This window comes from Kitasatospora sp. NPDC051702 (assembly GCF_040681575.1).
Lineage (GTDB): Bacteria > Actinomycetota > Actinomycetes > Streptomycetales > Streptomycetaceae > Kitasatospora.
The window spans coordinates 1-111,678 of the sequence record NZ_JBFAZB010000025.1; the positions used below are offsets into that span (position 1 = coordinate 1).

The window sequence follows — 111,678 nt, forward strand, 5'->3', positions numbered from 1 at the left end:
GAGACCGACGATTCCCAAAAAGGACAACCGAAGCGTCAGTCAGTGGGCGAGTCAGGACCTCAGGCGATGCCATGGCCAATCCTCACTGTCAGTGGGTGGTCCGAACCGCAGCGGGTGGTCCGGACCGTCGCCCGACCGGTCCGGGGCCTTCAGCGCGGACCCGAGATCGGGGTGGATCGGCAGCACGGTGTCGGCTCCGGTGATGGCGAACATCCGCGCCGCGGTCGGGCTCAGGCCCGCGAGCTCCAGGCGCAGCCCGGCTGGCCCGGTCCGGATGCGGGCCTGGAGAAGAATGCCGAGCCCGGTGGAGTCGCAGAACCGCAGCTCGGCGAAGTCGACCACGATCCGCTCGACGCCGTCGTCCACGAGGCCGGCGAGCGCGCAGCGCAGCCCGTCCCCGGTGTCGTGGTCCAGCTCCCCGGCGACGCTCACGATCAGCACCGGCCCGTCGCGGTCCACGGCCACCTGCAGGCCGCCCTGCGGCCGTCGGGCCCGCGCCAGGGACGTGCCGGGCCCGGGCTCCGACCGGGGCTGCGTGGTGCCGCCCCGGCCGTAGCGCCAGGCGGCCCCGCCGGCCCCGGCTCCCCCACGCACCGACCCGCCGGGGGCCGCGCGGACGACCGGGAGCTCACGGGGTGGCCCGGGTGCGGCCGGGCACACCGCCTGTTCCTCGTCCATGCCGCGCGTTTGCCCGGCCCGGCTGCGGCTACACGCGCCGCGAGGGGAGAGAGACGGAGGCGATCACGATGCCGACGGCACCGGACACCGGCCGTGCGGGCCGCATCCCCAAGGCCCGGGTGGGCCGCCGGGAGTCACCGGAGGAACGCGCCGACCGGCGGTGGGGCGACCTCCTGCAGGAGGTCCGGGTCGCCCAGACGGGTTCGCAGGTCCTCTTCGGCTTCCTGCTGAGCGTGGTCTTCATGCCCCGCTTCACCCAGCTCGGGGCCTTCGACCGCGGGCTGTACGTGGCCACGGTCGTCCAGGGCGCCCTCGCCACCGGGGCACTGGCCGCCCCGGTGGCCTACCACCGGATCTTCGCCGGGCGCCGGCTGAAGCCGGAGCTGGTGGACGCCACGGCGCGGCTGGTGGCCGTCGGCCTGGTGCTGCTGGCCCTCACCATCGGCTCCGCCCTGCTGCTCCTGCTCCGGGTCGCGACCGGATCCGCGATCGCGGGCTGGATCACCGGCGCCGTCATGGGCTGGTTCGCGTTCTGCTGGCTGCTGCTGCCGGTCCGCCACCTGCGCCGGCACAACGGCAACGGCAACGGCAAGGGAGCGGACACCCCGTCATCGGACACCGATCCGGACCTGCGCCCGTGACCTCCCACCGGCCACCGGCCGCGGCCCCGGAGGAGGCCCTGCGGCGGATCGCCTTCCTGCTGGAGTGGACCGGCGCCTCCCCCTACCGGGTCCGGGCGTTCCACACCGCCGCCGAGGCCGTCCGCACCCTGCCGCCCGGCCCGGTGGACGCCGCCCGGGCCCGACTGCTGCCGGGTGTCGGGCCGGTCACCTCCGAGGTGGTCGCCGAGGCCTCGGCCGGCCGGACCCCCGCCTACCTCGCCCACCTGGAGGCCGCGGCGGGGCCCGCGGCACGGGCCGGATGGGAGCTGGCGGCCGCCGCCCGCGGCGACTGCCACCTGCACTCCGACTGGTCCGACGGCGGCCACCCGATCGAGGAGATGGCGGACGCCGCCCGTGCGCTCGGCCACGACTGGGCGGTGCTCACCGACCACTCGCCCCGGCTGACCGTCGCCCACGGGCTCAGCCCCGAGCGGCTGCGCCGCCAGCTCGTCGTGGTCGCCGCCCGCGACACCGGGGACGGCTCGTTCCGACTGCTGACCGGGATCGAGTGCGACGTCCTGGAGGACGGCTCCCTCGACCAGGAGCCGGAGCTGCTCGGCCGGCTCGATCTCGTGGTCGCCTCGGTGCACTCCAAGCTGCGCGCGGACCCTGCGCCGATGACCGCCCGGATGGTGGCGGCCGTCCGTAACCCCCGGACGAACGTGCTCGGGCACTGCACCGGCCGGATCGTCACCGGACGGGGCCGCCCGCCGTCCCGCTTCGACGCCCGGCCGTGTTCGCGGCCTGCGCCGAGAGCGGGACGGCCGTGGAGATCAACTGCCGCCCGGAGCGCCGCGACCCGCCCGACGACCTGCTGCGCCTGGCCGCGGAGGCCGGCTGCCTGTTCGCGGTCGACACCGACGCCCACGCCCCCGACCAACTGCACTGGCACACCTCCGGCTACGCCCGGGCGGCCCGGCTGGGGCTGGGAGCAGAGCGGCTGGTGACCGCCTGGCCCCGGGAGCGGCTGCTGGCCTGGGCCGGCCGGGCGTCCTGACCCGGCTCCGGCCACCGTGCCCGCGGGCACGGGCGCCCGGCCGGAGACCGGCGTTTGCCGGCGGAGTACCCGGACACACGCCGCGGCATCGGACTTCCCGACGAGGAAAGGTGCGCCCGATGAGCGGCACGAGTGTTCTGGCCGGACGGACGGCCCTGGTGACCGGCTCCTCGCGGGGCCTCGGACTGCTGATCGCGGGCGAACTCGCGGACCGCGGCTGCGCCGTGATGCTCTGCGGCCGGGACGAGCTCGCCCTGGAACGGGCCGTCCGGCGGCTGCGCGGGCGGCCCGGCGACGTCGCCGCGACGGCCTGCGACCTGGTGTCCCCGGACACGCCGAACCAGCTGGTGGAGGCCGTCCGCTCGCACTTCGGCACGGAGGTGGACCTCGACCGCCTGCTCTCCCTGGCGGCGCGGCTGCTCCCGCCCGCCGGCGGCGCCCCCGAGCACGGTGTGCCCGGGGTCCGGGCCGCGGCCGGGCACCGGCCCGGGGGGCCGGTCCACCGCCTCACCGCCCTCGGACGCCGGGCGGCCCGGGCCACCAACCAACCCACGGCGTCCTGACGGGAGCACCGCCGGGAGGGCCGTGGTCCTCCGCCGGCACCGCGCCCTGCGCACCCGACTCCGCCCCGGTCATCGGACCGGAGCGGAGTCGGTGCCGGAGTCGGGCCGGATTCAGTACGGGAGCGGCCGGCCGGACGGCGTCCGCAGGTCGAGCGGCGGCCTGGGCCGCTGCGGAGCGGGGCGCTTCGTCACCGTGGTCCTGGTCATCTCCGTCATCTCCTCCTCGGTCCGGGAGGACCCACCGGGCGTGTACCCGCCGGGCCGGTCCTCTACCGGATCCGCGCAGGTCGGGCGGAGCCCGCGCCCGACGGCCGGGCGCGGGCGTGCGCCTCCCGGCTCGGGGTCGGGAGGCGCACGCCGGACGGGGAAGGGTCAGTGTTTGAAGGCGTCCTTCACCTTCTGGCCGGCCTGGGACATGTCGCCCTTGACCTGCTCGGCCTTGCCCTTGGCGGCCAGACTCTCGTTGCCGACGGCCTTTCCGGTCGCCTCCTTCGCCTTGCCCTTGGCGGTCTCGGCCGTGTGCTTGATCTTCTTTCCGGCACTCACAACGTCCTCCTTGGCGGATTCGAACGGTACGGGCCCAGGGCCTCGTCCGGCGTCTGCCCCGAACCGCCGAGTCCATGCCCGGTCGATGCGTCGGGTGATGCGGTCGCTGCGGTCGAGGCGGTCGATGCGTCGGAAGGCTCGGGGGCCAGCAGGGGCCCCAGCGGCCCGAGGTCGATGTTCAGGTCCTCGGGCGCGAGGCCGAAGTGGTCGCGCAGCTCGTCCATCCGGTCCTCCAGCGCCATCAGCGTCACGCCGACGGCCTCGATCTGCTCCTCGGTGAGGTCGCCCTCGTCGATGCGCCGCAGGGCCTGGCGTTCCATGAGTTCACGGACGAGTTCGACGACGGTGAGCACCAGGCAGGTGAGGTCCCGGCCGACGCCCTCCGGGTCCAGGGCGACGTGCTGGCCGGCCTGCCGGGCTTCGGTCACGGCGGTCTCCGGTCAACGGGTTCGACCGCCGCGCGCACCGAGGCGATCAGCGCCCGCAGGCTGATCCGGACCGGGTCGACGTCGGCGATCTACAGGGTAATCTCGCCCGCCAGGACCACTCCCCCGGCCAGGAGCCGGTCCAGGAGGTCGACCAGCGCGACGTGCTCCATCCGTTCCAGGGCCGCACCGAACCGGGCGTCAGGGGCCGGGCTCACGACCGCTCGCCTCCCGCCGGCTCGACGCCGCTGAAGGAGTACGGCGGCCACGGCCCGGTCACCTCCAGGCGCAGCCCCGGGTGGTGCAGCGCGAGGGTGACGAGCTCCCGGTCGAGGTCTCTGAGCCGGGCGTCGTCGACGAGGTAGGCGCCGTTGAGGACCATCGGCTCGCCCCGCCCGGTCGTCTCCGGGCTCTGCAGCGGATGCAGCGCCGACTCGGCGGCGGTGGCCGCGAGGGCCGCGTGGATCTGCCGGGCCTCGTCCAGCGCGCGGGTCGCGGCCCGTTGGCGGCCCTCGTGCTGGGCGCGGCGGCGCAGCAGGTAGGCGGTGCCGGGCCGTTGGTCGCCGCCGGCCGGCCGGGGCCGGTCCGCCTCGGGCGGGGTGACGGCCGGCCCGCGGGTCAGGTAGGCCTTGACGCCCCGTTCGGTGCGGTGGGCCACCCTCCGCAGGCCGGCCTCGAGTTCGGTCCGCCGTGCGTGGATCATGGCCTCGCTGCACCGGTCGTCGCGGTAGATGGTGGCGAAGCGCAGGGGCAGGGTGGGGCCGGTCCGTGCGAGGGTCTCGATGACCCGGTGGTGGGCGCGTGCGGTCCGTTCCAGCCTGGCCTGCCAGGACTCCGGGATTCGCACTCAGTCTCTTTCCGGCCGCCATACCGGCGAGGGCCAGCGCCCACTGGGCTTTGTGCAAACGCCCGAGCAGGTAGCCAGCTCCCACGGCGGCGGGCTTGGAGTTGTTCATGGTCGACTTCCCTGAACGTGGATCCGTTCGGAGCGTTGACGCGTTCCGATGGACCGTGCCGTCTATCCGGCCCCACCCGCCACAAACAACCCACCGTAATCAGGCGCCGGCTTCGACCACGCCACGTGATCACGAACAGCCGTGACCCGTCCCGGCGGAGTTCGGGGGCGGTCACGGCGCCGGCCCGTCACCGCTCGGAGCGGTCCGGGTGCCACTCGGCCAGCAGGACGGTGGCGTCGTCGCGCAGGTGGTCCTGGTGGGCGAGCAGGCCGTGGATCAGGTGGCGCAGAGCCTCCGGCGCCGGTTCGCCGGCGACCATGTACTGCACCAGGGTGCTGGTCAGGCGCTGCTCGCCGAAGATCTCACCGGCGACCGAGCGGGCCTCGGTGACGCCGTCGGTGTAGAACAGCAGCCGGTCGCCCGGCTGGAGCCGGGTGTGGTGGACGGTCTGTTCGCCGTCGTGGAACCCCAGCCCGAGCGGCAGCTCGGCGTGGCGGCGCAGCGCGTCGGGGACGACGTGGCGGTCGCGGATCAGCAGCGGGGGCGGGTGCCCGCAGTTGATCCAGGTCAGGTCACCGGTGGCGGTGTCGAGGTCGGCGACGACCGCGGTCAGCAACCGGTCCGGGATCCACTGGGCCAGCGCGCCGTCGATGGTCCGGACGATGTCGGCCAGGCCGCCGCCGGCCCGCCGGGTGGACCGGCAGGCGGCCAGCGCCACCGAGCTGGCGCCGCCCGAGGCGAGGTCGTGGCCCATCGCGTCGAAGACGGACACGTGCAATCGCTCGCCGGCCATGGAGTGGTCGAAGGCGTCGCCGCCCACGTCGTAGGCGGGCTCCAGGACGGCACTGGAGGTGACGTGGCGGGTGCCGATGGTGCGCGGCGGCAGGAAGGCCCAGAGGAGCTCCGCCTGCAGGCTCATGTCCTCCCGCCGGGTGGTCCGGACGATCACGTCGCTGTAGGCGGCCTTGGACAGCACCAGCAGGGCCGCCAGCGCGGCCAGCGCCTCGAAGGCCTCGGCGGCCTCCCGGCCCAGGGTCAGCGCCTCGATCCGCAGCACGCCGATCCGCTCGATCCCGTCCACCAGCGGGAACCACCCGACCGCCGGGGTCCCGGTGGAGATCTGCACCTGCTGGTACCGGTAGGCGCGGCCGCCCAGGGTGCTCCCGACGTCCACCGGGTCCGACCCGGGAGCGCCGGACGGGTCCGGCAGTGGCACGAGGTTCCGCTGCTGGACGTCGGCCAGGTAGACCCGCGCGTCGGTCGCGCCCAGCGCCAGGGCGGCCTCCCGCAGCAGGTGGGACACCTCGTTCGGTCCGGCCCCCTGGGAGCGGGCCAGCAGCCGGGCCAGCACCCGGCCCAGCGCGGTGTCGTCGTCGCTCATGACCTGGTGCCTCTCCGTCCGGGCGTGGGTCCCCGGGGTGTCACGGCGCCCCGCCGGGGGAACGCCGTGACACCCCGGGCCGCTCAGACCTCCTCCTCCATGCGGATCGCGTCCCTCAAATCCTGCATCGCCTCGCCCGGGTCGTCCTCCTGCTGGGCGAGCAGCGCCGCCGCGATCGCGTCGAGCTTGCGCTGGATCGCGCGCTCGGCCCGCCGTTCGGCGTTCTTCAGCAGGGCGAGCAGCAGCAGCGTGACGGCCGACATCATGTCGCCGACGAAGTACTGCCAGGACGGGGAGACCCCGGCGACGTGGACGCCGACGAACGCGGCCACGAGCAGCACGCACAGGGCGTAGAAGAGCGGCGAGCCGGTCAGGTTCGACGCCCGCTCGGCCAGCCGTGCGAAGCGCCCCCGGCCGCGCTCGGCCGGATGGCTGAAGGTCATGCGCCCCGCCTCCCGGGGTCGGGCCGTCGGGGAGCCGGGTCAGGGGGCCCGGGTGTCGGCGGCCGGCGGCTGCGGCTCGTCGTCGTCCTCGCCCTCGGCCCGGACGTCCGGCGGGGTGGGGGCGGTGATGTTCCGCTGTTCCGAGGACCGCTCGCGCGTCTCCTCATCGACCTCGGGGGCGTCGCCCCTGCCGGACTTCCCGGGGCTTCCGGGCTCGCCGGGCTTCTCGGGTCGGCTCGTGGCCGTACGTCCGCTCATCGCCGTGCTCCTTCCGTGGCGGGTGGTCGGGGCCCCCGGGTACCGTCGCCCCGCGGGCGCCGGTGCGGCGCTGCGCCGCCCGGGCTGCCGGGGGAACCCGTGCCGGTTCCCGCCCCGACCGCTGCGCGTGTGCCCGGTGCACGGCGGATCACTCCCCGGTAGGCCTGGAAACCCTCGGCGGTACCCGGCCCGGAAACCCTCGGCGGTACGGGGTGCGGCCGGGGCGCGGGGAACGTGCCGGGTGTCCGGGGCGCCGTACGGGGCAGACGCGCGGGCATGAACGCCATCGAACGGAAGCTGCGGTCCGCGGACCGCTTCCAGCAGCGGCACCTCGTGCCCGGTGTGGTCGTCGGCGTCGTCAAGAAGTACGGGGACGACCGGGGCGGTCTGCTGTCCGCCCTGATCACGTACTACGGCTTCGTCGCGCTGCTCCCCCTGCTGCTCCTGCTCAGCACCACCCTCGGGTTCGTGCTGCACGGCCATCCCGGCGCCCAGAAGTCGGTGCTGGACTCCGCCCTCGCCGACTTCCCGATCATCGGCGACCAGCTGCGCCAGAACGTCCACTCCCTCCAGGGCAGTGCCCTCGCCCTGACCATCGGCGTGCTCGGCCTGCTGTACGGAGCGCTCGGCATCGCCCAGGTCCTCCAGCACGCCATGGCGGAGGTCTGGAACGTGCCCGGGGTCAAACGACCGGGCTACTGGCCCCGGCTGGCCCGCGGGCTGCTGCTGTTCGCGGTCCTCGCCGTAGGACTGCTGCTGGGCACGGCCGCCGGTTGGCTGATCGGCTCCACCCTGGGCGGACCAGCCGCCCGGGTCGGCGGGCTGCTGGTCTCGGCGCTGATCAACGCCGCGCTGTGCCTGGCCTGCTTCCGCGTGCTCACACCGCGGGAGGTGCCCGGTCGGGCGCTGTGGCCCGGCTGCGCCGTCGCCGGGCCGCTGTTCACGCTCCTCCAGGCGTTCGGGGCGCTGCTGATCTCCCACCAGCTGCGGCACACGAGCCAGGTCTACGGCTTCTTCGCGACGGTGATCGGCCTGCTCTCCTGGCTCTACCTGGCCGCGCAGGTCACCGTCTACGCGGCCGAGACCAACGTCGTCCTCGCCCGCCGGCTGTGGCCGCGCAGCCTGCTCCAGCCGCCCCTCACCGGCGCGGACGAGAAGGTGCTGTCCTCCGTCGCCCGGCAGGAGGAACGCCGGCCGGAGCAGCACGTCGACGTGTCCTTCCGCGACGGGGAGGCCCCGGACGGGGACGGACCGGACGGGGCGAAGGGTCCCCGCGGCGGCGACGACCCGCCCGGCGCACCCGCCGCCTCCTCGCGTTGAGCCGCCCGACGGCCCGGCACGGGCGCCTACGGCCCCCGCCGGGCGCGCATCACCGCACGTCCGACCAGCGCGCCGCCGTACACGGTGTAGCCGACCCCGATCAGCCAGGACTGCACGACCAGGACCGTCCCGACCGTCCCGTAGGAGACCGCGTTGGACACCAGCAGCGGCGCGAAGACCAGCCGGGAGAACAACCGCAGCCCGGCCAGGGCCACGACGGTCGCGACGGCGCCCGGCAGGAGGTCCCGGGCCGGAACCCGGCCGGCGAGCAGCAGCCGCTGCAGCCACCAGAACAGCAGCACCCCGCCGACGACCGACGCCAGGATGCGGACGGTGGGCTGGAGGCCGGAGTGCCGCCAGGGCGAGCCGCTCCACGCGGCCAGCACGAGGTAGCCGGTCAGCCCGGCCAGGCCGATCGCCTGCCGCCACACCGCGTGCCACGGACCCCGGTCCAGCCCCCAGATCCGCTCGTAAACGCCCTGGACGGCGGCCAGCAGGGACACGCCGAACACCGCCAGGGCAGCCAGGCCGAAGGCCGTGGTGGTGCTGAGGACCTGGCCCCGGGAGCCGAACAGCCCACGGACGGCGTCGGCGCCGCGACCGGTCAGGCCGAGGCCGTCGGTGATCCACTCGGTGATCCCGCTGCCCCGGGACGGGAAGGCGGCCGCGATGACGATCAGCAGGGGCACCAGCGTCACGAAGAACAACGCGGCGAAGGCCATCGAGCGCTGGAGGAGTTCGATCTCCCGTCCCTGCCGCCACGCGTCGACCGCCACCGCCCGCAGGGAGGGCCACCACCGCGGGCCCCCGGTGCGCGGCGCGCTCGGGGCCCGGCGGCGTACGCCGCTCACCGGGGGCGCCGCGTGAGGACGGGCTCGCCCGGCCACCCGGACATCCACGTCCGGCGGCCCGCGCCGCAGCGCTCGAAGCGGGCGGGAGGGTCGCAGCGGTCGAAGCAGACGCAGCGGGCGGTCATGTCGGTCCCTCGCATTCCGGTGTGCACACCTCGACCCGGCGTGTATCCGGCCACGCCACCCCTCAACCACGGAGCTCGATCCGGCGGGGTCTCCACCCCGGAGGTCGCTCCTCCGCCTACCGTCGGACCGGGGGCCGACCGGCACATCCAACCACTGCCAGGGGAGACCGATGAACGACACACGCGGGCCCGGGGCCCCCGTCGGCCGGGCCGACGCCGAACGCCTCACCGACGAGCTGCGGGCCGCGATCACCGACGCCGGCACCTCCGCCCTGGTCCTGACGAGCCGGGTCCGTGCGGCGCACCGGGCCCGGGTCTGGGCCGCGCTCGGCCACCCGTCCTGGGGTGCGTACGCCATGGCGCGGCTCGGCGTCGCGCGGCCGACCGCGTACCGCCTGCTCGACCTCGCCGCGGCGGCCGAGGTGATCGCGGCAACCGTGACGGACGCGGCCGGACCCGCCCTCGCGCACGCCTGGGACGACTGGCCGGTGCTGTCCGTGCGGACGGTCGTCGAGCTTCGCGGGCGCCTCTCCGAACTCGCCGATCTGATCACCGAGCGCCTCGGCCAGGCCCGCGACGGCGCCGGCGGGCTGCCGGCGGCCGCGGTCGGCACCGCCGTTGCCGACGCCGTCGCCGAACTGCGCGAACGCCCGGACGCCCCGCCCGCCGACCTCGGCTCCGTCCAGGGACCGGACGGCTGCGACGTCGAGGCGTGGCGCGCCGCCGTCGCGCAGGGCGCGGACGCCCAACGGCGCGTCCTCGACGGGTTCCGCGAGCTGGGCCTGCTGGCCCTGAGGGTGGCGCCGGGCTACCTCGCCGACCGCGACGCCGAGTCGGTGCTGCACCTGCTCGGGAAGGACGTCGGCAGCACGCTCGACGAACTCCTGGCCTGCCGCCGCTACGCGCTCACCGGTGACGCCCGGGCGGTCGAGGGCCGCGGGTAGGGCCGCCGGGAGCGGCGACCGGGCCCGGAGACCACCACCCGGGGCCGTTTCCATCGCCTGCCACTGGGCAGCCGCGACCACCGGGACGACGGCTGGACGAAGGTCCTGCTGCGCCCGGCCGCCCTGGCCGCCTGACACCGCACCCACACCCCGAGGGGGTTCCACCATGACGGACGACGACGACCGGCGCCTGCTGGCGCTCTACCTCAACGACCACCTCGCCGGTGCCTACGGCGGTGCGGCCCTGGCCCGGCGGATCGCCCGCGAGCACCCGGACACGCCCGAACTCTGGCGCCTGGCGACGGAGATCACCGAGGACCGTGACACCCTCGTCGGCCTGATGCGGGCCCTCGGCGTCCGGCCGCGGTGGCACCGGATGCTGCTGGGCACCGCGGCGGAGAAGGCCGGCCGGCTCAAGCTCAACGGCCGGGTCGTCCGCCGCTCCCCGCTGAGCGACCTCCTGGAGGCGGAGGCCATGCGCGCCGGTGTCCAGGGCAAGATCGCGCTCTGGCGGGCGCTGCGCGCGACGGCGGCCTCCGACGGACCGTTCGACTCCCGGCTGCGGCTGCTGGAGGAGCGCGCCGGGCGGCAGGCCGGCGTCCTCGACGCCCGCCAGGCCGAGGCCGCCGAGGCCGTCCTGCGGGCCGGCCTCGCCCGGAGCGCGCGGACGGCGACGGCTCCGGGCCACGCGCACCCGACGCGGCCGGGCCCGGCGTGAGCGGGCGACCGCGGCGGCGTCAGGCCGGGTGGACGAGACGGCTCTCGTAGGCGAAGACCACGGCCTGGATCCGGTCGCGGAGTTCGAGCTTGTGCAGGATCCGCCCCAGGTGGGACTTCACCGTCGCCTCCGCGAGGTACAGGACGGCGGCGATCTCGGCGTTGGACAGGCCCAGACCCACCTGGACGAGCACCTCGCGTTCCCGGGCGCTGAGCCGGCCCAGCCGCTCGTCCTGCTCGGCGGTGCCACGGCCGCGGCCGCCGGGGCCGTCCGGGCCGCCCGGGATGTGCGGGCGGAGGTCCTCCAGCAGGCGGCGGGTGATCCGCGGGGAGACCACCGCGTCGCCCGCGGCCACGTTGCGGATCGCGGTGAGGAGCTCCTCGGGCCTGGTGTTCTTCAGCAGGAAGCCCGAGGCCCCGGCCCTGAGCCCGGCGAAGGCGTACTCGTCCAGGTCGAACGTGGTGAGGATCAGCACCCTGCTCCGCGGGGAGGCCGCGATGACCTGTCCGGTCGCCTCGATCCCGTCGGTCCCGGGCATCCGGACGTCCATCAGGACGACGTCGGGGCGCAGCTCCCGGGCGAGGCGGACGGCCTCGGCGCCGTCCGCGGCCTCGCCGACCGGTGCCATGTCGGGCTGGGCGTCCAGGACGGTGCCGAAGGCCATCCGAAGCAGCGCCTCGTCGTCGGCGATCAGGATGCGGATCGTCATGCGGACACCGCCCCGCCGCCGTCGAGGAGGAGGCGGGTGCGGACCCCCCAGCCGCCGCCCGGGAGCGGTCCGGCCCGCAGCGTCCCCCCGTAGGCGGCCGCGCGTTCGCGCATGCCGGGGATGCCGTGGCCGGACGGTGTGGCCGCAGGACGCGGCGGGCGGGGCCCGCTGTCGGTGACGTCCACGGTGACGGCCCCGGTGGAGCACCCGATCCGGACGGTGGCGCGGGTGCCGGTGGGCGTGTGCTTGAGGGTGTTGGTCAAGGCTTCCTGTACCAGGCGGTAGACGGTGAGTTGTGCGGTGGCGGGGACGTGCCCGTGGCCGCCGTGGACCTCGAGCCGGGTCGGCAGCCCGGCGGCGCCCATCTGGTCGGCGAGGGCCTCCAGTTGGGCGATGCCGGGCAGCGGGTGGCGCTGCGCGTCCGGTTCGTCGGTCCGCAGGACGCCCAGCGCGCGCCGCATGTCGGTGAGGGCCTGGCGGCCCGTCTCGGAGACCTGGAGCATGGCGGTGGTGGCCCGGTCGGGCGACCGGTGCTGCGCGTAGACGGCGGCGTCGGTGAGCGCGACCATCACGGACAGGTTGTGGGTGACGATGTCGTGCATCTCCCGGGTGATGCGGGTGCGCTCCTCGGCGACGGCCAGTCGCGCCTGCTGTTCCTGTTCGTGCTCCAGGCGCGCGGCCCGTTCCTCGACGGCCGCGAGGTAGGCGCGCGTGGTGCGCACGTTCACGCCGAGGACGGCGGCGGCGACGACCATCGCGGTGACCGCGACGAAGGGCGTCAGGAAGGCGCCGCCGGGCGCCCAGCGCAGGCAGGCCAGCACGGCCCCCGCCTCCACGACGGCTGCGGCGACGAGCGCGCCGCGCCGGCCGGAGTGCGCGGCCGCCGTGTAGAGCGCCACCAGCAGGGCGACGTCCGCGGGGAGTTGGACGTCCGCCAGCCACTGGACGAGGGCCGCGGCGGCCACGGCGCCGAACACCGGGAGCGGGGCCCGGCGGCGCCAGAGCAGCGGCAGTGCGAGGGCGGCGGTGAGGGCGGCGGCCACCGGGAGCTCGTGCACCGGGCGGGTGGTCAGGACGTTGAGGAGGAGCAGCGCCGGCAGCAGCGCGTCCCCCACCACGGGCGGCAGGCGGGAGGCCCGGCGCGCGGCCGCCGTCACCGGTCGCGCCGCTCGTGCGGAGGTCGGGTGGTCGCGCGCCGTGGACCGTGGGTCCGTCCTCGCTCCCCGTGGCCCGTGCCGGTGGGCCCCGCCGGGTTCCGCGGCCGCCTCGGTCATCACACGTCCGTCCCTGTCGGTTCGGCCTCGTGGCGGCCCCGGCCGGGGCCGCCACCGTACGGCCGGATCCGGGTCGGGCACGGGCGACGTTCGCCCCGCCCGGCCCGGCACGCGCCGCAGCCCCGTCACGGTAGGCCGCGGGCCCCGCGGCGCGCATGATCCCGACGTCGGACGGCACCGTGCCGGGGTACGACCGCAGGAGGAGTGTCCGTACCTCCCGTGGTCGCAGGGCGGCGGCCGATCCGGTGTGCTCGGCTGCTCCTCCGGTGGCACGACGGCCCGCCCCGGTCTGCGACCCCGGTCGCACACGATGGCGACCGGGGATCGATGTGGCGGCACACGCCCGGCGCCGAGCATGGCCGGGTGACCGAGATCATCGCGGGACTGTCGATGTCCCCCCTGGAAATCCTCGCCCTGCTGGGCGCCGTCGCTCTGGTCGTGGCGCGCTGGCTGCCCCCCGTCGCCCGCCCCCGCGTCACGATCGCGGCCGGGGCCCTTCTCCTGCTGTCCGTGCTCGTGCTGGGCGTGACCGGGCTGCGTTGGCAGCTGCTGCCGGTCCTGGCGGGCGCCGCCCTCGCGTTGCCGTTCGCCCTCCTCCCCCTGCTGAGGCACCGTCGGCTGGGCGGCCGTCTGCCGGCGTGCCTGACCGGCCGGCCGGTGTGGCGGGCCCGCTGGTGGCTGGCGCTGCCGGGATCGCTGGCCTGCGCCGGGCTGATCGCCACCGGTCCGGTGGCCGCCTGGGCCTTCCCCGTTCCCGTGTTCCCCGAGCCGTCGGGCGGGTTCGCGGTCGGCACCCGCGTGGTGCAGTGGACGGACCCGGGCCGCCCCGAGACCTTCACCGCCGACCCGGACGACCGGCGCACCGTCGTGGTCCAGCTCTGGTACCCCGCGCAGCAGAGCCCCGCCGGGGCGCAGCGGGCCCAGTACCTCGGGCGCACGGAGCAGGAGGCGCGCACCGTCTCCGCCGCCCTCGCCCACGCCGTCGGCCTGCCGGGCTTCCTGGTCGACGGTGTCCCGCGGGCCCGTAGCCACGCCGTCTTCGGCGCCCCGGTGGCCGGCGCGGGGGGACGGTTCCCCGTGGTGCTGTTCTCCCCCGGGTCGGGCGGAGTGCGGACCCAGAACACCGCCTGGGCGGAGGAACTGGCCAGCCACGGCTACCTGGTCGCCGCCCTCGACCACCCGTACGACTCCGCCGCCGTGGTGCTCACCGGCGGGCGGACGATCACCGGTGAGACCTCCTCCAGCGGCGACGCGGACGAGGACGAGAAGCTGGCGGCCGGCTGGACGGCGGTCCGGGCCGCAGACCTCGGCTTCGTCCTGACCCGGCTGGAGGCGCTCGACAAGGGGGAGGGCGCCGACCCGCTGACCGGACGGCTGGACACCGGCCGGGTCGCGGTGACCGGCCACTCCATGGGTGGTGCCGCCGCCCTGCAGGCGGCCCGGCAGGACCCCCGGTTCGACGCCGTCATCGATCTGGACGGCTTCCCGCACGGCCCCACCTCGCCCGCCCTCGGCCGGCCGACGCTCGCACTCACCCAGGCCGTCACCCCGGGAACCGACCCGCGCTACCTGCCCCGCCTCACCGAGGTACTCGCCTCCGGCACCGCGACGAGCTACCGGCTCACCGTCCCCGGCGCCGCGCACCTCACCTTCATGGACGGCCCGCTCTACCTGCCGCCGGTGCCCTCGATCGTCGGCTCCCTGGGCCGCACCGGGAGCCCGCGCGTCGTCGCCGGGGCCACCCTCGCCTTCCTGGACTCCGTGCTGAAGGGCGGGCCCGGCGACCTGGCGGGTGTGCTGCCGGCCTACGGCGAGCTCAGCGTCTACCGTCACTGAACGGCCGGTCCGGGCCCGTTCCGCCGCCGCTCGGCGGCCGGAACGGGCCGCTCCGCCGCCCGGCGGGGCCTTGATGACCGGGGACGCCGGTCGTACCGTGGCCGTCATGGACGCTCTCCGGGCCGACACCGCGGTCGACCGGCTGCGCGTGCGGCTCGGCGCCGAACTGTTCGCGCGCGTGGCGGGCCCCGACGGGCCCGCCGTGCGGCACCGCATCCACGACACCCCGGGGCCGCGCTGGTTCGCGCCGTCGCGGCCGATCCGGACGGTGCACGGGGACGCGGCGATGTTCGTGGGCGGGCTGCTGGCGTTGCTGGTGCAGTCGCTGCACCCGCTGGCCATGGCGGCGGTCGCCGCCCACTCCGGCTACCGCGGCGACCCCTGGGGGCGGCTGCAGCGGACCAGCACGTTCCTGGCCGTCACCACCTTCGGCACCGCCGGGGACGCCCAGGCGGCCGTGGACCGGGTGCGCGCCGTGCACGAGCGGATCCGCGGCACCACCGCCGACGGCCGCGCCTACTGGGCGGGCGATCCGCACCTGCTCGCCTGGGTGCACGCCGCCGAGGCCGACAGCTTCCTGCGCGCCCACCAGGCCTACGGCGCCCGTCCGCTCGACCGGTCGGGCTGCGACGGCTACGTCGCCGACCTGGCCAGGGTGGCGGCGGCCCTGGGCGTCGCGGACCCTCCGTGCGACCGGAGCGCGCTCGACGCCCGCCTGAGCGCCTACGGCCCCGAGCTCGAGGCCACCGCGGAGGCCCGTTCGGCGGCCCGTTTCCTCCTGCTGCGCCCGCCGGTGCCGCTCCCGGCCCGCCCGGCCTACGGTGCGCTGGCCGCCGCCGCGGTCGACCTCCTGCCCGCCGGGTACCGCAGGCTGATCGGCATCCCGCCGGCTCCTCCCGGGGAGGCGGCGGTGATCAGGCCGCTCGGCCGCGGCGTGGTGGGTGCGATCCGTTGGGCCATGGCCGGCCCTCCGGGCGGTCGGTGACCGCGCCGGACAGCCGGCGCCGGGGCGCGGGCCGTGCCGGCCTCAGGTCGTGACGGTCGGGGTGGGCGTGGCCGCACCGGCGGGCGGGGCCTGGCAGGGCAGGGTGACCATGACGCCCACACCCTGGCCGGGCTTCGACCCGACCATCAGCGAGACGGTGTAGTGGTCGGGCTCGTGGACGGCCTCGAACTCCCCGGTGGGCGGTCCTGACGGCGGGGGCGCCCCGTCGGGCGGAGTCGGGCCCGCGGCCCGCGAGTCCGCAGGCAGGCGCTGCTGCTGACGGTCCGGCACCGGGGACCGGCCGTCGGTCCCGGCCTCGGACGCCCGCCCACCGATGACGCGTGGTCACCGGTGACGCGTGGTCACCGGCGCTGCATGCCGAGGAGGTCCGGCGACGGACGGGTGCGGGAGCCCCCGGCGGTGTCGGGCGCCGGCAGGACCGGACGGGCCGGCCGCGGGGCCCGCCGTGCGGACGGCGCTGCGGCCGGGCAGGAGCAGGGGCACGCGCAGCGCGGCGACGCCGGCGCCCCGAGCGTCCAGGTGGCCGCCGTCGCCGGGCCGGTGGTGAACGGGGGCGTGAGCGGTTGCATGAGCGGTGGTGTCGGGATCGGCCGGGTGTCGCGCGCCGCCCACGGGGCGGGTGTGACTGCGGGGCCGGGGGTCCGGACGGTCCGGCCGAGCCCGTGGCCGGTCGTGTTCAGGCAGGTCGCGGTGTTCATGACGCCCTCCGTATGCCGTCGACGGTGGTGCCGGTCGCAAGCACGGACGGCCCGCGGGGCGCCGGGAGGTCCGGAGTTTCCGGCCGGGGCCCGGTGGGACGGTCGGCCCGGGGGCCGACCAGCCGTCCTGCTCTCACGCTAGCGGCGGCGCGGCGGCGAACCGTGATACCCGGGGCGGAACCTCGGCGCCGGGGCGGTACCCGGGGACTACGCCGTAAGTGCACCGCGCGGAGCGCTCCGGGCCTCACGCGGGGGCCCGTGCGCCGGGTCCCGTGCCGTGGGCCCGTACGGTGGCCCGCGCCGTAGGGCCGCGCATGGTGGGCCCCGGTGGCGTCGGCCACCGGTACCGGGGTGCCACGACGCGGTCTCACCTCCGCCCGAGGGCCGGTTCGGGCCGGTGGGCGGGAACGGGTCCGCCGTCGGCCAGGAACCGCAGGACCCGGGCCGCGACCTGGTCGGGGCCCGCCCCGCCCGGGCCGCCGGGGCCTCCGGCGGTCAGCTCCTCGTAGCCGAACTCCCCGCCCGCACGGCCCCGTTCGGACAGGCACCGGGCCAGGGCCCGGGCGTGCGCGACGGGAGCGGGCTCGTCGAGGCCGTCGTGCAGCACGAGCACCCTGGTCCGCAGGCCGGGGGCCAGTCGCTCCAGGTCCGGGGGGCCGATGGCGTCGGCGGCGGGCCGGAGGCCGGCGAGCCGTAACACGGTGTCGCGGACGGCGGGCGCGGCGTCCGCGAACGGCCTCGGGCCGGAGACGAACGGCGCGTACGCCACGCAGGCGGACCACGGACCGAGGTCGGTGGCGGCGGTCAGCAGCGCCAGGCACCCCCCGTACCCGGCGCCGAACAGCGCCGGGGGTTCGGCGCCGGGGGCGCGGCCGTGGCGGAGGTGGTCCGCGAGGGCCGCGATGTCGGCCCGGTCCGGCCCGCCCCACGCGTTGACGACGGCCAGCGCGTGGCCGGCCCCGTAGCCGGCGCTGCCCCGCTGGTTGGGGGCCACGACCGTGACGCCCGCCGCGGCGAGGGACCGGAGGAACGGGTCGTGGCGCAGGGTCCAGCGGCTGCCCGGGCCGCCGTGCAGGGCGAGGACGACGTGCCGGGACGACCGCCAGTCGGGGCCGTGGACCACCGCCTCCACCGGGCCGACCGCACCCGGGAGGACCTCGGCCCGGGGGCGCGGAGCGCAGGTCGGCGCCGCGATGCGGTGGACGTGGGCGACGCCGCCGCGGGGCGCCGGGGCGCTCAGGTCGGCGCCGCCCGGGGGCAGTCCGGCGATGACCAGCGGCTCGTCCGGGGTGGACAGCGGCAGCCAGGCGCCCTTCGCGGTCCAGGCGCAGCGCGCCGTCAACTCCCCTTCGGGGACGGCGATCCGCTGGATCTCACCGCTCTCCCAGGAGTGCCGGATCAGGCCGGACCGCACTCCCCGCACCTCGACGTGCAGGACCTGGGTGCCGGAGGGGTCCACGGCCACCGGGTGCAGGGCGGCGGTGAGGCGGCACAGCGGCGAGGCGTCGGGCAGCAGCCGCAGCCGCCCGTCCCCGCCGGCCGGGACCATGCCGAGCCGGTGGCCGGCTCCCTCAACGACGGCGACGAGGGCCTGGCCGCCGCCGACGGCCAGCAGCCGGGCCGGCCGGCAGGTGAGGCGTTCGGCCGGGCCGAGGGTGCCGCGGGCGAGGTCGAACCCGACCACGCCCGGGCCGCCGGCCGTCCTCAGCGTGAAGAGGACCCGGCGCCCGGAGAGGTGTCCGCCCACCAGGGCGCCGGGGACGGTGCGCAGGTCCCGCCAGCCGCCCGCGCCGGCGCGCAGGCCGTGGAGCACCGAGTTCCCGTCCTGGTCGTGACTGACGGCGAGGGCCAGGAGGCCGGTGCCCCGCGGTGCGGGCAGGGGGTGGAACCCGCGCCCCGGCCACTCCGCCAGCTCGGTGCCCTCGCCCTCGCACGCGGCGTCGCCGTGCAGGTACAGGCGCCGGCCCGTGACGGACGGCCAGGAGCTGATGACCCGCCCGTCGTCCAGGGGCAGCAGAGCGGCACGGGCGGTGGCGCCGGGGAAGGCGTGGCAGCGCAGCAGGCGCGCTCCCGTCGGCAGGAGCCGCCACTGTTCGAGGACGGGGCGGCCGGTGTCGTCGGTGGCCAGCGTGGCGGCGAAGCGCCCTGACGGGGAGAAGGCGGGGCCGCACCGTGCGGTGATCGTCGCGGCGTGGCAGACGGGTTCCGGGCTGGTCATCGTTCGCTTCCTGTGACGGCCTGGGCGGGGGGACCGGGGAGGCGTCGGACGTCTTCGGCGGCGCCAAGAGTGGCAGGCGGCGTTCGACGGCACCAGGACGAAATCAAGCCGCCGGAGGGCCGAGGGGGCCGTCCGGCGCTCCCGGAGGGCCCGGCCCGCGGTTCGGCTGCCGACGCCTCGCGTCCGCCCGCCCGGACGGGCCGAACAGCAGGTCGGTGGCGCATCACCGCAGCTCACGCGCCTGGCGCGCCGGCAAGGCAGACCCCACCCGGGCGCCGAGCCGCACCCGCGCAGCCGTCCGGACGGGGTTCACCCTCGGGGATGACACGAGGTTGACGATAGGACACGAGGTTGACGTGATTCCGACCCGTCAAACCCCCCACCCACGGGAAGCGACCCGGTCAGGCACCGGTGCGGCGGTCGAGGCCGTCGAGCAGCAGCCGCAGGCCGTACTCGAAGCGGTCGTCCGGGGTTCGGTCGGCCCAGTGGCGGATGGCCGCGCCGATGGCCGCGTAGTCGCCGGTGGCGGAGGCGTCCGGCACGGGGCTCCGGTCGGTGGTGGCGAGCTGCTGCTCCCGGCTCTGCTCCTCGATGACATGACCGAGGACGTAGTCCTGGACGGCGAAGAACGCCAGTGCGGTCTCCTCCGCCGGCACGCCGGCCTCGGCGAGGGCCCGGACGGCGACCTCGCCGAAGCGAAGGGTGTTGGGCTGCCGGACGTAGGTGCCGGACACGACGCGGGCGCCGTCCCGGCGGGCGAGCAGGGCGAGGCGCAGCCGCCGGGCGAGTTCGGCCGTCCGCTCGCGCGGCGGCAGGGCGGCGTCGACGTCGGCGACCCCGCTCATGACCTCCTCGGCGACGGCCTCCAGCAGGGCCTGCTTGTCGCGGTAGTGCCAGTAGAGGGCGCTCGGTCCGACGCCCAGGGACGTGGCGAGACGGCGCATGGTGAGGCCGTCCAGGCCGTCCTGGTCGAGCAGCCCGAGGGCTCCGGCGAGCACGTCCTCGCGGTGCAGGCGCACGCGGATCTCCTTGCTGGGCGGGCGGGTTGGACCGCCTTCGTGGCGCCGGTCACCCGCGTTGACAGGACACTGAGCCTACCCTAACCTGAACACCGTTCTACTAGAACACCGTTCAGGTCAGGAGTCGCCGTGCCCACGCCACCTTCCTCGCGCAACCCCGCCGCACCCCCTCCGCCCACCGGCCGCCCCATCGGCCCGCCGGCCGCACCACCGCCCCTCCTCCGGCCCGGCCTGCCCGTCGCGGCGGCCGTGGCCATCGCCTGCGCCGCGTCCTTCATGGTCGTCACGGACGGCGCCATCGTGAACGTGGCCCTGCCGGCCGTGAACGCCGATCTCGGACTCGGCTCCGCCGCCGCCCGGTGGGTGGTGGACGCCTACCTGCTGGTGCTCGGCGGCTTCACGCTGCTCGCGGCCCGCGCCGGCGACCTCTTCGGCCGCCGGGCCACCCTCCGGGCGGGCCTGGTGCTGTTCACCGCCGCCAGCGCCGCCGGCGGACTCGCCGACAGCGGCCCGGCCCTGATCGCCGCCCGCGCCGCCCAGGGGCTGGGGGCCTCGGCCCTGGCCACCTCGACCCTCGGCGTCGTCCTCGCCGCCACCGCCGACCGGCCGGAGCTGCGCCGGCGCGCCATGTCCGCCTGGGCCGCCTCGAGTTCGTCGGCCGCCGCACTCGGCGTGCTGCTCGGCGGCGTCCTCACCGAACACGCCGGCTGGCGCTGGGTGATGTACGTCAACGTGCCCGTCGGCGTCGCGCTGCTGGCCGCCGTCCAGCTCTGTCTGCGGCCCGCCGACGGGCGCGCCCCCCTCGGCCGGCTCGACCTGCCCGGCGCCCTCGTCTCCACCGCCGGCGTCGGCCTACTGCTGTTCGCCGTCACCCGCGGCGGCGAGTACGGCTGGACGTCCCCCACCACCCTCGCCGGCCTGGCCGCCGCGGTTCTCCTGCTCGCCGCCTTCGTCCGCATCGAGGCCCGCACCGGCGACCCGCTGGTCCGCCTGCCGGTCTTCCGGCTGCCCGGCGTACCGGCCGGGAACCTCGTCGTCCTGCTGCTCGGTGCCGGTCTGACGGCGTCGCTCTTCCTCGTCTCCCAGCTGGTTCAGCAGGTGCTCGGCTACTCCGCCCAGCAGGCCGGACTGGCGATGCTGCCGATGGGCGTGTGCCTGGCCGCCGCCGCACTGCTCTCCCGGCGTCTGCTGGACGCCGGGGCCCGCCGACTGCCGTTCTACGGGGGCACCGTGGCGGCGGCCGGGCTGCTCTGGCTCGCCACCCTGCCGGCCGACGCCGACTACGCCGTCGACCTGCTCGGGCCGCTGCTGCTGATCGGATCCGGCCTCGGCCTGATGCTGATGTCCGCCACCACGGCCGCCACCGCCGCCGTCCCGCCCGCCGAGGCCGGCCTCGCCTCGGGCCTGCTCAACACCTCACGCCAACTGGGCGGCGCCCTCGGCCTCGCCCTGCTCGGCGCCATCGCCCAGTCCGCCACCGGCACCTCCGACGTCGGCGCATCCGGAGCCGCCCCCGCGACGCCCGCCGCGCTCCTGCACGGCTCCCACGCGGCGCTGCTCGCCGCCGCGGCGCTCAGCCTGCTGGGCGCCCTCGCCTCCCTGCTGCTGCCCGGTGCCCGGAGCACCCGCCCCTGAGTCCCTGTCCGAACCCGCCCGGACCCGTCCGGCCACCCCGGCCGGCCCCCCTCGGCACCCGAACCCCCGTCCGTCCACCTCGGCACCCGCCCGGAGCGCACTCCATGCAGACCCGAAAGCACTACCCCGTCCTCGTCGTCGGCGGCGGCATCGTCGGCCTGACCGCCTCGCTCGCCCTCTCCCACCACGGTGTCCCCTCGCTCCTGGTCGAGGCCCACCCCGGCACCCACGACCACCCGCGCGCCCGCAGCCTCAACGCCCGCGCGATGGAGATCTACCGCGAACTCGGCGTCGCCGACGCCGTCCGCGCGGCCGGCGCCCCGCTGGCCCGCGCCGAAGGACTGCACCGCGGCCCCGACCTCGCCACCGCCCTCGCCGGCACGGCGCCCCGCCCGAACGCCGGCGACCGGCCCGAGAGCATCTTCGCCCCCGCCGCGATGGCCCGTTGGAGCCCGACCACCGGCCGCCGCGCGACCCTCGACGCCGTGGAACCCGTCCTGCTGGCCGCGGCCCGCCGCCGGCCGGCCGAGCTCCGCTTCGGCACCCTGCGCACCGGCCTCCGGCAGGACGACGACCACCTCGCCGTCGAGCTGACCGACGCGGCCACCGGCGCCACCGAGACCGTCACGGCCGACTACCTGATCGCCGCCGACGGCGCGGGCGGCGCGCTGCGCCACGAACTGGGCGTCCCCTCGACGCACGGCCCGAGCCACGGGCACCAGCTCAACATCCTGTTCCGCGCCGACCTCGAACAGTTCGTCCGGGGGCGGGAGTTCAGCGTCGTCCTGATCTCCCGCGCCGGTGTGCGGGGCATGCTCACCGCCATCGACGCCCGCACCCGCTGGGCCTTCCACCTGCGTTACGACCCGGCCGTCGAGAGCCCTGCCGACTATCCGCCCGAGCGGTGCGAGCGGATCCTGCGGGACGTCCTCGGGGTGCCCGGCGTCGAGCCCGAGGTGGTCAGCGTGCTGCCCTGGGAGGCCCGCGAGCGCACGCTCGACCGGCTGCGCGCGGGCCGGGTCCTCTTCGCCGGCGACGCGGCCCACCAGATGCCCCCGGCCGGCGCCCGCGGCGCCAGTACCGGCATCGCCGACGTCCACAACCTCGTCTGGAAGCTCGCCGCCGTCCTCGACGGCCGAGCGGACGAGGCCCTGCTGGACACCTACCACGAGGAGCGCCACCCCGCCGCCGTCCACGCCGTCGCCGCCTCGGGCGCCAACGCCCGGGCCATGGTCCCCGGCAGCCCGTCCGCCGACCCCGACTGGACCGTCCCGGCCGCCCACGGCCTCGGCGACCGCTACCGTTCCGCCGCCGTCCTCGCCGACGCCGGACACCCGGCGGCCCCCGTCACCGCCGAACTCGACGGCAGCCCCGGCACCCGGGCCCCGCACGCCTGGACGGACCCGGCCCGGTCCCGCTCCACCCTCGACCTCCCCGCCGGGGACTGGATCCTGCTCGGTCCGCCCGCCTGGGCCCGGCCCGCCCACGCCGCCGGGCTGCGCCACGCCGACCCCGGGCCGGAGTTCGCCGCCCTCGCCGGCACCACCCCCGGCGGCGCCGTCCTGGTCCGCCCCGACGGCCACGTCGCCTGGCGCTCCACCAGTCGCACCACCACCACGGCCGGGACGACCACGGGCCGGGCGGACCCTGCCGCGGCGCTCACCGCGGCCCTGAGCCTGCTGCCCGTCCGGTTCCGCCGCGGCACGGACCGCAGCGCGTAGCGCCCGGCGCCGGGGCCGGTGCGCCGCTGACTCCGCCGGAGGAGCTGACCGCGCCGTCCGGTCACCCGCAGGCGCCGGCGGTGCCGGCGTGCCTGGTGCCGCGGTCACGGCTCGGCGTACGGCTCCTCCACCTGCGCCCCGGTGTCCGGGGCGGGTCCGCCGACGGGGCGCGGGCCCGGACGGCGCCGGTCGAGCGCCACGCCCGGTCCCCCGTGGGGCGTGGCCGGGGAGGGGCCGTCCGTCAGGGAGGGCAACGGCGGGTCGGTGCGCCGGGCCCGACGGGCGGCCCGCGCCGTGATCCGGCGCGCCACCGACCCCGCGAGCCAGCCGAGTTCGACCAGGGCCGGAGCGGGATCGTCGGCGGCGAGCCAGGAGCGTTCCGTGCGGGCGGGCAGGCGGGTGGTCCGCGGCGGGAGCCGCCGGTGCCGCCAGGCCCAGACCGAGGCGGACGCGAGGTCGAGGTTGCCCAGCCCGTAGTCCCGGACCAGCTGGGATTCGGCGGGCGGCCGCAGGCCGGTGAGCGACATGTGGAGGGCCCGCACCACGTCGATGCCGGAGACCGTCTCGAACAGCCGGAACTGCGCGCCGGTCCTGGGGTTGAAGTCGACGAGCTTGTAGCGCCCGTCGCGCCGGTCCAGGCGCCAGTCCAGATCGGCCACCCCGGCGTAGCCGACCTTCCGGCAGAGGTCGGTGGCCATGGCCGCCAGTTCCGGGTTCGGCAGCGAGCAGGCCCGGGTGGTCACGCCCGCGTCCGGGGGCCACGAGCGGCGCTTGCGCCCGGTGAAGACCAGCAGCGGCTCACCGCCCGGGCCGCAGCACAGATGGGTGAACCAGTCCTCGCAGTGCTCCGGCGGAAGGTACTCCTGGACCAGGACCGGGCGCCCGGCCCGCGGCGCCATCACGGCCCGGAGCGTGGCGAGGTCGGGCACGATCGTGGTGGCCTCGACGGCGGGGCGGGCGAGCCTGGTCCACGCCTCGCGGTTCTTGAGCACCAGCGGGAACCCCCACTGCCGCCCGCAGTCCAGGATCTCCTCCAGGCCGGCCGGTGCACAGCTGCGCGGCGTGGGCACGCCGTGGCGCCGGCAGATCTCGTACAGGTCGGCCTTGCTGGCAAGTCTCCGGGGCAGGCCGGGCGGAACGGGCGGCAGGAGGAAGACGTCGGAGAGTTCCTCCGCGTGCTCGGCCAGGAGCACCGCGGCCTCGTCGTCGGTGGCCACCGGGACGCACGGCGTGCCGATCGCCAGGCCGATGGCGTGCAGTCGGGCGACCAGCTCCCCGGGGCTCTCCAGCCCGGTGGTGGGCCAGACGAACCGCCGGGAGAGGTGGCGGGACACCGCGGTCGGGGTGCAGGGGTGTTCCACCACGGCGTGCACGGGCACGCCGGCCCGGCCGAGGGTGCGCACCACGCCGAGCCCGCCCTGGTGCTGGGGATAGTGGCCGATCTTGACCAGGAGCGCCGGTGTCCGGCCGTCCAGCGGCACCGGCCGGCCCCGCGCCGCGGCGTCGACGCCGTTCCCCGGTGACGGGCCGTCGTGATCACCCGGGAGAGCGGGCCCGAGGTCCATGCCGTCAGCCTCCTTCGGGCCGGCCCGCCAGGACCGGGGACAGCCATCGACGGACCAGCACCAGCAGCGGCACCGCCAGCACGCACTCGGCGATCAGCCAGGACAGCCCCACCCCGGCCAGCCCGAGCCGTGGCAGCAGCACGGCGGCGAGTCCGATGACCAGCACCGCGACGGCCGCCCGGACCAGGATCATCCACAGCAGGGAGCGCTGGACCCGGGCCACCTGGATCGCCACGTTGACCACCACGTTGGGGACGGCGGAGAGCGCCATCAGCCGCAGCACGGTGGTGCCGTGCGCCGCGTAGTCCGGGCCGAACAGCCGCAGGGCCCACGGTGCGGCGATCACGATCACGGCCACCGCGGCGGCCAGCAGCACCGCGGAGTGGCGCAGCAGGCGGTAGGAGTACTCGCGGAGCCGGTGCGGGTCCCGCGCCCCCTCGACCACGAGGGAGGACCCCATGCTGAAGGCGGCGACGTAGAGCGTGGAGGCGATCACGTAGGCCAGCGCGTAGTAGGCGTTCTGGCCCGGTCCGACCTGGTCGAGCACCATCAGCGGCAGGACGGCGGAGGTGGCGAAGCCGAAGAGGTTGCCCGCGTAGTCGGCCGTCGCCCAGCGGGCCATCCGCTCCGGCGGCCGGTCGGGGCCGTCGTGGTCCCGGCCCTCGTACTCGCGCTGGGCCGCGGGTACGGCCCAGCGGAACAGCACGACGTTGGTCAGGACGATCGAGACCACCATCGCCGCGGCCCAGGAGACCAGGATGCCGGTGGCCAGGTCGAGGGCGATGCAGCCGGCCAGGAACGCGGCCTTCGCCACGGCGAAGACGGTGTTCTCCCCGAGGACCCACCCCATCCTGCGCACCCCGGTGAGCGCGCCGTCCTGCAGGACGAAGACGGAGTAGCCGGCGGTGGCGGCGACGAAGGACACGGCGAGCCCGGGGGCGCGCAGGAACTCCAGCTCGGGACTGATCACCGGGACGAGCAGCAGGAACCCCACCGCCGCCAGGACACTGCACACGGCGCTGATGGCGTACCAGCGGATCACCAGGGAGCGGGTGCCCGCGCCCGCGGTGGGCACGAACCGGACCAGCGCCTCGCCGAGGTTGAGGCTGCCGAGGGTGGACAGGAAGGTCGCGGCGGCGAGCACCGCCGAGTAGCGCCCGACGGTCGCCGCACTGTAGTGACGGGCGGCCAGCATCCAGAACAGCGCGCCGAGTCCGGCGGCGACGACCGCGCTGGCCGCCAGGATGCGGCCGTTGCGCAGCAGTGAGTCGGCCTGGGCGGCCGGGCGCAGCGCCCTGGCCGTGCGGGCCGGCCGGCGCGTCCAGGTCGGGAGGGCGGTGGATCCGTGCGGCGCCTCCCTGGCGGTGGCCCCGTCGTGCCCTGCCCCCGCCGGGGGTTCGCGCGGCGGGGGGCGCCCGGGCGCGGCGCGGTCGGGCGGCCCGCCGTGCCCCGGGGGGCCGGCGGGCGGGCGGTGTGACGGGTCGGCACGGCGCGGGTCGGGTGGTGGCGCCGACGGCCCCGGCCCGGGCGTCACCCGGGGGCCCTCGTCCGGGCGGCCCGCCGCTGGGTGCGCAGGCTCACCAGGTAGCAGAACGGCCCGTAGAGGAAGCCGCGCCGCTCCAGCCGCTTGAGCGAGCGGAACGCGCCCTGGTAACCGGGCGGGGCTCCCCGGGTGCGCTTGCGGGCGGCCTGGTGCCAGCGCCACACGCCGCTGGGCAGGCGGCGCAGCAGGACCAGCAGCAGGCCGGGCCTGCGCATCACCGCCGCGGTCAGGTAGGCGCCGAAACCCACGCCGAAGGCGCTGATCTGACGGGTCAGGGCGTCCATGGTGCGGCGGTGGCGGTGCCAGACGACGGCGTCCGGCTGGTAGACGACGGTGTGCCCGGCGGTGAGGACCTGTTGGAACGCCAGCAGGTCCTCACCGCCGCGGGCGGGGCTGCCCGCGCCCGCGGCCCGGTCGAAGCCGCCGACACCGCGGAGCACGTCGGTGCGGAACGCCATGCTCGCGCCGCTGCCGAACCGGCCCGTGGAGAACTGGGCCAGTCCGTCGGCGTCCGTCCCGTCGAGCGTCCAGGTCCGCAGGGTGAAGCCGCGGCCCGCCGGGGCGTACGCCTCCAGGGTCAGCTGCGCCTCGGTGTCGAGTTCGGCGGGCGCCACCAGGCCGGTCACGCAAGCGGCGCGGGCGTCGGTGGTGAAGCCGTCCACCAGGGCGGTGACCCAGGCGTCGTCGACGATGACGTCGTCGTCGGTGAAGGCGCAGATCTCGCCGCGGGCGGCGGCCAGCCCGTGGTTGCGGGCCCAGGACAGGCCGGGCACCGGCTCGTTCAGGTAGCGGATCCGGTCGCCGTAGCGGGTGCGGACCAGCTCGCGCGTGGCGTCGCTGGCCGGCGCGTTGTCGACGAGGATGACCTCGAGCTGCGGGTAGCGCAGCCGCAGGATCGAGTCCAGGCAGGCGCCCAGCATCGGGGTGCGGTCCCGGGTGCACACGATCACGCTGACCAGGGGCCCGCCGTCGGGGCGCCGGTGGGCGGGCTCCACGGCGGGCACGGCGGGCGCGGGTACGGGAAAGCCCCGGCGGGCGGTGTCCGCCAGGGCCCGGTAGAGGTCGTCCGGGTCCTGGTGGTCCACGGTCGCGCGCACCCACCCGACGGGGTGCCCGTCCAGTCGTACCAGGGTCAGCACGCGCCCGTGGGTGCTCTCCGGCGGCAGGCCACCGGGGGCGCGCAGCGATCCCGGGACGGCCAGGTCCAGTTGGAGCACGTGGACGGGTGCGGAGGTCGGGTCGCCCACGGCGGAGTGGAACCCGGTCGTCACCTCCGACAGCACGGGCAGCGTCATGACGGACTCTCCGGAGCGGTCGGGGCCTCCGCGCACCGGCTCCCGGTCCTGGTACGAGGCGCCGAGAGAGAAGCGGGCATATCACCATGAAACACCCTGAGGGCATGGTCGGCCCCTCGCGGCCCCGGGCCCGTGCGGGGCCGGCCCGGCGCCCTCCGCCGCCCCAGGGCACCCGGATGCCCCCGCCCCGGCTTCGACGCATCCTGGATGGGAGCCGTCCCGCCGCTCGTAGGAGGACCGATGCCACGCCTCTCCCGGACCCGAAGGACCGAGTCACCAGCGGAGGCGGGGCCGTGAGCGCGGCGGCGGGCCGGCCGGTCGTCGTGATCGGCGCCGGACCGTACGGGCTGGCGACCGCCGCCCACCTGAGCGCCCTGGGCGTACCGCTGAGGATCTTCGGCGAACCCATGGAGAGCTGGCGGCTGCAGATGCCGGCGGGCATGTTCCTGAAGTCCACCCCGTCCGCGTCCTCCATCTCCGACCCCGGCGCCCACGGCAGCCTGGCCGCCTTCCGGGCTCTCCACCAGCGCCCGTCCGGCGGGGACCTGCACCCGGTGCCGCTCGACGAGTTCGTCGCCTACGGCGAGTGGTTCCAGCGGATCTTCGTGCCGACGCTGGAGCGGGCCCGGGTGACCGCGGTCTCCGCCGACCGGGACGGCTTCGCCGTCACGCTCGACACCGGCGAGTCGCTGACCGCCGCGGCGGTGGTGCTGGCCACCGGGCTGCGCCCCTACGCCCGCGTGCCGGCGGCCCTGGCCGGCCTGCAGGAGCGCGGCCTGGCCTCGCACTCCTCCGCGCACGCCGACCTGTCCGGCTTCGCGGGCCGGCGGGTGGCGGTGATCGGGGCCGGCCAGTCGGCGCTGGAGAGCGCCGCGCTCCTGCACGAGAACGGCGCGCGGCCCACCGTGGTCGCCCGCGCCGAGCAGCTGCTGTTCGGCGACCCTCCCGCCACCGACCTCAGCAGCGACCGCCCGCTGCCGGTGCGGGCCGTCAAACCGGGCACCCCGCTCGGCCCCGGCTGGTCCCACTACGCCCTGAGCCACGCCCCGATCGCCTTCCGGCACCTGCCGGACGCCACCAGGTCCCGCCTGGTCCGCACCGTGCTCGGGCCCTCCGGCGCGTGGTGGCTGCGGGAGCGCGTGGAGGGCCGGGTCCCGGTGCTGCTGCGCCGTCCCCTGGACGGCGTGGAGTCCGCCAACGGCGTCGTCCGGCTCCGGGTGGGCGGCGCCCCCGAGCCGCTGGAGACGGACCACGTGCTGGCCGCCACCGGCTACCGGGTCGACGTGGACCGCCTGGAGGTGCTCGACGCCGCACTGCGCAGGGCGGTCGTGCGCGCCCCCTCGGGCGCGCCCCGGCTGGACCGGGACTTCCAGTCGTCGGTGCTCGGGCTCTACTTCACCGGGCTGTCGGCGGCGGACACCTTCGGCCCGCTGATGCGCTTCGTCGCCGGCACGGGCTTCGCGGCCCGGCGGATCAGCGGGGCGCTCGCGGGTCCCGGCGACGGGTGAGCGCGGCCCGGGGGCTGCTCCACGGCGTCCGGGCCCGGTTCGGTGCGCGGGCCCGGGCCAGTCCTCCGGGGCGTCAGTCCTCCAGGGCGTCGGCGATGCGGTGCAGCATGCCCCCGCCGGGCGGGCGGCGCGGCGCGGTCTCGCGCACGGCCTGCATCCGCTCGCCGATCTCCCGGAGCTCGTTGCGGCCGATCGCGGCCCGGACCTTCGGGAACCAGTCGTCCTCCTCCTGCGCGATGTGCCGTTCGACGGCCTCGATCAGGACGGCCGCCTTGGCGTCGTAGCCATCGTCGTCGGGCGTCATCCGGCTGAGCTCCTCGCAGAGCAGGTCGGCGACGTGGTGCTCCTCCTTGGCGCGGTCCATCTCCTCGGCCAGTCCGGGCACCTCCCGGCGGATCCGGGGGTAGACCAGCTCGTCCTCCAGGTAGGTGTGGACGGTCAGCGCCTCGACGATCCGTTCGACAGCCTCGCGCCTCGCCCGGTCGTTGCCGTGGCCGTCCTGGCCGTCGCGGTCCCCGTCGCCGTCGGCGTCGGCGTCGGCGAGGCTGCGGTACTCGCGGAACAGGCGGCGGGCCTCCTTGTGGTCCTCTCGTAGCAGGACGATGGCGTCGTTCGACATCGCGCGTCTCCTCCTCGGCTCCTCGGCGGCCTCCCCTCTTCGACCGGGCGTCTCCCCCGGCGCTTCGGGGCCAAACGCGCCGCCCCCTCGGGCCGGACGCGGACGCCGCCGCGGCCTCCGTTCACGCGGCCGAGGCAGCCGAGGGGGCGCCCGACAGCAGCGCCCGGCGTTCGTCCTCGGTCAGGCCGCCCCAGACGCCGTAGCGCTCACGGGTGGCGAGGGCGTGCCGGCGGCACTCGGCCCGGACGGGGCAGCGGGCGCAGACCGCCTTGGCCGCCCGCTCGCGCGCCGTCGCGGCGACGCCGCGCTCGTTGGCGGGGTGGAAGAAGATGCTGCTGTCCGCGGCGCGGCAGGCACCGTCCAACTGCCAGTTCCAGTGGTGCTCCTGCGCTCCGGGAAGACGGGTCAGATCGGTCACGGGAGGGTCCTTTCCGGGGAGCGGTCGGTTTCCGCCCGTTCGTCTAACCCGATCCGCCGCGTCCATGCCACCCGCGGGGCCCCGTCCATTGAACGCCCGTCCGGCCGCCCCGGGGAGGGGCGGCCGGACGCGGCATGTGGCCTGGACGGATCAGTAGTAGTGACGGCGTCCGCCGACGGCGTGCCCGAGGGCTCCGGCGACCATGAGGATGAGGCCGATGACCAGGAGGATGACGCCGATGGTCCACAGGAATGAGATCCCGGTGACGAAGCCGACGATGAGCAGAATGACGCCGAGGACGATCACGGTGCCCTCCGATGGGTGCGGGGACGGTTGTCGGAGGGGCGACCCGCTGGTCCGGCGGTCGGACCGGGGCCGTCCCGGGAGGCGGAGCCCGTCTACTGCAGCCCTGCCATCCCCCGCGTGTACCGCCCCTCGCTCCGGCCAAACCTGAACGCCCGCCGGGAACCGCCCGGACCGGCGGTGGCGTCCGCCGACGTGCTGGACGGGCGCCCCCGCCGCAGGCCGGAGCGTGGCGCGATCGCACCGCACCGCGGGCCCGCCCTGTTGACCCGTACACGGACGGACGGGTTGGCTCACCTCCAGCCGGCCGACGGGGGCGCAGGGCGGCCGGCCCGAGCGAAGGGGAGGACATCCCGGGTGAAGCAGCATTCCATGAGGGCCCGTCCGGTGACCGGCCGCCGGTGGGCGCCGAGGACGGGCGGCCTGCTGGCGGCCGCCCTGCTGGCCACCGCCGTGTGCCACGTCCCGGCCCAGGCCGCCCCGCTCCGGGGGGACACCGTCACCGTGAACACCGCCCCTGACGGCACACCGGCCGACGACTGGTCGGAACCGCTCGGCCTGAGCGCCGACGGACGCTACGCGCTCTTCACCTCCCTGGCGTCCAATCTGGTGCCCGGCGACACCAACCGCCTGTACGACGTGTTCGTCCGCGACCTGTGGACCGGCCGCACCGAGCGCGTCAGCGTCGCGGACGACGGCTCGCAGCTGAACGGCTCGACCAACCAGGCGGCGATCAGCGCCGACGGGCGGTACGTGGCCTTCAGCACCGACGCCGCCGGCGTCGTCCCGGGGCAGCAGGGCGGCGGCCGCTTCGACGTCTACGTGCGCGACCGCCGGACGGGCCGCACCGAGCCGGTCACCCCCGGCGACGGCAGCGGGAACTCCCAGGCCCCGGCCATCAGCGCCGACGGACGGCACGTCGCCTACACCTCGGACCGCACCGACCTCGCCCCCGGCGCCCGCCCCGGCGTCCAGAACGTCCACCTGACCGATCGCCGCACCGCGACCACCCGCCTGGTCAGCACCGGCCGCGACCGGACCCCCGCCGACGGCGACTCGGTCGAGCCCTCGATCAGCACGGACGGCCTCACCGTCGCCTTCCGGTCCAAGGCGACGAACCTGCTGCCCGCCACCACCACGGCGGCGCGCACCACCACCAAGCCCCCACCGGCCCGGCAGCTCTTCCCGCTCTACACCTACGACGTGCGCACCGGCCGGATCCAGGGCGCCAGCATCGACGCGTCCGGCACCCTGCGCGACGCGGCCAGGGACGCCCGGCTCAGCCCAGACGGCCGCTACGCGCTCTTCCGGGTCTTCGACCGCGAACAGGACGCCGTCCGCGTCCGGCTCTACGCCCGGGACCTGCGGGAGGGCACCGTGACGACGGTGGCGGCGGCCGACGCCCTGACCGCCGTGATGTCCGCGGACGACCGCTGGGTCTACTTCGCCTCCGACTCCGACACCCTCGTCCCCGGCGACACCAACGGCGCCTCCGACGTCTTCCGCCGCGACCTGTGGACCGGCCGCGTCGAGCGCGTCAGCACCACCCCCGACGGCGGCCAACTGCCCGCCGCCTCCCGCTCACCCGCGGTGGACGCGCTCGGCACCACGGTGCTCTTCAGCACCCTCGGCAGCCCCCAGCCGGCCCTGCTGGCCCGCCACCTGCCGCCGTGGTGACCGAAGGGGCGACCGTCGGGGTGGCCGCGCCCCCACGGGCCACCACGCCGGGCCCGGTCAGGGCAGTCGGGTGAGCCGGCGACGGGAGGCCCGGTGCCGGAGCTCCGGCAGCCGCCGCTGTGCGGTGTCGGCGGTGTGCCGCCACCGCTCGTGGAGGACGCCGTAGGCGAAGGCGTCCGATCGCCCCGCGGCGGTGTCCTCGCCCTGCAGGGCGATCAGTTCCTGCCGGGCCACCACGCTGTCCTGGTGGGTGCCGAGGACCTTGTGCAGCTTCTTCATCGCGGCGCCGAACGTCGCCGCGCGCTTCGCCGTCCGGTGCGGCACCTGCGACTGGACGTCGTCCGCGGCGTACCGGGCGCGCTTGGCGGCCTTGCGGGCGCGGTGCAGCAGCTCGTCCCGTCGCGGGCCCGGGTCGAGGCGCAGGGCCTCGTCGAGGCGCCGCACCGTCCGGCGCTGCTCGTGCCGCAGGACGCGGGACAGGTGGGCGCTCGCCGGGCGGCCGGCCCGTCCGCGCAGGGGCGGGTCGGCGGCGAAGGCGTCGAGGTCGTCCAGGAGGGCGAAGTAGCGGGGGCCGTCGAGTTCGGCGACGGCCCGCTGCCAGGCCGCCCGGTAGCCGCGGGCGTAGCGTTCGGTGAGCCGCCCGCGCAGGGCGTCCGGGCGCAGCGGCGCGGGTACGGCGTCCAACCCGTCGACCAGTTCCGCGCCGAGCACCTCCTGGTCCCGGGCCTGGCCCAGCAGCCGGGTGAGCCGGCGCAGTCGGTCGGTCAGCGGGTCGGCGCGGTCGCGGTCGAACAGCCGCCGGTGGGCCTTGAGCAGGCTGCGCAGCCGGCGCGCGGTGACCCGCATGCGGTGCACGGAGTCCTCCTCGCCGCAGCGGACGGCCGGGTCGAGGTGGAGGAGCGTTTCCAGCCGTGCCCGGAAGGCGTCCATGACGAGGGCACCGGCCGTCCCTTCCGCCTGCTCCGGGCCGTCCGGCCGGGCCTCGGGCGGTGCGGGCTCCCCGAGGGCGCGGGACAGCTTGGAGGGCGAGGAGGAGCGGGCGAGGCCCGCCTCGGTGAGCAGCTCCTCGACGCGGTCCAGCAGGGCGGGGGCGCCGTCGACGAGTTCGACCTCGAACTCGGTCCACCCGCGGGCCTCGGTGCCGGCCCCGTCCGCCGCCCCCGCCGGTGCCCCGTCCGCCGGCGCGGAGGGGAGCCGTGCGGCGGGGAGGCGTTCGGCGTCCAGGAGCTGCACGGTGACCTGGTCCTCGGTCACCTGGGCGAGCGTGCTCCCCCGGTCGTCCACCAGGGCCTGCGCGGCGCGGCGGGTGCGCAGTCGGGCCACCGGGCGGACCGGGGCGCGGCGGGTGAAGGCGGCGACCAGCCGGGCGAGCTCGGCCGGGACGCCGTTCGGCGGGCCCGCGGTCAACGGCAGCCGGAACTCCTCGCGGACGTCGCCGCCGCGCGGGAGCTTGAGGTGCCAGCCGGCGTCCTCGCCGCCGGTGCGGCGGCGCAGGGTGATCCGGCGCCGCAGCAGGCGCAGGTCCTGGGTGTCGTAGTAGACGGCGTCGAGTTCCTCGGGGTCGGTGCTCCGCGCGGCCGCGACGCCCTTCACCCGGTCGAGCCGCCCGGGGAGCGCGGCCCCGTCGTACTTCCGTTCGGTCTCCTGGTGTGTACCCATGTCCGGACGGGTGCCCGGGACGGCCGCGGTCATGTCCGCGCCGGGCGGACAGCACCCCGGGCAAAAGGGGTGAACGGTACCCCGGGCAGGCAGGTGGGCGGTGCCTCAGACGTCGACCTCGGCCCAGACGGTCTTGCCGTGGTGGTGCAGGGCCGTGCCCCAGCGGTCGGCGGCGCGCCGGACGACGATCAGGCCGTGGCCGCCGGGCGAGGCGGGCCGGTGGGGCTCCCGGGGCACCGGCACCACCCGGGACCGGTCGCTGACCTCGACCCGCAGGCGGGTGGCGGAGGTGTGCAGGACCAGTTCGAGGGCTCCCCCGGCGTGCAGCGCGGCGTTGGCGACGAGTTCGGCGACCAGCAGGACGACGTCGCCCGCACGCCCGGGATCGGGCCAGGACCAGTCGGCGAGCGCGTCGACGGTGAACGCCCGGGCGCGGGACACCGGCCTGGGCAGTCCGACCAGGGGCAGGCGCCGCCGCTGCCCGCCGGCCGGCAGGGACGCGAGGCCCGCACGGACCGGGACCGGCTGGGCGCCGAGGGCTTCCCGGCTGGGGTTCATGGGTGGCTGTCCCTTCGGCTCGACGCGTTCTCCCCCGATCGGCTTCCCCGCCGCGGGCGGTGCATGCGGGGTCGTCCGCCCGGGCCGGTCAGCGTGCCGGCGGCCGCTCAGGCACCGGCCGCGCCGCCGCACGCGCCGTCCGCCGGCGCCTCGCCCACCGAGACGCCGATCAGACAGGTGTCGTCGTCGGTGTCCGCCGCGCTGTAGCGCAGCAGGTGGTCCAGGGCGGCCTCCAGGTCCACCCGGCCGTCCGGGGCCGTCCGGGACGCCTTCTCGGTCAGGGCGAGCAGGTTGTCGAGGGAGGCGTGCACCGACTGGTCCCGCCGCTCGATCAGCCCGTCGGTGAACATCACCAGGGTGTCACCCGGTTCGAGCCGGATCTCCTGTTCCTCGTAGTCGGCGTGGTCGAGCACGCCGAGGAGCAGGCCGCCGATCTGCGGAAGGGTCCCGGCCCGGCCCGCGCGCAGCAGGACCGGCGGCAGGTGGCCGGCGCGGGCCCAGCGCAGCCGGCGGGTCGCCGGTTCGTAGAGCCCGCAGACGGCGGTGGCGGTGACGTTGTCGGTCAGGTGGTGGGTGACGCTGTTGAGCCAGCTCAGCAGTTGGCCGGGCCCCGCGCCGGTGGCGGCGAGGCCGCGCAGGGCGTTGCGCAGCGCGACCATGCCGGTGGCGGCCTCGATCCCGTGACCGGCGACGTCGCCGACGCACAGCAGGACGTCCCCGGACGGCAGGGTGAGGGCGTCGTACCAGTCGCCGCCGACGAGGTGGTCCTTCTCCGCCGGGCGGTAGCGCACGGCGACGCGCAGGTCCGGCAGGTCGAGCGGCCCGCGGGCGGGCGGCATGATGGCGTGCTGCAGCTGGAGGGCGAGGCGGCTGCGCTCGGCGGCCTGCTGCTCGGTCTGGGCGAGCTGGTCGCGGGTGGCGGCGAGCGCGACCTCCGTCCAGTGCTGGGCGGAGATGTCCTGGTAGGCGCCCCGGACGATCCGCAGGCCGCTCTCGGGCTGGTCCACGGGCTCGGCGACCACCCGGATGTGGCGGGTGACGCCGTCCGGGCGCTGGAGCCGGAAGGCGGTGGAGGCGGGCCGCTGGTGGTGCAGGACGGTGCGCAGGAAGCGGTCGATCGCGTCCCGGTCGTCGGGGTGGGCGTGCTCGCCGAGGTGTTCCAGCGGGATGGGCCGGGCGGTCGGCGGGAGCCCGTGGAGCTCGAACAGCGTGTCGTTCCAGGCGATGTGGCGGTTGTGCAGGTTCTCCTCGAAGCCTCCGATCCGACCGAGGCGCTGCGCGTGCTGGAGCAGCCGGGCGACGCGCGAGGTGCCGTCCTCCAGCCGCCAGACGACCAGCAGGTGGTCGCCGTGCCGGCTGATGCTGACCTGCCCCCGGGTGTGCAGCGGCACGCCGTCGACCATGGCGGCGAGCCGCATGCTCGTGGTGCGGAAGGGCTCCCCGGTGGCGTAGACGTGTTCGATCTTCTCGGCGAGGCCGCCGGGCTCGGCGGCCAGCGGGTAGGCCTCCAGCAGCCGGGCTCCGAGGACGGCGCTGGTGGGCCGGCCGGCGAAGTCGACGAAGGCGGGGTTGACGTGGCGCACCACGAACTCCAGCGGCGCCTCCCCGCTGTCGGGCGCCAGGTGGAGGACGAGGCAGGGGTCGAAGACCCCTGCGGTGAGCTGGCGCAGGCCGTCCAGTTCGGTGCTCCCGGTGCCGGTGTCGGGCCCCTGGTCGGTCCAGGTCTCCAGCGTCGCGGCGGCCAGCTCCGCCAGGGCCTCGAACTGTCGCTGCAACGACTGGGTCAGCTCCGGCAGCGGCTCGTGCCAGCACACCTCCAGGACACCGATCAGGCGCCCGCCGAGGCCGGCCGGCACGGCGAGCCTGCCCCCGGTGAACTCCTCCTGGCCGATCGAGGGCACTGCGGTGTCGGCCAGCACCGGGTGGCTGACCGCGGCGCGTTCGTCGAGGGCCCGGCGGGCCGGGGTGACGACCCCCGGGGGTACGTGCCGCCAGCGCCGGGCCTCGGCCGCGCCGAAGCCGGCGCTGCCGCGCAGCGAGAGCGACTGGTCGGGGTGGGCGACCCAGATCGCGACGGCGGCCGCTCCGAGCGGGCGCAGCGCGTGTTCGAGCATCGACCGGGCCGCCGACTCGCTGTCCGTCGGGGCCAGCGCATTCGCCTGGGCGGTGCGCAGCCGCAGCGCGGCCGGGTCGGGGGCCGGGTCCGCGGAGGGGTCGACGAAGGTGCGGGCGATGGCGGAGATCCGGTCCGCGGAGGCCTGGTTGAGCAGGTCGGCGGCGACGTCGAGGACGGGCACGCCGGCCTGCTCGGCCAGCGTGGTCAGCTGGACGGACGCCTCGGTGGGGCCGCAGCGCAGCCGCTCCACCAGGACGCCGACCGCGAGCTCGACCAGGGAGCGGCCGGCGGCGTCCGAGCGGGCCCGGGCGAGCTCCTCGCGCAGGCGCTCGACGGTGGCGGCCAGCCGGCTCACCGCACCGGGCTCGTGGTCCGGGCCGACCGGGGCCGGGGCCCGGGTGGCGGCGTCACGCTGGGGTCCGACCCGGAAGCCGTCGGGGGCGGCGGTCTCCCGGACCGGGCCGGTGGGCACGGGTTCCAGGGGCGGGTTCACACGGCCTCCTGCGGACGGACCGCCGCGCCGGGCACGGCGGTCGCGGGCTGGGCGGTGAGGTGCCCCTTGATCCGGACGACCAGTTCGTCCGCGTCGACGGGCTTGGTGACGTAGTCGGTGGCTCCCGCGGCCAGGCTCTTCTCCCGGTCGCCGATCATGGCCTTGGCGGTCACGGCGATGATCGGCAGCCCCTCGTGGCGGGGCATGGCGCGGATCGCGGCGGTGGCGGTGTACCCGTCCATCTCGGGCATCATCACGTCCATCAGGATGACGTCGATCCCGGGGTGCGCGGCCAGGGCCTCCAGTGCGGCGCGCCCGTTCTCGGCCTGCAGGACGCGCATGCCGTGCAGCTCCAGGATGCCGGTGATGGCGTAGAGGTTGCGGTCGTCGTCGTCGACGACCAGCGCGGTGCGGCCGGTCAGCGAGGAGTCGATGTCGGCGCTCCAGTCGCCCTCCGCCCGGGCGAGCTGGGGGACGTTCCCCGGGTTGTCGGTGCTCATGTGCAGGGCGATGCGCTCGCGCAGTTCGTCGAGGCTGGAGATGACCTCCAGGGTCCGGGTGCCGCCGCCGTCGGGGAGGTCGTCGTCGGTGGCGATGCCGCGGCTGCGGTGCGCGAGGATCGGGACCGCCTGCAGGGCCGGGTCGCCGTGCATCTCCCGCAGGAGGTCCAGGGCCGCGCCGTCCGGCATGTCGAGTTCCAGCACCACGGAGTGGCAGGGGGTGGCGGCCAGGGTGGCGGCCGCCTCCTGCGCGCCGACGGCCGTGACGATCTCGACGACGCTCCCGACGCCGTGCTGCGGGGGCCGGGCCAGCTCGGCGAGGGCGCTCTCGGCGACCATGCGCAGCAGGCCGTGCGGTCGGCCCTCCACCACCAGGAGGCGCCGCGGCGTGCTGCTGGGGGCGGCGGCCGGCGGCTCGTCCGGTACCGCGACGGTCCGTGCGCCGCCGGGCTCCTGGGCCCGGGCCGCCGGCACGGTGCCCGATCCGGCCGGGTCGGAGGGTTCGGCGGGCAGGTAGAGGGTGAAGGTGCTGCCCCGGCCCACCGTGCTGCGGACGGTGATCGCGCCGCCGAGCAGGTAGGCGATCTCCCGGCTGATGGACAGGCCGAGGCCGGTGCCGCCGTACTTGCGGCTGGTCGTGCCGTCCGCCTGCTGGAAGGCGCCGAAGACGCTCTCCAGGTGCTGCGGGGCGATGCCGATGCCGGTGTCGGTGACGCGGAAGGCGACGACCGGGCCGCCGGGCCGGACGCCGTCGGGCAGTTCGGCCTCCTCGGCGGGCTCGATGCACAGCTCGACCCGGCCCTGCGCGGTGAACTTGACGGCGTTGGAGACGAGGTTGCGCAGCACCTGGCGCAGCCGGTAGTCGTCGGTGAGGAGTTCGGCGGGGACGCCGTCCGCCGTGTGCACGGCGAAGGCGAGGTTCTTCTGGCCGGTCATCGGGCGGAAGGTGGCGTCGACGTAGTCGAGCAGGGCGCGCAGCGGGACGGGCTCGACGGTGAGGTCCATCTTGCCGGCCTCGACCTTGGACAGGTCGAGGATGTCGTTGATCAGCTGGAGGAGGTCGGAGCCGGCGGAGTGGATGATGCCGGCGTACTCGACCTGCTTGGCGGTGAGGTTGCGGGTGGGGTTCTGCGCGAGCAGCTGGGCGAGGATGAGCAGGCTGTTCAGCGGGGTGCGCAGTTCGTGGCTCATGTTGGCCAGGAACTCCGACTTGTACTTCGAGGCCAGGGACAGCTGGTGGGCCCGGTCCTCGAGTTCCTGCCGGGCCTGCTCGATCTCCAGGTTCTTGGTCTCGATGTCCCGGTTCTGGGTGGCCAGGAGCTCGGCCTTCTCCTCGAGTTCGGCGTTGGAGGCCTGCAGCTCCTCCTGGCGGGCCTGCAACTCCTCGGATCGGACCTGGAGTTCAGCCGCCAGCCGCTGGGACTCGCCGAGCAGCTCGTCGGTGCGGGCGTTGGCCACGATGGAGTTGACGTTGACGCCGATGGTCTCCATCAGCTGGTCGAGGAAGTCCCGGTGGACCTGGGTGAACGGCCGCACGGAGGCCAGTTCGATGACCCCGAGGACCTGGTCCTCCACGACGATCGGCAGCACCACCAGGGAGAGCGTCCCGGTGCGGCCGAGGCCGGAGGAGGCGACCAGGTAGTCGGCCGGGAGGGTGTCGACGCCGATGGTGCGCCGGCTGCGGGCGGCCTGGCCGACGAAGGACTCGCCGAGGCGGAAGCGGGTGGGGCGCTCGCCGTCGGGGAACGCGTAGGAGCCGACGAGCTGGAGCACCGTGCCGTCACCGCCCTCCTCCGCGAGGTAGAAGGCGCCGCACTGCGCGCCGACCAGCGGGGCGAGTTCGTCCATGACGGCCTCGGCGACGACCGCGAGGTCGCGCCGGCCCTGCATCAGGGCGGAGAACCGGGCCAGGTTGGTCTTCAGCCAGTCCTGTTCCTCGTTGGCTCGGGTCGTCTCGCGCAGCGACTCCACCATGAAGTTGACGTTGTCCTTGAGGTCGGCGACCTCGCCGGAGGCGTCCACGGTGATCGAGCGGGTCAGGTCGCCGGCGGCGACGGCGCTGGTGACCTCGGCGATCGCGCGGACCTGTCGGGTGAGGTTGCCGGCCAGCTCGTTGACGTTCTCGGTGAGCCGCTTCCAGGTGCCGGATACCCCCTCGACCTCGGCCTGCCCGCCGAGCCGGCCCTCGGTGCCGACCTCCCGGGCCACCCGGGTGACCTCGGCAGCGAAGGCGGACAGCTGGTCGACCATGGTGTTCATGGTGGTCTTGAGTTCCAGGATCTCGCCGCGCGCGTCGACGTCGATCTTGCGGGTGAGGTCGCCGTTGGCGACCGCGGTGGTGACCTGGGCGATGTTGCGGACCTGGCTGGTCAGGTTGTTCGCCATGAAGTTGACGCTGTCGGTGAGGTCCTTCCACGTGCCCGCCACGTTGGCAACCCGGGCCTGCCCGCCCAGCGTGCCCTCGGTGCCGACCTCCCGGGCGACCCTGGTCACCTCGTCGGCGAAGGCGGAGAGCGTGTCGACCATGGTGTTGATCACCCCGGCCAGGGCGGCGACCTCGCCCTTGGCCTCGACCGTGATCTTCTGCGAGAGGTCGCCCTTGGCGACGGCGGTGGCGACCTGGGCGATCGAGCGGACCTGGCCGGTCAGGTTGGACGCCATCACGTTGACGTTGTCGGTGAGGTCCTTCCAGGTGCCGGAGACGCCCCGCACCGTCGCCTGGCCGCCCAGGTTGCCCTCGGTGCCCACCTCCCGCGCGACCCTGGTCACCTCGTCCGCGAAGGCCGAGAGCTGGTCGACCATCGTGTTGATGGTCTCCTTCAGCTCCAGGATCTCCCCGCGCGCGTCCACCCGGATCTTGCGGGTCAGGTCGCCCTCGGCGACGGCGGTGGTGACGGAGGCGATGGAACGGACCTGGGCGGTGAGGTTGTCGGCCATCACGTTCACGGACTCGGTGAGGTCGCGCCAGGTGCCGGAGACGTCCCGGACGTCGGCCTGTCCGCCGAGCCGGCCCTCCGTGCCGACCTCCCGGGCCACCCTGGTCACCTCACCGGCGAAGGAGGACAGCTGGTCGACCATGGTGTTGATGGTGGTCTTCAGCTCCAGGATCTCGCCCCGGGCCGTCACGGTGATCTTCTGGGAGAGGTCACCGCGGGCGACGGCGGTGGCGACCTGGGCGATCGCCCGGACCTGGCCGGTCAGGTTGCCGGCCATGAAGTTCACCGAGTCGGTCAGGTCGCGCCACGTCCCCGAGACGCCCTTGACGTCGGCCTGGCCGCCGAGGATGCCCTCGGTGCCCACCTCCCGCGCCACCCGGGTCACCTCGCCGGAGAACGAGGACAGCTGGTCGACCATCGTGTTGACGGTGTTCTTCAGCTCCAGGATCTCGCCGCGCGCGTCGACGGTGATCTTCTGCGAGAGGTCCCCCTTGGCCACCGCGGTGGCGACCTGGGCGATGTCCCGCACCTGCGTGGTCAGGTTGCCCGCCATCGCGTTGACCGACTCGGTCAGGTCCTCCCAGGTGCCCGACACGCCGGGCACCTGCGCCTGGCCGCCGAGCCGGCCCTCGGTGCCGACCTCCCGGGCCACCCGGGTCACTTCCGAGGTGAAGTGCGACAGTTGGTCGACCATGCCGTTGAACACGGTGGCGATCTCACCGAGCAGCCCGTCCGCGTCACCCGGCAGCTTGGTGCTGAAGTCGCCGTCCCGCACCGCCGTCAGACCGGCCAGCAGCAGCCGCAGTTCCGCCTCGGCGGCGGGCGCGGGCAGCGGGCCCGGTCCGTCCGCCCGGTGGGAACCGTTGGTCGGTGTCGAGCCAGCCATCGAAACATCGCCTCTCTGGTGCGCGGTTACGGCCTGCCGCCGGTCCACCGGGCCCGGGCGGGCCGGCGCGGAACGGGCGAGCTCAGGCGCACACGTACCGCTGGGAGGCTACCGTCACCCCGCCAAGATCAGGAAGTGCGCCGGATCACCGCCCCGGGCCCGTCCGGAGTCCGGTTCCCCCGTGGCCGGGAACATCCCGGCGCGCAGCGGAGCGGCGCACGCCGCCGGGGCGGACGGCCCGGGGGGCGTCACCCGATCGGGGGATCCGGAAATCGGCACCCATCCGGTGGCGGTGGGCGGCCGAATGAGGGGCGTGACCGATGAGCCGGGCCGCACGGCGGGCCGGATCCGCCGGACCACCGCGGGAGCCGGCCGTCGACCGGGCACCCGCGGGCCCGGGCAGGTCGGTCACGTTCCGCGTCCGGGATCCGCCCGGCGACCGCTACAGGAGCCTCACCTGATGAACACGACACCTTCGCTGCGCATCTCCTTCGCCGCCGTCCTCGCCGCCGGCGTGCTGGCCGCCTCCCTCAGCGCGTGCAGCAGCGGTGGCGACGGCTCGAAGGCCGGCGATGCGGCCAAGGCGACGACCGCCTCCTCGGCCCCGGCCGCGGCCGCCGGTTCGGCCTCCTCCGCGCCGATGACCGGGGGCGGCGCGGCGCAGGCGATGTCCGGGCAGCCGTTCGGGACCGCCTGTTCGGCCGTGCCGAAGGACGGCGCCGGGTCGTTCAGCGGGATGGCCAAGGACCCGGTCGCCACCGCCGCGTCCAACAACCCGCTGCTGTCGACCCTGGTGACCGCCGTCAAGCAGGCCGGACTGGTCGACACCCTCAACTCCGCGCAGAACATCACCGTCTTCGCGCCCACCAACGACGCCTTCGCCAAGCTCCCGAAGAAGGACCTCGACGCGGTCCTCGCGGACAAGGAGAAGCTCACCAAGATCCTCACCTACCACGTCGTCCCCCAGCGCCTGGACCCGAGCGCCCTCACCGGCGCGCACAAGACGCTCGCCACCGGCGAGGTCACCGTCACCGGCGCGTCCCCCGACTTCACCGTCAACTCCGCCGCCAAGGTGCTGTGCGGCGACGTCCAGACCGCCAACGCCACCGTCTACATCGTCGACACCGTTCTGATGCCCACCTCCTGACGCTGCGTCAGGCCATCGAGCGCGGTCCCCGGCCAACGCCCCCGGCCGGGGACCCCCCCCGGGCGCGCCGGCGGCCGGGGGGCACCCGCACCGGAACCCGCGCCGCCCCGCCCACCGGCAATCCGCGACGCGATCGGCTCCGAACCAGTGCTGTAGACGACCGAGCGGGCCGCCACCGCGGCCCCCGAACAGCGCAGGGGCCTTCGTGACGACATCCGCCACCACCCCCACCACCGGAACCGTCCCCCGCGGCCGCGGCGGCCCGCCCGTCCGGCGGGTGGCGGTGGTGGGCGCCGGCGTGGCCGGTCTCACCGCGGCGTACGAGCTGTCCCGGGCCGGGGCCGAGGTCGAGCTCTTCGAGGCCGACGGCCGGCTCGGCGGCCACGCCCACACCCAGGAGGCGACCGCCCCGGACGGCCGGACGCTGGCCCTGGACACCGGCTTCCTGGTCCACAACGAGCGGACCTACCCGCACCTGGTGCGCCTGTTCGCCGAGCTCGGCGTCCGCACCCGGGACAGCGAGATGAGCATGTCCGTGCGCTGCGACGGCTGCGGCCTGGAGTACGCGGGGGCCCGCGGCCCGGCCGGCCTGCTCGCCCGGCCCGACACCCTGGTGCGCGGCCGCTACCTGCGGATGCTCGCCGAGGTGCCGCGCTTCCACCGGAGGGCGCGCCGGCTGCTCGCCACCCCGGCCGCCGGTGACCCGAGCCTGGGCGAGTTCCTCTCCGCCGAGGGCTTCTCGCCGTACTTCGTGAGCCACTTCATGACCCCGGTGGTCTCCGCCGTGTGGTCCTGCGCCCCCGACCTGGCGGGCGACTACCCGGCGCGCTACCTGTTCGCGTTCCTCCACAACCACGGCATGCTGGGCGTCACGGGCTCGCCGACCTGGCGCACGGTGGTGGGCGGCTCGCGCACCTACGTCGAGAAGATCGCCGAGAGGCTGACCGCGGTGCACCGCTCCACCCCCGTGCGCGCCGTGCGCCGCCACCCGGACGGCGTCACCGTGGTGACCGAGGACGGGCGCCGCACCGGGGCCGACGCCGTGGTGGTCGCCACCCACGCCGACCAGGCGCTGCGGCTGCTCGCCGACCCCACCGACGCCGAGCTCGAGGTGCTGAGCGCGTTCACCTACTCGCGCAACCCGACGGTGCTGCACCGCGACCCGGCCGTCCTGCCCGCCGCCCGCTGGGCGCGCGGCTCGTGGAACTACCGGATGCCGCACTGCAACGCCTCCTCCGACCGGGTGCGGGTGAGCTACCACCTGAACCGGCTGCTGCACCTGGACACCACCGAGGACTACCTGGTCACCCTCAACGAGGACCGCCAGCACCCGGTGCCCGAGGACCTGGTGGTCTCCCGCACGGAGTACCAGCACCCGGTGTACACCGCGCACTCCGTGGCCGCTCAGCGCCGGCTGCCCGAACTCGCCACCGGCCGGACGGCGTTCGCCGGCGCCTACCACGGCTGGGGCTTCCACGAGGACGGCTGCCGCTCCGGCGTCGAGGCGGCCCGATTCCTGCTGGGGGTGGGAGCCCCGTGACCACCCTGCCGGGGCCCTGGGGCGCCGTCCTCTACGACACCCGCACCACCCACGTGCGCACCGCGCCGCTGCGCAACGCCTTCCGGCACCGCGGCTACCTGTGGCTGGTGGACCCGGACCGCCTCCCCCGGGTGCCCCGGGCGCTGCGCCCGCTGGCCTCCTTCCGGTCACGCGACCACCGTCTCGACCCCACCTCAGGAGAGTTGACGATCCGTCAGGACCTCGAAGGCTTCCTGGCCGCGCACGGCGTCCGGCTCGGCCGCGGCCGGGTGCTGATGCTCACCCAGGCGCGCTCGCTCGGGTACGTGTTCAACCCGCTCACGGTGTACTGGTGCCACGACGAGGCGGGCCGCCCGCTGTGCACCGTCGCCGAGGTCCACAACACCTACGGCGGCCGGCACCGCTACCTGCTGCACCCGGACGCGGCCGGGCGGGCCGTCGCGCCGAAGGAGTTCCACGTCTCGCCGTTCTTCCCGGTCGACGGCCACTACCGGATGTCGCTGCCCGAGCCGGGCGAGCGGCTCGACCTCAGCATCCACCTGGAACGTGCCGGCGGGCGGGCGTTCACCGCCACCGTGCACGGCACCGGCCGCCCGGCCGGCCCCGCCGCCCTGCTCCGGGCCGCACTCGGGCACCCCTTCGCCACCTGGGCGGTGAGTGTACATATCCGCTACCAGGGCATCCGCCTCTGGGCACGGGGACTGCCCGTGCACCCCTGCCCAGCGGCCTCGGGCCCGCCCCGGCCGACCGGGATACCCGTGGCCGACGGGTCCGCGGCCCCGGCCGGGCCCGAGGCCGGCACGAGCACGCCCGACAGGAGCACGCCCGCCGCCCCCGGGCCCGGCGGGCAGGCACCCGAGACCCCCGCACCACCGCACGCCACGCCCACGGAAGAGGTACCCAGCAGATGACCACCACCGCTCCCGTGAGCGCCCCGCCGGCACCCGCCGTGGACCCCGACCGCTGGCCGGACGTCGCCCGCGTCCCGTACGCGCCGCTGCGTGCCGCCGTCGCCGGGCGGCTGCTGGCCCGGGCCGCCGCCCGGCGCGGAGTGCGCGTCGAGCTCCCCGACGGCCGCACCCTGAACGCCGCCACCGCCGGAGGCACGGTGCCCGCCGCCCCCGACGCACCCGTCCTGCGCCTGCACCGCCCGCAGGACTTCCTGCACCGCGTCGGCGAGAGCGGCCTGATCGGCTTCGGCGAGGCGTACCAGGCCGGCGACTGGGACAGCCCCGACCTGGTCGCATTGCTGACGGCACTGGCCGCCGCCCCGGAGACCCTGGTCCCCGGCGGCACCCGGTGGCTGCGCCGCTTCTACGTCAAGCGCCCGCCCGAGACGGAGCTGTCCACCAGCGCCAACGCCCGGCGCAACATCGGCCGGCACTACGACCTCTCGAACGAGCTGTTCGCGCTCTTCCTCGACCCCACGATGACGTACTCCTCCGCGCTCTTCCCCACCGGGCCCGGCCCGCGCCCGGTCGCGACCTGGGAGGAGCTGCCCGCCGCCCAGCACCGCAAGATCGACCGGCTGCTCGACCTGGCCGGCGTCGGCGAGGGCACCCGGCTGCTGGAGATCGGCACCGGCTGGGGCGAACTCGCCCTGCGCGCCGCCGCCCGCGGCGCCCGCGTCGTCAGCCTCACCCTCTCCGAGGAGCAGTTGGCCCTCGCCCGCCACCGGATCGCCGCCGCCGGGCTGGCCGACCGCGCCGAGGTCCGGCTCTGCGACTACCGCGCCGTCGAGGGCCGGTACGACGCCGTCGTCAGCGTCGAGATGATCGAGGCCGTCGGCCGCCCCTTCTGGCCGGACTACTTCCGCACCCTCGACCGCGTCCTGGCCCCCGGCGGGCGGGCCGCCCTGCAGGCGATCACCATGCCGCACGAGCGGATGCTCGCGTCCAGCCGCACCTACACCTGGATCCTCAAGTACGTCTTCCCCGGCGGCCTGATCCCCTCCCTGCAGGCGATCCGGGAGACGGCCGCCCGGCACACCACCCTGCGCGTCACGGCCGCCGACGCCCACGGGCCGCACTACGCCGAGACGCTGCGGCTGTGGCGCGAGCGCTTCCACGCCCGGGCCGAGGAGGTCGCCGGCCTCGGCTTCGACGAGGTCTTCCGCCGCATGTGGGAGCTCTACCTCGCCTACTCCGAGGCCGGTTTCCGCACCGGCTACCTGGACGTCCACCACGTGCTGCTCAGCCGCGAGGAGGTGGCCGGGTGAACGCCGGCGCCTTCGCGGTCAACCTCGGCGTCACCGCAGCGGTCACCCTCGCCGTGCTGCTCGCGGCCTTCGCCGTCGGGGTGCGCACCGGACGCCACCGGGGCGTGGACGTCGCCTGGGGGCTGGCCTTCGCCGCGGTGGCCCTGACCGGCTACGCGCTGTCCGCCGGACACGGCGACGAAGGGCGCCGGCTGCTCGCCACCGCGCTGGTCACGGTCTGGGGCCTGCGGCTGTCCGCACACCTGTGGTGGCGGGCCCGGGGCGCCCCGGAGGACCGGCGCTACGCCCGGATGCTCTCCCGCGCCCCGGCCGGCCCGGCCCGCACCCGGTACGCGCTGCGCATCGTCTACCTGCTGCAGGCCGCCATCGTCTGGTTCGTCTCGCTGCCCGTCCAGGCCGCCCAGTACCTGCCCTCCCCGCCCGGCGCGCTCGCCTGGGCCGGGGCCGCCATCTGGGCACTCGGGCTGGCCTTCGAGACGGTGGGCGACCACCAGCTCACCCGGTTCAAGGCCGACCCGGCGAACCGGGGCCGGGTGATGGACCGCGGTCTGTGGCGGTACACCCGCCACCCCAACTACTTCGGCGACGCCTGCGTCTGGTGGGGCCTGTTCCTGCTGGCCGCCGACGCCCCGGTCGGCTGGGCGTTCGTCCTCAGCCCGCTCCTGATGACGTACCTGCTCGCCTTCGGCAGCGGCAAGCCGATGCTGGAGCGGCAGCTCGGCGCGGAACGCCCCGGTTGGGCCGACTACGCGGCCCGCACCAGCGGCTTCCTCCCGCTGCCCCCGCGCCGCGGTCCGAAGCCCGTCGGCGAAGGCCGGTAACGACCGCCGGTGCCGACGGCGGGCAACGGGATCCGGTAACGCCGTCCGCCTCCCGGCCACGAGCCGGGAGGCGGACGGCGGCACGTCCCGCTCCCTCAGGTGAGCGGCAGCAGCATGACCGGTGTTCCGGTGGGGTGCGCGGAGCCGCCGGCGGGCTCGACCGTGAGGCCGACGCCGACCGCGCCGTCCAGCGGGCCGGAGAGCACCATCGCCCCGTCGCCGGTGGGCAGCAGCCCGGCCGGGCGCATCGTCCCGGAGTCGTTGAACCACAGCTCGTACGTGCTGCCGGCGCCCGGCGCGGGCATCCCGGAGGCCAGGAACCCGGCCTGACCGCGGCTCTGCGACCACACCACGGTGCCGACGCCCGCCCCGCCCGAGGCGGTGGCGGTGACGGTGCGCGCGTCCGGGGCGGTGAGCAGGTCGGCGAAGTGGTTCTGCTGCTGCTGGAGGGCGGCCGCCCGGGCCTCGGCCCGGTCGGCCTGGCGGTGCTGCTGGACGGCGACGCCGCCGGCGCCGACGGCCACCGCGAGGCAGGCGGCGAGCGCGAACTCCGGCCACCGGCGGGCGGGTCGGCCGTGCCGGCGCCCGGGCAGGACGGCGGGGGTGGTGCGCGGGGCGTCCTGCCGTACGGTCGGCAGAGCGGCCAGCACGCGCGTCTTGAGGGCCGGCGGGGGCGTCACGGGCTCGGAGGCCCCGAGCCGGGCCAGGGTGGCGGCGAACTCGGCCACCTCCTGGGCGCAGGCCGGGCAGCTGTCGAGGTGCCGTTCGAACTCGGCGCTCTCGGCGGGGTCGAGGGCGTGCGCGGCGTAGGCTCCGGTCAGGGTGTGCAGATCGGCGGCGCTCATGCGGATACCCCCAGGCAGTCGCGCAGCCGGATCAGTCCGTCGCGCATGCGGGTCTTGATCGTGCCCAGCGGCGCACCGAGGACCTCGGCGACCTGCGGGTAGGTGTAGCCGCGGTAGTACGCCAGGGTCAAGGCCTCCCGCTGCAACTCGGTCAGCGTCCTCATGCACCGCCGCACCTGCTCGCGCTCCAGCCGCCCCTCGACCTGTTCGGCGACCTCGTCGAACACCGTGGTGTGGGAGGCCGCGGCCGCGCGCTGGTCCCGGTCGGCGGCCGCCTGTGCGGACCGGACCCGGTCCACCGCGCGCCGGTGGGCGATCGTCAGCACCCAGGCCATCACCTCGCCGCGGTCGGCGCGGTAGCGGGCGGCGGTGCGCCACACCTCCAGCAGCACCTCCTGGGCGACCTCCTCGGACTGCGCCGGGTCGCGCAGGACCCTTCGCACCAGCCCCAGGACGGGGCCGGCCACCGCGTCGTACAGCCGCGAGAAGGCGTCCTGGTCACCGCGGGCGACCAGCCCGACCAGTTCCTTCAGGTCGGGCCCCGGCCGTCCGGGGCCGGACAGGTGGACGACGGCGCTCATCCGGCGACACCTGCCGCACGGCGGGCGGGCGGTGGGCCCCAGGGACGGGCGATGGACAACGGGCCTCCCACGACCACGGCGGCGCTCGGCGCGCCGGACGAACCGGAAACGGCTGACACCCGCTCTTCGGAGCGGACGGCCCACCGGATTGGCCGGCCCGGCGAACCCCGCGGTCCGCGGTCCGGACGGGCACCGCCGGGGCGCCCCGGCGGTGGACCGGGTGGCTCCCGCGAGAGGGCGCCCCGGAGGGCGATCCGCCCATCACACCAATCCGCCGCGGTACCGGGGGACGAATTCCAGACAGGAAGCACGGCCCGGCCCCGGGGCCCACAGCACCGGGTGGGTGACGGGCCGCGACCGCCTCCGCAAGGACCGATGACCATGAAAGCCAGACTCCTCGCTCCCGTCCTGACCGCCGTGCTGCTCGGCGTCGGCGCACTGCCGGCCGCCGCGCACGGCGGTCCGGGCGACGACGACGGCGCCCAGGGCGGTACGGCCTACGCCGCCTCGCCGTTCCTGGCGCCGCAGCACTCCCGCTTCACCCTCGCCATCCTGCTGCCCGTGCCGGACAACCACGTCTCCGGCGCCGGCACCGCGACCGTCCAGCTCAACAGCGACGACACCGCCCGGATCACCGTGAACGCCAGCGGACTGCTCGACGGCGCCCCGCACGCCATGCACATCCACATCAAGGGCAGCGGCGAGTGCCCCACGGCCGACGCCGCCACCCTGCACAACGGCTACCGGGCCATCAGCACCACCGACGGCCTGCCCGCCTACGGACCGATCGGCACCTCGCTGACCACCAAGGGCGATACCAGCCCGGCCAGCGCCCTGGCCGTCGACCGCTTCCCGGCCACCGGCACCTTCCACTACTCGCGGACCATCCAGCTCACCAGCGACGTCGCCCAGCAGGTGCGGGCCGACAACGCCGTCGTGGTGGTCCACGGCATCGACTACAACCACAACGGCAGGTACGACGGCGTCCTCGGGCCCAGCGATCTGAACCCCGCCCTGCCCCAGGAGGCCACCGCACCGGCCCTGTGCGGCCCCCTCGACTGACCGTCACGCCCACCCGACCGGGCTCCCGTCCGTGGTCCCGCCGCAGCGCGCGGCGGGACCACGGGGGCGCCGCGGCGACCTTACGGATTGCTGACCCCGCCCCGCGGCGGCGGCCCGGCGCGCCGGCCGGCCGGTAGCGTCACCGGTCATGAGGATCCTGGTCACCGGCGGCGCCGGTTTCATCGGTTCGGCGGTCGTACGGACCCTGGTCGGCGCGGGCCACGAGGTCCGCGTGCTGGACGCCCTGCTGCCCGCGGTCCACCCCTCGGGGGCGGCCCCCGACCTGCCGGCCGGCGTCGACTTCCGGCACGGCGACGTCCGGGACGCCGCGGCGGTGGCGGGTGCCGTGGCCGGGGTGGACGCGGTCTGCCACCAGGCGGCGATGGTCGGCCTGGGCCTGGACCTCGACGACGCGCCCGAGTACGTCGGCTGCAACGACCTCGGCACCGCGGTGCTGCTGGCCGCGATGGCCCGCACAGGGGTGCGGCAGCTGGTGCTGGCCGGGTCGATGGTGGTCTACGGCGAGGGCCGGTACGCGTGTGCGGAGCACGGGAGCGTGGCACCCGGGCCGCGGCGACCGGGCGACCTCGACGCCGGCCGGTTCGAGCCGCCGTGCCCGGTGTGCGCGGCCCCGCTCCGGCCGGGCCTGGTCACGGAGGACGCGCCGGGGGACCCGAGGAACGTGTACGCCGCGACCAAGCTCGCCCAGGAGCACCTGGCCGCCGCCTGGGCCCGCGCCTGCGGCGGGTCCGTCCTGGCACTGCGCTACCACAACGTCTACGGCCCGGGCATGCCGCGCGACACCCCGTACGCCGGGGTGGCCTCGCTGTTCCGCTCGGCGCTCGCCCGCGGCGAGGCCCCCCGGGTGTTCGAGGACGGCGGCCAGCGCCGGGACTTCGTCCACGTCGACGACGTCGCGGCGGCGAACCTGGCCGCGCTGGCGGACGTCGGCGGCCGGCCGCCGGGCAGTGCGCGGGCGTACAACGTCGGCAGCGGGGAGGTGCGGACGGTCGGCGAGATGGCCCGGACGCTGGCTGATGCCTTCGGCGGCCCGGCCCCGGTGGTGACCGGTCAGTACCGGCTCGGGGACGTCCGGCACATCACCGCCGACTCCTCCCGGCTGCGGGCGGAGCTGGGCTGGCGGGCCCGGGTGCCGTTCGGCGCGGGGATGGCCGAGTTCGCCGCCGCGCCCCTGCGGGCCTGACCACCGGCGGGCGGGACCACCCGCCCGCCGGGGCCCGCCCGCCGCTACCCGCGCGCCGCCGGGAGCGCGATCTCGAAGCAGCAGCCCCCGCTGACGTTGCGCACCCGGGCGCGGCCCGCGTGCGCCTCGACGATGCCGCGGACGATGGCCAGTCCGAGCCCGGCCCCGCTGTCGCCGCCCTCCCCGGGATCGCGCAGCGGGGTCCGGGCGGTGCTGCCGCGCCAGCCGGTCTCGAACACCCGGGAGAGGTCCTGTTCCGGGATGCCCCCGCAGCCGTCGGTGACCGAGAGGACGACCTCGTCCACCTCCCGGCGGGCCGAGACCGCGACCACGCCGTCCTCCGGCGTCGAGCGGATCGCGTTGACGAGGAGGTTGCCCAGCACCCGGGTGATCTCGCGGCTGTCCACCTCGACCGGCTCGGCGGCGACCTGCCGGCCCTCCAGCCGGACGCCGCGCTGGCGGGCGAGCGGGTGGGCGCCGGCCAGCGCGTCGTCGACCAGGTCGTAGACGGACACCCGGGACACCGAGAGGGCGAGGGCGCCGGCCTGGATGCGGGAGAGCTCGAAGAGGTCGTCGACCATCCCGGTGAGCCGCTCCACCTCGGTGCGGATCCGGCTGAGGTAGCGCTCCGGTTCGTCGGCCACGCCGTCCTCCAGGGCTTCGGCCATGGCCCGGAGCCCGGCGAGCGGGGTGCGCAGGTCGTGGGAGATCCAGGCGATCAGCTCGCGCCGCGAGGCGTCCAGCGCCTGCGCCCGGGCCCGGGACTCGGCGAGGCGGGCGCTGGTGGCGGCGAGTTCCGCGCTGAGCTGCGCGAGTTCCCGGGCCAGGGGGTGCTCCGGCGCGGTGAAGCCGGTGTCGCTCCCGACGGTGCGGGCGGCGGCCGTCAGGGCCCGACTGCCCGCCACGACCTGGCGTCCGAGCAGGGCGGCCGTGAGCAGCGAGACCACGGACGCCATGCCGAGGACCGTGATCACCACGCCGAGGTCGTGCCGGGACAGGAACATCGCCTGGGCGACGGCGAACGTCCCGGAGGTGACGGCGAGGACGGTGACGGCGGCGACGCAGAGCAGCGAGAGCGCCATCGAGCGGCGGCGCAGCAGGCGCACGGCGGGCCAGCCGAGCAGACCGGCACCGGCGGCGCCGAGCCCGGCGAACAGGGCGATGAGCAGCAGGTCCTTCACGCCGGTCCGTCCTTCTCGTCCGCCGCGGAGGTGACCGCAGCGGGGTCGACCGCAGCGGGGTCGACCGCAGCGGGGTCGGCCGTCGCGGGGTCGCCGGGCATCGGCTCGGCCGCCCGGGTACCCGTCGCGGGGTCGTAGCGGTAGCCGACGCCCCAGACCGTGCTGATCAGCGTCGGAGCGGCCGGGTCGTCCTCGATCTTCTCGCGCAGTCGGCGGACGTGGACGGTGACGGTGGAGAGGTCGCCGAAGTCCCAGCCCCAGACCCGCTGCATCAGCTCCTGGCGGGGGAAGACCGTCCCGGGGTGCCGGAGGAGGAACGCCAGCAGGTCGAACTCCCTCAGCGTCAGCGTGAGTTCGTTCCCCCGGCGGCGGGCCCGGCGGGCCTGCGGGTCGAGCGTGATGTCCCCGGACGCCAGCGGTCCGGGGGGCGGCGTCGCGGGCGCGGCGGAACGGGAACGGCGCAGCACGGACTGCACGCGCAGCACGAGCTCCCGCGGACTGAAGGGCTTGGTGACGTAGTCGTCCGCGCCCAGTTCCAGGCCGAGGATCCGGTCCGCCTCGTCGCCCTTGGCGGTGAGCATGACCACCGGGAGGTCCGCGCCGTCCGCGGTCGCGCGCAGCCTGCGCAGGATCTCCAGGCCGTCGATGCCGGGGAGCATGAGGTCCAGGACCAGCAGGTCGGGGCGGTGGCTGCGGGCCAGCGCGAGGCCCTGGTCGCCGTCGGTGGCCCGGTCGACGTGGTGGCCGGCCCGGGTGAGGTAGCCGGCGACGACCTCGCCCACGGTGAGGTCGTCGTCGATGACCAGGATGCGGGCGGGGTCCGGTGGTACCGCGGTGGCGGCGCTGTCGTTCACCTCGCCGAGGATACGAGCCCCGGCCGTGGCCGGGTGCCGCATCGGGGACGGCGTTCGTCTTCCGTAAGATCACGGCTCCGGCCGCTCCGGCCGCTCCGGGACCCCGTCCGAGCGCCGCACCTCCGCCGGGCCGACGTAGGACTTTCGTAAGGGCGCGGTTCGGCCGCCGCGGGCCCGCCCGCGCCTAGCGTGGCCGACGTGATCCCTCCGACTCCTTCCTGGCCTCGTGCCGAGCTGCCGCGAGCCGAGCTGCCGCGTGCCGACGTGATCCTGCCCTGCCTCGACGAGGCCGCGGCCCTGCCCTGGGTGCTGCGGCGGGTGCCCCCGGGCTGGCGGGCGATCGTCGTCGACAACGGCTCCCGGGACGGCTCCGCCGAGGTGGCGCGCTCGCTGGGCGCGACGGTCGTCGCGGAGCCGCGGCGCGGCTTCGGCGCCGCGTGCCACGCCGGGCTGCTCGCCGCGAGCGCAGAGCTGGTCTGCTTCATGGACTGCGACGGCTCGCTGGACCCGGCCCAGCTGCCGCGGGTCGCCGCGCCCGTCCTCGCCGGCTCGGCGGACCTGGTGCTCGGCCGGCGCCGCCCCGCCGCCGCCGGGGCGTGGCCTTTGCACGCCCGCCTGGCCAACGCGGCCCTGGCCCGCCGGCTCCGGGCCCGGACGGGCGCACCGCTGCACGACCTCGGCCCGATGCGGGCCGCCCGCCGTGACAGGCTGCTGGCGCTCGGCCTGGGCGACCGCCGCTCCGGCTACCCGCTGGAGATGGTGCTCTCGGCGTCGGCGGCCGGAATGCGGATCGCCGAGACCTCCGTCGACTACCTGCCGCGGACGGGCCGCTCCAAGGTCACCGGGACGGTGCGCGGCACCCGGCAGGCCGTCCGCGACATGCGGGCCGTCCTGGCCGCGCCGCCGCCGACCCTGCTGGTGATCGCCAAGTCGCCCGTCCCGGGCCGGGTGAAGACCCGGCTCACGCCGCCCTGCACGCCCGAGCAGGCGGCGGCGCTGGCCGAGGCCGCCCTCACCGACACCCTCGCCGTCCTCTCCCGGGTGCCGGCCGGCCGGCGGCTGCTCGTCCTGGACGGCGCCGTCGGCGACTGGCTGCCGCCCGGCTGGCAGGTCGTGCCGCAGGTGGCCGGCGGACTGGACGCCCGGCTCGCCGCCGCGTTCGCGCACGCCGGCCGGATCGCCCCGGAGGCGCCGGCCCTGCTGGTCGGCATGGACACCCCGCAGCTGGACGCCGCGCTCCTCGCCGGGGCCCTGTCGCCCGCCCGGCGCGCCGGCGTCGACGCCTGGTACGGCCCGGCCGGCGACGGCGGCTTCTGGGCGCTCGGCCTGGCCCGGCCCGGCGAGCGACTCGCCCGGCGGCTGCTCCTCGGCCTGCCGATGTCGACCGCGGACACCGGAAGGGGCCTGCTCGACCGGCTGGCCGCGGAGGGCCTGGTGACCGAGCACCTCCCGGTGGTCACGGACGTGGACACCATCAGCGACGCCCGGGACGTCGCCGCCGAGGCGCCGGGCGGCAGGTTCGCGGCCTGTCTGCAGGCGATCGAGGGCGCCCGGGAGGTGACGGGGTGACCACGGAGACCGGGCCGACCACGCAGCTGGAGCCGACCACGCGGACCGGAGTGGCCGCACAGGCCGGAGCGTGGACGGACGACCCGTTCGCCGAGGCCGTCCGCGCCGGCCGGGGCCCGCTGTGGCTGCGCCGCGAGGACGGCGGCCGGATCCCGCTCGACGTGGAGCGCTGGTGCGCGCCCGCCGCCGGGGCGGACCACGGGCTGCTGGAGCGCTGCACCGGGCTGGCCGCGCCGGTGGTGGACCTCGGCTGCGGCCCCGGCCGGCTGGTCGCGGCCCTGCTGGGCCTCGGGGTGCCGGCGCTCGGCGTCGACATCACCCGGGCCGCCGTGGCCCGGACCAGGAGGCTCGGCGGGCCCGCCCTGTGCCGGTCGGTGTTCGACCGGCTGCCCGCGGAGGGCCGCTGGGGCGGCGCGCTGCTGGCCGACGGCAATCTCGGCATCGGCGGCGACCCTGGGTTGCTGCTCGGCCGCAGTGCCGAACTCCTCGCGCCGGGCGGCGTGTTGCTGGTCGAGGTGGACCCGCGGGAGATCGACGAGCGGATCACCGTCCGGGTCGAGGGGCGCCACGGGCGGCTCGGCCCGCCGTTCCGCTGGGCCCGCTGCGGTGCGGTGGCCACCGCCCGACGGGCCGGGCGGGCCGGCCTCGTCGAGACGGAGCGCTGGTCCTCCCACGGCCGCCGCTTCCTCGCCTTCCGCCGGGCGGCCCACACCGACTGACGGAACCCCGCGAGCACGCCGCGGGATCCCTCGGGCACGCCGCGAACGCTACTCCGGCGTGCCCGAGGGGCTCCCGCCCCGCCACTGCGGGTGCTCCCGCTCGGCCCAGCGCCGGTCGACCAGCCCGGTGCGCATCCCGCGCCGGGCCTCCGGGTCCCGCAGGGCCATCCGGACGTGGCCGGCGGTCACCACGGCGATGGCCACCGCCAGCCAGTCGTGGACGAAGGTCGCGCCGGTGCGCCAGGCCACCGGGGCCAGGTGGGTGAGCCACATCAGCAGGCCGGTACCGAGGATCACCAGCATCGCACCGAGCGTCCACTGGGCGTAGAGCTTCTGCCCGGCGTTGAACTTCCCCGCCGGGCGGTGCGCGGCACGCGCCCGGGTGGCCCGCAGCCACGCCCGGTCCACGGGCTGGAAGCGGCTCAGCCTCGACAGGTCCGCGCGCACCGCGCGGAACGCCAGTCCGACCAGCAGCGGTACCGGCAGCGCGAGGCCGCACCACACGTGCACGGTGACGACGAGCCGCCGGCGGCCGACCAGTTCGGCCAGCGGCGCGAGGTAGAGACAGGCGGCGGTCGCCAGGCAGGTCAGCATCAGGGCGGCGGTGGTGCGGTGCACCCAGCGCTCGGCGCGGGTGAAGCGCAGCAGGAGGTCAGCCGGTCGGGGCATCGTCACGTCCGTTCGAGCGGCCGACCCAGGCGTCGACGTCATAACCGTTCTGTTCCCAGTAGCCCGGCTCCACCCCGGCGGTCACGGTGATCCCGGAGAGCCACTTGGCCGACTTGTAGAAGTACATCGGCGCCACGTACAGGCGCACCGGCCCGCCGTGCGAGTGGGAGATCGGGGCGTCCTGGAGCTTGAGCGCGACCACCACGTCGTCCCGCCGGGCCTGCTCCAGGGTGAGGCTCTCGGTGTACTCGCCGTCGAAGCAGCTGAACCGCACCGCGCCGGCGCCCGCCCTGACGCCGGCGGCGTCGAGCAGGTGCGCCAGTGGCACGCCCTCGAACGGCGTGTTCGGCACCCGCCAGCCGGTCACGCACTGCACGTCCCGCACGATCCGGCGCTGCGGCATCGCCTGGAGGTCGGCCAGGCGGTAGCTGCCCGGGCGCTCCACGAGCCCGTCCACCGTCAGGGCGTACGTGTCCGGCCCCTTCGTCGGGACCGACGGGACCACGGAGTAGTACCGGAACCCGCCGCCACCCGGCAGCAGGCCGGTGAGGCCCGTCGGGTCCTTGCCGGCCACCGCGTCCTGGGCCTTCTGGAGGTACGGGCCGACCGCGACTCCCGCCGCGCCGAGCCCCAGCAGGCCCAGCACCACGCGGCGGCCCACCGGGGTGCCCCGGCCCTCTTCGATCTGTTCGCTCACGCCGCCGATTCGACCAGGCGGGGGACGAAACCGCCAGGCCCGGCACCGGGACGTCAGACTTCCGTCACTTCTCGGCGCCCACCGCCACGGCCGGCCGTGCCCCGCGGCGCTGCCGCAGCAGCGGGACGAGGAGGACGACGCACAGCGCCGCCCCGTAGGAGAGCTGCTGCGCCGCCTGGCCGCCGGCGAGGTAGAGCGCCTGCCCGGCGGCCGGGACGGCCAGCCACTCCCAGCGGCCGTCGAGGGCGACCAGCCCGACCACGAGCAGCCCGTACCACGGGTAGGAGGGCGCGACCAGCAGCAGCGCGGTGCCCGTCACCAGGAGCGCGCCGGCCCACGGCCGGTGCGGGTCGCCCCGGAGCAGGACCCGGACCACGACGGCCGCGAGGACCAGCGCCGCCGCCCACGGCGCGAGCCCGTCCGGCAGCACCAGCCGGAGCAGCCCGAAGCGGTCGATGTGCCCCTGCTCGTAGCCCTCCTCCCGCAGGTAGCCCGGCAGGTAGCCCAGCACGGAGGTGCCGGAGGCCAGGACGTACGGCAGGTAGGCCAGGGCGAAGGCACCGAGGGCGGATCCGGCGAGCAGGACATCGCCGCGGGTCGGGCGCCTGGCCAGCAGACCGGACAGCGCGCCGGGCAGGGCGAGGGCCGGCAGCAGCTTGGCCGCGACCGCACCGCCGAGCAGGAGCCCGCCGCGCACGGCCCGCCCGCGCGCCGCGCAGGCGAGCCCGCCGACCGTGAGCAGCACGCCGAGCGTGTCCACGTGCGCGTCGTTGACGGCCCACACCGTCACTCCGGGGAACCACCCCCAGAGTGCGGCCTGCCACTTCTCCCGCCCGACCGCCAGCAGGAGCCCGGTGGTCGCCACCGCCAGCACCGCGCCGCCGGCCTGCACACCGCGGACCCCGCCGCCGAAGGGGTGCAGCGCGAGGAACCACGCCTGCGCCACCGGCGGGTAGACGGTGTGCACGGCCGGCCGGTTGATCCGGGTGCAGTCCCCCGCCGTGGTGCGCCGCTCGTCCCAGCCCGTGCAGCCGTCGCCGACGGGGAAGAGCCCCGGGTCGCGCAGCGGGGCCAGCGCCGGATCGTCCGGCGTGCGGGCGTAGGGCGAGATCCCGGCGGCCTGGACCCGGCCGTCCCAGACGTAGCGGTAGGCGTCGTCGCTGCTGCGCGGCGGCGCCAGCAGCCCGACGGCGGCCACGGCGACGCCGCCGGCCAGGACCAGCGGCACGACCTGGGCGCCGGGCACCCTGCGCAGCGTCAGCACGGCGGCGGCGAAGAGGGCGAGGTCGAGGAGGTACCAGCCGGGCCGCGGGAGGGCGACGACGCCGGCGACGGTCAGCGCCAGGGCGGTGACCAGGGCGGCGAGGGCGAGGAGGCAGGGCAGGAGGGTACGGGGGATCACGCCTGCCACCCTCCCACCGGGCCGCCGCTGCGAGGCCGGTGGCGAGGCCGCCGTTCGAAACACGTAAGCACGTCGGACCACCGGCCGGGCGCTGCGGGGCGCTTCGATGGACGGGTGGACACCGAACCCGCCGACTCCGGCACCCCGGCCCCCCGCCGCCGCTACGACCCGCCACTGCCCGCTCCCCCGGCGTTCCTGCGCCGCGGGCCCTTCCGCGACGGGGCGTTCAGCTCTCCGCTGCACGAACCGCGGACGGTGGTCGTCGTCGGCCGCTGGCTGGGCGCCGCCCTCCTGGTCTGCTTCCTGACCGGTCTGACCAGCCATCTGCTCCAGGACCCGCCCGGGTGGCTCGCGCCGCACCTGCCCGCGCGGCCGGTGAACGGCTACCGGGTCACCCAGGGGCTGCACGTGATCAGTGGTCTGGCCGCGATCCCGCTGGTCGGTGCGAAGCTCTGGGCGGTCTACCCGCGGCTCTTCGAGTGGCCGCCGGCGCGCAGCGTGCTGCACGCCCTGGAGCGGCTCGGCATCGCCGTCCTGGTGGCGGCCGTCCTGCTGGAGCTGTTCACCGGTCTGCTGAACACCCTGCAGTGGTACCCGTGGCCGTTCCCGTTCCGGCAGACCCACTTCTGGCTGGGCTGGCTGGCCACCGGCGGGCTGCTGGTGCACCTCGCGGTCAAGGCTCCGCTGATCGCCGCCGTCTGGTGGCGCCGGGCCGCTCCGGCCCTGGCGCAGCGCCGGGCGTTCCTGGCCGCGACCACCGCCGCCGCCGGTGTGGTGACCCTGGTGACCGCCGGTCAGAGCGTGCCCTGGCTGCGCTCCCTGGACCTGCTGGCCCCGCGCCGCCCCGACATCGGCCCGCAGGGCCTGCCGGTGAACCGCACCGCCGCCCACGCCGGCACCGTCACCGTGCCCGCGGACTGGCGGCTGCGGGTGGACGGGCCGCAGCCGTTCGAACTCACCCTCGCCGAGCTCGGCGAACTCCCCCAGCACTCCGCCGAGTTGCCGATCTCCTGCGTGGAGGGCTGGAGCGCGGCGGCCCGGTGGACGGGGGTCCGGATGGCCGACCTGGTCCGACGGGCCGGCGCCCCGCCCGGCTCGGCGGTACGGGTCACGTCGCTGGAGGCCGACGGGCCGTACCGGGTGATGGAGATGCCCGCACCCTACGTCGACGATCCGCTCAGCCTGCTCGCCCTGCGGGTCGACGGCGAGGTCCTGGCCGCGGACCACGGCTTCCCCGCCCGCGTCATCGCGCCGAACCGGCCCGGCGTCCTGCAGACCAAGTGGGTCACCCGCATCGAGGTGATCGCATGACCGCCGCCCTGCGCGCCCTGCTGCTGGCCGCCGGCCTCGCCGTGATCGGCTACGGCCTCTCCGGGCTGCTCGCAGACCCGTACATCACCGACCCGCTGGACGTCGCGGTCTGGGGGATCGGCGGGCTGGTGCTCCACGACGGGCTGTGGGTGCCGCTGGTCTGCCTGCTGGGCGCGTTCGCGGTCCGCGGGCCGGTGCTGCGCGGCTGGCTGGTCGTCGCGGCGGCCGTCACCGCCGTCGGCCTGCCCGCCGTGCTGCGCGCCGACGACGACCACGGCAACCCGTCGGTGCTGCCGCTGCCGTACCTGCGCAACTGGCTGCTGGTGCTGGCCGCCACCGCCGGCGTCGCGCTGCTGGTCGCGCTCGTCGGGCGGTGGCGGCGCCGCGGCCGGGCCGTCAGGCGCCCGGCACCCCGGGCAGACCGGTCGTGAGACCGTCCAGGGCGTGACCGCACGGGCACTCCCGGACCACCGGGAGGCCCTCCAGCGCCTTGAACAGCACGGTGCGCAGCCGGTCGACGTTGCGGGCGAACACCGCCAGCACCTCGCCGTGGGTGACGCCCTCGCCGCTCTCCACACCGGCGTCGAGGTCCGTGACCAGGGCCACCGAGGTGTAGCAGAGCCCGAGTTCACGAGCCAGGACGGCCTCCGGGTGCCCGGTCATGCCGACCACCGACCACCCGTTGGCGGTGAACCACCGGGACTCCGCGCGGGTGGAGAAGCGCGGACCCTCGATCACCACCAGCGTGCCGCCGTCGACCGGCTCCCAGGCGGCCTCCCGGGCGGCCTCCATCGCCGCCCGCCGCCCCGCCGGGCAGTACGGGTCGGCCACCGACACGTGCACCACCTCGGGCACCGTGCCGTCCGGCAGCGGCAGCCCGTCGTAGAAGGTCTGCACCCGCCCGGAGGTGCGGTCCACGAACTGGTCGGGCACCAGCAGGGTGCCCGGCCCGTACTCCGGGCGCAGGCCGCCCACCGCGCAGGGCGCCAGCACCTGCCGCACGCCCAGGGAGTGCAGCGCCCACAGGTTGGCGCGGTAGTCGATGCGGTGCGGGGGGAGCCGGTGGCCGCGCCCGTGCCGGGGCAGGAAGGCCACCCGGCGGCCGGCCACCTCCCCCACGAACACCGCGTCGCTCGGTTCGCCGTACGGGGTGGCCACCCGCACCTCGGTCACGTCCTCCAGCAGCTCGTAGAGCCCGGAGCCGCCGATCACGCCCAGCTCGGCCGTGGGCAGGGCGTTCTGGTCGACCGTCATCCCGGTCCACCTCTCTTCTCGCGAACAACGTCCCGGCCACTGTAGGAACGGACGGGGGCGGGGGCGGGGCACCGGACCTTACGACTCACGAACGTCCGGCGCGGCGACGACCCGCCCCCGCCCCCCGGGGTGCCGCCCGCCCCACCGCCCGGAGCGGCACCTCCGGTGGCCGCCCCCGCGCGCTGCGGAAGCGCTGCGGTTTGGCGGGCGGGGCCCCGGCGGCGCACGATCGAGTGAGGCGCCCGGCCTTCCCGGTGACCCGCGACCGCGGGCCCGCCCGGACCCGGCGGTCGGCGCCGGACAGGGCCCCCGACCGCCCGGGAGGAACGATGAGCACCACCCATGCCGCCACACCGCCGCTGCGCCCGGCCGCCGCACCGCGACCGACCGAGACGCCCGAGTGCGAGGGCTCGACGTCCGCGGGCATCTCGACGCCGGAGGCCGTCGAACTGCACACCGCCTGGCCCGGCTGGATCCCGCTGCTCGTCATCGCCGTGCTGGTGATCTGCTGCGTCGGCTTCGCGGTGGGGCGCATCGCGGGCTGGTGAGGCCCGGCCGGTGCACAGCCCGGCCCCCGCGCGGCCGCCCACCCATCCGCCGTGCCGGGTGCACCGAATCCCGGGCGTGAGCAACCACCCCTCCCAGCCCCCTCCGCACCCCCGACCGCACCGCGCCCGCCTGCTGCGGGCCGGCGCGGCCGCGACGGCCGGGCTGGCCGCGGCCACCGCCGCCCTCGGAGCCGGCGAGCTGCTCGCCGCCCTCACCGGCCCGGACACGGCGCCCGTCATCGCCGTCGGCTCGACGGCGATCGACCTGACGCCCACCCCGCTCAAGGAGTACGCCGTCCGGACCTTCGGCACCGACGACAAGCCGGTCCTGCTCGGCGGGATCCTGCTGACCACGGCCCTGCTCGCCGCCCTCGCCGGACTGCTGGCCGCCCGCCGCCCGGCGTACGGCGCCGGGGTCTTCGGCGTCTTCGCCCTCGCGGGCGCCTGGGCCGCGGCGTCCCGCCCGGACGCGCACCCGGCGGCTGCCGCGCCCGCCCTGTCGGCGGGTCTGGTCGGCGCGGCCGCCGTGCTCGCGCTGGCACGCCTGCTGCGGACCACCGGGCCCACGTCGGTGACTGCCGCCGCGGCGGCCGTACCCGCCGGGCGAGCGGGGAGCAGCCGCCGGACCGTCCTGGCCGCCACCGGCGGCACGGTCGTGGCCGGCGCACTCGCCGGCGTCGGCGGCCGCACGCTGTCGGACCGCCGCACCGACGTCGCCGCGGCCCGGGACGCCGTCCGTATCCCGCCCGCCGCGGACCCGCTGCCGCCGCCCCCGGCCGCACTGCGGCCCAAGGTCGCGGGCCTGTCCCCGTTCGTCACCCCGAACGCCGACTTCTACCGGGTGGACACCGCCCTCACCCTCCCCCGCATCGACCCGCGGCAGTGGGCCCTGCGGATCCACGGCATGGTCGACCACCCGCTCCTGCTGACCTTCGACGACCTGCTGCACGAGCCGCTGGAGGAGCTGGACCACACGCTGTCCTGCGTCTCCAACGAGGTCGGCGGGCCCTACGTCGGCACCACCCGCTGGCTGGGCGCCTCCCTGCCCGCCCTGCTGCGCCGGGCCGGCGTGCGGCCCGGCGCGGACCAGCTGGTCGGCCGCTCCCAGGACGGCATGACGATCGGCACCCCGCTGGAGTCGGTCCTCGACGGCCGGCGCGCGCTGCTGGCGGTCGCGATGAACGGCGAGGCGCTGCCCGTCGCCCACGGCTTCCCCTGCCGCAGCATCGTCCCGGGCTTCTACGGCTACGCCTCCGCGACCAAGTGGCTCGTCGACCTCGACGTCACCACCTTCGCCGCGTTCGACCCGTACTGGGTGCGCCGCGGCTGGGACCGCACCGGGGCCGTCCGGACGGCCGCGCGGATCGAGGTGCCGGCGCCGTTCGCCCGCGTCCCGGCGGGCGAGGTCACGGTGGCCGGCACCGCCTGGGCGACCCACCGGGGCGTCGCCGCCGTCGAGGTCCGCGTCGACGGCGGCCCCTGGCGGCAGGCCCTGCTCGCCGCCGACGGCGGCCCCGACCTGTGGCGGCAGTGGAGCCACACCTGGGCCGGCGCCACGCCCGGCACCCACCGGCTCGAGGCCCGGGCCACCGACGCCACCGGCGCCGTCCAGACCGAGGAGCGGGCCACCCCCTTCCCGGCGGGCGCCACCGGCTGGCACAGCACCGTCGTCACGGTCACCTGAGCGGGCCCGGCATGCCCACGAACCCCTCGCCTCCGGAGCCCTCGCCCCAGGACCCCCCGCCCCAGGACCCCTCGCCGCCGGACCCCTCGCCGCCGGACCCCTCGCCGCCGGACCCCTCGCCGCCGGACCCCTCGCCGCCGGACCCCTCGCCGCCGGACCCCGAGGAGCGTCCGGCCGTGCTGCTCGTCCTGCCCGGGGGCCGCGCCGAGAGCCTCGACCCACCGCCCAGACTGGGCCTGGCCAGGCTCCGGATGCGGGTGTTCGCCGCGGCCGTGCGCCGCCGCGTCGGCGACGCCGCGCTCACCACGGCCGAGGTGCACTACCGCCACCGCGGCTGGAACGGCCCGCAGGCGCACCCGGTCGCCGACGCCCGCGCGGCCGTGCGGGAGCTCGTCGCGCACGCGCCCGACGTCCGGATCGTCCTCCTCGGCCACTCGATGGGCGGCCGGGCCGCCCTCGCCGCCGCCGACGAGCCCCAGGTGGTGGGCGCGGTGCTCCTGGCGCCGTGGTGCGAGCCCGTGGACGGGGCGGAGCACCTGCGCGGCCGACGGATCGTCGTCCTCCACGACCCGGCGGACCGGGTCACCAGCGCCCGCAAGTCCCGCGCCTTCGCCACCCGGGCCGCGCGGGCCGGCGCGGACGTCCGCTACCTCGACGTGCCGCGCGGCGGCCACGCCATGCTCGCCGGGGCCGGGGACTGGCACCGCCTCGCGGCCTCGGCCGTCACGGCGCTGCTGGCCGCGGGACCGCTGCCCGGAGCGCCCCCGGACGCGCCCGCACCCGGCCTGACACCCGGCTGACCGCGCCGACGGTGACCTGTCGGCGATCTGTGAGCGGCCGCGCCGAGGCTTGGCACACCCACTCCCCGTGGGGACACCGCCGGTCCTTCGAACGCCCAGGAGCCACCCCTATGCCGTCCGTACCCCTGCCGTGGAACGTGCACCGACCGCCCCGCGCCGACGGGCAGGTCGTCCTGGTCACCGGCGGCAACGCCGGGATCGGGTACTTCATCGCGGAGCAGCTGGCCACCACCGGAGCCACCGTCGTGCTCGGCAGCCGGAGTCCGGCGCGTGCCGAGGCCGCCCGGGCCGTGATCCGCGACCGCGTGCCAGGCGCCCGGGTCCGCACGCTGCAGCTGGACCTCGCCGACCTCCCGTCGCTGCGCACCGTGCCGGACGCCCTCGGGTCACCCCGCCTCGACGCGGTGGTCCTCAACGCCGGGGTCGCGCTCGACGATCCGCCGCGGGTGGAGACCGCGGCCGGCCACGAGCTGATGTTCGGCACCAACCACCTGGGGCACTTCGCGCTGACCGGGTGGCTGATGCCGCTCCTGGCAGCCGCCCCGGCGGCCCGCGTGGTGACCATCGGCAGCTTCGCGGCGAAGTCCGAACACCTGGACCTCGCCGACCCGCACTCCCGGCGGGACTACGTGCCCAAGCGGGCCTACGCGCGGTCCAAGCTGGCGCAGATGCACGCCGGCCTCGAACTCGACCGCCGTCTGCGCGCGGCCGGCAGCACGGTGGCGAGCGTGCTGGCCCACCCCGGCGGGGCCCTGGACTCGCTCACCCCGGCACGCCCGCCCGTGCACGCCCGGACGCCCGGCACCGCGCTGCGCGGGGCGCCCGCCGCCGTGCTCCTCCAGGGCAAGCACGCCGGCGCCTGGCCCGCCGTGCGGGCGGTCCTCGACCCGGCGGTGCGCGGCGGCCAGCTGTGGGGCCCGCGCGTCGCCGGCCTGCGCGGCAGGCCCCGGCTGGAACCTCGCTGGCGCACCCTCACGGACACCGCCGTCGCGGCGCACCTGTGGGACCTCAGCCGCGACCTGACCGGCGCCGACCCCGCCGCCGACCCCGGCACCGGCCCGCTCCGGCACCCACGGTGACCCGGGGCCGCGGCCGGGCCGCACCGCGGGGCTGCGCGCGGCGGGGCGGGCGGATCCCGTAGGGTCGGGCGAATGGCGAAGTACTTCGACGTGCATCCAGAGACCCCGCAGGCCCGCACCATCGGCACCGTGGCCGACAGTCTCCGCGCGGGGGCCCTCATCGCGTACCCGACGGACTCCTGTTTCGCCCTGGGCTGCGCCATGGGCAACCACGAGGGCCTGGAACGGATCCGCTCCATCCGGCGGCTCGACGACCGCCACCACTTCACCCTGATGTGCGAGAACTTCGCCCAGCTCGGGCAGTTCGTCCACATCGACAACGCCGTCTTCCGCGCCGTCAAGGCGGCGACGCCCGGCAGCTACACCTTCATCCTCCCGGCCACCAGGGAGGTGCCCCGCCGGCTGATGCACCCCAAGAAGAAGACCGTCGGGGTCAGGATCCCCGACCACGCCGTCACCCGCGCCCTGCTCGCCGAACTCGGCGAACCGCTCCTGTCCAGCACGCTCCTGCTGCCCGGCGACGCCGAACCCATGACCCAGGGCTGGGAGATCAAGGAGCGCCTCGACCACGTGCTCGACGCCGTCGTCGACTCCGGGGACTGCGGCACCGAGCCCACCACCGTGGTCGACTTCTCGGACGGGACGCCGCAGATCGTCCGTCAGGGCGCCGGGAACCCGTCGCGGTTCGAGTAGCACCCGCTCGACGCCCCCCGGGCGCGGACCCGACGGCCCGTTCAGTGCTTCCGCGTCAGACGGCCCAGGACGCTCGGGCCGCGGGTCGTCTCCCAACGCGACCGCGCCTGGCGGATCACCGTGTCCCACTCCTGGCGGACCTCGTTGTCCGGGGGGCGCTCGCCGCGGCCGATCCGGTCGAGCTCCTCCTGCACCTCCCGTCCGAGCGCCGCCGAGGACACGGCCACGAACATCGCCCCGAACAGGGCGGAGAGCATCGCGAACACCGCCCCGATCGCCCCGTAACGGTTCGTGGTGGAGTTGAAGAGGTACGGCAGGTAGACGCTCATGGCCACCGAGTAGCCGGCCAGCAGGGCCGCCCCGATGAAGCCGAACGGCATCAGGTCGCCCCTGCTGATCCGGGCGGCGGACAGCAGCCGGCCGCTCCAGACGAGGAAGACCGCCGTCACCGGGGCCACCAGGAGGGACGCGCCCAGCTCCAGCGTCCCGCGGCCGAGCACGGCGTGGACCCAGCCGCTCAGCGCGGCGTACCCGGCCAGCAGGGCGATCCACTTCAGACCGTTCACCGTGTTGCGCACGCTCAGGGGATGCAGCTCCCAGCCCTGCTCGAAGAGCCGCTGGGCGGCCCGCGCGAAGCTCAGCGCCGAGACGAGCAGGAAGGCGAGGCCGAAGAGCCCCACGCTGCTCCAGCCGCCCGACGAGGAGAGGATGTGGCGGACGGCTTCGGCGCCGTCCTGGGTGAGGGCGTAGCGGTCGATGACGCGTTCGGCGACGTCCTTGCCACCCAGCCGGACCACGAGGGAGCTGCAGACGATGGCCAGCGGCACCAGCGCGGTCAGCGCGGCCGAGGCCAGGGCCATCGAGCGGTCGAAGCCCACGAGCCGCTGGAACCGGCCGAACACGCGCAGCGCGAACGCCGGGCGGAGCCAGAAGGTCGCCGTCCGCAGCACGGTCTCGCGGGTGATCCGTGTCGTGTGACCCTCCGGAGTGGCGGCGACGAGGTGTCGTCGGGGGGAGCGGGTGTGGTCGGCGGGTGCTCCCGCGGGCCCTCCGGTCCGCGCGGCGGCACCCCGCCGGGGCCATCCTGCCGCCCCGGATCCCGATCGACCCCGGCAACCCGCCGCACGGGCGCCGCCCTCGGTCGCCGTCACCCGTCCGTCCCGACCGCGCCGGAGGCCCCGCACCGGGGCGGGCAACGGGCCCGCCCCGGTGCGGGGCCGTGGCTCAGCCGGCGAGTTCGGCCCGGAGGCGGCGGGCCGCGCCGACCAGGCTGTCCAGCGAGGCGCGGGTCTCCGGCCAGCCCCGGGTCTTCAGGCCGCAGTCGGGGTTGACCCAGAGGCGCTCGGCCGGGATCGCCGCCAGCCCGGCGCGCAGCAGTTCCACGGCCTCCTCGGTGCCGGGCACCCGCGGGGAGTGGATGTCCCAGACGCCCGGGCCGACCTCGCGGGGGTAGCCGGCGGCGGCGAGCTCACCGGCGACCTGCATGTGGGAGCGGGTGGCCTCCAGGGAGATGACGTCCGCGTCGAGGTCGTCGATGGCCGTCATGATGGCGCCGAACTCGGCGTAGCACATGTGGGTGTGGACCTGGGTGTCGGCGCGCACCCCGGAGGTGGCGAGGCGGAACGCCTCGGTGGCCCAGGCCAGGTACGCCGGGCGGTCGGCGGCCCGCAGCGGGAGGGTCTCGCGCAGGGCGGGCTCGTCGACCTGGACGACGGCGGCGCCGGCGGCCTCCAGGTCGACGACCTCGTCGCGCAGGGCGAGGGCGACCTGCCGGGCGGTGTCGGCGAGCGGCTGGTCGTCGCGGACGAAGGACCAGGCGAGCATGGTGACCGGCCCGGTGAGCATGCCCTTGACCGGGCGGTCGGTGAGGCCCTGGGCGTAGCGGAACCAGTCGACGGTCATCGGGTGCGGCCGGGAGATGTCCCCGGCGAGCACCGGCGGGCGCACGTAGCGGGTGCCGTAGGACTGCACCCAGCCGTGCCGGGTGGCGAGGTAGCCGGTGAGCTGTTCGGCGAAGTACTGGACCATGTCGTTGCGTTCGGGCTCGCCGTGGACGAGGACGTCGAGGCCGGCCTTCTCCTGGAAGGCGATGACCTCGCGGACTTCGGCCTCGATGCGCCCGCGGTAGCCGTCGGCGTCGATCCGCCCGGCGGCGAGGTCCGCGCGGGCAGTGCGCAGCTCGGTGGTCTGCGGGAACGAGCCGATCGTCGTGGTGGGCAGCAACGGCAGTCCGAGGCGGGCGCGTTGGGCCTCGGCGCGCTGCGGGTAGGCCTGCGGGCGGCGGGCGTCGGCCGCGCTGACGGCGGCGGCCCGGGCGCGGACGGCCGGGTCCCGGGTGATCGGGGAGCCGGCGCGCGAGGCGAGGTCGGCGCGGTTGGCGGCGAGGTCGGCGGCGATCGCGCCGGTGCCCTCGCGCAGGCCGCGGGCGAGCAGGGCGGTCTCGGCCGTCTTCTGCCTGGCGAAGGCGAGCCAGCGGGCGATCTGCGGGTCCAGGTCCCGTTCGGCGGTGGCGTCGAGGGGGACGTGCAGCAGCGAGCAGGAGGTGGCGACGTCGACGCTGCCGGCGAGGCCGAGCAGGGTGGCCAGGGTGGCGAGCGACTTCTCCAGGTCGTTGATCCAGATGTTGCGCCCGTCGACCACGCCGGCGACGAGCCGCTTGCCGGGCAGCCCGCCGACGGCGGCGAGGTCGTCCAGGTTGGCGGCGGCGGGGCCGGTGAAGTCCAGGGCGAGGCCTTCGACCGGGGCTGCGGCGAGCACCGGCAGGGCCGCGCCGAGGCGGTCGAAGTAGCTCGCGACGAGCAGCCTGGGCCGGCTGGTGAGGGCGCCCAGCTCGCGGTAGGCGCGGGCGGCGGCGTTCAGCTCGGCCGGGGTGCGGTCCTGGACGAGCGCGGGTTCGTCCAGCTGCACCCACTGCGCACCGGCCGCCTGCAGTTCGGCGAGCAGTCGCGCGTAGACGGGCAGCAGCCGGTCGAGCAGGGTGATCGGCTGGAAGTCCTCGGCGACGCCGGGGGCAGGCTTGGCGAGCAGCAGGTAGGTGACGGGGCCGACCAGCACCGGGCGGGCGTCGTGACCGAGGCCGAGGGCCTCGCGCAGCTGCGCGACCTGGTGGTCCGGGTCGGCGGTGAAGACGGTGTCGGGGCCGAGTTCGGGCACCAGGTAGTGGTAGTTGGTGTCGAACCACTTGGTCATCTCCAGCGGAGCGACCTCCTGGGTGCCGCGCGCCATGGCGAAGTACCCGTCGAGCGGGTCGGCGTCGACCGCGGCGCGGTGGCGGGCGGGGACGGCGCCGACGGCGACGGTGGTGTCCAGCACGTGGTCGTAGAGCGAGAAGTCGCCCGTGGGGACTTCGTGGACGCCGGCCTCGGCGAGCTGCCGCCAGTTCTCCCGGCGCAGGTCGGCGGCGGTGGCGAGCAGGGCGTCTGCGGTGACGGCGCCCTTCCAGTACCCCTCGACCGCCTTCTTGAGCTCCCGGTCGCGGCCCTGGCGGGGGTAGCCGTGGGTGGTGGCGCGGGTTGCCGCGGCTGCGGACTTCGTCGTCAAGGGACTCTCCTTCGCGAGTCTGCTTCCTCTGGTCCCCGGGGACGGGACGAGGGTGCGAAGGGGTGCCCGACCGGGCGCGGCCGCGGGCGCAGGGATGCGCCGGACCCGCCTGGTGTGCACGCCGACCCGCCCACGAGGTCACCGGGATGTCCGCGCGCGATCGGTCGCGTGCGGGCAGTGGCAGGTCTTCGGACTCGCGGGCGCGGCCGCCCTGGTCAGGGCGGTCACCTACTGGCCGTCGCTTCCCAGGCCCGTCCGGGCCCAGTGCGTATGACGGCGGTCGTTCCCACTCACCGCTGCGGGGCAGTCCCGGAATGGCCACGTGAATGGCGTCACCGGGTTCCCTCTTGCGACGCGCCTGCCTGGCGGACAGGGCGAACCAGCTGCCCGGCCAGCCTAGTGCGAACCCGCGGCCGGGGGCGCGGAAATCCCACCACGTGTCCACGGGGTGAGACGTGGCCGGTCCCCCGGCGGCACCGGCCGTCGCGGCGGCCGTGGAATCCGCCCACCGCGACGGGCCCGACCGCACTCCGACGCGGCGCTCGACCCGCCGTTCGACCGCGGGTCCCCGCAGCTCCGGCGTGCGCTCGTACGCCGACGGCCCAGCCGTGAGGGGATCCCGGCGGGCCGAGCCCGGTCCGCGGACGCGCCGGAGGGCACGGCCCCGGCGTCCGGTCACCGTCACCCGAACGGCGGCTGCCCGTATCCGAGCGCCGGGCCGTCGCGTTGGTACGGCACCAGCTGGTGGGCCGACATCCGACCGCTCTGGTACCACCCGACGACGACAGCGGCAGAAGAGGGCGACATGCTCCAGATCTCAGTCGAGGACTCCGAGATCGGCCCGGGCGAGGCCCACCGGTGGCACCTGGTCCCGTTGACCGGCGGCGACCCCGCCCCGCGCCGGATGACCGGTTACAACCAGGCGAAACATTTCACCGTGGCCCAGCACGCCCAGAGCGTCGACGAGCCGATCCGCTCCTACGTCGCGGCCAGCTTCGAACTGGCCGGTCCGGTCGACCTGGACGCGCTGGCGGTCGCGCTGCTCCACCTGGTGCGGCGTCACGAGGTGCTCCGGGCGGTCTACCAGCCGCTGGGCGGGGACCTCGGCTGCGAGGTCCTGTCGCCCGGGGAGGTGGCCCTCAAGCACGTCTACGCCGGCCCGTTGGAGACGCCCGCGGAGGTCGAGCGCCACCTCCACGACGCGTTCAAGGAGGTGGACACCCTCTCCTGGCCGCTGATCACCATGGGCGCGGTGGTGCGGCCGGAGTCGACCACCGTCTGGTTCTCCTGCGACCACCTGGTCACCGACGGCCTCTCCAGCGCGATCGCCGTCAACGACATCACCACGGCCTACCGGAGCCTCACCGCGGCCGGAACCGCTGCCGGAGCCGAGGCCGACCCGGTCCGCCCGGCACGCCCGGCCCGCACCGAGGATGCGGCCCAACAGCCGGGCAGCTACCTGGAGTTCAGCCGCGGCCAGCGCCGGGCCAACCGCGCCATGCGCGCCGACGACGCGCGGCTGGACTACTGGCGGGCGTTCCGCGACCGCAACGGCGGCCTCTTCCCCCGCTTCCCGCTCGACCTCGGCGTCCGGCCCGGCCGGCTGTACGCGCCGACCGCCGGCACCGAGCGCCTGCTCAGCGCCCGCCAGGCCGAGGCCTTCGGCACCGCCTGCCGGGCCCGCGGCGGGCGGCTGTCGATGGGGCTGCTCGCCGGGCTGGCGATCGCCCTGCGGCAGGAGGGCGGGCCCGAGGTCTACCGCGGCCTGGTGCCGGTCAACGAACGCGGCCGGGGCGTCTACGCGGAGTCGATGGGGTGGTTCATCAACACCCTGCCGATCGAGTTCCCGGTCAGGCCGCGGGCGGGCTTCGGCGAGGTGCTGACCGCCGCCCAGGACGCCTACGGGCAGCTGCAGGCCCACGCCGGGGTGCACTTCGTGAAGGCCTGGCGGCTGCTCGCCCCCGCCGAGTACGCGCGGCTGCACTACTGGCCGCACGCGGTGAACTTCTACTCCTACATCGACTTCCGCCGGCTGCCCGGTGCCGACCGGCACGCCGCCCAGCGGGCCCGCCTGCACGTCTGGGTCTCGGGCTGCAACGGACTGCTGCAGTGGCTGCACCGCACCGACGACGGTCTGTTCGTCAACACCATCCACGTCGACACCCCGCAGGCCCGGGCCACCAACCGGGCCCTGCTGGACGGCTTCACCCGCGTGCTCACCGACGCCTCCTGACGCACCGGCGCGCCCGTCCGAGCCCCGATCCCGCCCCTCCGCCCCTCCGCCCCCGGCCCGCCACCGACGGGCCGGTCCGCCATCCGGCCGCAGCGATTGCCCCGCCCTCCGCACCGAGTGAGCATCGTCACATCAGGTGACGTGGCGTCACCCTGTGCAGCGAGAGGAATCGACGAATGAGGGCATGGCTTCGAGCCGGCGCGGTGGCCGCTCTGCTCACCCTGGTGTCCGCGGGGCAACCGGCCGCGGCCGCGGGCGGCGCGTGGGGGCACGGCGACGACCACGGCGGCGACACCGCCCGGTGTGCGCCGGGTGTCCCGCTCGGTCCGGACGGCCCGGACTTCTACGAGCCGCCGTCCCCGCTGCCGGACGGCCCGCACGGCACCCTGATCTGGGCCCGGCAGGTCCCCGCCCCGGAGCACGCGCACGCCTGCCGGATCCTGTACCGCTCCACCCTCCACGACGGGGCCGCCGTGGCGGTGTCCGGCCTGGTGGTCTGGCCCGACGGCCCCTCCTCCCCCCGCGGCGGGCGCAACGTGGTGGCCTGGGCGCACGGCACCGTCGGCGGCCCCCGCCAGTGCGCGCCCTCGGCCGCACCGGACCCGGCCGTCAACCTGATCGACTACTTCAGCTACCAGAGCCCGTACTCGATCGACGTCGGCATCCCGGCGCTGACCGACTTCCTGGCCGCCGGCGACGTCGTGGTCGCCACCGACTACCAGGGGCTGGGCACCCCCGGCGTGCACCAGTACGTGGTGGGCGCGACCGAGACCCGCAACGTGCTGGACTCCGTCCTCGCCGTCCACCGGCTCCGGGAGGCGCACGCGGGCAGCCAGACGGCCGTCCTCGGCTGGTCGCAGGGCGGCGGCGCCGGGCTGTTCGTCGGCCAGGACGCCTCCGGGTACGCCCGGGGGGTCGACCTCGTCGGGATCGCCGCGCTGGCCCCCGCCGCCGACATCGGGCCGGAGCTCGAAGGACAGGTGCTGCCCGGCCCCCGCAGCGACTCCTCCGAGTCCCACAACGCGGCCCTGCGGATCAACCTCTACCGCGGCTTCCTCGCCGCCTACCCGGAGCTGCAGGCCTCCGGGGTCCTCAAGCCGGCCGGGATCGAGGCCCTCCAGGGCGACGCCACCGCCTGCATCGAGCACTTCGCCGACGTCATCCAGAACAACGTGGGCGACACGCACCAGCTGGACACGCTGTTCCAGCCGATCAGGGACGTCCCCCGGTCCTGGCGCGACCGCTTCCACGAGAACACGCCCGGCTACACCACCGGCCTCGCACCGATCCTGGTGATGCAGGGCACCGACGACACCGTGATCAACCCGCACTCCACCGAGCAGTACGTCAGGCGCGCCTGCGGCTTCTCCCAGCCGGTCGAGTACACGACCTACCAGGGCGCCACCCACAACACCGTGCCCTTCGTCGCCCAGCAGGAGTACCTGAGCTGGATCGCCGACCGGTTCGCCCACCGGCCGGCCCCCGGCAACTGCTGACCCGCCCCTCCCCCTGCCCCCCTGACCGAGGTGCCCCGGCCCGTCGCGCCGGGGCACCCGGCCGTTCGCGGCGCCGCCCGGATCCGGAGGCCGTCCGCCCGACGCCCGCCCGACGAGGCCCCGCGCACGCCTGCCCACGGGCCGTCCGCCGGGCCCCGGGGCCATACAACGGCCGGTCCGGTCAACGTTTACATTTCCGGAAACGGTCTGCATAGTGACGCGTCGACACAGTGACGGATCGACAGATCCGCAGGTCGAGCGGGGAGGACCCTTTCTTGTCCCAGATCAACGAGGCCGGCGCGCGCGAGGTGGAACGCGAGCGGGCCGAGGTCGCCGTCATAGCCGGGCTGTTCGACGAACGGCTCGCCGGCACCCGGGAGGAGCTGGCGCGCGTGCTCGCCTCGACGTCCGACGGCGCGGGCGAGGTGTACGAGCGGGAGGTGGCGGCCGGGCGCCTGGCGACGGAGGTCCGCCGGCTGGAGGGGGCCGAGGGCGGGCTGGTCTTCGGCCGGATCGACCTGGCGGACGGCACCGTCCTGCGGATCGGACGGCTGGGTCTGCACCGGGACACCGACGAGCTGCCGGTGCTGGTGGACTGGCGCGCCGAGGCCGCGCGGCCCTTCTACGAGGCGACGCCCGTCCACCCCATGCGCCTGCGCCGGCGCCGCCACCTGCGGACGGCGGACCGCACCGTGGTCGGGGTGAGCGACGAACTGCTCGACGGCTCCGAGCCTACCGCCCACGACGTGGTCGGCGACGGCCCGCTGACGGCCGCGCTCCAGGAGCGGCGGACGGGCCGGATGGGGACGGCGGTCGCCACCCTGCAGGCCGAACAGGACACCATCGTCCGCTCGCCGCACCGCGGGGTCACGGTCGTGCAGGGCGGCCCGGGCACCGGGAAGACGGTGGTGGCGCTGCACCGCGCCGCGTACGTGCTGTACGCCTTCCCGAAGGCGGCCGAGCGCGGCGTGCTGGTGCTCGGGCCGAACGCGCGGTTCCTGGACTACATCGGCCAGGTGCTGCCCTCGCTCGGCGAGAACGACGTCGTCCTGGCGACCTGCGAGGAGCTGGCCGGCGTCGTACCCGGCGCGGCGGACGCCTTCGAGGCGGCGCGGCTGAAGGGCGGCGCCGAACTCGCCGACGCGCTGGCCGCCCTGGTCCGCGCCCGGCAGGCCCCGGCCGACGGCTTCGAGGTCCGGGTCGGGCAGGAGTGGATCCGGCTGCCGGACGGCGACGTCGCCCAGGCCCGGCGGGCGGCGCGGGCGGGCGGCCGCGCGCACAACCCGGCGCGCCGGCTGTTCAAGGAGCTGGTGGTCGACGCCCTGGTGCGGGAGCTCGCCCGCAGCAGCGCCGACGCCCTGGAGCAGATCGACGCCGAGGTCGCGCAGCTGACCGGCCTCGACCTCGACCGGGTCGCGGCGGCGGACCTGCGCCGCCTCGGCGTCGACGCCGCGCCCGCCACCGGCGCCGACGAGTTCGACGCCGACGCCGTGCGTGCCGAGCTGCTGGAGGACGCCGCGCTCGACCGCGCCGTCGAGGAGCTCTGGCCGCGGCTGACGCCCACCGGGGTGGTCGACGCCCTGCTGGCGGGCGACGACGGGGCGGCCGGGCACCTGCCCGGGTTCACCGACGACCAGTGGGCCCTGCTGCGACGGGCGCCCGACGCCCCCTGGACGGACGCCGACGTGCCGCTCCTCGACGAGGCCGCGAGCCTGGTCGACGGGCCGCCCGCGCGGGTCTTCGGCCACGTCGTCGTCGACGAGGCGCAGGAACTCACCGCCATGCAGTGGCGGATGGTGGTGCGCCGCTGCCCGGGCAGGTCGATGACCCTGGTCGGGGACTTCGCCCAGGCCGGGCCGGCCACGACGGCCCGGGACTGGCACCAGGCGCTCGGCCCGCACCTCGGCCCGCGCTTCGACCTGCGCACCCTGACCGTCAGCTACCGCACCACCCAGGAGATCCTCGCCGGCACGGAGGAGCTGCTCGCCCGGATCGCCCCGGACCAGCCGGCGATCCGCTCCATCCGGCACGGTGAGACGCCCCGCGCCCTCGCCACCGCCCCGGGGTCGCTCGTCGCCGAGCTCCTGCGGGAGCTGCGGGCGCAGCACGCCGCGCACCCCGGCGAGCTGGTCGGCGTGGTCTGCGCCGACGGCCGGGCGGAGCAGCTCGCGGCCGCGGGCGTCGAGCGGCACGCCGTCCTGGTCCCGGCCTCGCAGGCGCGCGGCCTGGAGTTCGACGCCGCCGTCGTCGTCGACCCGGACGGCATCACCGCCGCCCGCCCGGGCGGGGAGCGCGACCTCTACGTCGCACTCACCCGGGCCACCAAGCGGCTGTGCACGGTCACCGTGCCGTCGGCCTGAGCGCCGCGGCCTGGGCCCCGCCGACCGCGCCACGCCGACCGCGGGTCGCCGACGGCGCGCTGCGGGGCCCGCTTCTGCTGCTGCGTGGGTGACGTCGCCGACGGTATGCGGGCCACTCCGTGACCGGCATCGGTCATCGCGACGTAATGTCACCTGGCCCCTGGGCCAGGGGCCAGGGGCCGGGCATCAGGCGTCCGCCGGAACCTGCCGGACGTCGCGGACGAAGACGAGGGCGTCGGTGTCCGCGAGGTGGGTCGGGTCGAACGGCGCGTAGCCGAACCAGGGGGACGTCCGGGGTGCCGGACCCGGATCGCCGAGGGCGGTGGCCAGGCGGGCGGCGCCGACGACGCAGCGGTCTCCGGGCAGCGCGTACAGGAGGCCTTCGAGGGTGTCGTCGGGCGGGGTGTCCACGCCCCGGTGGCGGATCGTGCCGAGGGCGGTGGCCACGACGGCGTACTCCGCGCCGAGCCGGGCACTGACCAGCGCACCGGCGCTCCACCACTCCACCGGGCCCTGCCACATCCGCATCGCGCTCTTCCGCCGCTGGAGGTGGGAGTTGTGGGCGTGGACGAGGACCGGGCCCCGGTCGGCGAGGGCGAGGAGGTTCTCGGCCATCATCAGGTCGCGCTGGGCGCACAGCCGGCTCATCCGGGCGGGCGACGGGTCGGCCATCGCGTGGTGGTAGCGGAGCAGGCCGGTGGCGGTGCGTGCGTGCAGGCGGGCCCGTTCCACCTCCTCCGGCGTGGTCGCGGCGAGCAGGTGCGGCGCCTGCGCGTCGAGCAGCGCCCCCAGGTCGTCGGCGAGCAGCCGGAGCCGCTCGGCCTCGGCCGAGCGGCCGGTGGACCGGGCCGGGTCCGTCATGGCGGCGGGTTCGGTCCACCGGTCGTCGGGCCCGAGCAGGCGATCGAGCGTCTCCGCCGTGCACGGGAGCAGCTCCGCGTCGAGGTGCGCCGCGAGGTGGCCGTGCAGCGCGGTGAGGGCCTGTCGGGGGCTCGCGGCGGCGGCGATCTCCAGCGGGCCGTCGAACCCGGCGAAACGGACCCGGTCGGCGGCGGGCCGGCCGTCGTTGTGGGCGCGCATCCAGCGCACCAGCTCGCGGTTGCCCGCGAGGGCGCCCCACTCGTGGCTGAAGCCGTGCTCCATGACCTCGTCCAGGGTGCCGGTGCCCCCGGTGACGTGGTCGTCCACCAGCCGGCCCGCGAGGCAGTCGCTCTCGATCGCGATCGTCCGGTACCCCTCCTGCTCGACGAGCTGCCGGAAGAGGTCGTTGCGCAGGTCGAGCAGCGCGTCCTCGCCGTGGGTGGGCTCGCCCAGGGCGAGCAGCCGCGGCCGGGCGGGGAGCAGCCCCAGGACGGCGGCGGCATCGACGGTGTGCACGGCGTTCTTGATGTCGGTGGCCATGGCTTCAACGGTATCGTTGAAGCCTCGGTTGAGACTTCTCGGTGAGATCGGCCAGGTGGATGGGCTCCAACCCTCAAAGCGGTGATCGGCTTCGGCCGGTCGATCTGGCGCGTGCGCACGGGCTGTCGACGCAGGCGGTCAGGAACTACGAGGAGGCCGGCATCCTCCCGGCCGCCGGTCGCACGCCCACCGGCTACCGCACCTACACCGGGCTGCACGCGCAGGCCCTGCGCGCCTTCCTCGCCCTGGTGCCCGGGCACGGCCACCGGACGGCTGCGGCGATCATGCGGGCCGTGAACGAGGGCGGCGCCGACGAGGCGCTGCGTCTCGTCGACGAGAGCCACGCCCAGCTCCTCGAGGACCGCCGGACCCTTGAGGCGGTGGAGAGCGCCCTCCGCGGCCTGGGCCCCCTCGGGGCAGAACCCGGGGCAGAACCCGGGGCGGGGCCCGGGTCCGGGCCGGGCCGGGTGTCCGGACCCGACGGCACGTTCATCGGGCCGCTGGCCGGCCGGCTCGGGATCCGGCCCGCGACCCTGCGCGCCTGGGAGCGCGCCGGGCTGGTGCGCCCGCGCCGCGACCCACAGACCGGGTACCGCGTCTACCGCGAGGCCGACGTCCGGGACGCCCGGCTGGCCCACCAACTCCGGCGCGGCGGCTACCTGCTGGAGCAGATCGCCCCGCTGATCGCCCAGGTGCGGGCGGCCGGCGGGCTGGAGCCGCTGGAGGCTGCCCTGCACGACTGGCGCGAGCGGCTGTCCGCCCGCGGGCGGGCGCTGCTGTCCGGCGCCGCCGAACTGTCGGCGTACCTCCGGGCGCAGGGCTGAGGGGGCGCACGGCCGAGGAGACGCATGGCCGAGGCCCCGCTCGCGGGCGCCCGGGCCGGTCTCCGCGCCGACGCGAAGGGCGCCCTCCCGATCGCCGTGCGGCGGTCGGGAGGGCGCCCGGTCGGACGGTCGGTCAGCCCCAGTTGCCGACCAGCGGGACGTCACCCGCGTTGCCGAACTTCTTGCTGTAGATCACCAGGTCGGAGTTCTCCGCGGCGCCGTAGAAGCCCTGGTCGCCGGGCCGGTAGACGCCGATGGTCTCCTTGCCGGTGCCGTCCCAGTCGCCCTTGATCGGGATGTCACCGGGGTTGCCGAACTTGATGCCCGGTCGCACGTGCTCCGTCTGGTTGGAGTCGTTCAGGTAGAAGACCTGGGTGTCCGGGTCGTAGACGCCGACGGTGGTGGTGCCGTTGCCGTCCCAGTCGCCGACCAGCGGCTTCCAGCCCGCGTTGCCCAGCGGGATGCGGTACTTGACGGTGGAGTTGTCGTCGGAGAGGTAGAAGGTCTGGTCGCCGGGCCGGTAGACGCCGACGGTGGTCCGCCCCTGCCCGCTCCAGTCGCCGACCAGGGGGATGTCACCGGGGACGCCGAACGGGAAGGTGGCGGCCACGGTGGCGTTGTCGTTCGACAGCTGGAAGGTCGCGGTCTCGGGGTGGTAGACGCCGATGGTGTCGGTGCCCGGGCCGTTCCAGTGGCCGGTCAGCGGGACGGCGTTCCCGCCGCCGCCGAACACCGTCCGGCCGGTGAACCAGCCGTTGTGGGCGGCCTCGCCGAAGCTGGCGTCCGCCTTGCGGTACACGCCCACCGAGGCGGGCGCCGGCCCGGGCGTGGCGTTCACCACGGCCCTGCCGATCCGCTGCTGCGCGGCGACGGTCAGCGGCACCTTGGTCGGCTGGTCGGGGCCGAGCCAGCGGAAGTTCTGCAGGTAGACCACGCGCGGGTCCTGCGCGGCGATCGCGCGGTACTCGGCGTTGAACGCCGCGACGTCGGCGTCGGTCCGGTCGGGGTAGCAGTTGTCCGCGACCTTCTCCTGGTTGGTGGACTCCGGGAAGAGCATCAGGTGCTGGTCCGGCGAGGAGAGGAAGGTCTTGAGGTTCGCCAGCCGCGGCTGGATCTCGCCCCGGCCCACGCAGTAGTAGTCGAACCCGACGATGTCGACGACGGACGGGATCGGCGCCGTCTGCTCGGCGTTCCAGTGGTCGAGGCTCATGATCAGCATCTTGTCCGGGAACGCGGCCTTGATCTGGGCGGCCTGGGTCTGGACCTGTGCGGGGCTCAGCCCGTGCGAGTAGGCCTCGTCGCTGAGGTCGACGGCGGCGATCTTGTCGAGGTTCGGCCCGATCCGCTTCGCCAGGTCGAGCAGGTTCTGCGCGGCGCTCGGGTTCGGGTCGAAGCGCCAGGAGTCGTCCGGCCGCGGGAGCACCGTCTCCTGGTTGAGGTCGATCACGCAGGAGGACGGCAGGCACTGGTCCAGGAAGTCCAGGCGCGGGTCCCGGTCGCGCAGGTAGGTGTTGAGGTTCGTCCACGACGCCACCTCCGGCGCGTGGTTGACGCTGAAGTTGGGGTCGTTCGGGTCCCGGATGTCGAAGTACCCGTAGTAGCCGAGCCCGCCCAGCATGGAGACCCGCAGGTCGTCCACGGTGGTGACCTGGCCGGCCGCCGAGTGGTGGGCGCCGAGCGAGACGTAGCCGTCGCGGGGCAGCTGGGCGGCGGTGCGGCCGGAGAAGACCGTCGCGCCGTTGACCGTCACGGTCGCCCGCTGCTTGTCGCCGGTCGCCAGCGCGACCGACACCTCGTAGGAGCCCGCCGCCGGGACGGCCGGCAGGGCGGTCGGCGTGCCGCCCTGGAGGAGCGTCAGCCCGCCGTCGGCCTGGACGCGCAGGCCGAGCGCGACGTCCTCGGCGTCCACGGCGCCCGTGCCGCCCGAGGCGTTGCTGACGGCGAGGGAGGCCCAGTCCTGGCCGGAGGTGCTGCCGACCACGGGCGTCAGGGCGGCGTGCACCGTGTAGGCGCCGGTCGGGACGTCCGAGGTGGCCGGCTTGTTCAGGCGGACGGCCGCGGTGCCCTTGGGGAAGGACAGCACGTTCGGGTTGGCCGGGCTGTTGACCTGCACCGAGCCCGCCGGCGGGGTGAGGGCCAGGCCCCGGACGCCCGAGACGGCGGTGTAGTCGGCGGAGATCAGGCTCGGCTGGCGGACGCTGAGGTCCTGGTTGAGCCCGGAGTCGGCGGTGGCGTTGGGCGCGCCGTCGAAGGTGTCGACCAGCGGCTTGGCGCTGCGGATGGCGCCGGTGTCCACCCTGCTGACGTTCAGGCCGTGGCCGGCGCCGTCGCCGAAGGTGGTGACGCGGTCCTCGGTGGAGAGGTAGGCGCCGAGGTAGAGGAACTCGCTGCCCGGCCAGCGGGTCACCCCGGCCGGCGCGGAGACGGTGAACGGGGTGCCGTTCACCGTCAGGGTGAGGGCGCGGTCGGCCCCGGTGGAGACGGCGAGGGAGACGGCGTACTGCGCCGTGGGCGCCACCCTGCCGGTCCAGAACGGGGTCTCGCCGCCGTGGAAGAGGGCGAGCTCGCCGCCCGAGGTGACGGTCAGGCCGAGGTCGACGTCGCCGCCGGTGACGTAGCCGGTGCTGCGGTGGCTGCGGCTCAGCACGATCGAGCCCCAGTCCTTGCTGACGGTGTCGCCGACGACCGGGTCGATCACCGTCGAGACGGTGTAGTGGCCGGTGGCGTCCGCGACGGCCGGCGCGCCGAGCATGACCGCGGAGACGCCCTTGGCGAACAGCAGCTTGTTCGGGTGGTTCGGGTGGCTGGTCTGGACGAACCACTGGGCGGGTGCGGCGGTGGTGTCCCACCGGCCGGAGACCCGGGTGTAGGAGATCCCGTGCTGCCCGGCCGGGGGCGACTGCCGGGCGTCGATCCCGACGTTCAGCCCGTACATCGGGTCGGTGTCCTGGGCCGGGTCCAGCTGGAAGGTGTCCGCGAAGGCGCGGGTGGAACCGAGGTCCGCCGGCACCGGCCCGGACCCGTCACCGACCGGTGCGCCGACCGGGGCGCCGACCGGGGCGGCGGCCGCCGTGGTGGGGGCGAGGCCTGCGGGCAGCAGCGCCAGCGCGAGCGCCGAGGCGCCGGCCAGTAGCCCGCGGCCCAGGCGTTGAGTGAGTATCACCGAGTCTTCGTCTCCCGGTCGTCGAATCGGCGGCGCGGGCGTGCGTCGCCGAAGGGAGCGGACACGGCAATGCCCGAGCAGCTCAACGGTCTTCCCCCCGGATCGCGATCATAGGGGGTGGATACGAACGGCCGTGCGGGGCGTCGGACGCGGCGGTCCACCGCGGGGCTCGGGAGGACCGGGCCGTCACGCGCTCGCGGCGCGGGCGGGGGCGAGCTGGTCGAAGCAGTAGTAGACGGCCAGGGCCGCGTGGGTCGCGAGCATCGCGACGGGGCTGACGTAGGCGAGCCCGATGGTGGCGGCGTAGCAGAGCCCGCCGGTGCCGAAGCGGCGCAGCGCGGCCCGGAGGGCCTGCGGCGGGATCGGGTGGTGCAGGGTGCGGGCGTCCCGCGTGAAGGAGAGGAAGAGCAGGGAGAACGCGACGCCCATGGCGAGCATGGTGGCCGCGTAGAGGGCGGCGGCGGTGTGGGCGTCGTCGTGACCGGCCGTCAGGTACGCCGAGAGCATCCGCGTCGGGTACGGGATGACGGAGACGGTCAGCAGCAGGAAGAGGTTGGCGAACAGGGTGCGGCGGTCGACCCGGTCGGCGAGGACGCACATGCCGTGGTGGTTGATCCAGATGATGCCGATCACCAGGAAGCTGACCAGGTAGGCGAAGTAGGCCGGCCACTGGTGGGCGAGCGCGGCGGCCAGCGACTCGCCGTGGAGGGTGTCGGGCTCCGGGACGCGGAGGTCCAGGACGAGCAGGGTGATCGCGATCGCGAAGACGCCGTCGCTGAAGGCCTCCAGGCGGGAGGTACTGAAGCCCTCCGGCTGCCGTGCGGCCGTGCTGTCGGTGGCGTCGGTCATGCGGGCTCCACGGTCTCCGGGGCGGGGTCTCGGGACGGTCCGGCGGGCAGGCGGCGCACCCGTCGGATGCCGGCCGGCCCCCGGTCCCGGGTGGAGTGTACGGCTCGCGGTCACAACCCTCGGTCGGAGCTCGCGGTCAGAGCCCGCGGGCGACGGCGGCGAGGACGGTGTCGGCCGCCAGGCGGCGTTCGTCCTCGGGCAGCTCGCGCAGGGGGCCGTCGACGAGCAGGGCGGAGAGGCCGTGGACGGCGGACCAGGCCGCGTAGTGCGCGCCGGGGCGGCGTTCCGCCGGCACGGCGCCGACCGCGACCAGTTCGTCGAGCTGACGGCCGAGCAGGACGTACGGGTCGGTGGTGTCGGCCCCGGCCCCGGCTTCGGTCCCGGATCCGGCTCCGGAGGGCGGGTCGGAGCGTCCGTCAGCCTTGGAAGCGGCACCGGGGTGGGCGGTGGCGCCGGAGAAGGCCGTGCGGAACCAGCCGTGTTCGGTGGTGGCGAAGTCGATGTACGCGCGCCCGATGGCCTCCAGCCTGGACCAGGCCCGCTGGACCGGGTCGTCCTCCCGGACCTCGGCGGTGCGCCGGAGCATCAGTCGGCCGAGCTCGGTCATGCAGCCGGCCGCGACGGCGGCCAGGAGGTCCTCCCGGTCGGCGAAGTGCCGGTAGGCCGCGTTGTGGGAGACGCCGACCCGCCGGCCGACGGCGCGCAGGACGACGGCCGAGGGTCCGCCCGTCCGGGCCAGGGCGACACCCGCCTCGACCATCGCCTCGCGCAGCGCCCCGTGGTGATATGCCCGCTTTTCCACTTTTCCGACTCTTTTCCGCCGATATGTTGACAGTGTCCACCGCGAGTGCCACGGTGGCAAGGAGAGCATGTTCCCGATGTCAACATGCACGGCGGATGGAGTCCCCGATGCCCGCCTTCCCCTCGCGACGGCCGCTGCTCGTCCTGGCCACGGTCTGCCTCGCCGCCTTCGCGATCAACCTCGACACGACCATCGTCAACGTCGCCCTGCCCGACCTGAGCCGGCAGCTCGGCGCCGGCACCCGCGACCTCCAGTGGGTCGTCGACGGCTACAACCTCGCCTTCGCCACCCTGGTCCTCACCGCCGGCTCGCTCGGCGACCGCTTCGGCCGGCGCCCCGCCCTGCTGCTCGGACTGGCCGGGTTCGCCGTCACCAGCGTGCTGGGCAGCGCCGCCGGATCCCCGGGCCCGCTGATCGCGGCGCGCTTCGCGATGGGCGCCTGCGCCGCGGTGATCTTCCCGACCACCCTGTCGATCATCACCAACACCTTCCCCGACCGCCGCTCGCGCGCGAAGGCCGTCGGCGTCTGGGGAGCCGTCACCGGCCTCGGCGTCGCGGTCGGGCCCGTCGTCGGCGGCCTGCTGCTGGCGCACTTCTCCTGGCCGTCGGTCTTCCTCGCCCTGGTGCCCGTCGCGCTGCTGGCGCTGGTCGCGGCCTGGCGGTGGGTCCCGGAGTCGAACGACCCCGCCTCGGCCCGCCTCGACCCGGCCGGTCTCGCGGCCTCCTCGGCCGCCATCGGCGTCCTGGTCTACACGCTCATCGAGGCGCCGGACCGCGGGTGGAGCGCCCCGGCCAGCATCGCCGGCTTCGCCGCCGCGATCGCGCTGACCGCGGTCTTCGTCCGGATCGAACGCGGTCGCGCCCACCCGATGATCGACCTGACCCTGTTCCGCACCCCGGCCTTCTCCGCCGCGAGCGGATCCGTCACCGTCGCCTTCTTCGCCCTCTTCGGCTTCATCTTCCTGGTCACCCAGTACTTCCAGTTCATCCGCGGCTACGGCACCCTCTCCACCGGCGTACGGATCCTTCCCGTCGCCCTCACCATCGCCCTCGGCTCGATCGGCGGCGTCGCCCTCGTCGGCAGGCTCGGCACCAGGGCCGTGGTGACCACCGGACTGGTGCTGCTGGGCACGTCCTTCGCCTGGATCTCCACCTCGTCGGCCTTCACGGGCTACCCGCAGGTCGTCGGGCAGATGGTGCTCATCGGCCTCGGACTGGGCCTCACCACCGCGCCGGCGACCGAGTCGATCCTCAGCGTCCTCCCGCCGGCGAAGGCCGGCGTCGGCTCCGCGGTCAACGACGCGACCCGCGAGGCCGGCGGCACCCTCGGCGTCGCCGTCCTCGGCTCGGTCTTCACCTCGCTCTACGCGAGCCACCTCACGACGACCGCCTTCGCCGCACTGCCGCCGCGGGTGGCCGCCGACGCCGGGCACTCGGTGGCCTCCGCCCTGGGCACCGCGGCGGCCGCCGGCCCGGACGGGCGCGGGCAGCTGCTGGACGCCGTACGGGCCGCGTTCATGGACGGGTTCCACGTGGCCTGCCTGGTCGCCGCCGGTGTGTGCCTGCTCGGCGCGGTCGCGGCCCGGCTCGCCCTCCCCGGCCGCGCTCCGCTGCACCCGGTGGTGGCGGTCCAGCCCGTCCCGGCCCACCGCGGGTAGCCGGCGCGCATGCCCGTGCCCCGCGTCCGGTGCGCGCGTCCGGAGTCCCAGCGGCTCCCGGGCGCGCGTTCGCCGGGCCCTCGCGTCACCAGCCCGCGGTGCCCGCGCCGCCCTTGAACGGGCCGGTGATCTCGCTGGTGATCCAGCCTCCGTAGAAGTCCCCCTCCTGGGCCAGCACGGCCTCCCCGTCGACGGTGCAGTCGTCCACCCGGCCCGGGTAGAACGCCAGGAAGTCGCGCAGCGCGCGGTAGCCGGGCAGCGGGTCCGGGTAGCTCCAGGCCGCCGAGGGCGCCAGCCGGGGCCCCACCCGCAGGTCCCAGTACCGGGCGAGGCCCTTCCACTCGCACACGCTGACTCCCCGGCCCTCCGTCAGCAGACCGGTGGCCACGTCGGCGGGCGGCAGGTAGTACACCGGCGGGTGGCTGGTCTCCAGCACCCGCAGTGCCCGGCTGCTGGACGCGACCAGCATCCCGGCGAACCGGACCTCGACCAGACGGCCGGGCACCGGCTCGACGGCCGGCGGGCGCGGGTACTCCCACACGGACTCGGTGCTCCGCCCTGCCGCCGCCATGCCACCCGTTCCCTTCCCGTATTGCCCCCCACCCGCCGTCCACCCTGCCGAGGTCGCACCGGCGGGAGCCACTCGCAGCGTTCGCGCAGCGTCCGAGGACGACGCCGCACGGACGCTGCACGAACGCTGCGAGTCGGCACCGGACCGGCCGGGAGCCGATGCTCTGACCGGCAGCGAACACGGACCCGACGAGGAAGCGGGGTCACCGATGGAACCGCAGGACGCCGTACCCGGACGGCCCGCGTGAGCGCGCCGCGACCGCACTGGGTCTTCGGCGACCAGCTCGGCCCGCACTTCCTCGCCCCGGGCGCGGGCGGGACGGGCGCGGACGGCACCGGCGAGGACGGCCCGGACCGGGACGCGCCGGTCCTCATGATCGAGGCCCGCTCCGTGCTGCGACGCCGGCGCTTCCACCGGGCCAAGGCCCACCTGGTGCTGTCCGCGATGCGCCACGCCGCCGAGGCCCTGGGAGACCGGGTGCACTACGTGCAGGCGGAGACCTACCGGGAGGGCCTGGCCCGGGCGGCCGGCCGGCGCCGCCTCACCGTGTGCCATCCCACCTCCCGAGCCGCCCTCGGCCTGGTGCACGGCCTGCCCCGGGTCACCGTGCTGCCGCCGCGCGGCTTCCTCGTCCCGTTCGCCGACTTCCGCCGCTGGGCGGGCGAGCCCGGGGAGCGACGCCTGCTGCTGGAGGACTTCTACCACCGCGTGCGGCGCGCCGAGCACCTGCTGCTGGAGCCCGACGGCACCCCGGCCGGGGGCCGCTGGAACCTCGACCGGGACAACCGGGAACCGCCGCCCAGGGGCGCGTCCACGCTCCCGCTGCCACCGCCGTTCGAACCGCAGGAGGACGAGATCGACGCCCGGGTGCGGGCCGACCTGGACCGCTGGGAGCGCGCCGGCGAGGTCGCCTTCGTCGGCCGGGACGGTCCGCGCCGCTTCGCCGCCACCCGCGCGGAGGCCGAGCAGGCCCTCGCGCACTTCGTCTCCCACCGCCTCGCCGACTTCGGCCGGTTCGAGGACGCCATGCTCCACGACGACCCGTGGATGGCGCACAGCGCGCTGTCCGTCCCGCTCAACCTCGGCCTCCTCGACCCCGGCGAGTGCGTGCGCGCCGCGGAGGAGGCGTACCGGGCCGGGCGGGTGCCGCTCAACAGCGCCGAGGGCTTCGTGCGCCAGATCGCCGGCTGGCGCGAGTACGTGTGGCAGCTGTACTGGCACTTCGGGGAGGGCTACCGCGACGCCAACCGCCTCGGCCACCACGAACCGCTGCCCGCCTGGTTCCGCGACCTCGACGCCGGGGCGGTCACCGCCCGCTGCCTGGCCCGCGTCCTCACCGAGGTCCGCGACCACGGCTGGGTGCACCACATCCCCCGGCTGATGGTGCTCGGCAACTGGGCCCTGCAGCACGGGTGGGACCCCCGCGAGCTCACCGACTGGTTCCACCGCTGCTTCGTCGACGGCTACGACTGGGTGATGGCCGCCAACGTCATCGGCATGTCCCAGTACGCCGACGGCGGTCTCGTCACCACCAAGCCGTACGCCGCCGGCGGCGCCTACCTGAACCGGATGAGCGACCACTGCCGGCCGTGCCGCTACCGCCCCACCGAGCGGCTCGGCGACCGCGCGTGCCCGTTCACCACCGGCTACTGGGCCTTCGTCCACCGCCACCGGGACCTGCTCGCCGCCAACCACCGGACCGCCCGGGCCGTCGCCGGACTGCGGCGCCTGGACGGCCTCCCCGAGGTCCTCGCCGCCGAACGCACCCGCGGCCAGTCCCCACCGTGACCGGTGGGCCGCTCCCCCGCCCCGATCCGTTCGCCAACGGACGATTGACCCGGGTGCGGAACGGGCAGCCGCCCCGTCCACCGGTTCCCCCACTTTCCAGCCGGACGGAGACCACCATGGACGGCGCGGACGGATTCCCGGGCAGGCTGCACACCGAACACCGGGCCATCGAGGCCCTGCTCGGGAGGCTGGACGGCGAGCGCGACCACGGCGCTCCCGCCCCCGACGAGGACCTGCACCTGCTCGACGCGCTCCGGCGGCTGCTGGAGCCGCACCTGGCCGCCGAGGACGCCCACCTCTACCCGCTGGTCCGTCGCTGTCTGCCGTCCGGTGCCGCGCTCGCCGACGCCGCGGCCACCAGTCACGCGACGATCCGCCGGCTGCTGGAGCGGGCGACGGACGGGCTGCTGCCCGCCGCCGGCCGGCGACGCGCCGCCGCCTCGCTGTCGACCGTCCTCCGCACCCACCTGCGGGGCGAGGAGGAACGGCTCTTCCCGGCACTGCGCGCCCGCGCCGCACCGCGCGACCTGCGGCGGTGCGGCCGCGGACTGAGCGACGGCCGCCGGGCGCGGCCGGACGCACCGGTGTGGGGCCTGCCGCCCGGCACCGGGGCGATCGCCGCCGTCCGGGACCACCTCACCGGCCACGACACGTCCGAGCGGGGGCACTCCCCCTGATCCGGGCCGCCCGTGACCGGGTCCCGGCAGCCCGCCCGCGCCGGCCGTTTGGCACTCCGCCCGGCGGCAACCCGCAGGAGTATGGCCTACCTCGGAGAACCCGTACCGACCGTTCCGCAGCCCCGCCTCCCGGGCGGGCCCACGGACCGGCCGGGGCCGTGGCTGTTCACCCGCCCCTGCCCGGCCCCGGCCGACGGACCGGCGGGCGCCGTGCTGTTCGGCCGGGACGGCACCCTCCTGCAGGACGTCGTCCGCAACGGCGACCCGGCGATGGTCCACCCGATGGCGGGGATCCGGTCCGCGCTGACCGCACTGCGCGGGGCCGGCTTCGCCCTCGGCGTGCTGAGCAACCAACCGGGCGTGGCCGCCGGCCTGCTCGGGCGGGGCCAGGTCGAGGCCGTCCAGACCCGGGCCGAGGCACTGCTGGGCCCCTTCGACGTCTGGGCTGTGTGCCCGCACGGCTCGCACGCGGGCTGCGCCTGCCGGATGCCCGCCCCGGCCCTGGTGACGGCAGCCTCCCGGGCGCTCGGCCTGCCGCCGTCCCGCGTCACGGTGATCGGGTCCAGCGATGCGGTGATCGCCGCCGCGCTCGCGGCCGGTGCGCACGCGATCCGGGTCCCCGAGGCGGCCCGGCGGCCCGCCGCGCCGTGCCCGCCCTGCACCCTGACGGTCTGCCGGGCCGCCGACGGCCCCGAGCAGGCGGCGAGCCTGCTGCTGCGGCACTGACCCAGGCCCGTTCGGGCCGACGGTGGGCGGGGCGGCCGCCGTCAGCCCGCCAGCACGACGGCCGGGTCGACGTGGCCGTCCACCAGCGCGCGAGCCGCGTCGGCCAGGCCGGTGCCGCTGCGTCGGGCGTGCGAGCGGAGCACCTCGAAGGCGGTGTCCATGTCCAGTCCGCCGGCCTCGGCGAGCACGCCCTTGGCCCGTTCGACGGCGCTGCGGTCGACCAGGGCGGCGCTGATCTCCTCGGTCGCGGTCTGTTCCCGCCCGTAGCGGCGGTGCAGGAGGGCGAGGTCGGCGAGGGGCTGCACGACGTCCGGGCCGTCCCGGCCGTCCTGGCCGTTCCGGGCGGGATCCGCCCCCGGGCGGTCGTCGAAGACGTTCAGCGCGCCCACCGTCCGCCCGCCCAGACGCAGCGGAAGAGCGCGCACCGAACGGAAGCCGAGGTCCAGCGCCCGCGGGACGAACCGGGGCCAGCGGGACCGGGCCGCGTCGAGGTCGGCTTCGACGACGGTTTCGCCGGTACGGTGGCAGTCCAGGCAGGGCCCTTCGCCCGCGGCGATCTGCAGGGCCTCCAGCCTGCGCACACGGTCGCTGGAGTAGGCGATGTCGCGCAGCGTGCCGTGCCGGTCCGCGACGACCAGACCTGCCCCGGCGGCCCCGCTGAGCCCGTGCAGACCTCGGTGAGCCGGTGCAGGAACTCGACGGTGTCGTAGCCCGGCCCGGTCAGCGTCCCGGTGAGCCCGGCGAACGCCTCGTTCACGCGGGCCTCGCGCGTCATGACCGACTTCCTCTCCCCTCCAGGCCAGGCTGCGCCCACGTTCCGCCACCGGTCATCCGTCATCGGTCCTCCTCCGTGAACCGCAGCCGCCTCCGCACCACGTCGCGCGCGACCCCGTCGATGTCCCGGTCGTGCGCGAAGGCGTGCCCGCGCAGCCGGTCCAGTGCCTCCTCCGCGGAGACGCCGAGCTGCACCATGACCATGCCGACCGCCTGGTCCACCTCGACGCCGTCGAGCGGCGGATCGTCCAGCCAGGGCTGGACCGGCGAGCCGTCGGGGGCCGACACGAAGGACCCGACGATGGCGAGGGTCACGCTGGTCGCCGCCACCTGGATGTCGGCGATCTCCGCGACGCCCGGCACACCGGGTGCGGTGCGGTAGAGGCTCAGTACCCCGATGCTGGCGGATCCCAGGTGCAGCGGGGCGGCGTAGGCGCCGCGAAGCCCCCGGCTCGCTGCGGCGGCCAGGTCGGCGACCAGCACCGGCCAGCGGACCTCCGCGGCCGAGAGGAGGTCCGCGACCACCACCGGGCGCCTGCCACGGAAGGCGTCCACCCCGGGGCCCTCCCCGAGACTGAACTGCCGCTCCTCCATCCGGCGGGCCCGGTCGTCACTGGCCCAGATCCCGGCCCGGTGGCCGGTGTCGGCCATCAGCGTGATCGCGGCGGAGTCCACGGCCAGGGCCTCGACGCAGGCGGCGCAGAGCCGCTCCGGCACCGACGGCCGGCCCGGTCCGTTGACGGCCTCGGCCATGATCTGCGCGATGCGCGTCAGATCGGCCATCTCCGCGCCTCGTTCTTCTGTCGTCTCCCCGCCGCCCTCGGGCGGCGGCCGACGTCACGGTGGCCACGTCTCCTGACCGCGGCAAGATCACCGCAGTATAGGGACCCCGGGCCCGGGCGGCCGCGCCGTGACGGCCCACATGCCGCACCGGCCCGTGCATCGCTGCGCGTGTACCCGGATCCACCCGTGGTACACCGGGCGCCGGGTTTGACGACGCCCGGTCCGGCTAACCGCCCCGTATGGACACCACACCTCTGCACACCCGACCGTGGTCCCGACGGCTGCGCGGCGCGCTGGACGCCCCGGAACACTGGGAGGTCCTCGACGTCCCGGCCCGGCCGCTCGCCCAGGCGGTCGAGGCGCTGCCGCTCGGACCGTACCGGGACGCCCTGCACGGCGTCTGGCTCGGCCACCCGCTGCACCCCGTGCTGATCCAGCTGCCGATCGGCTTCTGGTCCTCCGCGGCCGTCCTGGACTTCGTGCCGCACGGGCACCGGCCCGCGGACGCCTTCGTCGCGCTCGGTCTGCTGACCGCCGGGCCGGCCGCCCTGGCGGGCTGGGTGGACTGGTCCCGGCTCGACCCGCCGCGCCGGCGCACCGGCCTGGTGCACGCCCTGAGCAACACCACCGGGGTGCTGCTGTACGCCGGTTCGATGCTGGCCCGCTGCCGCGGGCGGCGCGGCCGCGGCCGGCTGCTCGCCCTGGCCGGGCTCACCGCCCTGTCGGTCGGCGGCACGCTCGGCGGGCACCTGGCGTACCGGCAGGCCGCCGGCCCGGACCGGGCCGCCGCGGTGCCCGGGCTGGCCCCGGCGGACTGGATCGGACTCGGCCCCGTCGACGACTTCCCGCCCGGTCAGCCCGTGCAGCGGACGGTGGGCGAGCTCGGCGTGGTCGTCGTGCGCGACGGCGGGGACTTCCACGTGCTCGCCGGGCGCTGCTCCCACCTGTCGGGCCCGCTCGCCGAGGGAACCGTCGCCGACGGCTGCCTGCACTGCCCCTGGCACGGCAGCGAGTTCCGGCTGCGCGACGGCGAGGTGGTGCGCGGCCCGGCGACCGCGCCGCAGCCGGTGCTGGAGACCCGGGTGCTCTCGGGGCACCTGGAGGTGCGCCGGCCCGGCGCGGCCTGACCGCCAGGTGGGTCCGGTCAGGGCGCGGGGCCGCCGCGGCAGGTGTGAAGGCCGCCGGCCCGGGCAGCCGCCCGGCATGTTGTTGATCAGACCGCCGGGCGTCTATCCGCCCCAGGGGGACACCGAACTCCTCGCCCACTGCGTGCGCCGGGAGCCGCTGGACGGCTCCAGCCGGGTGCTCGACCTGTGCACCGGGACGGGCGCCGTCGCGCTCGCGGCCGCGCGCCGCGGGGCCCGGGTCACCGCGGTGGACGTCTCCACCCGGGCCGTGGCCACCGCCTGGTGCAACACCCGGCTGCACCACCGCAGGGTCCGGCTGCACCGGGGGGACCTGCTCGCCCCGGTGGCCGGGCAGCGCTTCGACCTCGTCACCGCCAACCCGCCCTACGTCCCGGCGGGCCCCGGCCGGGACGGTCCCGGCCGGGGCGCCGCCCTCGCCTGGGACGCCGGACCGTACGGCCGGCTGGTGCTGGACCGGATCTGCCGGACGGCCCCGCGGGTACTGACCCGCGGCGGCGTCCTGCTGCTCGTCCAGTCCGCGCTGGCCGACGTCCCGGCGACCCTCGCGGTGCTGCGCGCGGCCGGGCTGCGGGCCGGCGTGGCGGCCCGGCGGTGGCAGCCCTTCGGGCCGGTGATGACGGCCCGGGCCGGGTTGTTCGAGCACCTCGGGCTGATCGGCCCGGGCGAACGCGAGGAGGAGCTGGTGGTGGTGCGCGGTGTCCGCGGGTACTGACCGGGAGGCCGTCCGGGTGGTCGTGGTCCCGGGCGGCCCGCTGCTGGTCGAGGGGCCGGTGGAGGTGGTCCTGCCGGACGGCACCGTCCGGGTCTCGGAGCGGCCGGTGGTGGCGCTGTGCGCCTGCCGGCGCAGCCGGACGTACCCGTTCTGCGACACCAGCCACCGGCGGCACCGCCGCCCGGACCGCGACCCGGCGGCGGACGGCGGCGGTGGCGGTTCAGCCGCGGGCGGCGGCCGGGCCGGGCAGGGTGGCCGGGTCGGGCAGGTCGGGCAGGTCGGGCAGGGGTGAACGCAGCGACGACCGCCCGGACCGCCAGCACCCGAGCAGGTGCTCCGCGAAGCGGCCGTCCACGACCTCCGCGGCCGCGATGCCGAACGCGACGTCCTGCGCCGTCTCCGGCTCGGCGGACACCAGTTCCGCGATGACGCCACGGCGCACCAGCTGCTCGTGGACGGCGTCCGCCTCGACGTGCTCCCGGTAGAACAGCGTGCCGTCCGGGCCGCCGCCCAGCCGGTCCAGCGCGGCGGCCAGCCGGGCGGCGCCGGGCGAGGAGGTGATCTCGATGGCGGCGAACTGCCCCACCGCCGCTCCGCGCAGAGCCCGGTGCAGACCGAACAGCGTCATCAGGTTGACCACCGCCAGCGAGGACGCGGGGACGAGGTCCAGGTAGTGCCGGTAGGCCGGGTCCAGCCCGAAGGCCGCCATCATGCGGGCGAACAGCAGCGCATGGGCCCGCTCGGGGCGCCCGGCACCGTACTCGTCGAAGGTGATCGCCATCAGCACCGCCTGCGCCGGGCCGTGGATCCGCGGCAGCAGCCACAGCTGCGGGTCGGCCTCCTTGAGGTGGTAGAGCGACCGGTGCACCAGGTACTCCCGGGCCTGGGTGCGGTCACCCGCGGCCAGCAGGTGGTGCGAGGGGCCGGTGCCCCCGGCGGGCTCCAGCAGCAGCCGTTCCAGGGCCTCCGGCAGTGGTGGTACGGGCTCCGCCGCGGCGCGCACCGCCGCGAGGAAGGGGCGTTCCAACGCCCTTCTCAGCATGAGGAGTTCGGGCTCCCACTCCCACCCGGGGTGGACGCCCGGCAGGCCGCGGTCGTGGAGTTCGTAGCAGAGGAAGAGCGCGAGCTGGTGGTCCTCGCCCCAGGGGTCGTCGAACGGCCCGGGCGGGGCGAGCAGCCGCCCGGCGCCGGGCGGCCCGGCGGTCACCAGGCCGAGCACCGCCGCCGACAGCGGACCGCGCGGGCGCAGCGGGCCGCTCATCGCCCGCTCCCCGGGCCCGCCGCTCCACCGACCCGGCCCCCGGCTCCGGTGCCCCGGCCCTCGGCGCAGGCGCAGAGCACGGCGAAGGCGATCGCGAGGGTCAGCGCCCAGCAGCCGGTGAAGGCCCACAGCACCGGCGCCGCCGAGGTCCGCAGGCCCGCGGTCAGCAGGCCCAGCGACAGCAGGACCAGCCCGAGGACGGTCCGCGGCCGCACGCCCCGCATCATGTCCCAGGCCCGGCTGCGCAGTCCGAGGCCGAACCCGCGCAGCCGCGCGTCGAGGGCGCGGTCCCGGCGCAGTTCCCGTTCGATCCCGAGCAGCACGTCCCGCTCCTGTGCGTTCACCCTGTCCTCCTCGTACGGCCGTCCCCCGGCGCGTCCCCCCGGGTCCTGCGGGCGGGTGCCCCGGAATCGCGGGAACTAACGCCCCGGGAGCCACTACCGCCCCGGGAGGCGGGCGGCCAGGCGAAGCAGCCGAGACCCGCCAGCCGCTGCGCCCCGCCGGGACCCGCCGCGTGCTCCGCGGCGCCCTCGCCGGGCCGCCAGGTCAGCAGCACTCCGTCCAGGAAGGGCGCCGCCCGCAGGGCGGTCGGCGCGGTGCTGCCCGTCAGGCCCTCGACCCGCCCCTCGTAACCGACACCCGTCGCGGCGGTGTCCAGGATCCGGCCGAAGGCGCCCGCGGTGACCAGCCCGGGGTGCAGCTCGCTGAGGCGCCGCCCGACCAGCCGGCCCGTCGCGGCCTCCCGGCCGGCCGCGGCGTTGGCGAACCCGACGCGCAGGTCTCCGACCGCACCGCCGGTGACGCCCTCGCGGACGGCGGAGAGCACCAGGACGGGCTCGAACACGGCGTCCAGCACGGCCCGGAACCAGTACTCGCCGCCCGGGACGACCAGGTCCGGCTCGCCACCGCCCGTGGCCGTCACCCGCACCAGGTGCTCCGCCACCAGCCCGGCCAGCGCGTCCACGTAGCGGGCGGCCGCGCGGGCCCGGCGGAGCGGCTCCCGCCGGCCGAGGCCCATCGCCCCGACGGTCCGGTCCCCGCGCCTCAGCGGCACGGCGCAGACCGTACGTCCGGGCACGATCCGCCCGCGCACGGTCCCGTCCACCCCGGGCGGCCGCCCGTCGCCCTCCTCGGCGCCGGACTCCCAGACCGGGCCGCCGCCGTGGGCCGCCGTGACGAGGGGCGCGCCGGTCTCCGGCGGGATCCGCCTCCACTGGCTGACCCGGCGCCTCGACCCCGTGGCTGCCGGCCAGGGCGAGCGCGCCGTCCGGCTCCAGCAGGCCCAGCACCACCGCGACGACGCCGAGCGGCCCCAGGGCCACCTCGTGCACCAGGCGGGCCGGTTCCTCGGGGGTGTCCGCCCCGGCGAGGGCCGAGGCCGCCAGGTGGTAGCGGGCGGCGAGGCCGGGCACCGGGGTCAGCGGCCCGGGCCCGGGGGGGGGTGGAACCGGGGCGGGCGGCCGTGGCCGGGCGGCGACCGGGTCGGGGCCGGGGGCCGGGGCGTCCCCGCCGAGGTCCGCGATCGGTGCGGCCAGGCCCACCAGGGCGGCGGCGATGTCCACCAGCCGCCGGTTGGAGTCCTGGGAGAGCTGCACCAGGTGACCGAAGGCCTCGTCGGGGGTGCAGCCGAGCCGCTCGGTGAGCATCCCCTTGGCCTGCTCGATGACGCCGCGGGTGCGCATCGCCCGGCGCAGCCCGTCGGCCTCGGCGCGCAGCCGCTCGACGGCCTCCCGCAGCACCGCGCCGTCGTCGGGCCGGGCCGCTGCGCCGGGGTCGCGGTGCTCAGGCACAGGCCGCCGCCACGTCCGGGTAGGTGCGCAGCAGCGCCGAGACGCCGCTGAGCTCGATGACGTCCTGCACCCTGGGGCCGACGCAGGCGAGTCGGATCGCGCCGTCGCCCTCCCGTGCGCGCCGGGCGGCGGCGATGAGGACGCCGAGGCCGGTCGAGTCGACGAAGGGCACGGAGGCGAGGTCGATCACCACCCTGGTCGCGCCGTCGGCGACGAGGGCGTCGAGGAGCAGGCGCACTTCCTGCGCCGTGTAGTCGTCGAGGTCCCCGCTGAGCGGGACCACCGTCCAGCCGTCGACCTCCGGGAAGTCCTTCATCCGGACCGACCGTCCTCAGTTCCCGGCCGCATCCGGCCGCTTCTCGGCCCCCGCCCTCCAGGCTAGGCCGAGAACGCCCCGGGCAGCGGCGCGCGGGGGTGGCGGAACCGGCCGGCCCCGGTCAGCTACCGGCCGTTTCCCCGGCCGCGTCGTCCGCGTCGCCGTCTCCGGCGAGCGCTGCCTTCTGGTCCGCGACGGACGTGCCGGCCCGGACGGTCTTAACGGTCTCGACGGGCGTGGGCTCGTCGGGCTGCTCGCGCCCGGCGGGCGGGTCGTCGTCGTGGTGCAGCGGGACGCCTCCGGAGCCGCCCTGCGGTGTGTCCTCCATGATCGTTCCTCCTCAGGTCCGTCGGCCCCGGCCTTCGAGTCGGAGCCCGTGCTGGGCCGGGTAGCGGGCGCCGTGGCCGACACCCGGCCAACGGCGGCCGGGCCGGTGGCGAACCGGCCGCCGGACGGCGCGCGAGGGCCCCGGGCGGGGGTCGTGCACGGCGCCCGCGGCCCGGTCAGTCCTCACCGAGGACGGCGTAGGTCTCCGCATCGTCGCGCTCCCTGCTCTCGTCGGTCGAGGCGCCCGACGGGCGGGGGCGGGCGGGCCCGCCGGCCTCGGACCGGTCGGCCGGCCTGCCGGCATCGGGCCGGCCGGGGGTGCTGACGGCCCGGGCCGGGCCACCGTCACCTTCGCGCGCGTCCATGGACCGTCACCTCCGGGTGTGGCGCCCCGGGCGGGCGCCTCGGACCGAACCGGCTACCCGGCGGCGCGACCGACAAACGACGACGTGGTCCGGGCACCGGGCGCCGGCACGGTGCGAGGAGCCAGCGCGGCGGGAGCCGTCGAGGTTTCGGCGCACGCGCCCCGGTTAGCCGCTCCGGCGACGGAACCGGGGACGTCGACGACCGAGGCTGACATGCGAGTGAGGCTGACATGACCGAATTCGGCTACTTCCTGTCCTGCGAGGAGTTCACCCCCGCCGAGCTGGTCGAGCAGGCGCGGCTGGCCGAGCGGGCCGGCTTCACCCGGCTCGCGATCTCCGACCACTTCCACCCGTGGAACGACGCCCAGGGCAGCAGCCCGTTCGTGTGGGGCGTCATCGGGGCGCTCTCCCAGGCGGTCTCGGTGCCGGTGACCACCCTGGTGACCTGCCCGACCGTCCGGTTGCACCCGGCGGTCACCGCCCAGGCGGCCGCGACGGCGGACGTGCAGCTGGCGGGCGGGCTGCGGCTCGGGGTGGGAACCGGGGAGGCGCTCAACGAGCACGTGCTGGGCGACCGCTGGCCGCCGTACGAGGTCCGGGCGGAGATGCTGGCGGAGGCCGTCGCGGTGCTGCGCGAGCTCTTCACCGGCGGGCTCGTCTCCCACCGCGGCGCGCACTACACGGTCGAGAACGCCCGGCTCTACACGCCCCCGAAGGACGGCCGACTGCCCGTCTACGTATCGGCGTTCGGACCGAAGGCCGCCGAGACGGCGGCGGAGTTCGCCGACGGACTGGTCACCATGGGCCCGGACACCGAGCTGATCGGCCGCTACCGGGCGGCCGGCGGCCGCGGGCCGGTGGTCGGCGGGCTGAAGGTCTGCTGGTCGGCGGACCGCGAACGGGCGGTGGAGACGGCCCACCGGCTGTGGCCGAGCGAGCTGCTCCCCGGCGAGCTCGCCCAGGTGCTGCCCACGCCGCGGCACTTCGAGCAGGCCACCGAGCTGGTCACCGAGGAGATGGTCGGCCAGTCGGTCACCTGCGGGGACGACCCGGAGGAGCACCTCGACCGGCTGCGCTCGTACGTGGGGGCGGGCTTCGACGAGGTCTACGTCGGCCAGATCGGCCCGGAGCAGGAGGGCTTCTACGACTTCTACCGCGAGCAGATCCTGCCGCAGGCCGCCTGACTCCGGTGGGCGTGCGTGCCCTGTGGAGGACCGCGGCGGGTGTGCAGGCCCGGCCGGGCGACCGCGGGTGGCGGGCCGCCCGGTCGGGCAGGCCGTCACCCCTGCGGCGGGCCGCCCGGCAGCCGCAGGTCACACCAGACCGTCTTGCCCGGGCCCATCGGACGCCAGCCCCACTGCAGGGCGATGCTGAGCAGCAGGAAGAGTCCGAGGCCACCCTTCTCGTCCGGGCCGTGCGGCGGCCGGGGCGTCGGCGGGCGCGGACTCTCGTCGCTGACCTCGATCCGCAGCCGTCCGCCGGCCCGGATCAGCAGCAGCGCCCGCGGCCCGCGGGTGTGCCGCACGGCGTTGCCGACGAGTTCGGAGACCAGCAGGACGGCATCGGCCACCATCATCGGATCCCCGACGTCGGCCAGGAACGCGGCGGTGAACTCGCGCGCCTCGGCGACCGCGCCGGGCCGGGCCGTCAGCGGCAGCCTGCGCGCCGCGGGCTCGGCGAGCCCCGTCGGAGAGAGCCGCGTGCCGTTCATGCCGCCCCACCTCCCTCGCCGGTCGGGGTGCCCCCGCCCGCCGAGCGGGCGGGGGCCCGCGCGTGGTCGCCGCCGCCTCCGCGGCGGACCGGTCGTCCACGGCCCTCGAAGGCGCCGGAGGCGCGCGAGGTCGCTGTCGTCAGGAGTCCTGGCGGCATCCTGGGGATCTCCTTCCGTCCGCATTCGGTCGGCCCGCTCACTCCGCGCCTACCCGGGCAGCCCCGTCGCTAACGCTGCGCGCCGCATCCGTCGCCCGGACCGTCAGGCCGGCGGGCGGGCCAGCAGGCTGCCGTCGAGGTCGGCGAGCAGCTCGGCCGGGCCCGAGTGGACCTCGACGGCGCCGGCCGCGCGCAGTTCCCGGGCCGAGAAGCCGCCGCTCTCCACGGCGATGCAGGGCACGCCGGCGCGGCCCGCCGCGGTGACGTCCCAGACGGTGTCGCCGACGAACACGGCGTGCCCGGGGTCGGCACCCGCGCGCTCGAGCGCCACCCGGACGACGTCGGGCGCCGGTTTCGTCGCGGCGACGTCGTCGGCGGTGGTGGCCGCCGCGATGACGTCGTCCGCGCCGAGGGCGCGGCGCAGCACCGCGAGCTCGCGGTCGGCCGCCGAGCTGGCCAGCACCACCAGCCAGCCCCGGGCCGCGCAGGCGCGGAGCAGCTCGGCGGCGCCGGGCAGCGGGGTGATCGCCGGCCAGAAGCGGCCGTACAGGGCGTCGTGGGCGGCGGTGATGGCCTCGTCGTCGTCGCGGTCCCGGTCGGTGCCGAGCAGGTGGTCGAGGAGCTGGTCCGCACCCATGCCGACGGCCCGGTGGGCCCGCGCGGCGGGGACGGTGCGGTCGTACTGGCGCAGGGCCTCCCACCAGGCGAGGGCGTGGAAGTACGTGGTGTCGAGCAGCGTGCCGTCCACGTCGAACAGCGCTGCCGCGGTGGGTGTCATGGGTGGTCCCTTCGCTCGCGGACACGGTGTTCCCCCCGCACACCGACGGCCCCCCGCAGGGCGGCTGACCGCTCCACGGCCCGGGAAACCCCGCGACGCGTTCCGGGCATCCGCCGCGTGCCGGTGTTTCGGCCGGGCCGGCGCGGCAAGACGCCTGCCATGAATACCCGCGCGCACCCGAAACCCCGCCAGGAGCCCCGCACCGTGGTCATCACCGGCGCCACCGCCGGCGTGGGCCGCGCCTGCGTCCGGGCCTTCGCCACCGACGGCGACCGTCTCGTGCTGATCGCCCGCGGCGAGGCCGGACTGCGCGCCGCCGCGGCCGAAGCCGAGGCCGCGGGCTCACCGGTACGCACCATCGAAGCCGACGTCGCCGACCCGGAGGCCTGCGAGGCCGCCGCGGCCCGTGCCGAGGCCGAGTTCGGGCCGGTCGACGTCTGGGTCAACGACGCCTTCACCTCCGTCTTCGCCCCCTTCACCGAGATCACCGCCGAGGAGTTCCGCCGCGTCACCGAGGTCACCTACCTCGGCTACGTCAACGCCACCCGGGCTGCGCTGCGCCGCATGCTGCCGCGCGACCACGGCACGATCGTGCAGGTCGGCTCGGCGATCGCCTACCGGGGCATCCCGCTGCAGACCGCCTACAGCGGCGCCAAGCACGCCATCCAGGGCTGGCACGAGGCGCTGCGCTGCGAGCTCCTGGCGAGCGGATCCGGCGTGCGGGTCACCATGGTGCAGCTGCCCGCGGTCAACACCCCGCAGTTCGACTGGGTCCTCAACCGGCTGCCCCGCCGGGCCAGGCCCGTCCCGCCGGTGCACCAGCCCGAGGTGGCGGCCCGCGGCGTCCGCTACGCCGCCGACCACCCGGGGCGCCGCGAGTACTGGGTGGGCGCCAGTACCGCCGCCACCCTGATCGCCAACGCGATCGCGCCCGGCCTGCTCGACCGCTACCTCGCCCGTACCGGGATCGGCTCCCAGCAGGACGACCGGCCGCGCCGCTCCGGGGAGCGGGCCAACCTCTGGGCGCCGGCCGACTCCACCGACGACCACGGCGCGCACGGCCGCTTCGACGACGAGGCGCGCGAGCGCAGCGCCCAGCTGTGGGCCTCCCAGCACCACGGCCTGCTCGCCGCCGGCGCGGTGCTGTTGATCGGCGCGGCCGCCGGCGCCCTCGCCCGGGGGCGGTGACGCGATGCCCGCGACGGACCGGCAGGTGCCCGCGACGGACCGGCAGAGGCCCGCGACCGACCGGCGACCCGCCGTACCGACCTTCGGGGTCGAGGAGGAGTTCCTGCTGGTCGACCGCCGCACCCGGCTTCCGGCCGAACGCGCCCCCGAGGTGATCGCCGAGGCGGCGACGGTGCTGGGCGACCAGGTCCAGGCGGAGTTCTTCCCCGTGCAGGTCGAGGTGTGCACCCGCCCCGCCGGGCGGCTCGACGACCTGCGCGCCGGCCTCGTCCGGCTGCGCGCCGTCGTCGCCGCGGCCGCGGACGGCGCCGACTGCCTGCTGGTGGCCTCCGGCACCCCCGTCCTGTCCGCACCCGGGCCCGACCGCATCACCGACAGCGACCGCTACCGGACCATCGCGGCCCACTACGCCGGCGTGCTCGACGACTACGACGGCGCGATCTGCGGCTGCCACGTGCACATCGGCGTGGCCGGCCGGGGGCAGGCCCTGGCCCTCGGCAACCAGCTGCGGCCCTGGCTCCCGGTCCTCCAGTCGCTCACCGTCAACTCCCCCTTCACGGCGGGCCGGGACAGCGGCTTCGCCAGCTGGCGCACCGTCCAGTGGGCCCGCTGGCCGACCGTCGGCCCCGCCCCCGTCCTGGACGAGGAGCAGTACGAGGCGCTGGCGGACGCCCTGGTGGCGTGCGGCGTCCTGCTCGACCGCCGGATGGTCTACTGGTACGCCCGCCCCTCCGAGCACGTCCCCACGCTGGAGGTGCGGATCGCCGACGTCAACGCCGACCTGACGACCGTCCTGCTGCTCGCCGCCCTGCTGCGCGGCCTCGCCGCCGTCCTGCTCCGCAAGATCGAGGACGGGTGTCCGGCGCCCGCCTTCCCCGCCGGGCTCCTCGGCGCCGCCCACTGGCAGGCCGCCCGCACCGGGCTGGCCGGCGACGGCGTCGACCCGGGCACCCGGCGGCGCACCCCGATGACCGTCCTCGTCCAGCGGCTCCTGGAACGCGCCGCCCCCGGCCTGGACGCGGCCGGCGACCTGGCCTTCGTGGAGGACGCCCTCGGCGGCCTGCGCCGGCTCGGCACCGGCGCCGCGCGCCAGCGGCGCGCCCTCCACCACCACCGCCGGCTGACGGCCGTCGTCGACGAACTCGCCGACCTCACCGCCGCCGTGCCCTGAGCAGGACCCGCCGGCGCGGTTCGTCCGCCCCTCGAAATCCGTCGCCGCCCGCACGGGACCACCGGTAGCGTGCGCCCGGCACGGCCACGAGACCCCCGGGGGACGACACGATGCTCGACGCCACACCGCTCGCCGGCACCCACGTGCGGCTGGAGCCGCTCGACCACCGCCACCACGACGGCCTGTGCGCGGCGATCCGCGACGGCGAGCTGTGGAACCTCGCGGTGACGCTGGTGCCGCACCCGGACGACGTCCGGTCGTTCATCGAGGACGCGCACACCGCCCGGGTGGCCGGGACCCAGCTCGCGTACGCCACCGTCGACGCGCGGACCGGGCGGGTCGCCGGATCGACCCGGTTCCTGGCGGTCAACCTGCCCTACCGCCGACTGGAGATCGGTTTCACCTTCCTCGGCAGGTCCTGGCAGCGCACGGCCGTCAACACCGAGGCGAAGCTCCTGATGCTCACCCACGCCTTCGAGACGCTGGGCATGAACCGGGTGGAGTTCCTGACCGACCTGCGCAACGCGACGTCCCGGGCCGCCATCGCCCGGCTGGGCGCGACCCAGGAGGGCGTCCTGCGCCAGCACATGGTGATGCGCGACGGCCACGTCCGCGACTCGGTGCTGTTCAGCGTCGTCCGCCCGGACTGGCCGGCGGTCAGGGAGGCGCTCACCGAACGCCTCGCCCGCGCCACCCCCGACCGCTGAAACCCGACCACTGAAACCCTGACCGCTGACCCCCGCCCGCACGGCCCCGGGCCACCGACCCGCCGTCCCGGGGCCGTGCGCCGGCCTGCGACCATGTCCCCTTCCGCACCGAGCAGGGGGACCGCATGGAGCTACGGCAGCTGCGCTGCTTCGTCGCCGTGGCCGAGGAGCTGCACTTCGGCCGGGCCGCCGAGCGGCTGCTGCTCGGCCAGCCCGCCGTGAGCCAACAGGTCCGGCGGCTGGAACGGGAGTTGAAGGTCGAGCTGTTCGACCGTTCACCCCGGTACGTGCGGCTCACCCCGGCCGGCGAGCGCTTCCTGCCCGCGGCGCGGGACGTCCTCGCCGCGGAGGGCGCCGCCCGCGCGCTCGCCGCCGACCTGGCCGCGCCCGCCGTGCTGCGGCTCGGCACCGTCACCGGGCTCGGCGAGCGGCTCGACCGGATCCTGGACGCCTACCAGCTCCGTGCCCCCCGGGTGCGCGTCGAACTCCACGCCGCCCCGGTCCGCGACCGGTTGGCAAGACTGGCGGACGGCCGGCTCGACGCCGCCTTCGTCCGCGGCGCCGTCCCCGACGACAGCCCGGACCTGCGCTTCCTGCCCGGCTGGCAGGACGAACTGGTGATCGCGCTGCCCGCCCGGCACCCCCTCGCCGGGCAAGCCGAGGTCGATCTCGCCGAACTCGCCGACCTGCCGCTGCGGATGACCGAACGCCGCAACCACCCGGCGCTGGTGGACCTGGTGACGGAGGCCTGTGCGCGGGCCGGCTTCCGCCCGGTGCCCGGCCCCGCCCACACCACCTTTCAGGACACCCTGGCCGCCATCGGCACGGGTGCCCCGATGTGGACGGTGGTGTACGCGGCCAACGCCCGGATGACCAACGCCCGCCGGGTCGTCTTCCGCCCCTGCCGCACCCCGCTGTCCCTGCCCACCTCGGTCGCCGTCCGGCGTTCCGCCCCGCTCCCCCGGCTGCTCCTGGAGGCCTGCCGAACGCTCCCGGGCTGCGACGATCACGATTCGTGATCGCTGCCGGAGCGATTCGGGTCTGGGTGCGGGCGGCGGAATCGGATGGACTGTCTCCCGGCCGGAGAGACCGGCCGGGAGTCCGGTGAGGAGCCGAGGATGCCGATCGTCACCATTCAGCAGGGCCCGCGCGACGTGGAGCAGAAGCGCGAGCTGGTCGAGAAGATCACCGAGGCCTTCGTGGAGGCGCTGGAGGTCCCCGCGGAGAGCGTGTTCGTGTGGATCCAGGAGTACCCGGCACAGAACTGGGGCGTGGCCGGCAAGCTCACCGCCGACCGGTAGCCGGGCGGCGCCCGGTCGGGGCCGCGACCCCGACCGGGCGGCCCGGCCGGGGAGCCCGCCGACTCCGGCCGGAGCGCCCGCCTACCCGTCGGAGCGCGGGTGGAAGGGCACAGCGACGTCCGCCACGTGCTCGCCCGGCTCGGCGGTGCCCCAGTTCGGGTAGTACACCTCCCGGTCGGCGGCGCTGCGGACGTGCCGGTGCTCGGCGAGCCAGGCGCCGACGGCGTCGTGGGCGGCGGCCATCGCCCGGTAGCCGTCCTGCCGCTTCGTCAGGGCGGTGTACGCCTCGCGGTGCGCGGGCTCGATCCGCACCCCGATCGGTCCGGACGGTTCGACCGTGTTCCGCGTGGGGGCGCAGACCTCGACCAGGCCGTCGGAGTCCTCGCTCACCAGGCCGTGGTAGACGGCGAAGACGGGGCCGGACAGGCACGCCCCGGTCTCCCGCAGCCGCGTGAAGAGCCGCTCGCTCGCCTCGGCGAGGAAGCCGGGCAGGTCGGCGGCGGTGACGTGGCGCCGGGTGAACAGCACCTTCTGTTCGGGCACGTCGCGCTCGGCGATCTCGTACATGGTCGGGTTCCCTCCGGTCAGTACCGCCCGGGCGTAGCCCACCGCCTCCCGGCGGGCCGTGTGCACGGACTCCTGCTCCCGCCAGTAGGCGTCGAGCAGCCGCGCCGCCTCCTCGCCGTCCGCGTCGAGCACCGCCGCGATCCGTGCCAACGGCACGTCGGCGGCGCGCAGCAGCGCGATGCGGCGGGCCCGTTCGACCTGGGCGGGGCCGTAGTGGCGGAACCCGGTCCGCGGGTCGACCCGGGCGGGCGGCAGGAGTCCGCGGTCCCCGTACAGCCGTAGGGCCTTGGGGCTGAGCCTGGTCCTGGCCGCGAGCTCCCCGATGGTGATCAAGTCCTCTTGCACGCCGTCACTGTGTCGTCTGCCCCTGGGGAAGGGGCAAGCCCCACCGCCCGGGCGGACGGCGCCCCTCCTCGACGCCTCGCGCAGCGCTTGAGAGCGCGCCCGGACACCCCGGGCGCGCCGGACACCCCGGCGCGGCGCACCGAGCGTCTAGGCGGCCGGCGGCCACCCGACCGGCTCCGGCCGGAGGGCGCGCAGGGCACCGAGGGTGGCGGCGATCGCGGGCTCGTGCCCCGTGCCGGGGCGGACGGCGGCCTCGATCGTGCGGGCGAGCGCCGTGTCGGTCACCCGGAGCGCGGTGAGTGCGGGCGGCAGGTGCGAGGCGGCCAGGAGGGGGATCAGGGCGGCGTGGCCCGCACTCCCGGCGAGGGCGATCATGGCCGTGAAGTCGGTGCAGACGTGCCGCACCCGGGGGGTGAAGCCCGCCGACCGGCAGGCCTGGAGCACCGCGTCCCCGCAGGCGGTCTGCGCCGGGGCGGTGATCCATGTCGTGTCGGCGAGCTCCCGCAGGTCGAGGGGGGCCCGGTCCGGCCGGACGGCCGGATGGTGGCGGGGCAGGACGGCGACCAGGGGGTCGGTGAGCAGCGTCCGGTATTCCACGCCCTCGGACGGCGGCGTGGCCAGGTTGTCGTACCGGTAGACGAGGGCGACGTCGGCGCGGCGCTGCAGCAGCAGTCGCACGGCGGCCTCGGGTTCGGCCTCGGTGATGTGGAGCCGGACGTCCGGGTGGGTGTCCTCCAGGGCCGTGGCCAGCGGCGCGGCCACCGGCGCGAGGGCGCTGGGGAAACAGGCGAGGTGCAGGGGGCCCGCGGGTGAACCGGCGGCCGTGTGCAGGCGGCTGCGGGCGCGTTCGAGGGCGGCGAGCACGTGCTCGGTGTCGCCGTTCAGGCGGCGGCCCGCGGCGGTGAGGTGGACGGAGCGGCCGGTGCGCTCCAGCAGGCGGGTGCGGGTCTCCTCCTCCAGCAGCCGCAGCTGCTGGGAGACGGCGGAGGGGGTGACGCCGTGGAGATCGGCCACGGCGGTCACCGTGCCGTGCACCTCCAGGTCGCGGAGCAGGACGAGGCGACGAACATCGAGCATCAGTCCATCTTAACGAACGACTGTAGGAGATGTAGCTGGACGCCGTGCACCCTGTCCGGCGACCCTGGCTGCTGCCGGTTCCACCCCCATCAAACAGTGCCAGGAGTGCCTCGTGCGTGCCACCGTCATCCACGGCCCCAACGACATCCGGATCGAGCAGGTGCCGGACGCGGTCGTGCAACGGCCGACCGACGCCGTGGTGCGGGTCGTCAGCGCCTGCATCTGCGGCAGCGACCTGTGGGCCTACCGGGGCGTCGCGGCCCGGGTCCCCGGCCAGCGGATCGGCCACGAGTTCCTCGGCATCGTCGAGGAGGTCGGCGCCGAGGTGACCGGCTTCGCGCGCGGCGACTTCGTGGTCGCCCCCTTCGTCTGGTCCGACGGCACCTGCGACCACTGCCGCGAGGGGCTGCACACCTCCTGCCCGCAGGGCGGCTTCTGGGGCGAGGTCGGTTCCGACGGCGGCCAGGGCGAAGCCGTCCGCGTCCCGTTCGCCGACGGCACCCTGGTCGGACTGCCGAAGGAGGCGGCCGGCGAGGAGAAGCTGCTGCCCGCCCTCCTCGCCCTCTCCGACGTGATGAGCACCGGCCACCACGCCGCCGTCACCGCCGGCGTCCGGCCGGGCAGCACCGTCGCGGTGGTCGGCGACGGCGCGGTCGGCCTCTGCGGGGTGCTCGCCGCGCAGCGCCTCGGCGCCGACCGGATCATCGCACTGGGCCGCCACGAGGCGCGCACGGCGATCGCCCGCACCTTCGGCGCGACCGACGTGGTGGCCGAGCGCGGCGCGGACGCGGTCGAGGCGGTCAAGGCACTCACCGGCGGTCAGGGCGCACACGCCGTGCTGGAGGCCGTCGGCACCGAGGAGTCGATGCGCACGGCGATCTCCATCGCCCGGGACGGCGGCGCGGTCGGCTACGTCGGCGTGCCGCACGGCGGCCCCGCCGGCGTCGACATCGCCCAGATGTTCGACCGGAACGTCTCGCTGCGCGGCGGCGTGGCCCCCGCCCGCGCCTACATCCCGGAGCTGCTGCCCGACGTGCTGTCCGGCGCGATCGATCCCGGCCTGGTCTTCGACCGCACCGTCGGCCTCGACGGCGTGCCGGAGGGCTACCGCGCGATGGACGAGCGCACCGCGCTGAAGGTGCGCATCGCCTTCTGACACGGCGTCCGTCCCGGACGACACCCGAGGCCGCTCGCCCTCCCGAGGAGGGCGAGCGGCCTCACGCCTTCCCGGGCAGCCTCACTCCCGAGCGGCCTCACGCCCGGCTGCGCACCTCACGCCTTTCCGGGCAGCCGCAACTCCCGTTCGAGGGCGGACAGGGCGAAGGTGTGCGCGGAGTCCCGCTGCCAGCGCGGGCGCCCGAACATCACGTCGCCGGAGAGCCCGTTGAGCATGGCCACCGTCCTGATGACGAACTCGGACGGGTCCACGTCGGCGAACTGCCCGAGGGCCCGCCCCTCCAGGACGATGGCCTCCAGCTGCTCCTCCCAGGCCTCGGACAGCGCGGTGAGGAGCTGCCGGCCGGCGTCGTCGTGGCACTGCGCCAGGACCTGCGTCCACAGGGCGTAGCGCTCGTCGCCCTGGTGACGGGGCAGGTAGTAGCGGACGAACAGCGCCAGCTTCTCGGCCGGGGACGCGGCCCGCTCCGCGGCCTGCTGGAACTGCGCCACGAGGTCCGCCTCGCTCCAGGCCAGGACCTCCAGCAGCAGGCGGTCCTTCTTGCCGAAGTGGTACAGGATGTGGCCGGTGCTCATCCCGGCCCGCGCGGCGATGTCCGTCATCCGCACGGCCGCGGGGCCCTTCTCGGCGATGGCGCTGATGGCGGCCCGCATCGCCCGTCCCCGCGCCTCGTCACCGCTGGGCTGCCGCTTCCGGTCGACCGACGCCAGCGCGGGCTGGGGCGCGGCGCCCGGCTCCGTGCCCGTGGCGGGCCTGGTCGCGCCCTCCGTCGGAAGGGGGCGCTGCGGCGGTGCGGGCTCGGTCTCTGGCGTCGACATGGCCTCACCTCGGTGCTGGGGATCTAGATTCTTAGTCTAGACTGAAAATCTAGCCAGTGCGACCGGACGCGCGACGGCCCCGCATGCGCGGCCGGCCGGAGCGGCGTCCCCCGGTCCGCCCGTACGACCCGAACCCTCCAGGAGGCACCCGAATGACGCGCCGATTCGACGTTGTGGAGACCTGTATCGCCGCTCTGCACGCGGCGCTGGAGAAGGGCGAGACCACCGCGGTCGAGCTCCTCGACGCCTACCTCGCCAGGATCGACGCGTACGACCGGCCCGGCACCGCGACCGCGCTCAACGCGATGGTCGTGATGAACCCCGAGGCCCGCGCCGAGGCCGAGGCCTCCGACGCCCGCCGCGCGCGCGGCGAGACACTCGGCCCGCTGGACGGCATCCCCTACACCGCGAAGGACAGCTACCTCGCGAAGGGCCTGACGGCCGCGGCCGGTTCGCCCGCCTTCGAGCACCTCGTCGCCCAGCGCGACGCCTTCGCCATCGAGCGGCTGCGCGCCGGCGGAGCCGTCCTGATCGGCCTGACCAACATGCCCCCGATGGCGAACGGCGGCATGCAGCGCGGCGTGTACGGCCGCGCGGAGAGCCCCTACAGCGCCGACTGGCTCACCAGCGCCTACGGCTCCGGCTCGTCCAACGGCTCGGGCACCGCGACCGCGGCGTCCTTCGGCGCCTTCGGCCTCGGCGAGGAGACCTGGTCCTCGGGCCGCGCGCCCGCCTCGTACAACGCGCTGTGCGCCTACACGCCCAGCCGCGGCGTGATCTCGGTGCGCGGCAACTGGCCGCTGGTGCCGACCATGGACGTCGTCGTCCCGCACACCCGCACCATGGCCGACCTGTTCGAGCTGCTCGACGTCATCGTGGCCGACGACCAGGACACCCGCGGCGACCTGTGGCGCGCCCAGCCGTGGGTGCAGCTGCCCGCCCCGTCGCAGGTCCGCCCCGCCTCGTACCCGGCGCTCGCCCCCGCGGACGCGCAGGCGGCCCGCGCCGCGCTCGCCGGCAAGCGCGTCGGCGTCCCCCGGATGTACATCAACGCCGACCCGGAGGCCGGCACCAACCCCGAGGGCGGCATCGGCGGCCAGACCGGCCAGCGCATCGACACCCGCCCCTCGGTGATCGACCGGTGGGAGGCCGCGCGCCGCGACCTGGAGGCGGCCGGCGCCGAGGTCGTCGAGGTCGACTTCCCCGTCGTGTCGAACTACGAGTCCGACCGCCCCGGCGCCCCCTCGATCTCCACCCGCGGCCTGGTCGGCGCCGACTTCCTCAAGGTCGAGATCGAGGACCTCTCCGCCTGGGCGTGGGACGACTTCCTGCGGGCCAACGGCGACCCGGCGCTCGCCACCCTGACCGAGGTCGACGGCGACCGGATCTGGCCCAAGCAGCAGGGCGAACTCCCGGACCGCTACGACGGCTTCGACGACACCATCGTCGAGTACCCGCGCTTCGTGCGCGAGCGCCCGTACGCCTCGTTCACCGACATGCCGCACCTCGAGGAGGGGCTGCGGGGCCTCGAGGAGACCCGCCGGGTCGACCTGGAGCTGTGGATGGACGACCTGCGCCTGGACGCCGTGGTGTTCCCCGCGGTCGCCGACGTGGGCCCCGCCGACATGGACGTGTCCGAGGCCTCCGCCGACCTCGGCTGGCGCAACGGCGTCTGGGTCGCCAACGGCAACCTGGTGCCCCGTCACCTCGGCATCCCGACCGTGACCGTGCCCATGGGCACCATGCCGGACACCGGCATGCCCGTCGGGCTCACCTTCGCCGGGCGCGCCTACGACGACAACGCCCTGCTCACCCTCGCCGCGGCCTTCGAGGCGACGGGCGACCGCCGGACGGAGCCGACCCGCACCCCGCGGCTGGCCGCCGAGTAGGGCGCAGTGACCTGCCGGCCCGGGAAGGCCGGCAGACGCCCCCGTTCCGGGGTCACCGCGGCGGCGGTGACCCCGGAACGGGGATCCGGGGAGTGGCGCGCGAACGCGCCCGAATCCGCAGCGAGAAAGGCATCCGCTGGAGTGGACACCCGTTCGATGCTGCGGCCTGACCACCATGCCGGACGCCGCGATCACAGCCGGCGTTCTGCCGCGAACCTTCTCATCAAGCGGGTAGAACCTGGCGGGCAGGGACCTCGAATATCAGTTCGAGACCGTCCTCCTCATCCCACTGCTCTCCGACCTCAACGAAACCGAAGCCTGCGATCGTGGCCAAGGAGGCCATGTTGTCGGGGCTGATCGTCGCCCGTACGGTCGTGACCGCAGGTTCGGCCGCTGCCCGGCGAAGCAACTCGACCAGCGTGGATCGGGCGTATCCCTGCCGGCGGAACTCCGGAGCAACGGAGTAGCCGATCTCGACCATGCCGACCTCGTCGGGCGGTCCGTGGAACCCGGCATGCCCAACGACGAGACCCTTGTCGCCGACGACTGCTTGGCGCACCATCCACCGCGCATGGCTGGGATCGTCGGCCATCTGACCAAGCCGGAACTGCCACAGCCACCGGGCCCCGTCGGTCAGAAAGTACTCTGTCAGTGAGACCCCGGCCGTCCTACTGGCTGCTGACAGGTCTCCGTCGAGCAAGGCGGACATCGCCCCGCCGGACAGCTCGACAAAACGGACGCGTTTCGGGCTCCAGGTGAACGGTCTCTTGTGATCGGCTTCGTCTGTCACCTGCAGATGCTCGCCGACCACCCCGAAGAGCGCCATCGATTTTCGAAGTGGCCCGCGACATCGGCCCCACCCCGGTGAACGTTCCCGGCCATAGCACTAGCCAGGGGAACCACGGATCCGCGTGCGGCCGGGCAGAAGCCCTGATCCACGGTGCGGCGCACCCAGGAACGGCGCAGCCTGGAGGCCCTCCCCGGAGGCTGCCAGGTTGAGTCGTCATGAGCAGCGATCAGTTCCCCCCGCACGCCGACCCGTACGCCGACCCGTACGCCGGCCCGTCGGTCGGCCCGTCGGTCGGCGCCGACGGCGCGCGTGCCGTCCACCGCCCCACCGACACCGCCCGCCGCCCCCTCCTGGAGCGGCTCCGCCGGACCGCCGCCGACCCGGGGCGCCGCATCCTCTTCACCGGCGCCACCGTCCTCACCATGGACCCGGCGCTGGGCACCCTCGACGTCGGCGACCTGCTGGTGTCGGGCAGCACCATCAGCGCCGTCGGCACCGACCTCCGGGCCCGCGGGGCCGCGACGGACGCGATCGTGGTCGACGCCACCGGGACGATCCTCGCGCCCGGCTTCGTGGACACCCACCGCCACGCCTGGCAGGCCCAGTTGCGCCGGACCATGCCCGACGTGAACGACCTCGCCGGGTACGTCTCCACCACGCTCGCCGAGTTCGCCCCGGTCTACCGGCCCCACGACATGTACGTCGGCACCAGGCTGGCCGCGCTGGCCGCCGTCGACGCGGGCATCACCACGATGCTGGACTTCTCGCACAACTCGCGCAGCGCCGCCCACTCCGACGCCGCCGTCCGGGCCCTGGTCGACAGCGGCATCCGGGGCGTGCACGCCGCGATGGGCCCGCACTTCGGCGCCTGGGACGGGCAGTGGCCCGCCGATCTGGCCCGCCTGCACGCGCAGTACACCGGCAGCCGGACGACCGTCCGCCTCGCCGCCCTCGCCACCGACCGGATCGCGGGCCCCGGCCTGGCCTACGGGCCGGAACTCGCCCGCCGGGCGGCCGACCTGGGCATCGGCGTGAGCGTGGACGCGGTCTTCGGGCCCGAGTCCTCGGAGGCGGTCCTCCGCTGGGAACGCCAGGGGCTGCTCGGGGAACACCTGACGCTGATCCACGCCACCGGGCTGAGCCCCGACGCGTGGCGCGCCATCGGGGCCAGCGGCACCACGGTGTCCCTCGCGCCCACCTCGGACGCCCAGATCGGGCTGGAGAACGCCGTACCCGCCGTCGACGAGGCGCTGGCGGTCGGGGTCCGGCCGGGCCTGAGCATCGACGTCGAAGTCGCCCTGGCCGGCGACATGTTCACCCAGATGCGCGCCCTGCACACCGTCCAGCGCATGCGCGCCGTCAACGGCGCCTACGGCACCGACCGCGAGCCGCACCGCATCGACACCCACGACGTCCTGGACTTCGCCACCCGGCAGGGCGCCCGGACCTGCGGCCTGGCCGACGTCACCGGCACGCTCACGCCCGGCAAGCAGGCGGACCTGCTGATGATCACCACCGACGAGATCAACAACCTCCCGCTGAACGACGCCACCGGCACCGTCGTCCTGGGCTGCGACGCCCGGAACATCGACACCGTCCTCGTCGGCGGGCAGGTCCGCAAGTGGGCGGGCCGCGTCCTCGACGTCGACCTGCCGCTGCTGCGCGCCGAGGCCGCCGCCTCGCGCGACCGCATCCTCGACGCGGCCGGGCGCACGGCGACGCGCCACCCCCGCACCGGTTGACGGGATCGGGACCGCCGCGACCGCCCCGTCTGCGGCGGTCGCGGCGGGCGCGGCAGGTCCCGGCCGAGGCCTCCCCAGGCCTCGGTCAGCCCCCTCAGGGCACGGCCAGGTATCCCTGGACGGTCCTGGCCAGGAGCGGGGCGACGTGCTCAACGGGCGCGGAGGCGAGCGGTTCCACCTGGATCACATAGCGCGCCATCGCCAGTCCGACGATCTGCGACAGCACCAGCTCCACCCGCAACTCCGGGTTCTCCAGGTCGAGTTCACCGGCCAGTCGGCCCACCAGCTCGGTGACCATGAAGCCCCGCACCAGCGCCGCGACCTCCTCGCTGGCGGCCGCCGTGCGCAGCAGTGCCAGCAGCCGGTCCCGCACGGCCGGCTGTTCCCAGAGCCCCAGGACGAAGGCGGCCACCCGCTCGCCGACGCGGTCCCGCTCCCCCGCGAGCACCTGCTCCACGACGACCCGCGGGTCCACCGGGAAGTCCAGCGCCGCCAGGAACAGGCGGTCCTTGGTACCGAAGTAGTGGTGCAGCAGCGCCGCGTCCACCCCGGCCGCCCGGGCGATCGCCCGCATGCTCGCCTTCTGGTACCCACGCGCCCCGAACTCCGCCCGCGCGGCCGCCAGCACCGCGCCCCGGGTGTCCTCGCCGCCCGGGCGCCGGCCGACCCGCTTCCGCTCTTTCCCCTCGCCACTCACCGGGCCATTGTCCCCGGAGCGGGCGCGCGGCACTTGACCGGCACCCTCCCCCGGCGCAAAACTCATCACATGATGAATTCCTCGGCGGGGCCGGACGCCCCCGCCATCCGGATCACCGGCCTGACCGTCGAACGAGGCGGCCGGACCGTCCTCCACTCCCTCGACCTCGACCTCGCCCGCGGCACCATCACCGGCCTGCTCGGCCCGAGCGGCTGCGGCAAGACGACCCTGCTGCGCTCCGTCGTCGGCGTGCAGCGCACCGCCGCCGGCCGGGTCGAGGTGCTCGGCCTGGAGGCCGGGAGCCCCGCCCTGCGCCACCGCGTCGGGTACGTCACCCAGGCCCCCTCCGTCTACGGCGACCTCACCGTCGCCGAGAACCTCGCCTACTTCGCCGCCGTCCTCGGCGCACCTGCCACCGACCCCGCCCGGGTGATCGCCCTGGTCGGCCTGACCGGCCACGAGCAGCACGTCACCGACCGCCTCTCCGGTGGGCAGCGCGCCCGCGTCTCGCTCGCCGCCGCCCTCCTCGGCGCCCCCGAGCTGCTGATCCTCGACGAACCCACCGTCGGCCTCGACCCGGTGCTCCGCGCGGACCTCTGGCAGCTCTTCCGCCGCCTCGCCGACGCCGGAACCACCATGCTGGTGTCCAGCCACGTCATGGACGAGGCCACCCGCTGCGACCGCCTGCTCCTGATGCGCGAGGGCCGTCTGCTCGCCCACGACACCCCGGACGAACTGCTCCGCGCCACCGGCGCACCCGACATCGACAGCGCGTTCCTGGAGCTCGTGGAGGCCGCCCGATGAGCACCCGACACCCCCTGCCCCCGGCGGCACCCGCCCTGCGGCGCACCCTCGCCACCGCCCGCCGCGTCCTCACCCAGCTGCGCCACGACCCGCGCACCGTCGCGCTGCTCCTGGTCGTCCCCTGCCTGCTGCTCGTCCTGCTCAAGTACATGTTCGACGCCCAGCCGGCCACCTTCGACCGGATCGGCCCCGCCCTGCTCGGCGTCTTCCCGCTGCTCGTGATGTTCCTGGTCACCTCCGTCGCCATGCTCCGCGAG

At 75.9% G+C, this 111,678-nt stretch carries 101 protein-coding genes, 5 pseudogenes and 1 riboswitch (1 of these 107 only partly in view); of the genes and pseudogenes, 51 read left to right on the forward strand and 55 right to left on the reverse strand.

Annotated elements, in window-relative coordinates; all coding sequences use genetic code 11:
- Positions 1-51: 51 nt before the first annotated feature.
- Entirely contained in the window at positions 52-678 is a 627-nt protein-coding gene (locus tag AB0N04_RS21095) for an STAS domain-containing protein (protein ID WP_360219195.1), read from the reverse strand.
- A 68-nt stretch (positions 679-746) separates the two neighbouring features.
- Here AB0N04_RS21095 and AB0N04_RS21100 point away from each other — a divergent pair, with 68 nt between their 5' ends.
- The 3 genes and pseudogenes from AB0N04_RS21100 (at position 747) to AB0N04_RS21110 (ending at position 2,900) form a co-directional block, all read left to right on the forward strand.
- Complete coding sequence (locus tag AB0N04_RS21100; protein WP_360219198.1) at positions 747-1,319, forward strand: DUF6328 family protein; 573 nt, start codon at positions 747-749, stop codon at positions 1,317-1,319.
- Positions 1,316-2,337 (forward strand): annotated as a pseudogene (locus tag AB0N04_RS21105) (PHP domain-containing protein). Before AB0N04_RS21100 ends, AB0N04_RS21105 begins: the two are co-directional and overlap by 4 nt.
- A 119-nt stretch (positions 2,338-2,456) precedes the next feature.
- On the forward strand, positions 2,457-2,900 hold the full coding sequence (locus AB0N04_RS21110) for an SDR family NAD(P)-dependent oxidoreductase (protein ID WP_360219201.1): 444 nt from the start codon (positions 2,457-2,459) through the stop codon (positions 2,898-2,900).
- 372 nt (positions 2,901-3,272) lie between these two features.
- On the opposite strand, the gene AB0N04_RS21115 is transcribed toward AB0N04_RS21110, so the two are convergent.
- From AB0N04_RS21115 to AB0N04_RS21145, 7 genes and pseudogenes are all read right to left on the reverse strand, one after another.
- On the reverse strand, positions 3,273-3,446 hold the full coding sequence (locus tag AB0N04_RS21115; RefSeq protein WP_360219204.1) for a CsbD family protein: 174 nt from the start codon (positions 3,444-3,446) through the stop codon (positions 3,273-3,275).
- A gap of 146 nt (positions 3,447-3,592) precedes the next feature.
- A pseudogene (locus AB0N04_RS21120) lies at positions 3,593-3,874 on the reverse strand (gas vesicle protein K); the annotation flags it as partial.
- An 89-nt stretch (positions 3,875-3,963) separates the two neighbouring features.
- Entirely contained in the window at positions 3,964-4,089 is a 126-nt protein-coding gene (gvpJ, locus tag AB0N04_RS21125) for a gas vesicle protein GvpJ (RefSeq protein ID WP_360219207.1), read from the reverse strand.
- Positions 4,086-4,718: a GvpL/GvpF family gas vesicle protein gene (locus tag AB0N04_RS21130; protein ID WP_360219210.1), complete on the reverse strand. Its 633-nt coding sequence runs from the start codon at positions 4,716-4,718 to the stop codon at positions 4,086-4,088. Before AB0N04_RS21130 ends, gvpJ begins: the two co-directional genes overlap by 4 nt.
- Positions 4,719-5,014: 296 nt before the next feature.
- Entirely contained in the window at positions 5,015-6,208 is a 1,194-nt protein-coding gene (locus tag AB0N04_RS21135) for a PP2C family protein-serine/threonine phosphatase (RefSeq protein WP_360219213.1), read from the reverse strand.
- Between the two features lie 83 nt (positions 6,209-6,291).
- Positions 6,292-6,651: a low affinity iron permease family protein gene (locus tag AB0N04_RS21140; RefSeq protein WP_360219216.1), complete on the reverse strand. Its 360-nt coding sequence runs from the start codon at positions 6,649-6,651 to the stop codon at positions 6,292-6,294.
- 39 nt (positions 6,652-6,690) lie between these two features.
- Entirely contained in the window at positions 6,691-6,909 is a 219-nt protein-coding gene (locus AB0N04_RS21145; RefSeq protein ID WP_360219219.1) for a hypothetical protein, read from the reverse strand.
- A 276-nt stretch (positions 6,910-7,185) separates the two neighbouring features.
- Between AB0N04_RS21145 and AB0N04_RS21150 the strand changes: the two genes are divergently transcribed.
- Complete coding sequence (locus tag AB0N04_RS21150) at positions 7,186-8,229, forward strand: YihY/virulence factor BrkB family protein (RefSeq protein WP_360219222.1); 1,044 nt, start codon at positions 7,186-7,188, stop codon at positions 8,227-8,229.
- 26 nt (positions 8,230-8,255) lie between these two features.
- On the opposite strand, the gene AB0N04_RS21155 is transcribed toward AB0N04_RS21150, so the two are convergent.
- Complete coding sequence (locus tag AB0N04_RS21155) at positions 8,256-9,005, reverse strand: YhjD/YihY/BrkB family envelope integrity protein (protein ID WP_360219225.1); 750 nt, start codon at positions 9,003-9,005, stop codon at positions 8,256-8,258.
- A gap of 370 nt (positions 9,006-9,375) precedes the next feature.
- Here AB0N04_RS21155 and AB0N04_RS21160 point away from each other — a divergent pair, with 370 nt between their 5' ends.
- Positions 9,376-10,149: a hypothetical protein gene (locus tag AB0N04_RS21160; protein WP_360219228.1), complete on the forward strand. Its 774-nt coding sequence runs from the start codon at positions 9,376-9,378 to the stop codon at positions 10,147-10,149.
- Between the two features lie 166 nt (positions 10,150-10,315).
- Positions 10,316-10,867 carry a hypothetical protein gene (locus AB0N04_RS21165; protein ID WP_360219231.1) on the forward strand — a complete coding sequence of 184 codons (552 nt, stop codon included), beginning with the start codon at positions 10,316-10,318 and terminating at the stop codon, positions 10,865-10,867.
- Positions 10,868-10,886: 19 nt separating this feature from the next.
- Here the strand turns inward: AB0N04_RS21165 and AB0N04_RS21170 are convergent, their stop codons facing one another.
- Complete coding sequence (locus AB0N04_RS21170; protein WP_360219234.1) at positions 10,887-11,576, reverse strand: response regulator transcription factor; 690 nt, start codon at positions 11,574-11,576, stop codon at positions 10,887-10,889.
- Entirely contained in the window at positions 11,573-12,733 is a 1,161-nt protein-coding gene (locus tag AB0N04_RS21175; protein WP_360219237.1) for a histidine kinase, read from the reverse strand. Before AB0N04_RS21175 ends, AB0N04_RS21170 begins: the two co-directional genes overlap by 4 nt.
- A 444-nt stretch (positions 12,734-13,177) precedes the next feature.
- Between AB0N04_RS21175 and AB0N04_RS21180 the strand changes: the two genes are divergently transcribed.
- Both AB0N04_RS21180 and AB0N04_RS21185 read left to right on the forward strand, forming a co-directional pair.
- The gene (locus AB0N04_RS21180) at positions 13,178-14,686 is read left to right on the forward strand and encodes a dienelactone hydrolase family protein (protein ID WP_360219240.1); all 1,509 of its coding nucleotides are present in this window, start codon (positions 13,178-13,180) and stop codon (positions 14,684-14,686) included.
- A 106-nt stretch (positions 14,687-14,792) separates the two neighbouring features.
- A complete protein-coding gene (locus tag AB0N04_RS21185; protein WP_360219243.1) occupies positions 14,793-15,671 on the forward strand; it encodes an oxygenase MpaB family protein in 879 nt (292 codons plus the stop codon).
- A gap of 42 nt (positions 15,672-15,713) precedes the next feature.
- Here AB0N04_RS21185 and AB0N04_RS21190 read toward each other — a convergent pair whose 3' ends face one another.
- From AB0N04_RS21190 to AB0N04_RS21200, 3 genes are all read right to left on the reverse strand, one after another.
- The gene (locus tag AB0N04_RS21190; protein WP_360219246.1) at positions 15,714-15,962 is read right to left on the reverse strand and encodes a hypothetical protein; all 249 of its coding nucleotides are present in this window, start codon (positions 15,960-15,962) and stop codon (positions 15,714-15,716) included.
- A 795-nt stretch (positions 15,963-16,757) separates the two neighbouring features.
- Positions 16,758-18,608 carry an alpha/beta fold hydrolase gene (locus AB0N04_RS21195; protein WP_360219249.1) on the reverse strand — a complete coding sequence of 617 codons (1,851 nt, stop codon included), beginning with the start codon at positions 18,606-18,608 and terminating at the stop codon, positions 16,758-16,760.
- A 401-nt stretch (positions 18,609-19,009) separates the two neighbouring features.
- Positions 19,010-19,627: a TetR/AcrR family transcriptional regulator C-terminal domain-containing protein gene (locus AB0N04_RS21200; protein ID WP_360219252.1), complete on the reverse strand. Its 618-nt coding sequence runs from the start codon at positions 19,625-19,627 to the stop codon at positions 19,010-19,012.
- Between the two features lie 129 nt (positions 19,628-19,756).
- Between AB0N04_RS21200 and AB0N04_RS21205 the strand changes: the two genes are divergently transcribed.
- Together AB0N04_RS21205 and AB0N04_RS21210 are read left to right on the forward strand one after the other, a co-directional pair.
- The gene (locus AB0N04_RS21205; RefSeq protein ID WP_360219255.1) at positions 19,757-21,262 is read left to right on the forward strand and encodes an MFS transporter; all 1,506 of its coding nucleotides are present in this window, start codon (positions 19,757-19,759) and stop codon (positions 21,260-21,262) included.
- A 104-nt stretch (positions 21,263-21,366) separates the two neighbouring features.
- Positions 21,367-22,983 (forward strand): FAD-dependent monooxygenase, encoded by a 1,617-nt coding sequence (locus AB0N04_RS21210; protein WP_360219258.1) that lies wholly within the window; start codon positions 21,367-21,369, stop codon positions 22,981-22,983.
- A 104-nt stretch (positions 22,984-23,087) separates the two neighbouring features.
- Here AB0N04_RS21210 and AB0N04_RS21215 read toward each other — a convergent pair whose 3' ends face one another.
- Genes AB0N04_RS21215 through AB0N04_RS21225 form a run of 3 tightly spaced genes read right to left on the reverse strand, consistent with a single transcriptional unit; the run spans position 23,088 to position 27,386 of the window.
- On the reverse strand, positions 23,088-24,548 hold the full coding sequence (locus AB0N04_RS21215) for an ATP-grasp domain-containing protein (protein ID WP_360219261.1): 1,461 nt from the start codon (positions 24,546-24,548) through the stop codon (positions 23,088-23,090).
- Between the two features lie 4 nt (positions 24,549-24,552).
- Complete coding sequence (locus AB0N04_RS21220) at positions 24,553-26,082, reverse strand: oligosaccharide flippase family protein (RefSeq protein ID WP_360219264.1); 1,530 nt, start codon at positions 26,080-26,082, stop codon at positions 24,553-24,555.
- On the reverse strand, positions 26,079-27,386 hold the full coding sequence (locus tag AB0N04_RS21225) for a glycosyltransferase (RefSeq protein WP_360219267.1): 1,308 nt from the start codon (positions 27,384-27,386) through the stop codon (positions 26,079-26,081). The genes AB0N04_RS21220 and AB0N04_RS21225 overlap by 4 nt, the downstream gene beginning before the upstream one ends.
- A gap of 293 nt (positions 27,387-27,679) precedes the next feature.
- Between AB0N04_RS21225 and AB0N04_RS21230 the strand changes: the two genes are divergently transcribed.
- Positions 27,680-28,894: an FAD-dependent oxidoreductase gene (locus AB0N04_RS21230; RefSeq protein ID WP_360219270.1), complete on the forward strand. Its 1,215-nt coding sequence runs from the start codon at positions 27,680-27,682 to the stop codon at positions 28,892-28,894.
- 73 nt (positions 28,895-28,967) lie between these two features.
- Here the strand turns inward: AB0N04_RS21230 and AB0N04_RS21235 are convergent, their stop codons facing one another.
- The 3 genes from AB0N04_RS21235 to AB0N04_RS21245 form a co-directional block, all read right to left on the reverse strand.
- The gene (locus AB0N04_RS21235) at positions 28,968-29,513 is read right to left on the reverse strand and encodes a hemerythrin domain-containing protein (protein WP_360219273.1); all 546 of its coding nucleotides are present in this window, start codon (positions 29,511-29,513) and stop codon (positions 28,968-28,970) included.
- 121 nt (positions 29,514-29,634) lie between these two features.
- Entirely contained in the window at positions 29,635-29,931 is a 297-nt protein-coding gene (locus AB0N04_RS21240; protein ID WP_360219276.1) for a WhiB family transcriptional regulator, read from the reverse strand.
- Positions 29,932-30,081: 150 nt separating this feature from the next.
- Entirely contained in the window at positions 30,082-30,237 is a 156-nt protein-coding gene (locus tag AB0N04_RS21245; RefSeq protein WP_360219279.1) for a DUF6131 family protein, read from the reverse strand.
- 369 nt (positions 30,238-30,606) lie between these two features.
- Between AB0N04_RS21245 and AB0N04_RS21250 the strand changes: the two genes are divergently transcribed.
- On the forward strand, positions 30,607-31,911 hold the full coding sequence (locus tag AB0N04_RS21250; protein WP_360219282.1) for a hypothetical protein: 1,305 nt from the start codon (positions 30,607-30,609) through the stop codon (positions 31,909-31,911).
- 57 nt (positions 31,912-31,968) lie between these two features.
- Here the strand turns inward: AB0N04_RS21250 and AB0N04_RS21255 are convergent, their stop codons facing one another.
- The 4 genes from AB0N04_RS21255 to AB0N04_RS21270 form a co-directional block, all read right to left on the reverse strand.
- On the reverse strand, positions 31,969-33,570 hold the full coding sequence (locus tag AB0N04_RS21255) for a CYTH and CHAD domain-containing protein (protein ID WP_360219285.1): 1,602 nt from the start codon (positions 33,568-33,570) through the stop codon (positions 31,969-31,971).
- 105 nt (positions 33,571-33,675) lie between these two features.
- Positions 33,676-34,128, reverse strand: coding sequence for an ATP-binding protein (locus AB0N04_RS21260; RefSeq protein WP_360219288.1), 453 nt, complete (start codon positions 34,126-34,128; stop codon positions 33,676-33,678).
- A gap of 107 nt (positions 34,129-34,235) precedes the next feature.
- Positions 34,236-36,737 carry a SpoIIE family protein phosphatase gene (locus tag AB0N04_RS21265; protein ID WP_360219291.1) on the reverse strand — a complete coding sequence of 834 codons (2,502 nt, stop codon included), beginning with the start codon at positions 36,735-36,737 and terminating at the stop codon, positions 34,236-34,238.
- On the reverse strand, positions 36,734-41,059 hold the full coding sequence (locus tag AB0N04_RS21270) for a HAMP domain-containing protein (protein ID WP_363365031.1): 4,326 nt from the start codon (positions 41,057-41,059) through the stop codon (positions 36,734-36,736). Before AB0N04_RS21270 ends, AB0N04_RS21265 begins: the two co-directional genes overlap by 4 nt.
- Positions 41,060-41,519: 460 nt before the next feature.
- Between AB0N04_RS21270 and AB0N04_RS21275 the strand changes: the two genes are divergently transcribed.
- The 5 genes and pseudogenes from AB0N04_RS21275 (at position 41,520) to AB0N04_RS21295 (ending at position 46,785) form a co-directional block, all read left to right on the forward strand.
- Entirely contained in the window at positions 41,520-42,206 is a 687-nt protein-coding gene (locus AB0N04_RS21275) for a fasciclin domain-containing protein (RefSeq protein ID WP_360221169.1), read from the forward strand.
- A 277-nt stretch (positions 42,207-42,483) separates the two neighbouring features.
- Positions 42,484-43,746, forward strand: a complete 1,263-nt coding sequence (locus AB0N04_RS21280) for an FAD-dependent oxidoreductase (protein ID WP_360221184.1) — start codon at positions 42,484-42,486, stop codon at positions 43,744-43,746.
- 5 nt (positions 43,747-43,751) lie between these two features.
- Positions 43,752-44,462 (forward strand): annotated as a pseudogene (locus tag AB0N04_RS21285) (DUF1365 domain-containing protein); the annotation flags it as partial.
- A gap of 191 nt (positions 44,463-44,653) precedes the next feature.
- Positions 44,654-45,964: a cyclopropane-fatty-acyl-phospholipid synthase family protein gene (locus AB0N04_RS21290; RefSeq protein ID WP_360221166.1), complete on the forward strand. Its 1,311-nt coding sequence runs from the start codon at positions 44,654-44,656 to the stop codon at positions 45,962-45,964.
- Entirely contained in the window at positions 45,961-46,785 is an 825-nt protein-coding gene (locus AB0N04_RS21295; RefSeq protein WP_360221163.1) for a DUF1295 domain-containing protein, read from the forward strand. Before AB0N04_RS21290 ends, AB0N04_RS21295 begins: the two co-directional genes overlap by 4 nt.
- 95 nt (positions 46,786-46,880) lie before the next feature.
- Here the strand turns inward: AB0N04_RS21295 and AB0N04_RS21300 are convergent, their stop codons facing one another.
- Positions 46,881-47,630, reverse strand: coding sequence for an anti-sigma factor (locus AB0N04_RS21300; protein WP_360221160.1), 750 nt, complete (start codon positions 47,628-47,630; stop codon positions 46,881-46,883).
- Complete coding sequence (locus tag AB0N04_RS21305) at positions 47,627-48,211, reverse strand: sigma-70 family RNA polymerase sigma factor (RefSeq protein ID WP_360221158.1); 585 nt, start codon at positions 48,209-48,211, stop codon at positions 47,627-47,629. The genes AB0N04_RS21300 and AB0N04_RS21305 overlap by 4 nt, the downstream gene beginning before the upstream one ends.
- 381 nt (positions 48,212-48,592) lie before the next feature.
- Between AB0N04_RS21305 and AB0N04_RS21310 the strand changes: the two genes are divergently transcribed.
- Positions 48,593-49,273, forward strand: coding sequence for a hypothetical protein (locus tag AB0N04_RS21310; protein WP_360221155.1), 681 nt, complete (start codon positions 48,593-48,595; stop codon positions 49,271-49,273).
- A gap of 148 nt (positions 49,274-49,421) precedes the next feature.
- The gene (locus AB0N04_RS21315; protein WP_360221152.1) at positions 49,422-50,477 is read left to right on the forward strand and encodes an NAD-dependent epimerase/dehydratase family protein; all 1,056 of its coding nucleotides are present in this window, start codon (positions 49,422-49,424) and stop codon (positions 50,475-50,477) included.
- 44 nt (positions 50,478-50,521) lie between these two features.
- Here AB0N04_RS21315 and AB0N04_RS21320 read toward each other — a convergent pair whose 3' ends face one another.
- Both AB0N04_RS21320 and AB0N04_RS21325 read right to left on the reverse strand, forming a co-directional pair.
- Entirely contained in the window at positions 50,522-51,658 is a 1,137-nt protein-coding gene (locus tag AB0N04_RS21320) for a HAMP domain-containing sensor histidine kinase (RefSeq protein ID WP_360221149.1), read from the reverse strand.
- On the reverse strand, positions 51,655-52,467 hold the full coding sequence (locus AB0N04_RS21325; RefSeq protein WP_360221181.1) for a response regulator transcription factor: 813 nt from the start codon (positions 52,465-52,467) through the stop codon (positions 51,655-51,657). The genes AB0N04_RS21320 and AB0N04_RS21325 overlap by 4 nt, the downstream gene beginning before the upstream one ends.
- A 279-nt stretch (positions 52,468-52,746) precedes the next feature.
- On the opposite strand from AB0N04_RS21325, the pseudogene AB0N04_RS21330 reads away from it, so the two are divergent.
- The 3 genes and pseudogenes from AB0N04_RS21330 to AB0N04_RS21340 form a co-directional block, all read left to right on the forward strand.
- A pseudogene (locus AB0N04_RS21330) lies at positions 52,747-53,418 on the forward strand (glycosyltransferase family 2 protein); the annotation flags it as partial.
- Positions 53,392-54,081 carry a DUF2064 domain-containing protein gene (locus AB0N04_RS21335; RefSeq protein ID WP_360221178.1) on the forward strand — a complete coding sequence of 230 codons (690 nt, stop codon included), beginning with the start codon at positions 53,392-53,394 and terminating at the stop codon, positions 54,079-54,081. The pseudogene AB0N04_RS21330 and the gene AB0N04_RS21335, both read left to right, overlap by 27 nt.
- The gene (locus tag AB0N04_RS21340; protein WP_360221146.1) at positions 54,078-54,800 is read left to right on the forward strand and encodes a class I SAM-dependent methyltransferase; all 723 of its coding nucleotides are present in this window, start codon (positions 54,078-54,080) and stop codon (positions 54,798-54,800) included. Before AB0N04_RS21335 ends, AB0N04_RS21340 begins: the two co-directional genes overlap by 4 nt.
- A 48-nt stretch (positions 54,801-54,848) precedes the next feature.
- Here AB0N04_RS21340 and AB0N04_RS21345 read toward each other — a convergent pair whose 3' ends face one another.
- The 3 genes from AB0N04_RS21345 to AB0N04_RS21355 form a co-directional block, all read right to left on the reverse strand.
- Positions 54,849-55,469 (reverse strand): cytochrome b/b6 domain-containing protein, encoded by a 621-nt coding sequence (locus AB0N04_RS21345; protein ID WP_360221143.1) that lies wholly within the window; start codon positions 55,467-55,469, stop codon positions 54,849-54,851.
- Positions 55,453-56,166: a molybdopterin-dependent oxidoreductase gene (locus tag AB0N04_RS21350; protein WP_360221140.1), complete on the reverse strand. Its 714-nt coding sequence runs from the start codon at positions 56,164-56,166 to the stop codon at positions 55,453-55,455. The genes AB0N04_RS21345 and AB0N04_RS21350 overlap by 17 nt, the downstream gene beginning before the upstream one ends.
- A 64-nt stretch (positions 56,167-56,230) precedes the next feature.
- The gene (locus tag AB0N04_RS21355; RefSeq protein WP_360221137.1) at positions 56,231-57,568 is read right to left on the reverse strand and encodes a glycosyltransferase 87 family protein; all 1,338 of its coding nucleotides are present in this window, start codon (positions 57,566-57,568) and stop codon (positions 56,231-56,233) included.
- Between the two features lie 195 nt (positions 57,569-57,763).
- On the opposite strand from AB0N04_RS21355, the gene AB0N04_RS21360 reads away from it, so the two are divergent.
- Positions 57,764-58,879, forward strand: a complete 1,116-nt coding sequence (locus tag AB0N04_RS21360) for a molybdopterin-dependent oxidoreductase (RefSeq protein WP_360221175.1) — start codon at positions 57,764-57,766, stop codon at positions 58,877-58,879.
- Positions 58,876-59,310 carry a hypothetical protein gene (locus AB0N04_RS21365; RefSeq protein ID WP_360221134.1) on the forward strand — a complete coding sequence of 145 codons (435 nt, stop codon included), beginning with the start codon at positions 58,876-58,878 and terminating at the stop codon, positions 59,308-59,310. Before AB0N04_RS21360 ends, AB0N04_RS21365 begins: the two co-directional genes overlap by 4 nt.
- Here AB0N04_RS21365 and AB0N04_RS21370 read toward each other — a convergent pair.
- Positions 59,276-60,133 carry an S-methyl-5'-thioadenosine phosphorylase gene (locus AB0N04_RS21370; protein WP_360221131.1) on the reverse strand — a complete coding sequence of 286 codons (858 nt, stop codon included), beginning with the start codon at positions 60,131-60,133 and terminating at the stop codon, positions 59,276-59,278. The two genes, AB0N04_RS21365 and AB0N04_RS21370, sit on opposite strands and share 35 nt — an antisense overlap.
- A 329-nt stretch (positions 60,134-60,462) precedes the next feature.
- Between AB0N04_RS21370 and AB0N04_RS21375 the strand changes: the two genes are divergently transcribed.
- From AB0N04_RS21375 to AB0N04_RS21395, 5 genes are all read left to right on the forward strand, one after another.
- The gene (locus AB0N04_RS21375) at positions 60,463-60,681 is read left to right on the forward strand and encodes a DUF6480 family protein (protein WP_360221128.1); all 219 of its coding nucleotides are present in this window, start codon (positions 60,463-60,465) and stop codon (positions 60,679-60,681) included.
- Positions 60,682-60,757: 76 nt separating this feature from the next.
- On the forward strand, positions 60,758-62,365 hold the full coding sequence (locus tag AB0N04_RS21380) for a molybdopterin-dependent oxidoreductase (RefSeq protein WP_360221126.1): 1,608 nt from the start codon (positions 60,758-60,760) through the stop codon (positions 62,363-62,365).
- A 176-nt stretch (positions 62,366-62,541) separates the two neighbouring features.
- Complete coding sequence (locus AB0N04_RS21385) at positions 62,542-63,165, forward strand: alpha/beta fold hydrolase (RefSeq protein WP_360221123.1); 624 nt, start codon at positions 62,542-62,544, stop codon at positions 63,163-63,165.
- Between the two features lie 110 nt (positions 63,166-63,275).
- Complete coding sequence (locus tag AB0N04_RS21390; protein ID WP_360221120.1) at positions 63,276-64,244, forward strand: SDR family NAD(P)-dependent oxidoreductase; 969 nt, start codon at positions 63,276-63,278, stop codon at positions 64,242-64,244.
- 72 nt (positions 64,245-64,316) lie between these two features.
- Complete coding sequence (locus tag AB0N04_RS21395) at positions 64,317-64,937, forward strand: L-threonylcarbamoyladenylate synthase (protein ID WP_360221117.1); 621 nt, start codon at positions 64,317-64,319, stop codon at positions 64,935-64,937.
- Positions 64,938-64,978: 41 nt separating this feature from the next.
- Here AB0N04_RS21395 and AB0N04_RS21400 read toward each other — a convergent pair whose 3' ends face one another.
- Together AB0N04_RS21400 and metE are read right to left on the reverse strand one after the other, a co-directional pair.
- Positions 64,979-65,887: a hypothetical protein gene (locus tag AB0N04_RS21400; protein WP_360221114.1), complete on the reverse strand. Its 909-nt coding sequence runs from the start codon at positions 65,885-65,887 to the stop codon at positions 64,979-64,981.
- A gap of 274 nt (positions 65,888-66,161) precedes the next feature.
- Positions 66,162-68,477: a 5-methyltetrahydropteroyltriglutamate--homocysteine S-methyltransferase gene (gene metE, locus AB0N04_RS21405; protein WP_360216833.1), complete on the reverse strand. Its 2,316-nt coding sequence runs from the start codon at positions 68,475-68,477 to the stop codon at positions 66,162-66,164.
- Positions 68,478-68,655: 178 nt separating this feature from the next.
- A riboswitch (cobalamin riboswitch) is annotated at positions 68,656-68,859 on the reverse strand.
- Between the two features lie 423 nt (positions 68,860-69,282).
- Between metE and AB0N04_RS21410 the strand changes: the two genes are divergently transcribed.
- The 3 genes from AB0N04_RS21410 (at position 69,283) to AB0N04_RS21420 (ending at position 74,566) form a co-directional block, all read left to right on the forward strand.
- The gene (locus tag AB0N04_RS21410) at positions 69,283-70,710 is read left to right on the forward strand and encodes a condensation domain-containing protein (protein ID WP_360216830.1); all 1,428 of its coding nucleotides are present in this window, start codon (positions 69,283-69,285) and stop codon (positions 70,708-70,710) included.
- Between the two features lie 176 nt (positions 70,711-70,886).
- Positions 70,887-72,206 carry a lipase family protein gene (locus AB0N04_RS21415; protein ID WP_360216827.1) on the forward strand — a complete coding sequence of 440 codons (1,320 nt, stop codon included), beginning with the start codon at positions 70,887-70,889 and terminating at the stop codon, positions 72,204-72,206.
- A gap of 275 nt (positions 72,207-72,481) precedes the next feature.
- A complete protein-coding gene (locus tag AB0N04_RS21420) occupies positions 72,482-74,566 on the forward strand; it encodes an ATP-dependent DNA helicase (RefSeq protein WP_360216824.1) in 2,085 nt (694 codons plus the stop codon).
- A 186-nt stretch (positions 74,567-74,752) separates the two neighbouring features.
- Here the strand turns inward: AB0N04_RS21420 and AB0N04_RS21425 are convergent, their stop codons facing one another.
- Positions 74,753-75,967, reverse strand: coding sequence for an erythromycin esterase family protein (locus AB0N04_RS21425; protein WP_360216821.1), 1,215 nt, complete (start codon positions 75,965-75,967; stop codon positions 74,753-74,755).
- Positions 75,968-76,026: 59 nt separating this feature from the next.
- Between AB0N04_RS21425 and AB0N04_RS21430 the strand changes: the two genes are divergently transcribed.
- Positions 76,027-76,791, forward strand: coding sequence for a TioE family transcriptional regulator (locus AB0N04_RS21430; RefSeq protein ID WP_360216839.1), 765 nt, complete (start codon positions 76,027-76,029; stop codon positions 76,789-76,791).
- A 133-nt stretch (positions 76,792-76,924) separates the two neighbouring features.
- Here AB0N04_RS21430 and AB0N04_RS21435 read toward each other — a convergent pair whose 3' ends face one another.
- From AB0N04_RS21435 to AB0N04_RS21445, 3 genes are all read right to left on the reverse strand, one after another.
- A complete protein-coding gene (locus AB0N04_RS21435; RefSeq protein ID WP_360216818.1) occupies positions 76,925-79,954 on the reverse strand; it encodes a hypothetical protein in 3,030 nt (1,009 codons plus the stop codon).
- 186 nt (positions 79,955-80,140) lie between these two features.
- Positions 80,141-80,803 carry a TMEM175 family protein gene (locus AB0N04_RS21440; RefSeq protein WP_360216815.1) on the reverse strand — a complete coding sequence of 221 codons (663 nt, stop codon included), beginning with the start codon at positions 80,801-80,803 and terminating at the stop codon, positions 80,141-80,143.
- Between the two features lie 136 nt (positions 80,804-80,939).
- Complete coding sequence (locus AB0N04_RS21445; protein WP_360216812.1) at positions 80,940-81,605, reverse strand: TetR/AcrR family transcriptional regulator; 666 nt, start codon at positions 81,603-81,605, stop codon at positions 80,940-80,942.
- A 107-nt stretch (positions 81,606-81,712) separates the two neighbouring features.
- On the opposite strand from AB0N04_RS21445, the gene AB0N04_RS21450 reads away from it, so the two are divergent.
- Complete coding sequence (locus AB0N04_RS21450; RefSeq protein WP_360216809.1) at positions 81,713-83,263, forward strand: MFS transporter; 1,551 nt, start codon at positions 81,713-81,715, stop codon at positions 83,261-83,263.
- Positions 83,264-83,348: 85 nt separating this feature from the next.
- Here AB0N04_RS21450 and AB0N04_RS21455 read toward each other — a convergent pair whose 3' ends face one another.
- Complete coding sequence (locus AB0N04_RS21455) at positions 83,349-83,834, reverse strand: DUF427 domain-containing protein (RefSeq protein ID WP_360216806.1); 486 nt, start codon at positions 83,832-83,834, stop codon at positions 83,349-83,351.
- Positions 83,835-84,077: 243 nt separating this feature from the next.
- On the opposite strand from AB0N04_RS21455, the gene AB0N04_RS21460 reads away from it, so the two are divergent.
- The 3 genes from AB0N04_RS21460 to AB0N04_RS21470 all read left to right on the forward strand — a co-directional run bounded on the left by AB0N04_RS21460 (position 84,078) and on the right by AB0N04_RS21470 (position 87,025).
- Positions 84,078-85,622 (forward strand): cryptochrome/photolyase family protein, encoded by a 1,545-nt coding sequence (locus tag AB0N04_RS21460; protein ID WP_360216803.1) that lies wholly within the window; start codon positions 84,078-84,080, stop codon positions 85,620-85,622.
- Between the two features lie 116 nt (positions 85,623-85,738).
- The gene (locus AB0N04_RS21465) at positions 85,739-86,299 is read left to right on the forward strand and encodes a hemerythrin domain-containing protein (RefSeq protein WP_360216800.1); all 561 of its coding nucleotides are present in this window, start codon (positions 85,739-85,741) and stop codon (positions 86,297-86,299) included.
- Between the two features lie 81 nt (positions 86,300-86,380).
- Positions 86,381-87,025: an HAD-IIIA family hydrolase gene (locus tag AB0N04_RS21470; protein ID WP_360216798.1), complete on the forward strand. Its 645-nt coding sequence runs from the start codon at positions 86,381-86,383 to the stop codon at positions 87,023-87,025.
- 41 nt (positions 87,026-87,066) lie between these two features.
- Here AB0N04_RS21470 and AB0N04_RS21475 read toward each other — a convergent pair whose 3' ends face one another.
- Both AB0N04_RS21475 and AB0N04_RS21480 read right to left on the reverse strand, forming a co-directional pair.
- The gene (locus tag AB0N04_RS21475; protein ID WP_360216795.1) at positions 87,067-87,849 is read right to left on the reverse strand and encodes a GAF and ANTAR domain-containing protein; all 783 of its coding nucleotides are present in this window, start codon (positions 87,847-87,849) and stop codon (positions 87,067-87,069) included.
- Positions 87,850-87,859: 10 nt separating this feature from the next.
- On the reverse strand, positions 87,860-88,582 hold the full coding sequence (locus AB0N04_RS21480; RefSeq protein WP_360216792.1) for a GAF and ANTAR domain-containing protein: 723 nt from the start codon (positions 88,580-88,582) through the stop codon (positions 87,860-87,862).
- Positions 88,583-88,821: 239 nt separating this feature from the next.
- Between AB0N04_RS21480 and AB0N04_RS21485 the strand changes: the two genes are divergently transcribed.
- From AB0N04_RS21485 to AB0N04_RS21495, 3 genes are all read left to right on the forward strand, one after another.
- Positions 88,822-89,709 (forward strand): Rieske (2Fe-2S) protein, encoded by an 888-nt coding sequence (locus tag AB0N04_RS21485; RefSeq protein ID WP_360216789.1) that lies wholly within the window; start codon positions 88,822-88,824, stop codon positions 89,707-89,709.
- A gap of 76 nt (positions 89,710-89,785) precedes the next feature.
- Entirely contained in the window at positions 89,786-90,442 is a 657-nt protein-coding gene (locus AB0N04_RS21490; RefSeq protein WP_360216786.1) for a HemK2/MTQ2 family protein methyltransferase, read from the forward strand.
- Complete coding sequence (locus tag AB0N04_RS21495) at positions 90,426-90,734, forward strand: CDGSH iron-sulfur domain-containing protein (protein ID WP_360216783.1); 309 nt, start codon at positions 90,426-90,428, stop codon at positions 90,732-90,734. The genes AB0N04_RS21490 and AB0N04_RS21495 overlap by 17 nt, the downstream gene beginning before the upstream one ends.
- On the opposite strand, the gene AB0N04_RS21500 is transcribed toward AB0N04_RS21495, so the two are convergent.
- The 7 genes and pseudogenes from AB0N04_RS21500 to AB0N04_RS21530 form a co-directional block, all read right to left on the reverse strand.
- On the reverse strand, positions 90,663-91,703 hold the full coding sequence (locus AB0N04_RS21500) for an iron-containing redox enzyme family protein (RefSeq protein WP_360216780.1): 1,041 nt from the start codon (positions 91,701-91,703) through the stop codon (positions 90,663-90,665). The genes AB0N04_RS21495 and AB0N04_RS21500 overlap by 72 nt on opposite strands.
- Positions 91,700-92,047 carry a hypothetical protein gene (locus AB0N04_RS21505; RefSeq protein ID WP_360216777.1) on the reverse strand — a complete coding sequence of 116 codons (348 nt, stop codon included), beginning with the start codon at positions 92,045-92,047 and terminating at the stop codon, positions 91,700-91,702. The genes AB0N04_RS21500 and AB0N04_RS21505 overlap by 4 nt, the downstream gene beginning before the upstream one ends.
- Positions 92,044-92,757 carry a hypothetical protein gene (locus tag AB0N04_RS21510; RefSeq protein ID WP_360216774.1) on the reverse strand — a complete coding sequence of 238 codons (714 nt, stop codon included), beginning with the start codon at positions 92,755-92,757 and terminating at the stop codon, positions 92,044-92,046. Before AB0N04_RS21510 ends, AB0N04_RS21505 begins: the two co-directional genes overlap by 4 nt.
- A gap of 496 nt (positions 92,758-93,253) precedes the next feature.
- Positions 93,254-93,385: pseudogene (locus AB0N04_RS21515) on the reverse strand (ANTAR domain-containing protein); the annotation flags it as partial.
- A gap of 100 nt (positions 93,386-93,485) precedes the next feature.
- Complete coding sequence (locus AB0N04_RS21520) at positions 93,486-93,809, reverse strand: STAS domain-containing protein (protein WP_360216771.1); 324 nt, start codon at positions 93,807-93,809, stop codon at positions 93,486-93,488.
- A gap of 121 nt (positions 93,810-93,930) precedes the next feature.
- A complete protein-coding gene (locus AB0N04_RS21525) occupies positions 93,931-94,137 on the reverse strand; it encodes a hypothetical protein (RefSeq protein ID WP_360216768.1) in 207 nt (68 codons plus the stop codon).
- A 175-nt stretch (positions 94,138-94,312) separates the two neighbouring features.
- Entirely contained in the window at positions 94,313-94,501 is a 189-nt protein-coding gene (locus AB0N04_RS21530; RefSeq protein WP_360216766.1) for a hypothetical protein, read from the reverse strand.
- A 230-nt stretch (positions 94,502-94,731) separates the two neighbouring features.
- On the opposite strand from AB0N04_RS21530, the gene AB0N04_RS21535 reads away from it, so the two are divergent.
- Complete coding sequence (locus AB0N04_RS21535) at positions 94,732-95,685, forward strand: TIGR03557 family F420-dependent LLM class oxidoreductase (RefSeq protein WP_360216763.1); 954 nt, start codon at positions 94,732-94,734, stop codon at positions 95,683-95,685.
- Positions 95,686-95,780: 95 nt separating this feature from the next.
- Here the strand turns inward: AB0N04_RS21535 and AB0N04_RS21540 are convergent, their stop codons facing one another.
- Both AB0N04_RS21540 and AB0N04_RS21545 read right to left on the reverse strand, forming a co-directional pair.
- A complete protein-coding gene (locus AB0N04_RS21540) occupies positions 95,781-96,212 on the reverse strand; it encodes an ATP-binding protein (protein ID WP_360216760.1) in 432 nt (143 codons plus the stop codon).
- 261 nt (positions 96,213-96,473) lie between these two features.
- Positions 96,474-97,148 carry an HAD family hydrolase gene (locus AB0N04_RS21545; RefSeq protein ID WP_360216757.1) on the reverse strand — a complete coding sequence of 225 codons (675 nt, stop codon included), beginning with the start codon at positions 97,146-97,148 and terminating at the stop codon, positions 96,474-96,476.
- Positions 97,149-97,307: 159 nt separating this feature from the next.
- On the opposite strand from AB0N04_RS21545, the gene AB0N04_RS21550 reads away from it, so the two are divergent.
- From AB0N04_RS21550 to dmpI, 5 genes are all read left to right on the forward strand, one after another.
- Positions 97,308-98,336: an SDR family oxidoreductase gene (locus AB0N04_RS21550; protein ID WP_360216754.1), complete on the forward strand. Its 1,029-nt coding sequence runs from the start codon at positions 97,308-97,310 to the stop codon at positions 98,334-98,336.
- 4 nt (positions 98,337-98,340) lie between these two features.
- A complete protein-coding gene (locus AB0N04_RS21555; RefSeq protein WP_360216751.1) occupies positions 98,341-99,507 on the forward strand; it encodes a glutamate--cysteine ligase in 1,167 nt (388 codons plus the stop codon).
- A gap of 110 nt (positions 99,508-99,617) precedes the next feature.
- Positions 99,618-100,214, forward strand: coding sequence for a GNAT family protein (locus AB0N04_RS21560; protein ID WP_360216748.1), 597 nt, complete (start codon positions 99,618-99,620; stop codon positions 100,212-100,214).
- Positions 100,215-100,339: 125 nt separating this feature from the next.
- A complete protein-coding gene (locus tag AB0N04_RS21565; RefSeq protein ID WP_360216746.1) occupies positions 100,340-101,233 on the forward strand; it encodes a LysR family transcriptional regulator in 894 nt (297 codons plus the stop codon).
- Positions 101,234-101,278: 45 nt separating this feature from the next.
- Positions 101,279-101,515 carry a 4-oxalocrotonate tautomerase DmpI gene (gene dmpI, locus AB0N04_RS21570; protein ID WP_360216743.1) on the forward strand — a complete coding sequence of 79 codons (237 nt, stop codon included), beginning with the start codon at positions 101,279-101,281 and terminating at the stop codon, positions 101,513-101,515.
- Positions 101,516-101,596: 81 nt separating this feature from the next.
- Here dmpI and AB0N04_RS21575 read toward each other — a convergent pair whose 3' ends face one another.
- Both AB0N04_RS21575 and AB0N04_RS21580 read right to left on the reverse strand, forming a co-directional pair.
- Complete coding sequence (locus AB0N04_RS21575; protein WP_360216740.1) at positions 101,597-102,427, reverse strand: MerR family transcriptional regulator; 831 nt, start codon at positions 102,425-102,427, stop codon at positions 101,597-101,599.
- Between the two features lie 147 nt (positions 102,428-102,574).
- Positions 102,575-103,504 (reverse strand): LysR family transcriptional regulator, encoded by a 930-nt coding sequence (locus AB0N04_RS21580; RefSeq protein WP_360216737.1) that lies wholly within the window; start codon positions 103,502-103,504, stop codon positions 102,575-102,577.
- A gap of 112 nt (positions 103,505-103,616) precedes the next feature.
- Between AB0N04_RS21580 and AB0N04_RS21585 the strand changes: the two genes are divergently transcribed.
- Positions 103,617-104,660, forward strand: coding sequence for a zinc-dependent alcohol dehydrogenase family protein (locus AB0N04_RS21585; protein ID WP_360216734.1), 1,044 nt, complete (start codon positions 103,617-103,619; stop codon positions 104,658-104,660).
- Positions 104,661-104,776: 116 nt separating this feature from the next.
- Here the strand turns inward: AB0N04_RS21585 and AB0N04_RS21590 are convergent, their stop codons facing one another.
- Positions 104,777-105,499, reverse strand: coding sequence for a TetR family transcriptional regulator (locus tag AB0N04_RS21590; protein WP_360216731.1), 723 nt, complete (start codon positions 105,497-105,499; stop codon positions 104,777-104,779).
- A 152-nt stretch (positions 105,500-105,651) separates the two neighbouring features.
- On the opposite strand from AB0N04_RS21590, the gene AB0N04_RS21595 reads away from it, so the two are divergent.
- Positions 105,652-107,388: an amidase gene (locus tag AB0N04_RS21595; RefSeq protein WP_360216728.1), complete on the forward strand. Its 1,737-nt coding sequence runs from the start codon at positions 105,652-105,654 to the stop codon at positions 107,386-107,388.
- A 223-nt stretch (positions 107,389-107,611) separates the two neighbouring features.
- Here AB0N04_RS21595 and AB0N04_RS21600 read toward each other — a convergent pair whose 3' ends face one another.
- Complete coding sequence (locus tag AB0N04_RS21600) at positions 107,612-108,214, reverse strand: GNAT family protein (RefSeq protein ID WP_360216725.1); 603 nt, start codon at positions 108,212-108,214, stop codon at positions 107,612-107,614.
- Between the two features lie 179 nt (positions 108,215-108,393).
- Here AB0N04_RS21600 and AB0N04_RS21605 point away from each other — a divergent pair, with 179 nt between their 5' ends.
- Positions 108,394-109,920, forward strand: a complete 1,527-nt coding sequence (locus tag AB0N04_RS21605; RefSeq protein ID WP_360216722.1) for an amidohydrolase family protein — start codon at positions 108,394-108,396, stop codon at positions 109,918-109,920.
- A 94-nt stretch (positions 109,921-110,014) separates the two neighbouring features.
- Here AB0N04_RS21605 and AB0N04_RS21610 read toward each other — a convergent pair whose 3' ends face one another.
- Entirely contained in the window at positions 110,015-110,617 is a 603-nt protein-coding gene (locus tag AB0N04_RS21610; RefSeq protein WP_360216719.1) for a TetR family transcriptional regulator, read from the reverse strand.
- Positions 110,618-110,686: 69 nt separating this feature from the next.
- Here AB0N04_RS21610 and AB0N04_RS21615 point away from each other — a divergent pair, with 69 nt between their 5' ends.
- Positions 110,687-111,421, forward strand: coding sequence for an ABC transporter ATP-binding protein (locus AB0N04_RS21615; protein WP_360216716.1), 735 nt, complete (start codon positions 110,687-110,689; stop codon positions 111,419-111,421).
- Positions 111,418-111,678, forward strand: the beginning of a protein-coding gene (locus AB0N04_RS21620) for an ABC transporter permease (protein WP_360216713.1). It continues 510 nt past the right edge of the window; 261 of the gene's 771 nt are visible here — the first part of the coding sequence; its start codon is at positions 111,418-111,420; its stop codon lies off the right edge, out of view. The genes AB0N04_RS21615 and AB0N04_RS21620 overlap by 4 nt, the downstream gene beginning before the upstream one ends.

What these genes read in the sequence shown, in the direction of transcription:
- AB0N04_RS21095 (WP_360219195.1), bottom strand. Translation starts at nt 678, where the DNA reads ATGGACGAGGAACAGGCGGTGTGCCCGGCCGCACCCGGGCCACCCCGT.
- AB0N04_RS21100 (WP_360219198.1), top strand. Translation starts at nt 747, where the DNA reads ATGCCGACGGCACCGGACACCGGCCGTGCGGGCCGCATCCCCAAGGCC.
- AB0N04_RS21110 (WP_360219201.1), top strand. Translation starts at nt 2,457, where the DNA reads ATGAGCGGCACGAGTGTTCTGGCCGGACGGACGGCCCTGGTGACCGGC.
- AB0N04_RS21135 (WP_360219213.1), bottom strand. Translation starts at nt 6,208, where the DNA reads ATGAGCGACGACGACACCGCGCTGGGCCGGGTGCTGGCCCGGCTGCTG.
- AB0N04_RS21140 (WP_360219216.1), bottom strand. Translation starts at nt 6,651, where the DNA reads ATGACCTTCAGCCATCCGGCCGAGCGCGGCCGGGGGCGCTTCGCACGG.
- AB0N04_RS21145 (WP_360219219.1), bottom strand. Translation starts at nt 6,909, where the DNA reads ATGAGCGGACGTACGGCCACGAGCCGACCCGAGAAGCCCGGCGAGCCC.
- AB0N04_RS21150 (WP_360219222.1), top strand. Translation starts at nt 7,186, where the DNA reads ATGAACGCCATCGAACGGAAGCTGCGGTCCGCGGACCGCTTCCAGCAG.
- AB0N04_RS21160 (WP_360219228.1), top strand. Translation starts at nt 9,376, where the DNA reads ATGAACGACACACGCGGGCCCGGGGCCCCCGTCGGCCGGGCCGACGCC.
- AB0N04_RS21165 (WP_360219231.1), top strand. Translation starts at nt 10,316, where the DNA reads ATGACGGACGACGACGACCGGCGCCTGCTGGCGCTCTACCTCAACGAC.
- AB0N04_RS21170 (WP_360219234.1), bottom strand. Translation starts at nt 11,576, where the DNA reads ATGACGATCCGCATCCTGATCGCCGACGACGAGGCGCTGCTTCGGATG.
- AB0N04_RS21180 (WP_360219240.1), top strand. Translation starts at nt 13,178, where the DNA reads ATGTGGCGGCACACGCCCGGCGCCGAGCATGGCCGGGTGACCGAGATC.
- AB0N04_RS21185 (WP_360219243.1), top strand. Translation starts at nt 14,793, where the DNA reads ATGGACGCTCTCCGGGCCGACACCGCGGTCGACCGGCTGCGCGTGCGG.
- AB0N04_RS21195 (WP_360219249.1), bottom strand. Translation starts at nt 18,608, where the DNA reads ATGACCAGCCCGGAACCCGTCTGCCACGCCGCGACGATCACCGCACGG.
- AB0N04_RS21210 (WP_360219258.1), top strand. Translation starts at nt 21,367, where the DNA reads ATGCAGACCCGAAAGCACTACCCCGTCCTCGTCGTCGGCGGCGGCATC.
- AB0N04_RS21215 (WP_360219261.1), bottom strand. Translation starts at nt 24,548, where the DNA reads ATGGACCTCGGGCCCGCTCTCCCGGGTGATCACGACGGCCCGTCACCG.
- AB0N04_RS21225 (WP_360219267.1), bottom strand. Translation starts at nt 27,386, where the DNA reads ATGACGCTGCCCGTGCTGTCGGAGGTGACGACCGGGTTCCACTCCGCC.
- AB0N04_RS21235 (WP_360219273.1), bottom strand. Translation starts at nt 29,513, where the DNA reads ATGTCGAACGACGCCATCGTCCTGCTACGAGAGGACCACAAGGAGGCC.
- AB0N04_RS21250 (WP_360219282.1), top strand. Translation starts at nt 30,607, where the DNA reads ATGAGGGCCCGTCCGGTGACCGGCCGCCGGTGGGCGCCGAGGACGGGC.
- AB0N04_RS21255 (WP_360219285.1), bottom strand. Translation starts at nt 33,570, where the DNA reads ATGGGTACACACCAGGAGACCGAACGGAAGTACGACGGGGCCGCGCTC.
- AB0N04_RS21260 (WP_360219288.1), bottom strand. Translation starts at nt 34,128, where the DNA reads ATGAACCCCAGCCGGGAAGCCCTCGGCGCCCAGCCGGTCCCGGTCCGT.
- AB0N04_RS21270 (WP_363365031.1), bottom strand. Translation starts at nt 41,059, where the DNA reads ATGGCTGGCTCGACACCGACCAACGGTTCCCACCGGGCGGACGGACCG.
- AB0N04_RS21275 (WP_360221169.1), top strand. Translation starts at nt 41,520, where the DNA reads ATGAACACGACACCTTCGCTGCGCATCTCCTTCGCCGCCGTCCTCGCC.
- AB0N04_RS21290 (WP_360221166.1), top strand. Translation starts at nt 44,654, where the DNA reads ATGACCACCACCGCTCCCGTGAGCGCCCCGCCGGCACCCGCCGTGGAC.
- AB0N04_RS21300 (WP_360221160.1), bottom strand. Translation starts at nt 47,630, where the DNA reads ATGAGCGCCGCCGATCTGCACACCCTGACCGGAGCCTACGCCGCGCAC.
- AB0N04_RS21305 (WP_360221158.1), bottom strand. Translation starts at nt 48,211, where the DNA reads ATGAGCGCCGTCGTCCACCTGTCCGGCCCCGGACGGCCGGGGCCCGAC.
- AB0N04_RS21310 (WP_360221155.1), top strand. Translation starts at nt 48,593, where the DNA reads ATGAAAGCCAGACTCCTCGCTCCCGTCCTGACCGCCGTGCTGCTCGGC.
- AB0N04_RS21315 (WP_360221152.1), top strand. Translation starts at nt 49,422, where the DNA reads ATGAGGATCCTGGTCACCGGCGGCGCCGGTTTCATCGGTTCGGCGGTC.
- AB0N04_RS21335 (WP_360221178.1), top strand. Translation starts at nt 53,392, where the DNA reads ATGCGGGCCGTCCTGGCCGCGCCGCCGCCGACCCTGCTGGTGATCGCC.
- AB0N04_RS21345 (WP_360221143.1), bottom strand. Translation starts at nt 55,469, where the DNA reads ATGCCCCGACCGGCTGACCTCCTGCTGCGCTTCACCCGCGCCGAGCGC.
- AB0N04_RS21365 (WP_360221134.1), top strand. Translation starts at nt 58,876, where the DNA reads ATGACCGCCGCCCTGCGCGCCCTGCTGCTGGCCGCCGGCCTCGCCGTG.
- AB0N04_RS21370 (WP_360221131.1), bottom strand. Translation starts at nt 60,133, where the DNA reads ATGACGGTCGACCAGAACGCCCTGCCCACGGCCGAGCTGGGCGTGATC.
- AB0N04_RS21375 (WP_360221128.1), top strand. Translation starts at nt 60,463, where the DNA reads ATGAGCACCACCCATGCCGCCACACCGCCGCTGCGCCCGGCCGCCGCA.
- AB0N04_RS21390 (WP_360221120.1), top strand. Translation starts at nt 63,276, where the DNA reads ATGCCGTCCGTACCCCTGCCGTGGAACGTGCACCGACCGCCCCGCGCC.
- AB0N04_RS21395 (WP_360221117.1), top strand. Translation starts at nt 64,317, where the DNA reads ATGGCGAAGTACTTCGACGTGCATCCAGAGACCCCGCAGGCCCGCACC.
- AB0N04_RS21410 (WP_360216830.1), top strand. Translation starts at nt 69,283, where the DNA reads ATGCTCCAGATCTCAGTCGAGGACTCCGAGATCGGCCCGGGCGAGGCC.
- AB0N04_RS21415 (WP_360216827.1), top strand. Translation starts at nt 70,887, where the DNA reads ATGAGGGCATGGCTTCGAGCCGGCGCGGTGGCCGCTCTGCTCACCCTG.
- AB0N04_RS21425 (WP_360216821.1), bottom strand. Translation starts at nt 75,967, where the DNA reads ATGGCCACCGACATCAAGAACGCCGTGCACACCGTCGATGCCGCCGCC.
- AB0N04_RS21430 (WP_360216839.1), top strand. Translation starts at nt 76,027, where the DNA reads ATGGGCTCCAACCCTCAAAGCGGTGATCGGCTTCGGCCGGTCGATCTG.
- AB0N04_RS21440 (WP_360216815.1), bottom strand. Translation starts at nt 80,803, where the DNA reads ATGACCGACGCCACCGACAGCACGGCCGCACGGCAGCCGGAGGGCTTC.
- AB0N04_RS21450 (WP_360216809.1), top strand. Translation starts at nt 81,713, where the DNA reads ATGCCCGCCTTCCCCTCGCGACGGCCGCTGCTCGTCCTGGCCACGGTC.
- AB0N04_RS21455 (WP_360216806.1), bottom strand. Translation starts at nt 83,834, where the DNA reads ATGGCGGCGGCAGGGCGGAGCACCGAGTCCGTGTGGGAGTACCCGCGC.
- AB0N04_RS21465 (WP_360216800.1), top strand. Translation starts at nt 85,739, where the DNA reads ATGGACGGCGCGGACGGATTCCCGGGCAGGCTGCACACCGAACACCGG.
- AB0N04_RS21470 (WP_360216798.1), top strand. Translation starts at nt 86,381, where the DNA reads ATGGCCTACCTCGGAGAACCCGTACCGACCGTTCCGCAGCCCCGCCTC.
- AB0N04_RS21480 (WP_360216792.1), bottom strand. Translation starts at nt 88,582, where the DNA reads ATGGCCGATCTGACGCGCATCGCGCAGATCATGGCCGAGGCCGTCAAC.
- AB0N04_RS21485 (WP_360216789.1), top strand. Translation starts at nt 88,822, where the DNA reads ATGGACACCACACCTCTGCACACCCGACCGTGGTCCCGACGGCTGCGC.
- AB0N04_RS21490 (WP_360216786.1), top strand. Translation starts at nt 89,786, where the DNA reads ATGTTGTTGATCAGACCGCCGGGCGTCTATCCGCCCCAGGGGGACACC.
- AB0N04_RS21500 (WP_360216780.1), bottom strand. Translation starts at nt 91,703, where the DNA reads ATGAGCGGCCCGCTGCGCCCGCGCGGTCCGCTGTCGGCGGCGGTGCTC.
- AB0N04_RS21520 (WP_360216771.1), bottom strand. Translation starts at nt 93,809, where the DNA reads ATGAAGGACTTCCCGGAGGTCGACGGCTGGACGGTGGTCCCGCTCAGC.
- AB0N04_RS21525 (WP_360216768.1), bottom strand. Translation starts at nt 94,137, where the DNA reads ATGGAGGACACACCGCAGGGCGGCTCCGGAGGCGTCCCGCTGCACCAC.
- AB0N04_RS21530 (WP_360216766.1), bottom strand. Translation starts at nt 94,501, where the DNA reads ATGGACGCGCGCGAAGGTGACGGTGGCCCGGCCCGGGCCGTCAGCACC.
- AB0N04_RS21535 (WP_360216763.1), top strand. Translation starts at nt 94,732, where the DNA reads ATGACCGAATTCGGCTACTTCCTGTCCTGCGAGGAGTTCACCCCCGCC.
- AB0N04_RS21540 (WP_360216760.1), bottom strand. Translation starts at nt 96,212, where the DNA reads ATGAACGGCACGCGGCTCTCTCCGACGGGGCTCGCCGAGCCCGCGGCG.
- AB0N04_RS21545 (WP_360216757.1), bottom strand. Translation starts at nt 97,148, where the DNA reads ATGACACCCACCGCGGCAGCGCTGTTCGACGTGGACGGCACGCTGCTC.
- AB0N04_RS21550 (WP_360216754.1), top strand. Translation starts at nt 97,308, where the DNA reads ATGAATACCCGCGCGCACCCGAAACCCCGCCAGGAGCCCCGCACCGTG.
- AB0N04_RS21555 (WP_360216751.1), top strand. Translation starts at nt 98,341, where the DNA reads ATGCCCGCGACGGACCGGCAGGTGCCCGCGACGGACCGGCAGAGGCCC.
- AB0N04_RS21560 (WP_360216748.1), top strand. Translation starts at nt 99,618, where the DNA reads ATGCTCGACGCCACACCGCTCGCCGGCACCCACGTGCGGCTGGAGCCG.
- AB0N04_RS21565 (WP_360216746.1), top strand. Translation starts at nt 100,340, where the DNA reads ATGGAGCTACGGCAGCTGCGCTGCTTCGTCGCCGTGGCCGAGGAGCTG.
- dmpI (WP_360216743.1), top strand. Translation starts at nt 101,279, where the DNA reads ATGGACTGTCTCCCGGCCGGAGAGACCGGCCGGGAGTCCGGTGAGGAG.
- AB0N04_RS21580 (WP_360216737.1), bottom strand. Translation starts at nt 103,504, where the DNA reads ATGCTCGATGTTCGTCGCCTCGTCCTGCTCCGCGACCTGGAGGTGCAC.
- AB0N04_RS21590 (WP_360216731.1), bottom strand. Translation starts at nt 105,499, where the DNA reads ATGTCGACGCCAGAGACCGAGCCCGCACCGCCGCAGCGCCCCCTTCCG.
- AB0N04_RS21595 (WP_360216728.1), top strand. Translation starts at nt 105,652, where the DNA reads ATGACGCGCCGATTCGACGTTGTGGAGACCTGTATCGCCGCTCTGCAC.
- AB0N04_RS21600 (WP_360216725.1), bottom strand. Translation starts at nt 108,214, where the DNA reads ATGGCGCTCTTCGGGGTGGTCGGCGAGCATCTGCAGGTGACAGACGAA.
- AB0N04_RS21605 (WP_360216722.1), top strand. Translation starts at nt 108,394, where the DNA reads ATGAGCAGCGATCAGTTCCCCCCGCACGCCGACCCGTACGCCGACCCG.
- AB0N04_RS21615 (WP_360216716.1), top strand. Translation starts at nt 110,687, where the DNA reads ATGATGAATTCCTCGGCGGGGCCGGACGCCCCCGCCATCCGGATCACC.